Source organism: Streptomyces sp. NEAU-sy36 (genome assembly GCF_013423905.1).
GTDB lineage: Bacteria > Actinomycetota > Actinomycetes > Streptomycetales > Streptomycetaceae > Streptomyces > Streptomyces misionensis.
Map to the genome: position 1 here is coordinate 7,472,312 of NZ_CP058977.1, position 113,633 is coordinate 7,585,944.

At 72.8% G+C, this 113,633-nt stretch carries 97 protein-coding genes (2 of these 97 running past the window's edge); 41 read left to right on the forward strand and 56 right to left on the reverse strand.

All coding sequences use genetic code 11. The features are described 5' to 3' along the window. Positions 1-1,464, reverse strand: the 5' portion of a protein-coding gene (locus HZZ00_RS32670) for a glycoside hydrolase family 20 protein (RefSeq protein ID WP_180333804.1). Its footprint begins 111 nt before the window's first position; 1,464 of the gene's 1,575 nt are visible here — the first part of the coding sequence; its start codon is at positions 1,462-1,464; the stop codon falls past the left edge of the window. 206 nt (positions 1,465-1,670) lie between these two features. Here HZZ00_RS32670 and HZZ00_RS32675 point away from each other — a divergent pair, with 206 nt between their 5' ends. The 8 genes from HZZ00_RS32675 (at position 1,671) to HZZ00_RS32710 (ending at position 7,723) form a co-directional block, all read left to right on the forward strand. After that, on the forward strand, positions 1,671-2,243 hold the full coding sequence (locus tag HZZ00_RS32675) for a 2-oxo-4-hydroxy-4-carboxy-5-ureidoimidazoline decarboxylase (RefSeq protein ID WP_180329748.1): 573 nt from the start codon (positions 1,671-1,673) through the stop codon (positions 2,241-2,243). 207 nt (positions 2,244-2,450) lie between these two features. After that, the gene (sdhC, locus tag HZZ00_RS32680) at positions 2,451-2,795 is read left to right on the forward strand and encodes a succinate dehydrogenase, cytochrome b556 subunit (protein WP_037656036.1); all 345 of its coding nucleotides are present in this window, start codon (positions 2,451-2,453) and stop codon (positions 2,793-2,795) included. Positions 2,796-2,800: 5 nt separating this feature from the next. Continuing rightward, the gene (locus HZZ00_RS32685) at positions 2,801-3,283 is read left to right on the forward strand and encodes a succinate dehydrogenase hydrophobic membrane anchor subunit (protein ID WP_180329749.1); all 483 of its coding nucleotides are present in this window, start codon (positions 2,801-2,803) and stop codon (positions 3,281-3,283) included. Positions 3,284-3,302: 19 nt separating this feature from the next. After that, a complete protein-coding gene (gene sdhA, locus HZZ00_RS32690) occupies positions 3,303-5,057 on the forward strand; it encodes a succinate dehydrogenase flavoprotein subunit (protein WP_070026210.1) in 1,755 nt (584 codons plus the stop codon). Continuing rightward, a complete protein-coding gene (locus HZZ00_RS32695) occupies positions 5,057-5,836 on the forward strand; it encodes a succinate dehydrogenase iron-sulfur subunit (protein WP_180329750.1) in 780 nt (259 codons plus the stop codon). The genes sdhA and HZZ00_RS32695 overlap by 1 nt, the downstream gene beginning before the upstream one ends. Before the next feature lie 107 nt (positions 5,837-5,943). After that, a complete protein-coding gene (locus HZZ00_RS32700) occupies positions 5,944-6,483 on the forward strand; it encodes a hypothetical protein (protein WP_180329751.1) in 540 nt (179 codons plus the stop codon). Between the two features lie 54 nt (positions 6,484-6,537). Beyond that, the gene (locus tag HZZ00_RS32705) at positions 6,538-6,948 is read left to right on the forward strand and encodes a VOC family protein (RefSeq protein WP_180329752.1); all 411 of its coding nucleotides are present in this window, start codon (positions 6,538-6,540) and stop codon (positions 6,946-6,948) included. A gap of 37 nt (positions 6,949-6,985) precedes the next feature. Next, the gene (locus tag HZZ00_RS32710) at positions 6,986-7,723 is read left to right on the forward strand and encodes a TetR/AcrR family transcriptional regulator (RefSeq protein ID WP_180329753.1); all 738 of its coding nucleotides are present in this window, start codon (positions 6,986-6,988) and stop codon (positions 7,721-7,723) included. 81 nt (positions 7,724-7,804) lie between these two features. On the opposite strand, the gene HZZ00_RS32715 is transcribed toward HZZ00_RS32710, so the two are convergent. Together HZZ00_RS32715 and HZZ00_RS32720 are read right to left on the reverse strand one after the other, a co-directional pair. Further along, the gene (locus HZZ00_RS32715; RefSeq protein ID WP_180329754.1) at positions 7,805-9,349 is read right to left on the reverse strand and encodes an ABC transporter substrate-binding protein; all 1,545 of its coding nucleotides are present in this window, start codon (positions 9,347-9,349) and stop codon (positions 7,805-7,807) included. Positions 9,350-9,572: 223 nt separating this feature from the next. Continuing rightward, the gene (locus tag HZZ00_RS32720; protein WP_070026217.1) at positions 9,573-9,812 is read right to left on the reverse strand and encodes an SCO4848 family membrane protein; all 240 of its coding nucleotides are present in this window, start codon (positions 9,810-9,812) and stop codon (positions 9,573-9,575) included. Positions 9,813-9,891: 79 nt separating this feature from the next. On the opposite strand from HZZ00_RS32720, the gene HZZ00_RS32725 reads away from it, so the two are divergent. After that, positions 9,892-11,109 carry a D-alanyl-D-alanine carboxypeptidase family protein gene (locus HZZ00_RS32725; RefSeq protein WP_257585499.1) on the forward strand — a complete coding sequence of 406 codons (1,218 nt, stop codon included), beginning with the start codon at positions 9,892-9,894 and terminating at the stop codon, positions 11,107-11,109. Here the strand turns inward: HZZ00_RS32725 and HZZ00_RS32730 are convergent. Beyond that, the gene (locus tag HZZ00_RS32730; protein WP_180329756.1) at positions 11,057-11,968 is read right to left on the reverse strand and encodes a YihY/virulence factor BrkB family protein; all 912 of its coding nucleotides are present in this window, start codon (positions 11,966-11,968) and stop codon (positions 11,057-11,059) included. The genes HZZ00_RS32725 and HZZ00_RS32730 overlap by 53 nt on opposite strands. A gap of 159 nt (positions 11,969-12,127) precedes the next feature. Between HZZ00_RS32730 and HZZ00_RS32735 the strand changes: the two genes are divergently transcribed. After that, positions 12,128-12,883, forward strand: a complete 756-nt coding sequence (locus tag HZZ00_RS32735) for a decaprenylphospho-beta-D-erythro-pentofuranosid-2-ulose 2-reductase (protein WP_180333805.1) — start codon at positions 12,128-12,130, stop codon at positions 12,881-12,883. A gap of 7 nt (positions 12,884-12,890) precedes the next feature. Here the strand turns inward: HZZ00_RS32735 and HZZ00_RS32740 are convergent, their stop codons facing one another. The 3 genes from HZZ00_RS32740 to HZZ00_RS32750 form a co-directional block, all read right to left on the reverse strand. Continuing rightward, positions 12,891-13,475 carry a 2'-5' RNA ligase family protein gene (locus HZZ00_RS32740; RefSeq protein WP_180329757.1) on the reverse strand — a complete coding sequence of 195 codons (585 nt, stop codon included), beginning with the start codon at positions 13,473-13,475 and terminating at the stop codon, positions 12,891-12,893. A 209-nt stretch (positions 13,476-13,684) separates the two neighbouring features. Continuing rightward, a complete protein-coding gene (trpS, locus tag HZZ00_RS32745; protein WP_374028496.1) occupies positions 13,685-14,710 on the reverse strand; it encodes a tryptophan--tRNA ligase in 1,026 nt (341 codons plus the stop codon). Positions 14,711-14,780: 70 nt separating this feature from the next. Then, positions 14,781-16,226: a glycine hydroxymethyltransferase gene (locus HZZ00_RS32750; protein ID WP_180329759.1), complete on the reverse strand. Its 1,446-nt coding sequence runs from the start codon at positions 16,224-16,226 to the stop codon at positions 14,781-14,783. Positions 16,227-16,487: 261 nt separating this feature from the next. Between HZZ00_RS32750 and HZZ00_RS32755 the strand changes: the two genes are divergently transcribed. After that, positions 16,488-17,939: an endonuclease/exonuclease/phosphatase family protein gene (locus tag HZZ00_RS32755; protein ID WP_180329760.1), complete on the forward strand. Its 1,452-nt coding sequence runs from the start codon at positions 16,488-16,490 to the stop codon at positions 17,937-17,939. Positions 17,940-17,986: 47 nt separating this feature from the next. On the opposite strand, the gene HZZ00_RS32760 is transcribed toward HZZ00_RS32755, so the two are convergent. Further along, positions 17,987-19,168: a glutathionylspermidine synthase family protein gene (locus tag HZZ00_RS32760; protein WP_180329761.1), complete on the reverse strand. Its 1,182-nt coding sequence runs from the start codon at positions 19,166-19,168 to the stop codon at positions 17,987-17,989. Positions 19,169-19,180: 12 nt separating this feature from the next. Beyond that, on the reverse strand, positions 19,181-19,552 hold the full coding sequence (locus HZZ00_RS32765; RefSeq protein ID WP_070026224.1) for a hypothetical protein: 372 nt from the start codon (positions 19,550-19,552) through the stop codon (positions 19,181-19,183). 117 nt (positions 19,553-19,669) lie between these two features. On the opposite strand from HZZ00_RS32765, the gene HZZ00_RS32770 reads away from it, so the two are divergent. Both HZZ00_RS32770 and HZZ00_RS32775 read left to right on the forward strand, forming a co-directional pair. Then, the gene (locus HZZ00_RS32770; RefSeq protein WP_180333806.1) at positions 19,670-20,500 is read left to right on the forward strand and encodes a DMT family transporter; all 831 of its coding nucleotides are present in this window, start codon (positions 19,670-19,672) and stop codon (positions 20,498-20,500) included. A 170-nt stretch (positions 20,501-20,670) separates the two neighbouring features. Next, a complete protein-coding gene (locus HZZ00_RS32775) occupies positions 20,671-21,528 on the forward strand; it encodes a helix-turn-helix domain-containing protein (protein ID WP_180329762.1) in 858 nt (285 codons plus the stop codon). Positions 21,529-21,539: 11 nt separating this feature from the next. Here HZZ00_RS32775 and HZZ00_RS32780 read toward each other — a convergent pair whose 3' ends face one another. Beyond that, entirely contained in the window at positions 21,540-22,928 is a 1,389-nt protein-coding gene (locus HZZ00_RS32780) for a PLP-dependent aminotransferase family protein (RefSeq protein WP_180329763.1), read from the reverse strand. Between the two features lie 46 nt (positions 22,929-22,974). Between HZZ00_RS32780 and HZZ00_RS32785 the strand changes: the two genes are divergently transcribed. Further along, entirely contained in the window at positions 22,975-23,472 is a 498-nt protein-coding gene (locus tag HZZ00_RS32785) for a carboxymuconolactone decarboxylase family protein (RefSeq protein ID WP_180329764.1), read from the forward strand. Then, positions 23,469-24,200: an isocitrate lyase/phosphoenolpyruvate mutase family protein gene (locus tag HZZ00_RS32790; protein WP_180329765.1), complete on the forward strand. Its 732-nt coding sequence runs from the start codon at positions 23,469-23,471 to the stop codon at positions 24,198-24,200. Before HZZ00_RS32785 ends, HZZ00_RS32790 begins: the two co-directional genes overlap by 4 nt. A gap of 7 nt (positions 24,201-24,207) precedes the next feature. Here the strand turns inward: HZZ00_RS32790 and HZZ00_RS32795 are convergent, their stop codons facing one another. The 9 genes from HZZ00_RS32795 to HZZ00_RS32835 all read right to left on the reverse strand — a co-directional run bounded on the left by HZZ00_RS32795 (position 24,208) and on the right by HZZ00_RS32835 (position 35,856). Continuing rightward, on the reverse strand, positions 24,208-25,167 hold the full coding sequence (locus HZZ00_RS32795; protein ID WP_180329766.1) for an ABC transporter substrate-binding protein: 960 nt from the start codon (positions 25,165-25,167) through the stop codon (positions 24,208-24,210). A gap of 1 nt (position 25,168) precedes the next feature. Next, positions 25,169-27,097, reverse strand: coding sequence for a proline/glycine betaine ABC transporter permease (locus HZZ00_RS32800; protein ID WP_180329767.1), 1,929 nt, complete (start codon positions 27,095-27,097; stop codon positions 25,169-25,171). Next, a complete protein-coding gene (locus tag HZZ00_RS32805) occupies positions 27,097-28,254 on the reverse strand; it encodes a glycine betaine/L-proline ABC transporter ATP-binding protein (protein ID WP_180329768.1) in 1,158 nt (385 codons plus the stop codon). Before HZZ00_RS32805 ends, HZZ00_RS32800 begins: the two co-directional genes overlap by 1 nt. Further along, on the reverse strand, positions 28,251-29,789 hold the full coding sequence (locus HZZ00_RS32810; RefSeq protein ID WP_180329769.1) for a GMC family oxidoreductase: 1,539 nt from the start codon (positions 29,787-29,789) through the stop codon (positions 28,251-28,253). The genes HZZ00_RS32805 and HZZ00_RS32810 overlap by 4 nt, the downstream gene beginning before the upstream one ends. Positions 29,790-29,833: 44 nt before the next feature. Continuing rightward, positions 29,834-31,354: an aldehyde dehydrogenase family protein gene (locus tag HZZ00_RS32815; protein ID WP_180329770.1), complete on the reverse strand. Its 1,521-nt coding sequence runs from the start codon at positions 31,352-31,354 to the stop codon at positions 29,834-29,836. A 314-nt stretch (positions 31,355-31,668) separates the two neighbouring features. Next, the gene (locus HZZ00_RS32820) at positions 31,669-32,658 is read right to left on the reverse strand and encodes a malate dehydrogenase (RefSeq protein ID WP_070026234.1); all 990 of its coding nucleotides are present in this window, start codon (positions 32,656-32,658) and stop codon (positions 31,669-31,671) included. 319 nt (positions 32,659-32,977) lie between these two features. Then, positions 32,978-34,237, reverse strand: coding sequence for a DUF2690 domain-containing protein (locus tag HZZ00_RS32825; protein WP_180329771.1), 1,260 nt, complete (start codon positions 34,235-34,237; stop codon positions 32,978-32,980). A 223-nt stretch (positions 34,238-34,460) separates the two neighbouring features. Continuing rightward, a complete protein-coding gene (locus HZZ00_RS32830) occupies positions 34,461-34,955 on the reverse strand; it encodes a DUF3017 domain-containing protein (protein WP_374028572.1) in 495 nt (164 codons plus the stop codon). Positions 34,956-35,001: 46 nt separating this feature from the next. After that, the gene (locus HZZ00_RS32835) at positions 35,002-35,856 is read right to left on the reverse strand and encodes a bifunctional methylenetetrahydrofolate dehydrogenase/methenyltetrahydrofolate cyclohydrolase (protein WP_180329773.1); all 855 of its coding nucleotides are present in this window, start codon (positions 35,854-35,856) and stop codon (positions 35,002-35,004) included. Between the two features lie 253 nt (positions 35,857-36,109). Between HZZ00_RS32835 and HZZ00_RS32840 the strand changes: the two genes are divergently transcribed. Beyond that, positions 36,110-36,637, forward strand: coding sequence for a hypothetical protein (locus HZZ00_RS32840; RefSeq protein WP_180329774.1), 528 nt, complete (start codon positions 36,110-36,112; stop codon positions 36,635-36,637). A 263-nt stretch (positions 36,638-36,900) separates the two neighbouring features. Here the strand turns inward: HZZ00_RS32840 and purH are convergent, their stop codons facing one another. Both purH and purN read right to left on the reverse strand, forming a co-directional pair. Next, positions 36,901-38,463, reverse strand: a complete 1,563-nt coding sequence (gene purH, locus HZZ00_RS32845; RefSeq protein WP_180329775.1) for a bifunctional phosphoribosylaminoimidazolecarboxamide formyltransferase/IMP cyclohydrolase — start codon at positions 38,461-38,463, stop codon at positions 36,901-36,903. Then, positions 38,460-39,089 carry a phosphoribosylglycinamide formyltransferase gene (purN, locus tag HZZ00_RS32850; RefSeq protein ID WP_070026239.1) on the reverse strand — a complete coding sequence of 210 codons (630 nt, stop codon included), beginning with the start codon at positions 39,087-39,089 and terminating at the stop codon, positions 38,460-38,462. The genes purH and purN overlap by 4 nt, the downstream gene beginning before the upstream one ends. 281 nt (positions 39,090-39,370) lie before the next feature. Between purN and HZZ00_RS32855 the strand changes: the two genes are divergently transcribed. Further along, entirely contained in the window at positions 39,371-40,240 is an 870-nt protein-coding gene (locus tag HZZ00_RS32855) for a hypothetical protein (protein ID WP_180329776.1), read from the forward strand. A gap of 46 nt (positions 40,241-40,286) precedes the next feature. Here HZZ00_RS32855 and HZZ00_RS32860 read toward each other — a convergent pair whose 3' ends face one another. Continuing rightward, entirely contained in the window at positions 40,287-42,014 is a 1,728-nt protein-coding gene (locus HZZ00_RS32860) for a DUF6350 family protein (protein WP_257586030.1), read from the reverse strand. 113 nt (positions 42,015-42,127) lie between these two features. Here HZZ00_RS32860 and HZZ00_RS32865 point away from each other — a divergent pair, with 113 nt between their 5' ends. After that, the gene (locus HZZ00_RS32865) at positions 42,128-43,204 is read left to right on the forward strand and encodes a sigma factor-like helix-turn-helix DNA-binding protein (protein ID WP_180329777.1); all 1,077 of its coding nucleotides are present in this window, start codon (positions 42,128-42,130) and stop codon (positions 43,202-43,204) included. Between the two features lie 84 nt (positions 43,205-43,288). Here HZZ00_RS32865 and sucD read toward each other — a convergent pair whose 3' ends face one another. From sucD to HZZ00_RS32890, 5 genes are all read right to left on the reverse strand, one after another. Next, a complete protein-coding gene (sucD, locus tag HZZ00_RS32870) occupies positions 43,289-44,173 on the reverse strand; it encodes a succinate--CoA ligase subunit alpha (protein ID WP_070026242.1) in 885 nt (294 codons plus the stop codon). Positions 44,174-44,200: 27 nt separating this feature from the next. Then, positions 44,201-45,379: an ADP-forming succinate--CoA ligase subunit beta gene (gene sucC, locus HZZ00_RS32875; protein WP_070026243.1), complete on the reverse strand. Its 1,179-nt coding sequence runs from the start codon at positions 45,377-45,379 to the stop codon at positions 44,201-44,203. Positions 45,380-45,894: 515 nt separating this feature from the next. Beyond that, positions 45,895-47,091 carry a VWA domain-containing protein gene (locus HZZ00_RS32880; protein WP_374028497.1) on the reverse strand — a complete coding sequence of 399 codons (1,197 nt, stop codon included), beginning with the start codon at positions 47,089-47,091 and terminating at the stop codon, positions 45,895-45,897. Then, on the reverse strand, positions 47,088-49,664 hold the full coding sequence (locus HZZ00_RS32885) for a DUF5682 family protein (protein WP_374028573.1): 2,577 nt from the start codon (positions 49,662-49,664) through the stop codon (positions 47,088-47,090). Before HZZ00_RS32885 ends, HZZ00_RS32880 begins: the two co-directional genes overlap by 4 nt. Continuing rightward, entirely contained in the window at positions 49,622-50,752 is a 1,131-nt protein-coding gene (locus HZZ00_RS32890; protein ID WP_180329778.1) for an AAA family ATPase, read from the reverse strand. Before HZZ00_RS32890 ends, HZZ00_RS32885 begins: the two co-directional genes overlap by 43 nt. Before the next feature lie 141 nt (positions 50,753-50,893). On the opposite strand from HZZ00_RS32890, the gene HZZ00_RS32895 reads away from it, so the two are divergent. Then, positions 50,894-52,234, forward strand: coding sequence for an SWIM zinc finger family protein (locus HZZ00_RS32895; protein WP_180329779.1), 1,341 nt, complete (start codon positions 50,894-50,896; stop codon positions 52,232-52,234). 43 nt (positions 52,235-52,277) lie between these two features. Next, complete coding sequence (locus HZZ00_RS32900) at positions 52,278-54,044, forward strand: DUF5691 domain-containing protein (protein ID WP_257585501.1); 1,767 nt, start codon at positions 52,278-52,280, stop codon at positions 54,042-54,044. A gap of 26 nt (positions 54,045-54,070) precedes the next feature. Here HZZ00_RS32900 and HZZ00_RS32905 read toward each other — a convergent pair whose 3' ends face one another. Then, positions 54,071-54,493 carry a cobalamin B12-binding domain-containing protein gene (locus tag HZZ00_RS32905; protein ID WP_070026248.1) on the reverse strand — a complete coding sequence of 141 codons (423 nt, stop codon included), beginning with the start codon at positions 54,491-54,493 and terminating at the stop codon, positions 54,071-54,073. Between the two features lie 223 nt (positions 54,494-54,716). On the opposite strand from HZZ00_RS32905, the gene HZZ00_RS32910 reads away from it, so the two are divergent. Further along, on the forward strand, positions 54,717-55,571 hold the full coding sequence (locus tag HZZ00_RS32910) for a triacylglycerol lipase (protein ID WP_180329780.1): 855 nt from the start codon (positions 54,717-54,719) through the stop codon (positions 55,569-55,571). Between the two features lie 208 nt (positions 55,572-55,779). Then, a complete protein-coding gene (locus tag HZZ00_RS32915; RefSeq protein ID WP_180329781.1) occupies positions 55,780-57,210 on the forward strand; it encodes a M23 family metallopeptidase in 1,431 nt (476 codons plus the stop codon). A gap of 40 nt (positions 57,211-57,250) precedes the next feature. On the opposite strand, the gene pcrA is transcribed toward HZZ00_RS32915, so the two are convergent. Continuing rightward, entirely contained in the window at positions 57,251-59,740 is a 2,490-nt protein-coding gene (gene pcrA, locus HZZ00_RS32920) for a DNA helicase PcrA (protein ID WP_180329782.1), read from the reverse strand. A 202-nt stretch (positions 59,741-59,942) separates the two neighbouring features. Here pcrA and HZZ00_RS32925 point away from each other — a divergent pair, with 202 nt between their 5' ends. Continuing rightward, positions 59,943-60,926, forward strand: coding sequence for a tellurite resistance/C4-dicarboxylate transporter family protein (locus HZZ00_RS32925; protein WP_180329783.1), 984 nt, complete (start codon positions 59,943-59,945; stop codon positions 60,924-60,926). A gap of 3 nt (positions 60,927-60,929) precedes the next feature. On the opposite strand, the gene HZZ00_RS32930 is transcribed toward HZZ00_RS32925, so the two are convergent. Continuing rightward, the gene (locus HZZ00_RS32930) at positions 60,930-61,283 is read right to left on the reverse strand and encodes a hypothetical protein (RefSeq protein WP_070026252.1); all 354 of its coding nucleotides are present in this window, start codon (positions 61,281-61,283) and stop codon (positions 60,930-60,932) included. Between the two features lie 314 nt (positions 61,284-61,597). Here HZZ00_RS32930 and HZZ00_RS32935 point away from each other — a divergent pair, with 314 nt between their 5' ends. Next, on the forward strand, positions 61,598-62,665 hold the full coding sequence (locus tag HZZ00_RS32935) for an NlpC/P60 family protein (RefSeq protein WP_180333808.1): 1,068 nt from the start codon (positions 61,598-61,600) through the stop codon (positions 62,663-62,665). Between the two features lie 39 nt (positions 62,666-62,704). Here the strand turns inward: HZZ00_RS32935 and HZZ00_RS32940 are convergent, their stop codons facing one another. Together HZZ00_RS32940 and HZZ00_RS32945 are read right to left on the reverse strand one after the other, a co-directional pair. Beyond that, positions 62,705-63,451 (reverse strand): response regulator transcription factor, encoded by a 747-nt coding sequence (locus HZZ00_RS32940; protein ID WP_180329784.1) that lies wholly within the window; start codon positions 63,449-63,451, stop codon positions 62,705-62,707. After that, positions 63,448-64,737: an ATP-binding protein gene (locus tag HZZ00_RS32945; RefSeq protein WP_180329785.1), complete on the reverse strand. Its 1,290-nt coding sequence runs from the start codon at positions 64,735-64,737 to the stop codon at positions 63,448-63,450. The genes HZZ00_RS32940 and HZZ00_RS32945 overlap by 4 nt, the downstream gene beginning before the upstream one ends. Before the next feature lie 221 nt (positions 64,738-64,958). Here HZZ00_RS32945 and HZZ00_RS32950 point away from each other — a divergent pair, with 221 nt between their 5' ends. Together HZZ00_RS32950 and HZZ00_RS32955 are read left to right on the forward strand one after the other, a co-directional pair. Next, entirely contained in the window at positions 64,959-66,581 is a 1,623-nt protein-coding gene (locus tag HZZ00_RS32950; protein WP_180329786.1) for a PspC domain-containing protein, read from the forward strand. Further along, the gene (locus tag HZZ00_RS32955; RefSeq protein WP_070026255.1) at positions 66,568-66,777 is read left to right on the forward strand and encodes a hypothetical protein; all 210 of its coding nucleotides are present in this window, start codon (positions 66,568-66,570) and stop codon (positions 66,775-66,777) included. Before HZZ00_RS32950 ends, HZZ00_RS32955 begins: the two co-directional genes overlap by 14 nt. Before the next feature lie 182 nt (positions 66,778-66,959). Here the strand turns inward: HZZ00_RS32955 and HZZ00_RS32960 are convergent, their stop codons facing one another. The 3 genes from HZZ00_RS32960 to HZZ00_RS32970 all read right to left on the reverse strand — a co-directional run bounded on the left by HZZ00_RS32960 (position 66,960) and on the right by HZZ00_RS32970 (position 70,010). Further along, positions 66,960-67,472, reverse strand: coding sequence for a DoxX family protein (locus HZZ00_RS32960; protein ID WP_180333809.1), 513 nt, complete (start codon positions 67,470-67,472; stop codon positions 66,960-66,962). Between the two features lie 167 nt (positions 67,473-67,639). Next, positions 67,640-68,917, reverse strand: a complete 1,278-nt coding sequence (locus HZZ00_RS32965) for a hypothetical protein (RefSeq protein ID WP_180329787.1) — start codon at positions 68,915-68,917, stop codon at positions 67,640-67,642. Between the two features lie 298 nt (positions 68,918-69,215). Continuing rightward, the gene (locus HZZ00_RS32970; RefSeq protein ID WP_180329788.1) at positions 69,216-70,010 is read right to left on the reverse strand and encodes a class II aldolase/adducin family protein; all 795 of its coding nucleotides are present in this window, start codon (positions 70,008-70,010) and stop codon (positions 69,216-69,218) included. Between the two features lie 140 nt (positions 70,011-70,150). Here HZZ00_RS32970 and HZZ00_RS32975 point away from each other — a divergent pair, with 140 nt between their 5' ends. Continuing rightward, positions 70,151-70,618: a pyridoxamine 5'-phosphate oxidase family protein gene (locus HZZ00_RS32975; protein ID WP_180329789.1), complete on the forward strand. Its 468-nt coding sequence runs from the start codon at positions 70,151-70,153 to the stop codon at positions 70,616-70,618. Between the two features lie 13 nt (positions 70,619-70,631). Here the strand turns inward: HZZ00_RS32975 and guaA are convergent, their stop codons facing one another. Next, positions 70,632-72,206: a glutamine-hydrolyzing GMP synthase gene (gene guaA, locus HZZ00_RS32980; RefSeq protein ID WP_070026259.1), complete on the reverse strand. Its 1,575-nt coding sequence runs from the start codon at positions 72,204-72,206 to the stop codon at positions 70,632-70,634. A 307-nt stretch (positions 72,207-72,513) separates the two neighbouring features. On the opposite strand from guaA, the gene HZZ00_RS32985 reads away from it, so the two are divergent. Beyond that, complete coding sequence (locus HZZ00_RS32985; RefSeq protein ID WP_180329790.1) at positions 72,514-72,798, forward strand: chorismate mutase; 285 nt, start codon at positions 72,514-72,516, stop codon at positions 72,796-72,798. A gap of 555 nt (positions 72,799-73,353) precedes the next feature. Here HZZ00_RS32985 and HZZ00_RS32990 read toward each other — a convergent pair. The 4 genes from HZZ00_RS32990 to HZZ00_RS33005 form a co-directional block, all read right to left on the reverse strand. Beyond that, the gene (locus HZZ00_RS32990; protein WP_180329791.1) at positions 73,354-75,150 is read right to left on the reverse strand and encodes a GMC family oxidoreductase N-terminal domain-containing protein; all 1,797 of its coding nucleotides are present in this window, start codon (positions 75,148-75,150) and stop codon (positions 73,354-73,356) included. A 44-nt stretch (positions 75,151-75,194) separates the two neighbouring features. Next, positions 75,195-76,808, reverse strand: a complete 1,614-nt coding sequence (locus HZZ00_RS32995; protein ID WP_180329792.1) for a succinic semialdehyde dehydrogenase — start codon at positions 76,806-76,808, stop codon at positions 75,195-75,197. A 136-nt stretch (positions 76,809-76,944) separates the two neighbouring features. Further along, positions 76,945-78,027, reverse strand: coding sequence for a serine/threonine-protein kinase (locus HZZ00_RS33000; RefSeq protein WP_180329793.1), 1,083 nt, complete (start codon positions 78,025-78,027; stop codon positions 76,945-76,947). 46 nt (positions 78,028-78,073) lie between these two features. Further along, entirely contained in the window at positions 78,074-79,015 is a 942-nt protein-coding gene (locus HZZ00_RS33005; protein ID WP_180329794.1) for an MBL fold metallo-hydrolase, read from the reverse strand. Positions 79,016-79,095: 80 nt separating this feature from the next. On the opposite strand from HZZ00_RS33005, the gene HZZ00_RS33010 reads away from it, so the two are divergent. Next, positions 79,096-80,025, forward strand: coding sequence for an AraC family transcriptional regulator (locus tag HZZ00_RS33010; protein ID WP_180333810.1), 930 nt, complete (start codon positions 79,096-79,098; stop codon positions 80,023-80,025). Positions 80,026-80,189: 164 nt separating this feature from the next. Here HZZ00_RS33010 and HZZ00_RS33015 read toward each other — a convergent pair whose 3' ends face one another. The 5 genes from HZZ00_RS33015 to HZZ00_RS33035 all read right to left on the reverse strand — a co-directional run bounded on the left by HZZ00_RS33015 (position 80,190) and on the right by HZZ00_RS33035 (position 90,444). After that, a complete protein-coding gene (locus HZZ00_RS33015) occupies positions 80,190-81,875 on the reverse strand; it encodes a serine/threonine-protein kinase (RefSeq protein WP_180329795.1) in 1,686 nt (561 codons plus the stop codon). Between the two features lie 125 nt (positions 81,876-82,000). After that, positions 82,001-83,764 (reverse strand): serine/threonine-protein kinase, encoded by a 1,764-nt coding sequence (locus HZZ00_RS33020; protein ID WP_180329796.1) that lies wholly within the window; start codon positions 83,762-83,764, stop codon positions 82,001-82,003. Positions 83,765-83,927: 163 nt separating this feature from the next. After that, positions 83,928-86,336: a protein kinase gene (locus HZZ00_RS33025; RefSeq protein WP_180329797.1), complete on the reverse strand. Its 2,409-nt coding sequence runs from the start codon at positions 86,334-86,336 to the stop codon at positions 83,928-83,930. A gap of 147 nt (positions 86,337-86,483) precedes the next feature. After that, entirely contained in the window at positions 86,484-88,478 is a 1,995-nt protein-coding gene (locus HZZ00_RS33030; protein ID WP_180329798.1) for a serine/threonine-protein kinase, read from the reverse strand. A 256-nt stretch (positions 88,479-88,734) separates the two neighbouring features. After that, complete coding sequence (locus HZZ00_RS33035; protein ID WP_180329799.1) at positions 88,735-90,444, reverse strand: glycerol-3-phosphate dehydrogenase/oxidase; 1,710 nt, start codon at positions 90,442-90,444, stop codon at positions 88,735-88,737. Positions 90,445-90,725: 281 nt separating this feature from the next. On the opposite strand from HZZ00_RS33035, the gene HZZ00_RS33040 reads away from it, so the two are divergent. Together HZZ00_RS33040 and HZZ00_RS33045 are read left to right on the forward strand one after the other, a co-directional pair. Then, positions 90,726-91,934, forward strand: coding sequence for a nucleotide sugar dehydrogenase (locus HZZ00_RS33040; protein WP_180329800.1), 1,209 nt, complete (start codon positions 90,726-90,728; stop codon positions 91,932-91,934). 138 nt (positions 91,935-92,072) lie between these two features. Further along, positions 92,073-92,627, forward strand: coding sequence for a hypothetical protein (locus HZZ00_RS33045; RefSeq protein ID WP_180329801.1), 555 nt, complete (start codon positions 92,073-92,075; stop codon positions 92,625-92,627). Positions 92,628-92,702: 75 nt separating this feature from the next. Here the strand turns inward: HZZ00_RS33045 and HZZ00_RS33050 are convergent, their stop codons facing one another. From HZZ00_RS33050 to HZZ00_RS33065, 4 genes are all read right to left on the reverse strand, one after another. After that, the gene (locus HZZ00_RS33050) at positions 92,703-93,827 is read right to left on the reverse strand and encodes a GuaB3 family IMP dehydrogenase-related protein (RefSeq protein WP_070026275.1); all 1,125 of its coding nucleotides are present in this window, start codon (positions 93,825-93,827) and stop codon (positions 92,703-92,705) included. A gap of 106 nt (positions 93,828-93,933) precedes the next feature. Further along, on the reverse strand, positions 93,934-95,436 hold the full coding sequence (gene guaB / locus HZZ00_RS33055) for an IMP dehydrogenase (protein WP_180329802.1): 1,503 nt from the start codon (positions 95,434-95,436) through the stop codon (positions 93,934-93,936). 128 nt (positions 95,437-95,564) lie between these two features. Next, positions 95,565-96,152 (reverse strand): sigma-70 family RNA polymerase sigma factor, encoded by a 588-nt coding sequence (locus HZZ00_RS33060; protein ID WP_070026277.1) that lies wholly within the window; start codon positions 96,150-96,152, stop codon positions 95,565-95,567. A 707-nt stretch (positions 96,153-96,859) separates the two neighbouring features. Then, positions 96,860-97,471, reverse strand: a complete 612-nt coding sequence (locus tag HZZ00_RS33065; RefSeq protein ID WP_003948568.1) for a response regulator transcription factor — start codon at positions 97,469-97,471, stop codon at positions 96,860-96,862. 381 nt (positions 97,472-97,852) lie between these two features. Between HZZ00_RS33065 and HZZ00_RS33070 the strand changes: the two genes are divergently transcribed. Beyond that, positions 97,853-98,182, forward strand: a complete 330-nt coding sequence (locus HZZ00_RS33070) for a WhiB family transcriptional regulator (protein ID WP_070026278.1) — start codon at positions 97,853-97,855, stop codon at positions 98,180-98,182. A gap of 107 nt (positions 98,183-98,289) precedes the next feature. On the opposite strand, the gene HZZ00_RS33075 is transcribed toward HZZ00_RS33070, so the two are convergent. Beyond that, on the reverse strand, positions 98,290-99,192 hold the full coding sequence (locus tag HZZ00_RS33075; protein ID WP_180329803.1) for a LysR family transcriptional regulator: 903 nt from the start codon (positions 99,190-99,192) through the stop codon (positions 98,290-98,292). A gap of 79 nt (positions 99,193-99,271) precedes the next feature. Here HZZ00_RS33075 and HZZ00_RS33080 point away from each other — a divergent pair, with 79 nt between their 5' ends. From HZZ00_RS33080 to HZZ00_RS33095, 4 genes are all read left to right on the forward strand, one after another. Beyond that, positions 99,272-99,940, forward strand: a complete 669-nt coding sequence (locus HZZ00_RS33080) for an MOSC domain-containing protein (RefSeq protein ID WP_180329804.1) — start codon at positions 99,272-99,274, stop codon at positions 99,938-99,940. Between the two features lie 62 nt (positions 99,941-100,002). Next, entirely contained in the window at positions 100,003-100,776 is a 774-nt protein-coding gene (locus HZZ00_RS33085; RefSeq protein ID WP_180329805.1) for an SDR family oxidoreductase, read from the forward strand. Between the two features lie 76 nt (positions 100,777-100,852). Beyond that, the gene (locus tag HZZ00_RS33090) at positions 100,853-101,305 is read left to right on the forward strand and encodes an ester cyclase (RefSeq protein WP_374028498.1); all 453 of its coding nucleotides are present in this window, start codon (positions 100,853-100,855) and stop codon (positions 101,303-101,305) included. Between the two features lie 111 nt (positions 101,306-101,416). Next, on the forward strand, positions 101,417-101,977 hold the full coding sequence (locus HZZ00_RS33095; RefSeq protein WP_180329806.1) for a DUF3293 domain-containing protein: 561 nt from the start codon (positions 101,417-101,419) through the stop codon (positions 101,975-101,977). 32 nt (positions 101,978-102,009) lie between these two features. Here HZZ00_RS33095 and groL read toward each other — a convergent pair whose 3' ends face one another. From groL to HZZ00_RS33115, 4 genes are all read right to left on the reverse strand, one after another. Beyond that, complete coding sequence (gene groL / locus HZZ00_RS33100) at positions 102,010-103,638, reverse strand: chaperonin GroEL (RefSeq protein WP_070026283.1); 1,629 nt, start codon at positions 103,636-103,638, stop codon at positions 102,010-102,012. 123 nt (positions 103,639-103,761) lie between these two features. Beyond that, positions 103,762-104,070: a co-chaperone GroES gene (groES, locus tag HZZ00_RS33105; RefSeq protein WP_070026284.1), complete on the reverse strand. Its 309-nt coding sequence runs from the start codon at positions 104,068-104,070 to the stop codon at positions 103,762-103,764. A gap of 206 nt (positions 104,071-104,276) precedes the next feature. Beyond that, a complete protein-coding gene (locus tag HZZ00_RS33110) occupies positions 104,277-105,083 on the reverse strand; it encodes a polysaccharide deacetylase family protein (protein WP_374028499.1) in 807 nt (268 codons plus the stop codon). Between the two features lie 19 nt (positions 105,084-105,102). After that, positions 105,103-106,044, reverse strand: a complete 942-nt coding sequence (locus HZZ00_RS33115) for a polysaccharide deacetylase family protein (protein ID WP_180329807.1) — start codon at positions 106,042-106,044, stop codon at positions 105,103-105,105. A 91-nt stretch (positions 106,045-106,135) separates the two neighbouring features. Between HZZ00_RS33115 and HZZ00_RS33120 the strand changes: the two genes are divergently transcribed. Continuing rightward, positions 106,136-107,329: a methyltransferase domain-containing protein gene (locus HZZ00_RS33120; RefSeq protein ID WP_180333812.1), complete on the forward strand. Its 1,194-nt coding sequence runs from the start codon at positions 106,136-106,138 to the stop codon at positions 107,327-107,329. A gap of 47 nt (positions 107,330-107,376) precedes the next feature. On the opposite strand, the gene HZZ00_RS33125 is transcribed toward HZZ00_RS33120, so the two are convergent. Beyond that, complete coding sequence (locus HZZ00_RS33125) at positions 107,377-108,426, reverse strand: LCP family protein (RefSeq protein ID WP_180329808.1); 1,050 nt, start codon at positions 108,424-108,426, stop codon at positions 107,377-107,379. A gap of 111 nt (positions 108,427-108,537) precedes the next feature. After that, positions 108,538-109,572 (reverse strand): LacI family DNA-binding transcriptional regulator, encoded by a 1,035-nt coding sequence (locus HZZ00_RS33130; protein ID WP_180329809.1) that lies wholly within the window; start codon positions 109,570-109,572, stop codon positions 108,538-108,540. A 106-nt stretch (positions 109,573-109,678) separates the two neighbouring features. Between HZZ00_RS33130 and HZZ00_RS33135 the strand changes: the two genes are divergently transcribed. The 4 genes in view from HZZ00_RS33135 to HZZ00_RS33150 are tightly spaced (at most 35 nt apart) and all read left to right on the forward strand, a layout consistent with a single transcriptional unit that may run on beyond the window. Continuing rightward, positions 109,679-111,016, forward strand: a complete 1,338-nt coding sequence (locus HZZ00_RS33135) for an ABC transporter substrate-binding protein (RefSeq protein WP_180329810.1) — start codon at positions 109,679-109,681, stop codon at positions 111,014-111,016. Continuing rightward, complete coding sequence (locus tag HZZ00_RS33140; protein WP_180329811.1) at positions 111,013-111,927, forward strand: carbohydrate ABC transporter permease; 915 nt, start codon at positions 111,013-111,015, stop codon at positions 111,925-111,927. Before HZZ00_RS33135 ends, HZZ00_RS33140 begins: the two co-directional genes overlap by 4 nt. Positions 111,928-111,931: 4 nt before the next feature. Beyond that, a complete protein-coding gene (locus HZZ00_RS33145) occupies positions 111,932-112,831 on the forward strand; it encodes a carbohydrate ABC transporter permease (RefSeq protein ID WP_180329812.1) in 900 nt (299 codons plus the stop codon). 35 nt (positions 112,832-112,866) lie between these two features. After that, positions 112,867-113,633 carry the start of a glycoside hydrolase family 3 N-terminal domain-containing protein gene (locus tag HZZ00_RS33150; protein ID WP_180329813.1) on the forward strand. Its footprint extends 1,537 nt past the window's final position, so 767 of the gene's 2,304 nt are visible here — the first part of the coding sequence; the start codon lies at positions 112,867-112,869; its stop codon lies beyond the right edge, outside the window.

Below are 113,633 nucleotides of genomic sequence, written 5' to 3' on the forward strand. Positions count from 1 at the left end.
GACCTGCTCCGGCGTCTGCGCGTTGGGGAAGTCGCCCCAGACCGCGAAGGTGCCGCCGAGGATCTGACCGTCGTACCGCGCCGGGACGGCGGTGGTGCCGCGCACCACCCGCGGGGTCCACTGCTCGTAGATCCGCTGGCCCGTCGGGTACACGAAGGTCTGCGGCTGGCCGAGGACGTAGTAGAGGAACTCGTCGTTGTAGTTGATCAGCTTGCGGCCGGCGCTCAGGTACTCCTCCGGCTGCCGGGCGCCGATCTCCTTGCCGGTCCAGTAGGCGACCTGGAGATCGCCCGCGGGCCGTACGGCGGTGGCGCTGCGGTAGAAGCCGTCGTTCCAGGCGCGCAGCGTCTTGCCGTGGGCGCGGACGGTGGCGGCGCGGTCGTTGAGCCAGGCGGTGGCGAGGTCGGCGACGCTGCCGTTCGCGCCGAACTTCGCCCGCGCGGCCGCGGCCAGCTGCGGATAGGCGGTCTGGGGGTTGCTCGCCATGAGCGCGGTGTACTCGTCGCCGCCCATGTGCCACTGGTCGCCGGTGAACAGGCCCGCGTACTCGTTCAGCAGGTCGTCGATCAGCTTGGCCGAGCCGGGCTTGGAGATGTCGATCGCGCCCTTGGTGACCACTCCGTTGCGGTTGCGCAGCTGGAGGTCGGGGTGGGCGGCGAGGACGGCGCCGAGGTGCCCCGGCGAGTCGAGCTCGGGCACGACGGTGATGTGCCGGCTGTTCGCCAGGTCCACGATCCGCCTGACCTGCGCCTTGGTGAGGTGGTCCGCGGAGACGATCTCCGGGTGGCTGCTGGACTCGATCCGGAAGGCCTGGTCGTCGGAGAAGTGCAGCCCCAGTTCGTTGAACTTCAGGTCCCCCAGCTCCCGTATCCGGTCCTCTATCCAGGACTCGGAGTACGGTTTGCGCGCGATGTCCAGCATGAACCCGCGCACCGGCTTGGCCGGCTCGTCGCGCACGACGCCCTCCGGCGCCGTGCCACCGCCGTGGACCTCCTGCTTGAGGGTCCGGGTGCCGTAGAAGACGCCCGCCTGGCCGGGGCCGCTGATGTCGACCCGCCCGCCGTGGACGTTCATCGTGTACGACTCCTGGTTGCCGCCGCCGGCCAGGGCCAGGCGCACGTCCCCCGCCCTGGTGTCGTCCTTCCGGCCCGCGTAGGTCATGCCGAGCTCACCGGCTATCAGCCGGCCCTCGTCGGCCAGCGACGCGTCACCGACCACCACGCGGCCGCTCTTGCTCGGCTGCCACCCCGGCCCGCGGGCCGGGGTGTGGGAGCGCACCGCTGGAATGGTCTGCGGTGCCTTCGACATCGGGTACGAGCGGGTGGGCGAGGGACTCGCCGGGGAGCCGGTGTCCGCGACGGTCGCCCGCCCGGAGCCCTGTCCCGCGCCGCCACCGGACGAGGCCCACACCCCGACACCCGTGCCGAGCGCGACGGTCCCGACCACCGCGGCGGCCACCGCCATCCGCTTCCGCTTCACCTGTTGCGCCGTCGCCCGGCGCCTGTGCTGGGTCACTCAGCCAACGTACGGCCCTTCGCCACTCGAACGGTCACCTGAACGTTCGCAAACTCTCCCGTCCGGGTGAATTTCAGGCATCGCGAGGACACAGAGTGACCACTCTCGATAACCTGACGACACATCTTTCACAGCATTCCCCTGCCGCACCCCCTGTGACGCGAGGACTCACGCTGCCCGGACACCGCCCTCCGCATCTGCCCCGCCCCCTCGACGCGTTCAACGCGGCCCCCGCCGGCGAGGCCCGTGCCCTCCTGCTGCGCTGCCTGCACAGCCCTCGCTGGTCGCACCGCGTCGCGGCCCACCGCCCCTACCCCGATCTGGACGCCCTCCTGGCCGCGGCGGACGAGGCGGCGTACGACCTGTCCCCGGCGGACATCACACGGGCCCTGGCGCACGAGTCCTTGCCCACCCTCCCGGCGGACACCTATTCGGCCGCCCACATGGCACTGGACGCACAGCACGCCGCCTACGAGGCCAGATTCGGACATGTGTTCGTCATCTACCTCGGCGACACCCCTCCGGCCGAGACCGCCGACCGCATCCTGGAGGCCATCCGGTCACGATCGGCGAACGATCCGGACGAGGAGCGCGCGATAGCCGCGGACGAGCTCCGCCGCCTGGCAAGGGGCCGGCTGGGCACGTTCCTCAGGGGCCCGGGGCCGCACTCACCAGCGGCGCCGCCACTGGGCGCGACCAGCCCGAACGCGCCCGCGCCGGGCAGATGAGCGGCCCCCGGCTCCCCCATCCGGTGCCAGTTTGATCACACCGGTAGGCCCCCCGTAAGCGTCACCCCGCCGCATGGATACCATGTCGGGGGCCGGTGGACCGTACCCGGCCGGGCCCGACCGACAGTGAAGCCGGCGCGGCCCTAGTCCCCGCTCCCGGAGGGTTCTTCCGTGCCGGCTGGAACGCTGTACCGCGGCCGGGAAGGAATGTGGTCCTGGGTGGCTCACCGAGTCACCGGCGTCCTCATCTTCTTCTTCCTGTTCGTTCACGTGCTGGACACCGCTCTCGTGCGTGTCTCCCCCGAGGCCTACGACAAGGTCGTGGCCACGTACAAGACGCCGATCGTCGCGCTGCTGGAGTACGGCCTCGTCGCCGCCATCCTCTTCCACGCGCTCAACGGCCTGCGCGTCATCGCCGTCGACTTCTGGTCGAAGGGCCCGCGCTACCAGAAGCAGATGTTCTGGACCGTGATGGGTGTCTGGGTCGTCCTCATGCTCGGCGCGATCTACCCCGTGCTCGGCCACGCCGCTCGTGTTCTGTTCGGGAGCTGACGCCGATGTCTACCACTGAAACCACCGCCTCCGGGGTCGGCCCCGTCGAGGGTGCCGCCGTCTACAACGTGGACAACCCGGCCCCGCTGATCGAGGCCCCGCGCAAGCGGACCAAGAAGACCCCGAAGTCCACCCGCGGCAACTTCGAGCTGGCGGCGTGGCTGTTCATGCGCCTGTCCGGCATCGTGCTGGTCGTCCTCGTCATCGGCCACCTGGTCATCCAGCTGGTCCTGGACGGCGGCGTCTCCAAGGTCGGCTTCGCCTTCGTCGCCGGCCGCTGGGCGTCCCCGTGGTGGCAGGTCTGGGACCTGGCCATGCTGTGGCTCGCGATGCTGCACGGCGCCAACGGCCTGCGCACGGTCATCAACGACTACGCCGAGCGGCCTGCGTCCCGCATGTGGCTGAAGGCCCTGCTGTACACCGCCACGGTGTGGACCATCCTGCTGGGCACGCTGGTGATCTTCACCTTCGACCCGAACATCCGCTAGGCACGGGGCTGCGAGAATCATGAAGATCCACAAGTACGACACCGTCATCGTCGGCGCCGGCGGCGCGGGCATGCGTGCCGCCATCGAGGCGACGAAGCGCAGCCGCACCGCGGTGCTGACCAAGCTCTACCCCACCCGCTCCCACACGGGCGCCGCGCAGGGCGGCATGGCCGCCGCGCTGGCCAACGTGGAGGAGGACAACTGGGAGTGGCACACCTTCGACACGATCAAGGGCGGTGACTACCTGGTCGACCAGGACGCCGCCGAGATCCTGGCGAAGGAGGCCATCGACGCCGTCCTCGACCTGGAGAAGATGGGCCTGCCGTTCAACCGGACCCCGAACGGCACCATCGACCAGCGGCGCTTCGGCGGCCACTCCCGCAACCACGGCGAGGCCCCGGTCCGCCGTGCCTGCTACGCGGCCGACCGCACCGGCCACATGATCCTCCAGACGCTGTACCAGAACTGCGTCAAGGAGGGCGTGGAGTTCTTCAACGAGTTCTACGTCCTGGACCAGCTGATCAGCGAGGTCGACGGCGTCAAGAAGTCGGCCGGTGTCGTCGCCTACGAGCTGGCGACCGGCGAGATCCACATCTTCCAGGCGAAGTCGGTCATCTACGCCTCCGGCGGCACCGGCAAGTTCTTCAAGGTGACCTCCAACGCGCACACCCTGACCGGTGACGGCCAGGCCGCGTGCTACCGCCGGGGCCTGCCGCTGGAGGACATGGAGTTCTTCCAGTTCCACCCGACCGGCATCTGGCGCATGGGCATCCTGCTCACCGAGGGCGCCCGCGGTGAGGGCGGCATCCTGCGCAACAAGGACGGCGAGCGCTTCATGGAGAAGTACGCTCCCGTCATGAAGGACCTGGCGTCCCGTGACGTCGTGTCCCGCTCCATCTACACGGAGATCCGCGAGGGCCGCGGCTGCGGCCCCGAGGGCGACCACGTGTACCTGGACCTCACCCACCTGCCGCCGGAGCAGCTGGACGCGAAGCTCCCGGACATCACCGAGTTCGCGCGCACCTACCTCGGCATCGAGCCCTACACGGACCCGATCCCGATCCAGCCCACCGCGCACTACGCGATGGGCGGCATCCCGACCAACGTCGAGGGTGAGGTCCTGGCGGACAACACCACCGTCGTGCCGGGTCTGTACGCCGCCGGCGAGGTCGCCTGCGTGTCGGTGCACGGCGCCAACCGCCTGGGCACCAACTCGCTGCTGGACATCAACGTCTTCGGCCGCCGCGCGGGCATCGCCGCCGCGGAGTACGCCCACAAGGCGGACTTCGTCGAGCTGCCGGAGAACCCGGAGTCGTTCGTCGTCGAGACGATCGAGCGGCTGCGCAACTCCACCGGCAACGAGCGGGTGGCCACGCTGCGCCGCGAGCTGCAGGAGACCATGGACGCCAACGTCATGGTGTTCCGCACCGAGCAGACGATCAAGACGGCGGTCGAGAAGATCGCCGAGCTGCGCGAGCGCTACAAGAACGTGTCCATCCAGGACAAGGGCAAGCGGTTCAACACGGATCTGCTGGAGGCCATCGAGCTGGGCAACCTGCTCGACCTGGCCGAGGTCATGGCCACGTCGGCCCTGGCCCGCAAGGAGTCCCGCGGCGGTCACTACCGCGAGGACTACCCGAACCGCGACGACGTCAACTTCATGCGCCACACCATGGCGTACCGCGAGGTCGGCGACGACGGCACCGAGTCCATCCGTCTCGACTACAAGCCGGTCGTCCAGACCCGCTACCAGCCGATGGAGCGTAAGTACTGATGGCTACCCCTGTTCTGGACAAGGCGGACGCGGCCGGCCGGCCCGAGCCCGGATTCGCCGACTCCCCCTACATCACGGCCACCTTCCGGGTCCGCCGGTTCAACCCGGAGGTCTCGGCGGAGGCCACCTGGGAAGACTTCCAGCTGGAGATCGACCCCAAGGAGCGTGTCCTCGACGGTCTCCACAAGATCAAGTGGGACATCGACGGCACCCTCACCTTCCGCCGCTCGTGCGCCCACGGCATCTGCGGCTCGGACGCGATGCGGATCAACGGCAAGAACCGCCTTGCCTGCAAGACGCTGATCAAGGACATCAACCCCGAGAAGCCGATCACGATCGAGCCCATAAAGGGCCTGACGGTCCTCAAGGACCTGGTCGTGGACATGGAGCCGTTCTTCCAGGCGTACCGGGACGTGATGCCGTTCCTGATCACCAAGGAGACGAACGAGCCCACGCGTGAGCGCCTCCAGTCCCCGGAGGACCGGGCCCGCTTCGACGACACCACCAAGTGCATCCTGTGCGCCGCGTGCACGTCGTCCTGCCCGGTGTTCTGGAACGACGGCCAGTACTTCGGCCCGGCCGCGATCGTCAACGCCCACCGCTTCATCTTCGACTCGCGTGACGAGGCCGGGGAGCAGCGGCTGGAGGTGCTGAACGACCGCGACGGCGTGTGGCGCTGCCGTACGACCTTCAACTGCACGGACGCCTGCCCCCGTGGCATCGAGGTCACCAAGGCGATCCAGGAGGTCAAGCGTGCGCTGATCACGCGCCGCTACTGACCCGGCCGCCTGGCACAATGCGAGGGGCCGTTCACCGCGATGGCGGAGAACGGCCCCTCGCCGCAACCGAGTTCAGCCGCCCACCACACATCAAACGGGGGACCAGCGTGACCGAGCAGAATCCGTACCAGGGCGATTCCGGCCAGTGGGGCCCGGGGAAGCCGCCCACCCCGCCCGGCACCCCGGCGGCCGGTTACGGCTACCCGGCGGACACCCCGCCGCCCGGCTACGGCTACCCCGGCGGCGCGCCCGCGCAGGGGTACGGCTACCCCCAGCAGCCCGGCGCCCCGGCGCCCGGGGGCGGTGCGCCGCTGCTCGCCCTCGGCGACATCACGGTGGTCGGCGACCAGATCCTCACCCCCGCCGGTGCGATGCCGCTGCGCGGGGCGGTATGGAACGCGACGGACATGTCGCACACCGAGGAGAAGATACCGACGCACGCCATCGTGCTCGCGATCGTGTTCTTCGTCTTCTGCCTGCTCGGCCTGCTCTTCCTGCTGATGAAGGAGCGGAAGACCACCGGCTACATCCAGATCACCGTGACCAGCGCGGGCCGGCACCACCAGACGATGGTCCCGGCGCTCGGTCCGGAGACGTTCCCGGCGATCATGGGCCAGGTCAACTACGCCCGTTCGCTGAGCATGTGAGCCGCCGGCCCGGAAATCACGGAATCCGACCGGGCGGCGCTCTAATGTGACGACATGTCAGACGATGAGTCGTACGAGCTGCTCGGGTTCGACAACGTGCTGCTCCCCGTCGGCGACCTCGCGGAGGCCGTCGGGTTCTACGAGCGGGCCGGCTTCGGCGTGGGCTTCCGGTTCGACGAGGCCGGGATCGCGCTGCTGACCGCGGGCGCGGAGACGCCCGGGGTGCTGCTGCGGGTGGAGGAGGCGCTGGGCCACCGCAGCCCGCCCTGGCCCTCGCCGCGGCTGTGGCTGGAGGTGCCGGACGCGCGGGCGGCGGCGCGGCGGCTGTCCGACGCGGGCATCCGGCCGCTGGACGAGGTGTTCCAGACGGCCACCGGGTGGACGGTGGAGATCGCCGACCCGTGGGGCAACGTCCTCGGCCTCACGGATTACACCAAGCGCCCCGAGCTGGGCCGCAGAGGCTGAACCGGGGCGTGCTCGACCACTCGTTAGGCTCTGTGGCGTGCCCGTGAAGAACGACGGTCCCGAGGCGGCCGGTACCCCCAGCAAGTCCGAGCAGACCCGTGCGCTGATCCTGGAGACGGCCCTGCGGCTGTTCCGGGAGCGGGGGTACGACAAGACCACCATGCGGGCCATCGCCCAGGAGGCCGGGGTCTCCGTCGGGAACGCGTACTACTACTTCGAGGGCAAGGAACACCTGATCCAGGGGTTCTACGACCGGATCGCGGCGGAGCACCAGCAGGCGGTGCGGGGGATCCTGGCCCGGGAGACGGACCTGGAGGAGCGGCTCGCGGGCGTGCTCACCGCGTGGCTGGACATCGCGCGGCCGTACCACGAATTCGCCGTGCAGTTCTTCAAGAACGCCGCCGATCCGGACAGCCCGCTGAGCCCCTTCTCCCAGGAGAGCGAGCACGCCCGGGAGCAGGCGATCCGGGTGCACCGGGAGGTACTGGCCGGCTCCAAGGCCAAGGTGCCCGAGGAACTGCGGGACGTACTGCCCGAGTTGCTGTGGCTGTCCCAGATGGGCCTGGTCCTCTACTGGATCTTCGACCGCACCGAGGACCGCGAACGCAGCTACCGCCTGGCCCGGCGCGGCGCCCGCCTGACCGCCCGCGGCGTCACCCTGGCCCGCTTCCGCGTCCTGCGCCCCCTGGTCCTGGAGGTGCACGAACTGTTCACGGACTTCCTGCCGGGCATGACGAGGGCCCTGCCGGACCCGAGGCGCGAACGGGACGAGTGATCACTTCCGGGTGCAGGAGCGAGGAAGAGACGTCCGGCCCCCGAGCGGATCATCAGGGCCGGGCAGAAGCAGGACGGCTGATCAGATCCAGTCCAGCCGCCACAGGCGGTACACGCCCGTGCCGTCGGTGAGGTACTGGCCGCCGCCCACGTCCTCCGTGCTGACCGTGTACTCCTTGCGCTGCCACAGGGGGATCAGGGGGACGTCGGTGGCGATGTCCGACTGGATGCGCTGGAAGTCGGCGGCGGCGCGGCCGCGGTCGGCGAAGCGCTGGCTGTCGCGGATGTACTGGTCGACGTCCTTGTTGCTGTAGCCGGTGCTCATGGTGGAGCCGGTGCCCACGAGAGGCTGGCCGAAGGTGTCCGCGTCCGGGTAGTCGGCGACCCAGCCGACCGACCACGCGTCCAGCTTCCCGGCGGCCATCCGCTCCTGGAAGTCCGTCCACTCGTAGCCCTTGACGTCCACCTTGAACAGGCCGCCCGCCTCCAGCTGCTTCTTCAGCGCCGCGGCCTCCTCCGCGCCGGGCCCCTGCCCCTTGCCGTAGGCGAAGGTGAAGCGCAGCGGCAGGCTCACCCCGGCCTGGGTGAGCAGCGCCCGCGCCTTCGTGGTGCTCTGGGTCGGGTACGCGTCGAAGAAGGACGTGGTGTGGCCGGTGATACCGGTGGGGATCAGCGAGTACAGCGGGTCGACGGTGCCCTGGTAGACCGTGGCGGCCAGCTGCTCCCGATTGACCAGCCACGCGATCGCCTGCCGCACCCGTACGTCGTGCAGCGGGGAGGCCGCGCGGGTGTTGAGGTACAGGTTGCGGGTCTCGGAGGTGTCGGACTCGTTGACGCGCTCGTTCGGGTCGCTCGGCGTCATCCGGGAGAGCACTTCCGGCGGCAGCGTCCGGGACGCCACGTCGACCTTCTTGTCCTTCCAGGCCTGGTCCAGCTTGGCCGAGTCGCTGTAGTAGCGCAGGTCGATCGGCCGCCCGGTGCCGCTCAGGTACCCCTTGTAGTGCGGGTTCGGCGTGAGCTTGGCCAGCTTGCCCTTGGTGTAGGAGGCCAGCCGGTACGGACCGGTGCCGTCCACCGCGGCGTCCTTGCGCAGCGCGTCGGCGGGGTAGCGGTCCTTGTCCACGATCGCGCCGGCGCCGGTGGCGACCTTCAGCGGGAAGGTGGCGTCCGGGGCCTTCAGGTGGAAGGTGACCGTGCGCGCGTCGTCCGCGGTGACCGAGGCGAGCAGGTCGAACAGGGACGACGGGCCGACGTCGGAGTCGATCTTCTTGACCCGGTCGAAGGAGAACTTGACGTCCGCGGCGGTCATCGCGCGGCCGCTCGGGAAGGTGATCCCGTCGCGCAGGGTGCAGCGGTAGGTCTTCAGGTCGCCGGGCGCGAAGCCGCAGCTCTTGGCCGCGTCCGGAACCGGCTCCACACCGTCCGGCTCGAAGGTCAGCAGGCTCTGGAAGACATTGCTGAACAGGGCCCAGGATCCCGCGTCGTAGGCGCCGGCCGGGTCGAGCCCGGTGACCGCGTCCGTCGTGCCGACCGTGATGGTCCTGCCCTTGTTCTCCTGCGACGGCAGCAGCTGCCAGCCGCCGATTCCCACGACCGCCAGCACGAGCAATGTCACGAGAATCCGCATGCGAACCGATCGCACGGTGGTGCCCTCCCAGACCTGTGCGGCCCTACCCCTGGCTCAGCACAAAATGCGCCACTCCCCTAAAGTGACGCGGCTCACCTAATCACACGTGTTTCAGCGGGGGAAGAGCTTTCTGACCGGTTGTGGAAGAACTCACCAAAGCATTGTCTCCGCCATGCCTTCACAGGGTCTTCACAGGCGGGGGAGCGATTCCGGTCACATTCCGCTAGGACGTGCGGCGCAGGGCGCGCACACCGCGCAACCCGATGACCCCGATGACCGTCCCCAATACGAACGAGACGATCGCCAGCAGCAGGTGCACCCAGAAGTAGGCGGTCGGGTGGCCGTCGTCGAAGGCGAGCCCGCTGCCGTCCTTGACCAGGTTCTTTACGAAAGTGATCCAGATGAACCAGCTCCACACCCCGAAGGCGAGCAGGAACCAGGAGACCGGGCGGCTGAGTTTCATACCTCCAGTATCCGGGGTGCGGTTTCGTGACAGGGGCTGGGTCGGGAGTTCCCCGGCGGGTGCGAGTACGTTCTCGGTCGTGCCCGCACCCAAGAAGACCGTACGGCGATCACTGCTGGCCGGCGCCGCGACCCTGCTCGCCCTCGCCGCCACCGCGCCCGCCGCGCTCGCCGCCCCCGGCGCCCCGAAGAGCCCCGCGCCACCGGCCCACATGTCGACCCTGGGCGGTGCCCGGCTCGGTCTGCCGGGCACCCAGGTGAATCTGGCGCCCGGTGTCCCCGTGCTCCCCGAGGGGCTGACCGCCCGCTCCTGGATCGTCTCCGACGCCCAGTCCGGCGAGGTGCTGGCCGCGCACAACGCGCACTGGCCGCTGCCCCCGGCGTCCACCCTGAAGATGCTGTTCGCGGACACCCTGCTGCCCCGCTTCCCGAAGACGATGGAGCACCGGGTGGCGGCCCGGGACCTCGACGGCATGGGCGAGGGCTCCAGCGTGGTCGGGATAAAGGCGGGGCACACCTACAGCGTCCACGACCTGTGGCTCGGGGTGTTCCTGCGCTCGGGCAACGACGCCGTGCACGTGCTGTCCGCGATGAACGGGACCGTCGCCGACACGGTGCGGGACATGCAGCAGCACGCCGACGAGCTCCAGGCCCGGGACACCCGGGTGATCTCCCCCGACGGCTACGACGAGCCGGGCCAGGTCTCCTCCGCGTACGACCTGTCGCTGATCGCCCGCTCCGGGCTCCAGAAGAAGGACTTCCGGGACTACTGCTCCACCGTGAGCGCCGACTTCGGGGGCTCGGAGATCCGCAACACCAACCGGCTGCTGAGCGGCGACACCGACGTCCCGGTCTACCAGGGCATCGCGGGCGTCAAGAACGGCAACACCACCCACGCGGGCGCCACCTTCACCGGGGTAGCCGAGCGGGGCGGGCGGGTGCTGCTCGTCACCGTGATGAACCCGCAGAAGCCGGAGCACAACGAGGTCTACAAGGAGACGGCGAAGCTGTTCGACTGGGGCTTCCAGGCGGCCGGCAAGGTGACCCCGGTGGGTGAACTGGTGCCGCCGAGGACCGCCGCGCAGCCCTCCGGGGCGCCGAGCGGTTCCGCCACGGCACCGGCGCCGGCCGGCCGGGCGGGCTCCCGGCCGGTGGCGGCCGCCGCCACCGGCTCCCGGGGCATGGGCACCGCGCTCGGTGTCGCGGGCGGTCTGCTGGTGCTGCTGGCGGGCGGGGTCTACCTGGTCAACCGCCGGTGGCCGCTGCCGGATCTGATGCGCCGTCGGCCTCGCTCCTGACCTCGGCGGCCTCGCTCGGGGTGGCCGTCCAGGCGGCGCAGTACAGGACGAGTTTCGCGGTGAAGTTGATCCACAGCAGCAGCGCCACGGGGACGCCGAACGCGCCGTACATGCTCTTCGCAGCGACCCCCTGGATATAGCCGCTGAGCAGCAGCTTCAGCAGTTCGAAGCCGACCGCGCCGAGCAGCGCGGCGACCACCAGACGGCGGCGCGGCGGCTCCACCCCGGGCAGCAGGGTCAGGACGTAGAGCAGCACCAGGAGGTCGGCGAGCACGGCGACGGCGAAGGCGGCGACCTGGAGCAGCACGGTGCCCCAGCCGTGCCGGGCGAGGCCGAGCTGCTCGGAGACCTTGCCGACGGCGGCCGAGGCGAGGGTGGAGGCGGCGAGGGTGACCAGCAGGGCGCCGCCGAAGCCGACCAGGACGCCGGCGTCCTTGGCCTTGGCGACCAGCGGGTTCTGCTCCTGGTCGGGCAGCTCCCAGACGGCGCGCAGGCAGTCGCGCACCTGGCCGACCCAGCCGACGCCGGTGAACAGCAGCGCGGCACCGGCGATCACACCGACGGTGCCTGCGTTCTGGACCAGCGAGGTGATGTCCAGCTGGCTGGAGATGACGCCCGGGAACTGCTCGGCGATCTTGTGTTCGACGGTCTGCTGCTGGGCGGTGCTGAGGGTGGCGGCGGCGACGGCGGCGGCCACGGTGAGCAGCGGGAACAGGGCCACGAAGCTGACGAAGGTCATCGCCGCGGCCAACCGGGACCACTTCACCCGGTCCAGCCGCTCGAAGGCCCGCCACGCGTGGGTCGCCGTCAGCCAGGTCACCAGCGGCCCGATGACGGGCAGTCTCTTGAGCCAGTCCATGATCCTGTCCCTGCCCTCTGCGCGACGTCCCATGTGCGGGTACCCCGCGACCACGCGCCCGACGGAGCCCGGCGGTCACACCTTCGAGTGATCTCGGGCCCGGCAAGGTGACGACGGACGAACAACCCACTTATGGACGATACGGTCACGGACATGTCTGTGAAGGACGCCCTCGCCCTGCCCAAGTCCCTGCTGGTCCTCGGCGGCACCTCCGAGATCGGCCTCGCCGCCGCCCGCCGGCTGATCGCCCGCGGCGCCCGCACCGTGTGGCTGGCCGGCCGCCCCTCCCCCGCCCTGGACCGGGCCGCCGAGGACCTGCGCGCCCTCGGCACCGACGTCCGCACGATCGGCTTCGACGCCCTCGACCCCGCGGCCCACGAGGCCGCGCTCGGCAAGGTGTTCGCCGAGGGCCCCGTCGACCTGGTGCTGCTCGCCTTCGGCGTCCTCGGCGACCAGGCCCACGACGAGCGGGAACCGCTGCGCGCCGTGCGGGTCGCCCAGACCAACTACACCGGGGCCGTCTCCGCGGGCCTGATCGCCGCGAGCGCCCTCCAGTCCCAGGGCCACGGCACCCTCGTCGTCCTCTCCGCCACCGCCGGCGAGCGCGCCCGCCGCGCCGACTTCATCTACGGCTCCAGCAAGGCGGGCCTGGACACCTTCGCCCAGGGCCTCGGCGACGCCCTGTACGGCACGGGGGTGCGGGTGATGGTCGTACGCCCCGGGTTCGTGCGCACGCGGATGACGGCGGGCCGGCCGCGGGAGCCGTTCGCCACCACCCCGCAGGCGGTCGCCACCGCGATCGAGCTGGGGCTGCGCCGGGGCTCGGAGACGGTGTGGGTGCCGGGTGCGCTGCGGCTGGTGATGGCCGCGGTGCGGCACGCGCCGCGCGCGCTGCTGCGCAGGCTCCCGCTGTGAGGGGCGGTCAGCGGCTGGCGATGGTGCCGCGGCCGATGCCGGCCGGGCCGGCCTGGGGCGGCACCACACGGCCGCCGAAGGTGAACTCGCGCAGCTTGCGCCACACCCCGTCCGCGCCCTGCTCGTACAGCGCGAACCCGGTGCACGGCCACTCGGCCTCGAAATCGGCCAGCTCCGCGAAGGCGCGGTCCATCGCCGCCTCCTCGATGCCGTGCGCCACGGTCACATGGGGGTGGTAGGGGAACTGGAGTTCGCGGGCGCACGGCCCGGAGCCCTCGCGGACCCGCTGCTGGAGCAGGGCGCACTCCTCGGCGCCCTGGACCACCCGGACGTAGACCACCGGGGACAGCGGCCGGAAGGTGCCCGTACCGTGCAGCCGCATCGGGAACGGGCGGCCGCCCGCGGCGACCTGGAGCAGGTGCGCCTCGACGGCGGGCAGCGCGTCCTCGGGGACCTCGGTCGGCGGCAGCAGGGTGACGTGCGTGGGAATGCCGTAGGCCGCGGCGTCGCCGAAGCCCGCGCGCCGCTCCTGGAGCAGGCTGCCGTGAGGCTCCGGGACCGCGATCGACACGCCGATCGTTACGGTCCCCACGTCGTCTCCTGTCGTCGCGTCCGTCGTACCGTCCGGCCGGGTCGCCCGGGCCCTCGGCTTCGACTGTACGGCTATGGATGTCCTGTGGGCAGGCGCAGCGGAAGTGATGTGCAGCGCTCTGCCCCCACGGGCGTGCGAACGGCCGTGCTCCTCAGCGCCGGTCCGTGCCTCGCGGCGCGGTCCGTGCTCCCCGGCGCGGCCGTGCGCGCTCAGTGCTTGGCCGGCAGGAAGCCGACGCGGTCGTACGCCTGCGCCAGCGTCTCCGCGGCGACGGCGCGCGCCTTCTCCGCACCCTTGGCCAGGATCGAGTCCAGCGTCTCGGCGTCGTCCAGGTACTGCTGGGTGCGCTCCTTGAACGGAGTCACGAACTCCACCATCACCTCGGCGAGGTCGGTCTTGAGGGCGCCGTACATCTTGCCCTCGTACTCCCGCTCCAGCTCCGCGACGGACTTGCCGGTGAGCGTGGAGTAGATGGTGAGCAGGTTGGACACGCCCGGCTTCGCCTCCGCGTCGTAGCGGATCACCGTGTCGGTGTCGGTGACGGCGCTCTTGACCTTCTTGGCGGTGGTCTTCGGGTCGTCCAGCAGGTTGATGAGGCCCTTCGGCGTGGACGCCGACTTGCTCATCTTGATCGACGGGTCCTGGAGGTCGTAGATCTTCGCCGTCTCCTTGAGGATGTACGGCGACGGGATCGTGAACGTCTGCCCGAAGCGGCCGTTGAACCGCTCGGCCAGGTCCCGGGTCAGCTCGATGTGCTGGCGCTGGTCCTCGCCGACCGGCACCTCGTTGGCCTGGTACAGCAGGATGTCCGCGACCTGGAGGATCGGGTAGGTGAACAGGCCCACGGAGGCCCGCTCGGCGCCCTGCTTGGCGGACTTGTCCTTGAACTGGGTCATCCGGCTCGCCTCGCCGAAGCCGGTGAGGCAGTTCATCACCCAGGCCAGCTCGGCGTGCTCCGGGACGTGGCTCTGCACGAACAGGGTGCAGCGGTCCGGGTCCAGGCCGGCGGCGAGCAGCTGGGCGGCGGCCAGGCGGGTGTTGGCCCGCAGTTCCCTCGGGTCCTGCGGGACCGTGATCGCGTGCAGGTCGACGACCATGTAGAAGGCGTCGTGACTCTCCTGGAGCGACACCCACTGGCGGACGGCGCCGAGGTAGTTGCCGAGGTGGAACGAGCCGGCGGTGGGCTGGATACCGGAGAGCACGCGAGGCTTTTCAGCAGAGGCCATGTCCCCCATTCTCTCATCGGCCGGGGGTGGCACGGGCCCCTGAGGTGGGGCGCGGTCGCCCGCGCCCCACGGGAGCGGGTCAGCCCAGGTCGACTTCCGGGTAGAGCGGGAAGCCCGACACCAGGTCCGTCGCCCGCTGGGCGATCTCCTGCGCGACCTTCTCGTCCAGCACGTGGGCGGCCTTGCTGGGGGCGCCCGACTTGGTGGTGCCCGGTTCGGCGGTGGTGAGGACCCGGTCGATCAGGCCCGCCACCTCGTCCATCTCCGCCGTGCCGAGGCCGCGGGTGGTCAGGGCGGGGGTGCCGATGCGGATGCCGGAGGTGTACCAGGCGCCGTTGGGGTCGGCCGGGATGGCGTTGCGGTTGGTGACGATGCCGGACTCCAGGAGCGCCGCTTCGGCCTGACGGCCGGTGAGGCCGTAGGAGCCGGCGACGTCGATCAGGTTGAGGTGGTTGTCCGTGCCGCCGGTGACCAGGGTGGCGCCACGGCGCATCAGGCCCTCGGCCAGCGCGCGGGAGTTGTCCACGATCCGCCGGGCGTAGTCCTGGAAGGAGGGCTGCCGGGCCTCGGCCAGGGCGACCGCCTTCGCGGCCATGACGTGCGGCAGCGGGCCGCCGAGGACCATCGGGCAGCCGCGGTCGACCTGGTTTTTGAGGGAGTCGTCGCACAGCACCATGCCGCCGCGCGGGCCGCGCAGCGACTTGTGGGTGGTGGTGGTGACGATCTGGGCGTGCGGGACCGGGTCGAAGTCGCCGGTGAGCACCTTGCCGGCGACCAGGCCGGCGAAGTGGGCCATGTCGACCATGAGGGTCGCGCCGACCTCGTCGGCGATCTCGCGCATGATCCGGAAGTTCACCAGGCGGGGGTAGGCCGAGTAGCCCGCGACGATGATCAGCGGCTTGAACTCGCGGGCCTGGGCGCGCAGGGCCTCGTAGTCGATGAGGCCGGTGGCCGGGTCGGTGCCGTAGGAGCGCTGGTCGAACATCTTGCCGGAGATGTTGGGGCGGAAGCCGTGGGTGAGGTGGCCGCCGGCGTCCAGGGACATGCCGAGCATCCGCTGGTTGCCGAAGGCCTGGCGCAGCTCGGCCCAGTCGGCGTCGGTGAGGTCGTTGACCTGGCGGGCGCCGGTCTTCTCCAGGAAGGGGACCTCGACGCGGTCGGCGAGCACGGCCCAGAAGGCGACGAGGTTGGCGTCGATGCCGGAGTGCGGCTGGACGTAGGCGTGCCGGGCGCCGAAGAGTTCCCGGGCGTGCTCGGCGGCCAGGGACTCGACGGTGTCGACGTTGCGGCAGCCGGCGTAGAAGCGGCGGCCGACGGTGCCCTCGGCGTACTTGTCGCTGAACCAGTTGCCCATCGCGAGGAGGGTGGCCGGCGAGGCGTAGTTCTCCGAGGCGATCAGCTTGAGCATCGCGCGCTGGTCGGTGACCTCCTGGCCGATGGCGTCGGCGACCCGCGGCTCCACGGCGCGGACCACGTCGAGCGCGGCGCGGAAGGCGGTGGACTCGGTGGACAGGGGCTCTGGCATGGGGACCTCCGGACGGTGTGCGTTCAGCGTTCACGTTCGGCCCAGGCGCACGGCACTGATTTCCCGCGAGGCCGCTCCCCGATGGTCGGTCCCATCCCAGCGCGCCAGTCACGGCCCGTGCCTCAGCGTACCGGGCGGGCGCGGGGCGGAAGATCCGGCGTCCACCATGCGGGCGAGGGCGGCCGGAAACCCGCTTGCCGGTCCGGCGTTCCACCCTCAAGATCATCAGGTTCGGAAATCAAACGCACTTCTGAAGCTTGGATGAACATGCGAAGACTCTGTCTGCTGCTGGTGGCGGTCCTGGCCGCGGTCACCGGTGTGGTGGCCCTGCCCGCGTCGGCCGCGTTCGCGGCGTCGGCGCCGCCGTCCTCCACCGGCCAGCGCTGGGCCCTCAAGGTGAACGGGCTGTACGTCGCCGCCGAGGTGAACGACTCCGGCGACCAGAACGGCAAGCTGCGGGCCCGCTCGACCTCCGTCGGCAGCTGGGAGACCTTCAGCCTGCACACCGACAACGTCCCGGGCGTGGGCTACGGCACGACCATCACGCTGCGCAACGAGGAGAACGGCCTCTACGTCACCTCCGAGATCAGCACCACCGGCAGCCAGGCGGGCATGCTGCGCGCCCGGGGCACCAACACCGGCTCCTGGGAGCGCTTCTACGTCGTCCCCCAGAGCGACGGCACGTACGCGCTGAAGTCCGCCGCCAACGGCCTGTACGTCACGGCCGAGTTCAACTACACCGGCGGCGACCAGGGTCTGCTGCGCGCCCGTTCCAGCACGGTCGGCAGCTGGGAGCGGTTCACCTTCGAGAAGGTCGGCGGCACCGGCGACACGACGGCGCCGCCCGCATCGGCCGTGAAGGCCTCGGGACGGCACGACATCGCCTCGTGGAACCTGTGCGCGAACAACAACACGAGCGCGGCGTGCAAGCTCCAGTACGCCGACGCGGACACGGTCGCCTCCGGCGTCGCCGGTGACCTGGCCGGTTCGCTCGGGCACCGGCCGGAGGCGATCTTCTTCCAGGAGATCTGCGAGAAGGCGGTCAAGCCGCTGGAGCTCCAGCTGGAGAGCCGGCTCGGCGGCGGCTGGGACGTGCGGTTCGCGCCGACGTACTACAAGGTCGTCGACGCGGACGGGTCGACCGACCCGGCGCTCATGGCCCAGAAGTCCTGCATGGACAGCACCAGCGGCACCGACCGCGGCTCCTTCGGCATCGCCCTCGCGGTCAAGGACACCAACACCTGGTACCGCGGGTACACCCTGCCCTCCCCCGCCGGCAAGGAACAGCGGCCCGCGCTGTGCGCCACCGTCCCCGAGGACGGGACGGTCTACTGCGACGCGCACCTCAGCAGCGGCCACTACCTCGACGCCAACGGCAAGGAGGCCGGCGACGACCCCGACGGCACCAAGCGCAAGGAGCAGGCCGCCGCGCTGCGGTCCATCGTGGACGGCCTCCAGGGCGCCGGGTACACGGCCTTCTACGGCGGTGACCTGAACACGACCACGGCGGACGTGTCCTACCTCGACACCCTGTACTCTGGCCACCAGGAGTGCGGTCAGGCGACCCCGGACGCGGCGCACACCGGTGCGCCCACCGACGGCAACAACAAGATCGACTACATCTTCGGCCCGGTCGGTCCGTCGTACGGCTGCGAGGTCGTGGACCCGGGCCTCTCGGACCACCGGGTGATCCACGCGACCGTCACCTTCTGAGCCCGCTTTGCCCGCCGGCCCCTCCGTTCGCCGGAGGGGCCGGTTCCTCAGAGGATGACGTGCGGCAGGAAGCGGGCGTACTCGTCGGTGACGGGGCCCGCCGACTCGCGGATGCCGAGGCCCGCCGGTTCGCCGTCGACGACCCAGGCGCCGAGGACGACGTGGTTGCCGTCGAAGACGGGCAGCGGGGCGAGCTGCTGGTAGCAGCAGGAATCGGGGCGCGGCGCGGGCGCGCCGCCCGGCGGGTGCAGGGTGATGCCCTCGCCCTCGCGGCCCAGCAGGGGTTTGGCGACGTAGCCGGTGGCGGCGAGGTCGCGGGGGCCGTCGAGGTGTGCGGGGAGCAGGTTGGGGTGGCCGGGGTACAGCTCCCAGAGGACGGCCAGCAGGGCCTTGTTGCTCAGGAGCATCTTCCAGGCCGGCTCGATCCACAGGGTGCTGCCGCTGCCGCCGCCGTTGTCGAGGGTCTCCAGCACGTGCCCGCCGAAGGCGTCGGTGGTGAGCCACTCCCACGGGTAGAGCTTGAAGATGCTGCGGATGAACCGGAGCCGGTTGTCCACGAAGCGGCCGGAGAGGGTGTCCCAGCCGATCTCCTCCATGGCGAGCCAGTCGGTCTCCAGGCCCGCCTGCTGCGCGGTCTCCTTCAGATAGGCGACCGTCATCAGGTCCTCGCCCAGCTCGTCGGCCGCGGAGTGCGCGAAGTGCAGCGGGCTGCCGGGCGGCAGCAGCGCGGCCTGCCGGCGCCAGGACTCCACCAGGCGTTCGTGCAGGGAGTTCCACTGGTCGGCGCCGGGGAAGCGGTCCTCCATCCAGAACCACTGCGGGGAGGCCGCCTCCACCAGGGAGGTGGGGGTGTCGGCGTTGTACTCCAGCAGCTTGGCGGGGCCCGTGCCGTCGTAGCGCAGGTCGAAACGGCCGTAGAAGGAGGGGAGTTCGGCACGCCGGTGCCAGGACTCCGTGACCGCCGCGGCCACCCGCGGGTCGGTGATGCCGAGGTCGGCGAGGCGGCCGTGCGCCACCATGTGGCCGGCCGCGGCCAGGCACATGGCGTGCAGTTCGGCGACCGTCTCCTCCAGTGCCTCGATCTCGGCGAGGGAGAAGACGTAGTAGGCGCTCTCGTCCCAGTAGGGGCGCAGGCTCCCGTCCGGGTGGCGGGTGAGCGGGTAGATCAGCCCCTGTTCCTCGACGATCCGCTGCCAGCCGGGGCGCGGGGTGGTGGTACGGCGTTCCATCCGATGCCCCGGTCAGCCGCCGGAGCTGTGGGAACCGCCGCCGAAGCCGCCGCGGTGCACTCCGTGGCCGCTGCCGTAGTGGTCCGAGGAGCTTCCGTGCCCGCCGGACGAGCCGGACCCGCGGCTGGGCTTGGTGAAGGAACCGCCGTCCACCCAGGAGCCCTTCTTCTTGCCGCCGTAGTACCAGGCGCCGTCCACACCCGCCTTGACGGACTTGCAGTTCTTGTCCGAGACGACCTTGTAGCCCCTGGCGTAGTCGTAGCTGCCGCGGTCCACGCAGCGCTTGTCCGGCTCGGAGGAGCAGGCGGTGAGCGCTGCGGCCAGCAGCCCCACCCCGCCGAGAACCACCGCACCGGAACGCAACCGACGCGTCGTTTCCGCCATCTTCTCCACCCCCGTGTTCCGCGAACGCTCCGGGCCAGCCTAGAGACGGGTGTGAAGTCCGGCCAGGGCGGGGTGAGCATGCCAGGTCTCCCCTAGAGTCCCTTTGTGCTCTTTGGAATGGTGTGTGCCCTCGGGGCGGCGGTCTGCTTCGGTGCCGCGACGGTGTTGCAGGCGGTCGCGGCGCGGCAGGCGGGTCCCGGCGGGGGTGGTGAGGCGGCGCTGCTGCTGCGGGCGTTGCGGCAGTGGCGTTACCTCGCGGGGCTGGCGCTGGACGGGCTGGGCTTCCTGTTCCAGATCGCGGCGCTGCGTACGCTGCCGATCTACGCGGTCGGCGCCGCCCTGGCGGCCAGTCTCGCGGTGACGGCGGTGGTCGCGGCCCGGCTGCTGGCGGTGCGGCTCAGCGGCACGGAGTGGGGCGCGGTGGGCGTGGTGTGCGCCGGGCTCGCGATGCTGGGGCTGGCGGCCGGCCCGGAGGGCGGCGGGGGCGGCTCGGACACGCTGCGGTGGGTGATGCTCGCGGTGGCGGTGGGGCTGCTGGCGCTCGCGTTCGCGGGCGGCCGGCTGTCCGGTTCCGCGCGGGGTCCGGTGCTGGGGCTCGGGGCCGGTTTCGGGTTCGGGGTGGTGGAGGTGTCGGTCCGGCTGATCGACAGCCTCGCGCCGGGCGCCGTGCTGACCAATCCGGCGGCCTACGCGCTGCTGATCGGCGGGGGCGCCGCCTTCATGCTGCTGACCTCGGCCCTGCAGCGCGGTTCGGTGACCGCGGCGACCGCCGGGATGGTGATCGGCGAGACGATCGGCCCGGCGGCGATCGGTGTCGTCTGGCTCGGCGACCGCACCCGGGAGGGCCTGGCCTGGCTCGCGGTGCTGGGCTTCGCGGTCGCGGTGGCGGGCGCGCTGGCCCTGGCCCGGTTCGGCGAGGCGCCCGCGGCACCGGCCGAGCAGGAGTGAGGGATCGGCTGCGCCCCCCGCAGCGCAACCGGTCCGCGCACCATCCTGAGCCGTCCTCCCGCTCGTGACCAGGAGCTTCTTTTTCCGGAACCGGTTTTTCAGGAACGTAGACTTCCGGTATTTGCCGGGGCGGGGCGGCGAGTCGCGCGCTCACCGGGAGGGAACGAGGGATGGACAGGGAAGCCCTGCGGTCGCTGCTGCGGCACAAGCGCTCGCTGATCGACCCCACCGAGCTGGGCTGGCCCCGCCGCACCGGGCGCGGCAGGCGCTCCGCCGGGCTTTCGCAGGCCCAGGTGGCGCACGCGCTGTACGTGTCCGAGCGCACCTACGCCCAGCTGGAGCGGGGTGACATGCCCTCCCCCGCGCCGGAGTTCCTCGACGCCGTCGCCGGGGTGCTGCGCATGGCGGAGCCGGAACGGACCGCGCTGTACGTCTACGCGCTGGGCCACGAGCCGCCCGTCCCGATGAACCCGGAGGCCGGCACCCGGGTGGACCCGGCCTGGCCCATGGCGGTCCGGGGCGTGTCGGGCCTGCCCTGCTACGTCAACGACGTGGCCTGGAACATCCTCGGCTGGAACGACGACTTCCTGCGCATGTTCCCCCGGCGCCGGGGCGCGGAGCCCGAGCTGCCCGAGCGGAACCTGATGCGCTGGATGCTGCTGTGCGAGGAGGCGCGCGAGCACCATCTGGTGGACTGGGAGGAGCGGTGGGCGGCGCCCGTCGCGGCCCAGTTGCGGGCGGCGGTGGCGGCCCATCCGGACAACGCCGATCTGCGGCGGCTGGACGCGGAGGTGAACGACGACCCCGTGGTGGGGCCCGTCTACCGCCGGCACGACATCACCTATGTGCAGCAGGACGGGGACACCCGGCCGGTGCGCCACGCGGGACTCGACTCCCCGGAGGCCGACCGGTGTTGCGCCGAGCACGCCCCGTCGGTGCGGGGCTTGGTGACCCTGTGCGCGGCGCAGCCGCTGGGTTCGCCGGGCGCCCGGTTCTTCTTCCTGGTGTTCCGGCCGGCCGCCGGCTGAGCCCCCCCGCCCTACGGCAGCACCCGGCACAGCGCCTCCAGCGCCGCCGCGAAGGCGCTGTCGGAGGGTGTGCCGTACCCCACGACCAGCGCGTCCAGGTGTTCGGCCGTGCTCTCGGGGTGCCGGTAGTAGGACAGGCCGTGCAGCGCGAGGCCCTGCCAGGCGGCGGCCTGGATCACGGCGGGCTCGGTGCCGGGCGGCAGCCGCAGCACCGCGTGCAGCCCGGCGGCGATCCCGGTGACCCGCACGCCGGGCGCCCGGTCGGCGACGGCGGCGGCGAGCGCGTCGCGGCGGCGCCGGTAGCGCAGCCGGGCGGAGCGGACCTGCCGGTCGTAGGCGCCCGAGGTGAGGAACTCGGCGAGGGTGAGCTGTTCCAGCACGCCCACCGTGTCGGAGTGCCCCTTGGCCGCGGTGACCTCCTCCGCCAGGTCCGGCGGCAGCACCATCCAGCCCAGCCGGATGCCGGGTGCGAGCGACTTGCTGGCGGTGCCGAGGTAGGCGACGCGGTCGGGGTCGAGGCCCTGGAGCGCGCCGACGGGCTGCCGGTCGTAGCGGAACTCGCCGTCGTAGTCGTCCTCCAGGACCAGCGCGCCGGTGCGCCGGGCCCAGTCCACGACGGCCGCCCGCCGGTCCGGGTGCAGGGGAAGTCCCATGGGGAACTGGTGGGCGGGGGTGAGGAGTACGGCGCCTTCGGCGCTCAACGGGCCGGGATCGGTGCCGAGTTCGTCGTACGCCAGCGCGGTGGTCGCCAGGCCCGCGTTCTCCAGCAGCCCCCGGTACAGGTCGAGGCCGTACGGCTCGACGGCCACCGTGCGCACCCCTCGGGCGCGCAGCACCGGTCCGAGCAGGCGCAGGGCGCCCGAGAAGCCGGCGGTGATCACCGTGTTCTCCGGGTCGGCGCGCACGCCCCGGGCGCGGGCGAGGTAGCCGGCGAGGGCGGTGCGCAGTTCGGGGCGGCCGCGGGGATCGCCGTAGCCGAGCGCGTCGTTGGGGGCGGCGGCCAGGGCGCGGCGGGCGGCCCTGGTCCATTCGGCGCGCGGGAACGCGGCGAGGTCGGGGGTGCCGGGGACCAGGTTGTGCAGGGGGCGGGCGGGGGCTCGGTGGTGGCGGGCGGGTCCGCTGGGCGGCACGACGGCGCGCTCGGCGACCCGGGTGCCGGAGCCCTGCCGGGCGGTCAGCCAGCCCTCGGCCACCAGGTCGGCGTAGGCCTCGGCGACGGTGTTGCGGGCGATGCCGAGGTCGGTGGCGAGGGCCCGGGAGGACGGCAGCCGGGTGCCGGGGGCGAGCCGGCCGGTGCGCACCGCGTCGCGCAGCGCGTCGGTCAGGCCCCGGCGCAGCCCGCCCGAGCCGGCCGGTTCCAGATGGAGGTCGACGCCCAAAGTGGCCCAGGATTCCGCCATGGAAATGGACCATACCCCTGGGCTGCCCGGCTCCTACCGTGGAGGCATGAACACGGACGAGAACACCGAGTACGCGACAGAGCACGCGCCGCGGCTGAACTGGACCGAGCACGCCCCGGACGTGTACAAGGCGATGGTCCGGCTGGACACCGCCGCCCGGCAGGGGGTGGACCCGAAGCTGCTGGAGCTGGTCAAGATCCGCGCCTCCCAGCTCAACCACTGCGCCTTCTGCCTGGACATGCACACCAAGGACGCGCTGGCGGCCGGGGAGAGCGTGGAGCGGATCGTCCAGCTCAGCGCGTGGGAGGAGTCGCGGCACTTCTACACGGAGAAGGAGCTGGCCGCGATCGAGCTGACCGAGGCGATCACCGTGCTCACCGACGGCTTCGTGCCGGACGAGGTGTACGAGCGGGCCGCCAAGCAGTTCGAGGAGGCGGAGCTGACCCGGCTGATCGCCGCGATCACGGTGATCAACGCCTGGAACCGGTTCGGTGTCACCGCCCGGATGACCCCGGGCCACTACCAGCCGGGACAGCACCGGTGAGCACGTCCCCGGACAAGGCGCAGGCGTTCCGCGCGCTGCACCTGGGGCGCCCGCAGGACGATCCGCTCGTCCTGCCCGGCCCCTGGGACGCGGCCAGCGCGCGGGCGTTCGCGCAGGCCGGGTTCCCGGCGCTGGCCACGCCGAGCGCGGGGGTCGCCGCGGCGCTCGGGTACGAGGACGGGCACACCCCGGCGGACGAGATGTTCGCGGCCGTCGCCCGGATCGCGCGGGCGGTGGACGTGCCGGTCTCGGCGGACGTCGAGGGCGGCTACGGGATCGCGCCGAAAGAGCTGGTGGAGCGGCTGCTGGAGGCGGGGGTCGTGGGCTGCAACATCGAGGACTCCGCCGAGGGGGTGCTCAAGGACCCGCTGGAACACGCCGACTACCTCGCCGAGTTCTGCGCGGCGGCGGCCGGGCGGCTCTTCCTCAACGCCCGGGTCGACACCTTCGTGCACGGCGACGGCGATCCCGGACAGGCCGTGGAGCGGGCCGCCCGGTACATCGCGGCGGGCGCCGGGTGCGTGTACCCGATCATGGCGCCGGTGGAGGCCCTGCCCGTGCTGCGGGCGGGGATCGAGGGCCCGCTGAACGTGCTGGCCCGGCTGGACGGGGACGGCCCCGGGCCCGCCGCGCTCGGCGGACTCGGGGCCACCCGGATCACGTTCGGGCCGCAGCTCCAGCGCCGGGCCACGGCAGCGGCCCGGGACCTGGCCGCCGGTCTGCGCTAGTCAGCGCTCAGGGCAGCCACTTCTTCCACACGGAGGGGTGGCTGTCCACCCACTTCTTCGCCGCCTCCTCCGGGGACAGCTTGTCCTGGGCGATCATCAGCGAGACCTCGTTCTGGTCGTCCGTGGTCCACCGGAACCTCTTCAGGAACTCGGCCGCCTTGCCGCCCGACCGGGCGAAGTCGGCGTTGAGGTACTTCTGGAGCGGGGTGCGCGGATAGGCGCAGGCGATCTTCGCCGCGTCCGCGTCGCAGCCCTTCTTGTACGGCGGCAGCCTCACCTCCGTCATCGGGACCTTCTTGAACAGCCACTGCGGCGAGTACCAGTACGTCAGGAAGGGCTTCTTCTCCTTGGCGAACTGCTTCATCTGGGTGATCTGCGCCGCCTCGGAACCGGCGAAGACCACCTGGTAGTCCAGCTTCAGGTTCTTCACCAGCGCCTTGTCGTTGGTGACGTAGGACGGGGAGCCGTCCATCAGCTGGCCCTTGCCGCCGCTCTCCGCGGTGCGGAAGAGCGAGGCGTACTTGTTCAGGTTGTGCCAGTCGGTGATGTCGGGGTGCTGCTTGACCAGGTACGTCGGCACGAACCAGCCGATGTGGCCGGTCACCCCGAGATCGCCGGCGCGCGTGATGGTCTTCTTGTCGTCGACGTAACGCTTCTCCTGGTCCGGGTGGCCCCAGTCCTCCAGGAGGGCGTCGACCCGGCCCTGGCTCAGCGCGTCCCACGCGGGCACCTCGTCCACCTGCACGGTGTCGACGCGGTAGCCCAGCTCGTGCTCCAGCAGGTACTGGGCGACGGCCACGTTGGACTCGGCGCCCACCCAGGACTGCACGGACAGCGTGACGCTCTTGCCGCCGCCGGCGTGGGCGAACGGGCTGGCCTGCTTGGTCATGTCGGCCGCGCCGCAGCCGGTGGTCAGCCCGAGCACGGCGAGCCCGACCGGGATCGTGGTGAGCAGTCGGCGTCGCATCTCAGGCTCCCTTCCCCGCGCGGCGGTCGGTGGGCTGGGTCACCCGGTCCAGCATCAGCCCCAGGCAGACGATGGCGGCACCGGCCACCAGACCGGTCGCCAGGTCGCCCTGGGCGAGGCCGAAGGCGACGTTGTAGCCGAGGGCGCCGCCGCCGACCAGACCGCCGATGATGACGACGGCCAGGACCAGGACGACGCCCTGGTTGACGGCGAGCAGCAGCGCGCGGCGGGCGAGCGGCAACTGCACCTGCCACAGCTGCTGCCGCCCGGTCGCGCCGAGCGAGCGCGCCGACTCCAGCGCGGCCGGGTCGACCTGGCGCAGCCCCTGCGCGGTGATCCGCACGACGGCGGGCAGCGCGTAGACGACGGCCGCGGCGACGGCGGGGGCGCGGCCGACGCCGAACAGGGCGACGACCGGGATCAGGTACACGAACTGCGGCATCGTCTGGAAGACGTCGAGCACCGGGCGCAGCGCGCGTTCGACGCGGTCGCTGCGGGCCGCGGCGATGCCGGTGGCGATGCCGAGGACCAGGGTGACGGCGACGGCGGCCAGCACCTGGGAGAGGGTGTCGAGGGACGGCTCCCACACGCCGAGCACACCGATCGCGGCCATGGCGAGCACGGCGGTCAGCGCGGTGCGCCAGGTGCCGATCAGCCAGGCCAGCGCGGCGACGATCAGCAGCACCGACCACCAGGGCAGCCATTGCAGGCCGTCGCGGATCGGGTCGAGCACCCAGGTGGTGAAGTGGCCGGCCCAGTCCGCGGTGCCGCCGACGACCGGGACCCCGGAGTAGAGGTGGGAGGTCATCCAGTCGACGGCGTGGTTGACCGGCTGGGCGATGTCCAGGCTCCAGCCGTTCGGCCAGTCGAGGGCGCCGAGCAGCCGGGCGGCGAGTGCGGCGACCACGGTGACGGCGAGGGCGTACGCCCAGCCGATGGTCCGGGGACCCTTCCCGCCCGCGGCACCGGCCGCGCCGGTCACCCGGTCCAGGACAACCGCGAGCAGCACGATCGGGATGCCCGCGGCCAGGGCCTGGCCCACGTCGACCGTGGACAGCGCCTGGTAGACGCGGTCGCCGAGGCCGCCGGCGCCGATGACGGAGGCGATCACGGCCATGGACAGCGCCATCATGATCGTCTGGTTGAGGCCCAGCAGGAGTTCCTTGCGGGCCAGCGGGATACGGGCGGTCAGCAGCCGCTGGCGGCGGGTCGCGCCGAGCGACTCCACGGCCTCCAGGACTTCGGGGTCGGCGCCGCGCAGGCCCAGCGCGGTGAGGCGGGCCATGGGCGGGGCGGCGTAGACGACGGTGGCGAGGACGGCCGCGGGGACGCCGATGCCGAAGACCAGGACGACGGGGAGGAGGTAGGCGAAGGCCGGGAGGACCTGCATCGTGTCCAGGACCGGGCGCAGGGCGCGGTCGAGGCGCTCGGAGAGGCCGCCGGCCAGGCCGAGCACCACGCCCACGAGCACGGAGGCGAGGACCGCGACGACCATCAGCGCGAGGGTCTGCATGGTCGGCTCCCACATGCCGAGCACGCCGCAGGCCAGGAAGGCGACGGCGGTGCCGGTGGCGAGGCGCGGACCGGCGACCCGCCAGGCGACGAGGGCGCCGAGCACGGTGACGCCCGGCCAGCCGATGGCCAGCAGGGTGACGTAGACGGCGCGGACGGAGAGGACGACCGCCTCGCTGACGTAGCCGAAGAAGTAGAGGAAGAGGGGGTGGGTGTCGCGGTTGTCGATGATCCAGTTGCTGGCGTCGGTCAGCGGCTTGGTCAGGCTGACCGTGAGGTGGTGCGGCCAGGCGCGGCCGTGCAGCACCGGCAGGAGCACGGCCGTGACGAGGGCGAGCAGCAGGAGCTTGCCGACGGCTCTGTTGCGCAGCACCGCGGGGGCCTTGGTGCGCAGGGCTGGGACGGTGAGGACAGCCATCACACGGCCTCCGGGGTGGCCGGCTTCCTGGCGTGCCCGTGCGCGCGGGGTGTGCCCGCGCGCGGTCGCGCGGGAGCGGCGGGGGCGGCCAGGGTGGCGGCCACGCCGGCCACCACGTCCAGGAGCTGTTCGTGGTCGACCACGCCCAGGCAGCGGCCCTGGTCCATGACGCGGGCGGGGGTGCCGGTGCGCGCGACGGCCTCGATGGCCTCGGAGACGGTGGTCTCCGGGGCGAGCGCCGGGCCCTCGGTGGTCTCCTCGGAGGTCGCCGGGCGCATGGCCGTGCGGCAGGTCACGACCTGCTCGCGCGGCACGTCCCGGACGAACTCGCGGACGTAGTCGTCGGCCGGGGAGCCGACGATCTCCTCGGGGGTGCCGAGCTGGACGATCCGGCCGTCGCGCATCAGGGCGATGCGGTCGCCGAGCTTGAGGGCCTCGCTGAGGTCGTGGGTGATGAAGACCATGGTGCGGCCCTCCTCGCGGTGCAGGCGGGTCACCTCGTCCTGCATGTCGCGCCGGATGAGCGGGTCGAGGGCGCTGAACGGCTCGTCGAACAGGAGGACTTCGGGGTCCACGGCGAGGGCGCGGGCGAGGCCCACGCGCTGGCGCTGGCCGCCGGACAGCTGGCCGGGGCGGCGGTGTTCCATGCCCGCGAGGCCGACCTTGGCGACGATCTCGGTGGCGCGCTCGCGGCGCTCGGACTTGCCGACGCCCTGGATCTCCAGGCCGTAGGCCACGTTGTCGAGGACCGTGCGGTGCGGGAGCAGGCCGAAGTGCTGGAAGACCATCGCCGCGCGGTGGCGGCGCAGTTCGCGCAGCCGGGCCTTGTCCATGGCGGTCACGTCCTCGCCGTCGATGGCGATGGTGCCCGAGGTCGGCTCGATCAGCCGGGTCAGGCAGCGCACGAGGGTGGACTTGCCGGAGCCGGACAGGCCCATGACCACGAAGACCTCGCCCTTGCGGACGTCGAACGACACGTCGCGGACGGCCGCCGTGCAGCCGGTGCGGGCGCGCAGGTCGGCCGGTTCGAGGGCGGCGAGTTCGGGGTCGGCCGGGACGCGCTCGGGCTTGGCGCCGAAGACCTTCCACAGGTGGGAGACCGAAAAGACCGGCGCGTCGGTGGTGGGCGGCTTGCGGGTGGGGACGGTGGTGCTCATCGGCGATCGCCTCCGATCAGGTCGACGGCCTTCTCCCCGACCATCAACACCCCGATCATCGGGTTGACGGCGAACAGGGTCGGGAAGACGGACGCGTCGGCAATGCGGATGCCGTCGAGGCCGCGGATCTTCAACTCGGGGTCGACGACGGCGAGTTCGTCGTCGACGGCACCCATCCGGCAGGTGCCGGCCGGGTGGTAGACGGTGTGGTGCGCCTTGCGCAGCAGCTCGCTGAGCTGCTCGTCTTCGGTGACGTCGGGGCCGGGGAAGACCTCCCGCTTCAGCCAGCCGGCGAACGGCTCGGTCCTGGCTATCTCACGGGCGATCTTCACGCCGTCGACCAGGGTCTGGGCGTCGTACCCGTCCTCGTCGGTGAAGTAGCGGAAGTCGAGGGCGGGCTTCTCAGCCGGGTCCGCGCTCGTGAGGTAGAGGCGGCCGCGGGCGCGGGACTTGGGGATGTTCGGGGTCATCGACACGCCGTGCTCGGGGCGTTCGTAGCCGAGGCGCTCCGGGTTGTCGGTGAAGGGGATCTGGTAGAAGTGGAACATCAGGTCGGGGGCGTCCAGCGACTCGTCCCGGCGCACGAACAGCGCGGCGTCGGAGTCCATCGCGGAGTTCTCCGGCAGCGGCCGGTTCGTCTCCCACACGATCACCGACTCGGGGTGGTCCTGGAGGTTCTCGCCGACGCCCGGCAGGTCGTGCGCGACGGGGATGCCCAGCGCTTCGAGGTCCTGCTTCGGGCCGATGCCGGACAGCAGCAGCAGCCGGGGGGTGTCGACGGCGCCGGCGCAGACCACGACCTCCTGGCGGGCGCTGATCAGCCGCTCCTCGCCGTCCTTGGAGCGCACGTGGACGCCGGTGGCGCGCTTGCCGTCCAGCTCCAGCTTGTACGCCCAGGTCTCCAGCAGCAGCGTGAGGTTGGGGCGGTCGCCGGCCTCCATGTGCGGGTGCAGGTAGGCGACGGAGGCGGAGGAGCGCTTGTTGTTCTCCGGGTGGTAGGCGAGGTCGAGGAAGCCGACCCCCTCGTGGAACGGCTTGTCGTTGAAGCCGATCACCTCGGGGACGCCGATCGCGGTCTTCGTCGCGTCGATCCAGTCCTTGGCGATGGGGTTCTGGTCCTTCTCGGCGACGCGCACGATGTTGTTGCGCAGCCGGGCGAAGTACGCCTCCATCGGCACCGCGCCCCAGCCCTTGGCGCCGGCCTCCTCCCACTCGTCCCAGTCGGAGGGCAGCGGCTTGAAGGAGATCAGGGTGTTGTGCGAGGAGCAGCCGCCGAGCACCTTGGCGCGGCTGTGCAGGATGTGCGAATTGCCGTTTGGCTGCTCGACGGTGGTGTACTCGTAGTCCAGGTCGCCGCCGAGCAGGCCCAGCCAGCGGCGCAGGGTCAGGACGTCCTCGCGGTCGATGTCGCTGGGGCCGCCCTCGATGACGGCGACGGTGACGTCGGGGTCCTCGGTGAGGCGGGAGGCGATGACGGAGCCCGCCGTGCCGCCGCCGATGACGACGTAGTCGTAGACGTGGGGGGTTTCGGGCATGGGGGTGCTACTCCAGGGGGTGTGAGAGGAAGGTCGGGTCGGGCTCAGCCGGCGAACCAGCGCACCGGTGCGGGTGCGAGGTTCTGGTAGACGTGCTTGGTCTCCCGGTACTCGGCGAGTCCGGCGGGGCCCAGCTCGCGGCCGGTGCCGCTCTTGCCGAAGCCGCCCCACTCCGCCTGCGGCAGGTAGGGGTGGAAGTCGTTGATCCAGACGGTGCCGTGGCGCAGCCGGGCCGCGACGCGCCGGGCCTTGCCCGGGTCGGTGGTCCAGACGGCGCCGGCGAGGCCGTACTCGGTGTCGTTGGCGAGGCGGACGGCCTCGTCCTCGGTGGTGAAGGTCTCGACGGTGAGCACGGGTCCGAAGACCTCCTCCCGGACGACCTTCATCTCCCGGTGGCAGGCGTCCAGGACGGTCGGCTCGTAGAAGTAGCCCGACGCGGGCCGCTCGGGGGCGGGTTCGGGCCGCTTGCCGCCGCAGCGCAGTACCGCGCCCTCGGCGAGCGCGGAGGCGACGTACGCCTCGGTCTTGGCGCGCTGCTGCTCGGAGACGAGGGGGCCGACCTCGACACCGGCCTCGGTGCCGCGGCCGATCCTGATCCGCTGGGCGCGGCGGGCGAGTTCGGCGACGAAGCGCTCGCGCACCGACTCCTCGACGATGAGCCGGCCGCCGGCCGAGCAGACCTGGCCGCTGTGGATGAAGGCCGCGTTGAGGGCCTGGTCCACGGCGGTGTCGAAGCCCTCCTCGGTGGCGCAGGCGTCGGCGAAGACCACGTTGGGGTTCTTGCCGCCGAGTTCGAGGGCGACCTTCTTCACGGTGGGGGCGGCGGCCTGGGCGACCTTGGTGCCGCTGACCAGTCCGCCGGTGAAGGAGACCAGGTCGACGCCGGGGTGCTCGGCGAGCCGGGCGCCGACGGAGTGGCCGGGGCCGGTGACGATGTTGGCGACGCCCGCGGGGAGCCCGGCCTCGGCCAGCAGCTCGATCAGCGCCACGGTGGTCATCGGGGTGATCTCGCTGGGCTTGATCACGAAGGTGTTGCCGGCCGCGAGCGCCGGGGCGATCTTCCAACTGGCCTGCAGCAGCGGGTAGTTCCAGGGGGTGATCAGGGCGCAGACGCCGACCGGCTCGTGCACGACCACGCTGTGGACGTCGGGCGACCCCGCGTCCACGACCCGGCCGGGGGCCTCGGCGGCCACCAGGTCGGCGAAGTAGCGGAAGGCGTCGGCGACACAGTCGATGTCGACGCGGCCCTCCTCCACCGTCTTGCCCGCGTCCTGGGCCTCCAGCCGGCCGAGGGCTTCGCGGTCGCGTACGAGGAGGTCGGCGACGCGGCGCAGCAGGGCGGCGCGTTCACCGACGGGGGTGCGGGGCCAGGGCCCCTCGTCGAACGCCTGCCGGGCCGCGGCCACGGCGCGCTCGGCGTCCTTCTCGTCACCCTCCGCGACCACCGCGAACGGCCGGGCGTCCGCCGGGTCGAGGATCTCCCGGGTCGCGCCGGAGATCGCCGCCAGCCATTCGCCGCCCGCGTGGATGGTCTCGTGGGCCTGTCGTGCCGTTCTGTCCGCCATGATCGGTGTTGCCTTCCGTTACCGTTTCGCATCCCTGCGTCACCCGGTGACCGGGGTCAAAGACCGTGGCCGCCTGCCCATGGCTTTTGGTTTGCATGCGGAATCGGTGACCGAAAGTGCGCGGCGTCACTAAAAAGGCGGTGGAAAACAGACAGAAACGGGTATCGGGGGCGCTGCGTTCGGTCCATGGCCCCGGTACAGCCGGTGGCGACGGCGGCGGCCCCCGGAAGGCGTCCTCGCCGGAACGCGCGTGGGCCCCGCTCCGGAGGAACCGGAGCGGGGCCCACGGGGGAAGAACCCGGGACGGACTGCCGTCAGATGAGGCCGAGGGCGCGGACCGCCTCGCGCTCCTCCGACAGCTCCTTCACCGACGCGTCGATGCGCGCACGGGAGAACTCGTTGATGTCCAGGCCCTGGACGATCTCGTACTTGCCGTCCTTGGTGGTGACCGGGAAGGAGGAGATCAGGCCCTCCGGGACGCCGTAGGAGCCGTCCGACGGGATGCCCATGGAGGTCCAGTCGCCCTCCGCGGTGCCGTTGACCCAGGTGTACACGTGGTCGATCGCGGCGTTGGCGGCGGAGGCGGCCGACGACGCGCCACGGGCCTCGATGATCGCGGCGCCGCGCTTGGCGACGGTCGGGATGAAGTCCTCGGCCAGCCACTTCTCGTCGTTCACGACCTCGGCGGCGTTCTTGCCGGCGACCGTCGCGTGGAAGATGTCCGGGTACTGGGTGGCGGAGTGGTTGCCCCAGATGGTGAGCCGCTTGATGTCGGCGACCGAGGTGCCCGTCTTCTTCGCCAGCTGCGTCAGCGCCCGGTTGTGGTCCAGACGGGTCATCGCGGTGAACCGCTCGGCCGGTACGTCCGGCGCCGCCGCCTGCGCGATCAGCGCGTTGGTGTTGGCCGGGTTGCCGACGACCAGGACCTTGATGTCGTCCGCGGCGTGGTCGTTGATGGCCTTGCCCTGCGGCTTGAAGATGCCGCCGTTGGCCTCCAGCAGGTCACCGCGCTCCATGCCCTTGGTGCGCGGGCGGGCGCCGACCAGCAGGGCGACGTTGGCGCCGTCGAAGGCGACGTTCGGGTCGTCGGTGATGTCGATGCCCTGGAGCAGCGGGAAGGCGCAGTCGTCCAGCTCCATGGCCGTGCCCTCGGCGGCCTTGAGGGCCGGGGTGATCTCCAGGAGGCGCAGGCGGACCGGAACGTCCGCACCCAGCAGCTGGCCGGAGGCGATGCGGAAGAGCAGGGCGTAACCGATCTGGCCGGCCGCGCCGGTGACGGTGACGTTCACGGGAGTGCGGGTCATGGCGTTCTCCGTATGACAGCTGGCGGTGGGGCGTCCCTGCCCCGGGCGGATGATCGATCTCTTGGTATCAAGAGAGATCCACCGGTCAGGCTATCGCGCATCCGGCATGCGAGACGTGCCGGGCCCTGTGGCTCACCCCACAGAGGGAGGTACGAAAAGGCGGCCGCCCGTCCGGAGAGGGGGGACGGAGACGGCCGCCGGGGGGTACCGGCGCACCGGTCTCCCGTGGGGGGGTATCCGAGCGCGTGCCCAGGATCGGGCCGGGCATGCGCACCGGAGGGAAATTCATCCGTTCGGCTCCCGCGGATGTGCCGGGCCGTCACTTCGTGCAGGCCGTGCGGCCGGAGGCGAGGGCGGCGCACGCCTTCGCCTCGGCCGGGTCGCGTACGGCGATCATCGGGGTGTACGCGATGGTCTCGCCGACGGCGGTGATCTCCCCGGTCTGCCGGGCCGTGCCCTTGACCCCGGTGACCTCGACCTTGTCGCCGGGCACGGCGTTCGTGATGCGGCCCCACGCCGTGCCGCAGACCTTGCTGTAGCGGACCTCCAGGGTGGTGGCGCCGAGCGACACGGTCTGGGCGGTGGCCACCTGGTCGCCGCTGCACCCCATGGTCTCGGCGTCCTTGCCCACGCAGTCGGAACCGGCGCACCGGACCCCGGGCGGCAGGCTCTCCTTGGCGCTGATGGTCGGCGCCGGACGCGCGGCGGCCTTGGCGTGCCCGGCGCCGTGCTTCCCGGTGAAGTGGAAGACCCCGAGGATCACGAGCAGCACGGTGACGAACCCGGCGAGGAACATCAGCGCCGGCTGCCGGTACCCGGCGGCGCGCGACGTCCCGGAGGGCGATCCGGCGTCCGGGCCCTGGGGGTTCGGCCGGCCGGGCGGCGTGTGCGGGCCGTGGGCCCCGGGAGGGGGCGGAGGGCCGACGGGGTTCAGGGGAGCCGTCGTGCCGACAGGGCCGGCCGGACTCGTGGGGCTTGCGGTGATCGGGCCGCGCGGAGCCTGCGCGGGGATCTTCGGCCACCCGCCGCTCTGCGTTCCGGGCCCCTCCGCGCGTCCGCCGTCCCATGTTCCGGTCACCTGCGGCCATCCGCCGGACCGCGCCGCGGTTCGTGACGAACCCCGGCGCCCGGCCGAGGAGTCGCGGGCGTCGGCCTCCGCGGCCGTCGGCTGGGCCGGGATTCCCGGGGAGGTGCCCCGCGGGCCGTCGAGGGCGGCGACTCCCTTGGACGCGCGGGTGGACGGCGCGCCGGAGTCACCGGACGCCGCGAAGACGCGCAGCGCCTGTGCCGTGTGGTCGAGCCCGGCTTCCGTCCGCCGCCAGGCGCGTTCGGCCAGCTCCCACATGGTGACGATCGGGGCCGGACTGGCCCCGGCGGCCTCGGCGAGCGCGACGGCCGCCCCCTTGGGCGCGAGGAGTTCACCGGCGAGGTAACTCTCCCAGGACGACCGGCCGTAGCCGGTGCGGTCGGCGAGGTCCGCGACGTGCAGACCGCCGAGGTCCACCAGCCAGCGCAGCTGGTTGACGAACTCCTTGATCTCCGGGTCGAGTTCTTTCGGCAGGGTGTTCCAACGAGGCATCGACTTCCCCCCTCATCCCCACTTTGTCACGTATCCCGAACTGTCCACACATCGGCACCGCGAGGGCACGGAGAGGCAGCGCGCGGTCACCGTAGCGGAACGGTCACTTCCGTGCCACAGCGCGAAGACAGCCGTTGATCAGGCCGTTCGGCGCGGGCGAGGGTGTCTCGGGCGGCGGTTCGTCCCGGCTCGGGGGAGGGGGCGAACCGCCGTTGCGGTGGCCTTACCTGGTCACCGTGGAGTGCAGCGTGTCCTTCAGGAACGGGATCTCCAGCCAGGGTTGCGGCTGGGCCATCAGCGCCAGCAGGACGATCACCAGGCCGAGGACGCCGTAGGTGCTGATGTCGGTGAACCGGGAGCGGACGGCGAGCATGCCGACCCCGGGCAGCATCCAGCGCAGCACCGCGCCGGCCAGCAGCCCCACGCCGATCAGCAGGATGCCGACGCGGAACGCGTCGAGCGCGGTCACCAGCAGGCCGAGCGCCACCGTGCCCAGCACCACCAGCAGCGGCCACTGCCGCGCGGGCGCCGGGGCGGCACCGGACGCGGCCCGGCCACCGCCCTCGGGCCGTGCGGTGTCCCTGGTGAACAGCGGGAAGCGGCGGGTGACCCGGCGCGGGCGCCCCTGTGCGTCGGGGGCGCTGATCGCGTCGCGGACCGTCTCCTCCGGCAGGCCGTCGCCGTCCGCGCTCGCGCGCTCCACGCTGTCGTCGTTCACGGTCGCCTCGCTCGCGGTCGCGGTCGCGTCACCGCGGCGGGTGTCGTCAGCCGGCACTGCGCTCCGCCGCCTCGACCACGTTGACCAGCAGCTGGGCCCGGGTCATCGGACCGACACCACCGGGGTTCGGGGAGATCCAGCCCGCCACCTCGGCCACGTCCGGGTGGACGTCGCCGACGATCTTGCCCTCGGCGTTGCGGGAGACGCCGACGTCGAGGACGGCCGCGCCCGGCTTGACGTCCTCGGCGCGGATCAGGTGCGGGGAGCCGGCCGCCGCGATGACGATGTCGGCCCGCTTGAGGTGGGCGGACAGATCGCGGGTGCCGGTGTGGCACTGGGTCACGGTGGCGTTCTCGCTGCGGCGGGTGAGCAGCAGCGGCATCGGACGCCCGATGGTGACGCCCCGGCCGACGACCACGACCTCCGCGCCCTTGATCTCCACGCCGTGGCGGCGCAGCAGGGTGAGGATGCCGTTGGGGGTGCAGGGCAGCGGGGCGGGCTCGTTGAGCACCAGGCGGCCCAGGTTCATCGGGTGCAGGCCGTCCGCGTCCTTGGCCGGGTCCATCAGCTCCAGGATGCGGTTCTCGTCGATGCCCTTGGGCAGCGGCAGCTGGACGATGTAGCCGGTGCAGGACGGGTCCTCGTTCAGCTCGCGGACGACCGCCTCGATCTCCTCCTGGGTGGCCGTGGCCGGCAGCTCCCGCTGGATGGAGGCGATGCCCACCTGGGCGCAGTCGCGGTGCTTGCCCGCGACGTACTTGCGGCTGCCGGGGTCCTCCCCGACCAGGATGGTGCCGAGTCCGGGCGTGACTCCCTTCTCCCTCAGCGCCGCCACGCGGGCGGTCAGATCGGACTTGATCGCGGCTGCGGTGGCCTTGCCATCGAGAATCTGGGCGGTCATACCCCCATCCTCCCGGATGACCGCCCCGGGGTTCCAATCCGGGTCCGGGTCCACGCCGTTGTGATCACGGATGTTGCACTTGCACAACACCCGCAGATTACGGCTGGACAAGTCACTATCCGGTCAAGAACGATGAACACCACAGTGCAGCGGGCAGCTCATCGGGGGGACGGACCGCATCTGTAGAAACTCTCCTCCGTGCAGTGCCGCGCCTCGTCCCCGCACTCGGAAAAGCAACGGAGGAACACCGACCATGAGCTACGGCGACCCGAACAACCCCTACGGCGCTCCGCAGGGCCAGCCCCAGCAGCCCGGCTACGGCTACCCCGCCGCGCCGCCGGTCCAGCAGCCGTACGGCGCCGCCGCCCCGATGACCACCATGCCGGGCAAGGTCAACGCGGCCCGCGTGATGCTGTGGGTGATCGTCGCCCTCCAGGTCATCGGCGTGGCGCTGTTCGCCTTCTCCGCCGTGGCCATCAACAAGGCCAAGAGCGACAACTCCCTGCCGGGGCTGTCCGATTACCCGGTGGGCGTGATGTGGGCCTTCGTGGTGCTCGCGCTCGCCTGGCTGGTGTGGGCGGCCGTCCTGGCCGTGAAGTTCTCCACCGGCGGCAACGGTCTGCGGGTCACCACGCTGGTCTTCGGCATCGTGACCGCGGTCCTGGGCATCTACCCGTTCGTCGTGATCGTCGGCATCTTCCACATCGTGCTCGGCATCCTGATCGCCTGCTTCGTCGGCGGCGCCGACGGCAAGGCCTGGTTCAACCGCGCCCGCTACTGAGCCACCCCGGCGCGGCGGAACGCCTCGCGCCACTCGGCATTCCGGGGCCGTGTCCCATCCTTCCGGGGGGGGCACGGCCCCGGTGCGTCGCCCCCTTCGACCGCGAGCGGCACCGGGAACCGTGCCCGGACGCCTCGCTCGTTCACATGGGGGAACGGTGAACACGGCCGGCGCCGCGCTGTCCGTCGCGCCGCCGCCCTGATCCCCGGCTCCACGGACGGTCCCCGGCCCCCTCGCAGGAGGAGACCGGGGACCGTCGCGGCTCAGTGGAAGAAGTGGCGCGTGCCCGTGAAGTACATGGTCACGCCCGCCTTCTTGGCGGCCTCCACGACCTGCTCGTCGCGGATGGAACCGCCGGGCTGGACGATCGCGCGGACGCCGGCCTCGATCAGGATCTCCGGGCCGTCGGGGAAGGGGAAGAAGGCGTCGGAGGCGGCGAAGGAGCCGCGGGCGCGCTCCTCACCGGCCCGCTCGACCGCCAGCTTGCAGGAGTCGACGCGGTTGACCTGGCCCATGCCGACGCCGACCGAGGCGCCGTCCTTGGCGAGCAGGATCGCGTTGGACTTCACGGCGCGGCACGCCTTCCAGGCGAACGCCAGCTCCTTCAGCTCGTCGGCGGACAGCGCCTCGCCGCTGGCCAGCGTCCAGTTGGCGGGGTCGTCGCCGTCGGCCTGGAGCCGGTCGGTGACCTGGACCAGCAGGCCGCCGTCGATCTGCTTGGCCTCGACCTCGCCCGCGGGCGCGCCGGGGGCCTTCAGCACCCGGATGTTCTTCTTCTTGGTGAGGGCCTCCAGGGCCCCCTCCTCGTAGTCCGGCGCCACGATGACCTCGGTGAAGATGTCCGCGACCTGCTCGGCCATCTCCCGGCTCACCGGACGGTTGACCGCGATCACGCCGCCGTACGCGGAGACCGGGTCGCAGGCGTGCGCCTTGCGGTGCGCCTCGGCGACGTCCGCGCCGATCGCGATGCCGCAGGGGTTGGCGTGCTTGATGATCGCGACACAGGGCTCGGCGTGGTCGTACGCGGCACGGCGGGCGGCGTCCGTGTCCGTGTAGTTGTTGTACGACATCTCCTTGCCGTGCAGCTGCTCCGCCTCGGCCAGGCCACCCGTGCCGTCCACGTACAGCGCGGCGCCCTGGTGCGGGTTCTCGCCGTAGCGCAGGGTGTTCTTGCGCTCGTGGACGGCGCCGGTGAAGTCCGGGAAGCCCGAGTCGTCCGCGGGGGCGTAGTCGGCGGCGAACCAGGAGGCGACGGCCACGTCGTAGGCGGCGGTGTGGCGGAAGGCCTCGGCGGCCAGCCGCTTGCGGGCGGCCAGGTCGAAGCCGCCGTCCTTGGCGGCCTCCAGCACGTCGGCGTACCGCTCGGGGCTGGTGACCACGGCGACCGAGGGGTGGTTCTTGGCCGCGGCGCGGACCATCGAGGGGCCGCCGATGTCGATCTGCTCCACGCACTCGTCGGCCGAGGCCCCGGAGGCGACGGTCTCGCGGAACGGGTAGAGGTTCACGACGACCAGGTCGAACGGCGCCACGCCCAGCTCGTCGAGCTGCGCGCGGTGGCTGTCCAGCCGCAGGTCGGCGAGGATGCCCGCGTGCACCTTGGGGTGCAGGGTCTTCACCCGGCCGTCCAGGCACTCGGGGAAGCCGGTCAGCTCCTCGACCTTGGTGACGGGGACGCCGGCGGCGGCGATGCGGGAGGCGGTGGACCCGGTCGACACCAGCTCGACACCGGCCTCGTGCAGCCCGCGTGCCAGCTCTTCCAGGCCGGTCTTGTCGTAGACGCTGACGAGCGCCCGGCGAAGGGGCCGCTTGTTGCTCTCGGCGGTCACTGGATAACTACCTTTCGTCCCTCAATGCGATAGCCGTTGCGGGCGAGCCGCCCCACGACCTCGACGAGCAGCCTTCGCTCGACTTCCTTGATGCGCTCGTGCAGCGCGCTCTCGTCGTCCTCGTCCCGGATCTCCACCACGCCCTGCGCGATGATCGGCCCGGTGTCGACGCCGTCGTCGACGAAGTGGACGGTGCAGCCGGTGACCCTGGCGCCGTACGCGAGCGCGTCACGGACGCCGTGGGCGCCGGGAAAACTGGGCAGCAGGGCCGGGTGGGTGTTGACGAACCGCCCGCCGAAGCGCGCGAGGAACTCCTTGCCCACGATCTTCATGAACCCGGCCGAGATCACGAGGTCGGGCTCGTACGCCGCCACGGCCGCGGCCAGGGCGGCGTCCCACTCCTCGCGGCTCGCGTGGTCCTTGACCCGGCACACGAAGGTCGGCAGCCCGGCCCGCTCGGCGCGGGCGAGCCCCTCGATGCCGTCGCGGTCCGCCCCTACGGCGACGATCCGCGCGCCGTACGCCTGCGCGCCGGTGCGCTCGATCTCGTCCAGGAGCGCCTGCAGATTGGTGCCGGATCCGGAGACCAGCACGACGAGGCGCTTGGCCACGGGGTTGGCGGCCACGGTGGGGCCCTTTCTCAAGAAACGATCTGTGCCGTCGGCGGTTTGTGCAGTCGTACGAATGCTTCGCGCCCCGGGATACGGGGAAGTCTACGAACCGGCCGACCGCCAGCAACGATACCGGCACCGCGGACGGCCCCCACGGGACGGGTGCGTGGCCGGGAGGTAGCGTTCGCAGGGAATCGCGAGGGGCAGCCTCGGGAACGCGGTCGACATGCGGCGCGTTGACGAGGTGGAAGCTCACGACGACCAGCCGTGTTGATCTAGGGGAAGACGCTCTTTTGATGCCCGTCCGCAGCCTGCGACTCCTCACGTTCCCGCCAGACTCGGCCCCGGGGGGAGCGCGCGCCGGCGTGCTGCTGCGCGAGCGGCCGTCGACCCCGCCGGACGCCCCGCGGGGCGGGGCGGGGAACACCGGGGGCGACTCCGGCGAGGGCCGGGACCAGGGCCCGCGGGGTGGCGGCGGACGGCAGGACGACAACCCGTTCGCGCCGCCGCCGGAGGGTGCCCCGGACCGGCCGTGGCAGCCCCGGCATCCCGGCGGACAGGGCGGGCCCGGCGCGGGTCAGGGCGGGCCCGGCGGGCAGCGGGGCGGCTCCCCGTGGGGCAGCCAGTGGAGCGACCGCCAGCCGGGGCGTGCGCCCGGCGGCTTCGGCGAGCGTCCCGGCTCCGGCCCGCAGGGTCCCGGTGGACCGGGCGGGCAGGGCGGTCCGGGCGGCGGCCCCGGCGCGGGCATGCGCTGGGACCCCACGGACCCGGTCCAGCGCCGGGCGCGCTACGCGCTGCTGTCCGGCATGTGGGCCGTCTTCTTCGTGCTGTTCGGCTGGCCGTACGTGGCGCTGCTGCTGGGCGCGCTGGCCCTGTACTGGGGTGTCAGCTCGCTGCGCGCCAAGCCGCGCACCCCGGCCCCGGACCAGCCCAGGCCCGCGCCCGCGCCCGCGCCCGCAGGACGACCGCAGACGACGGCGGCCGTCGGCGGCCTGGTCACGGCGGCCCTCGCCCTGGTCCTGGTCGCCTCCACGTTCACGGTCCAGTTCGTCTACCGCGACTACTTCACCTGTGTCGACGACGCCCTCACCCACGAGGCCAAGCAGTCCTGCCAGACCCTGCTGCCGCAGCAGCTGCGCGGCATGCTGAGCGCGGGGAACGAGTAGCCCGAGCGCCCAGGGCCCGCCCCCGCCCCGCCGGGCGACCGTCCCGTCAAGGGGCCTTGTCCGGCCGGGGAGTTGCGGCGTCTTCGCCGGTTCCGGCCTCTCGGGGATTCCCGGTCTCTCGGAGCGTTGCGGCCCCTTCGGGGGTTCCGGCGGTTTCGCCGGTTCCGGCCTGGCGGTTCTCGTCCTTTCGGGGAGCCTCGTCCTTTCGGGAAGCGTCGTCCGCCGGGTTCTCGGCAGGATCGGGCGTGGCCGCCTGGCGCAGGGCGCGGTCCAGGTCGTCGCGCAGTCCCGGGACGAAGGGTTCGGCGGGCAGGATGTCGTACCCCTCCTCCGCGGCGAGGGTCGGGTCCCGGACCGGCTTCGGCGGGGTGACCGGGGTGTCCTCGCGCCGGGCCCTCGGGCCGGTTCCGGCCCCGGTCCGGCTCTTCGGCCTCGCCTCCGGGGCGCCGGCCGGGGGTCTCGGCGGCGTCGCCCCGGCCGGGGCGGTTCCCGCCCGCCCCCGCCACAGCCGCCACGCCCGGACGACCAGGGCCGTCGGCAGCCCGAACAGCGCGGTCCACGCGCCGGCCGCGGGTCCGGTCAGCCACCACGGCGGGCCGAACCGGGACAGCGCGGCGACGCCCATCGGGCCGCCCGCCAGCGCGGCGAGCAGGGTCAGCAGCAGGGCGCAGACCGCCGCCGTCAGCAGCGCCACCCCGGCGGTGCGTCCCGTCCGCCAGCGGCGCGGCCCGCGTACCGCCGCCCGGGCCACGAACCACCCCGCCACCATCGCGGCCACCGCCGGCAGCAGCCCGGCCGCCCAGTTCAGCCGCGTCCCGGGGCCGGCGTCCGGGACCGCCGCGAGCAGCGGGAACGGCGGCAGCAGCGGGGCCGGGTCGGAGGCCAGCGGGTGCACCGGGTGCCCGGCGCCGAGGACGAACCCGGGGCCGAGGGCGTAGGACGCGGCCCACACGGAGGCGTTGGGGACCAGCGCCATGCCGAGCAGCAGCACCGCGAACCGTCCCGTCCAACCGTCCGTCAGCTCCAGGAAGGAGGCCCGCGCCGCGGCTCCGTGCCACACCATCGAGGCGGCCACGAGCAGCGCCCCGCCCCCGGTCAGCACGGCCGTCGCCGCCGCGGCGGCCCGTGCGGCCGTGCCCAGCCGCGCCCGCGCGTCCGTGCCGGACACCGCGCGCCGCACGGGCCCCGGCAGCACCTTGCGGGCCCGCAGCAACGGCTGGGGCGGGTATCCGTGCGCCGACCAGACCCCGGCTCCGGCCCCGGCCACCGCGACCAGCGGCAACCACACCGTCACCCCGCCCCAGGAGGGGCGCAGTTCGCCGCCGGAGCAGTAGACGGTGGCGGCGGCGCCGACGCCGAGGTAGCCGATGACCACGCCCAGCCATGCCGTGCGCGCCGGCACGGGCGGTGGTCCGTCGGGGTCGGCGGAGGCGTCCGTGGCGTACCGCCCGGCCCGGTACAGCAGCCACACCGGCAGTGCGAGGAGGAGCAACGGGGTTACACCAACGGGAAGTTGGGCGCCCGAGACGGTGCCGGTGCGGACCAGTTCGACGCCGTGCGCGAGCAGCCAGAGCGCGGCGGCGATGTGCAGCGCGCCGCCCGGACCGCTGTCGGGGTAGGGCGAGCTGATCCACAGGCCCAGCACGAGCACGGTGAGCGCGCCGAGGCCGAGCCCGGCCGCGACCACGCCGTTCAGCAGGCTGGCGGACAGGCCGGGCGGACGGTCGCGCAGCCGGGTGGACAGCGGGGTGAGCGACGGTCGGCGATCGGTCATCTGGGTCACGTCGCCATGCTCCCAACGACACGCGCTTTCCCGGCGTAACAGGTGAACCACCGAAGTGTCGCTCAATATATGTTTATGTCACTTATCGTACGAAAGGGTGCACGGTGACCACGCAGATCTCCGCCAGCCCGCTGCCACCGCCCAAGGAACGCCGACGCCTGCGCCGGTCCCGCACCATGACGCACGCTCAGCTCGCCGCACGCCTCGGCGTGGGCCGTGCCACGGTGCGCGCGTGGGAGTCCGGCCGCCGGGACCCGACCGGCGCCGAGGGGCGGGCGTACACCGAACTCCTCGCCTCGTTCGCCCGGCCGACGGACCCCCGGGACGACCCCGGAAGGACGAGTCCCGGCGCACCGGACGGGGACCCGGATCCCGGCCCCGAACCGCTGACGCCCGCTCAGGCCTTCGACGCGCTCTACGCCTTCTGCGCCCCGGCCCTCGTACGCCAGACCTATCTGCTCTGCGGGCGCCGCGAGCTGGCCCGCGAGGCGGTGGAGCACGCCTTCCAGCAGGCGTGGCAGCGCTGGCCCGAGGTGGCGCGGGACCGGGATCCGGCCGGCTGGGTGCGGGCGGTGGCGTACGACTGCGCGCTCTCGCCCTGGCACCGGTTCCGGCCGCGCCACCGGCACCCCGAGCCGCCGCCCGCCGATCCGGCCGACCGGGAGCTGCTGCACGCGCTGCTGAGACTGCCGCCGTCCTACCGGCGCACACTGGTGCTGTACGACGGTGTGGGCCTCGACCTGCCGGAGACGGCGGCGGAGACGGAGGCCAGCACCCCGGCGGCGGCGAACCGGCTGACCCATGCGCGGGAGGCCGTGGCCGCGCACGTCCCCGAACTGGCCGACACCGCTCTGCTGCACCGCCGGCTCACCGAACTCGCCTCCCGGGAGCGGCTGCGCGCCTCCCGTCCCCCGACGGTGCGCACGGTCGGCGAACGCCGCAACGTCTTCTGGACCCGCGCCGCCATCGCCTTCACCGTGACGATCATCGGCGCGACGACGCTCACGCTGCGGACCGCCCCGACCCACTACGAGCCCCCCATCGCCCCCGCCCGGGCCGTCCAGGGCGTTCCCCGGCCGGCCCCGATGGGCCCGTTGTCCCGCGCCGAGCAGCTGCTGCGCGACAAGCTCCGCCAGGACTCGGCCGCGGGACCGGACCGGGTCGAGCCGACACCCCGGTGAGCCCCGCTCTGCGCGGCCCCGCCGAAAACGCCCGCAGGCCCGCCCCGGGGAACGGGGCGGGCCTGCGGATGTCGGTCGAGCCGCTCAGGCGGAGAGGATCTCCCGGGCCAGCTTGGCGGTCTCGGTCGGGGTCTTGCCGACCTTGACGCCCGCGGCCTCCAGGGCCTCCTTCTTGGCCTGTGCGGTGCCGGAGGAGCCGGAGACGATGGCGCCGGCGTGACCCATGGTCTTGCCTTCCGGCGCGGTGAAGCCCGCGACGTAGCCGACGACCGGCTTGGTCACGTTCTCCTTGATGAACGCGGCGGCACGCTCCTCGGCGTCACCACCGATCTCACCGATCATCACGATCAGCTCGGTCTCGGGGTCCTCCTGGAAGGCCGCGAGCGCGTCGATGTGGGTGGTGCCGATGATCGGGTCGCCACCGATGCCGACGGCGGTCGAGAAGCCGATGTCCCGCAGCTCGTACATCATCTGGTACGTCAGCGTGCCGGACTTCGACACCAGACCGATGCGGCCCGGCTTGGTGATGTCGCCCGGGATGATGCCGACGTTCGACTGACCCGGGGTGATGATGCCGGGGCAGTTCGGGCCGATGATCCGGGTCTTGTTGCCCTTCTTGCCGGCGTACGCCCAGAAGGACGCCGTGTCGTGCACGGCGATGCCCTCGGTGATCACGACGGCCAGCGGGATCTCGGCGTCGATGGCCTCGACGACCGCGTCCTTCGTGAACTTCTCCGGCACGAAGATGACGGAGACGTTGGCGCCGGTCTTCTCGATGGCCTCCTTGACGGTGCCGAAGACGGGTACCTCGGTGCCGTCGAAGTCCACGGTCTGACCCGCCTTGCGCGGGTTCACGCCGCCCACGACGTTCGTGCCGTCACCGAGCATGAGCTTGGTGTGCTTCATGCCGGTGGCGCCGGTCATGCCCTGGACGATGACCTTGCTGTCCTTGTTGAGCCAGATAGCCATGGTGTGTCGGTGTCCTCGTCCTCGTGCTTACTTGGCGGCGGCCAGCTCGGCGGCCTTCGCGGCCGCGCCGTCCATGGTGTCGACGCGCTGCACCAGCGGGTGGTTGGCGTCCGTGAGGATCTTCCGGCCCAGCTCGGCGTTGTTGCCGTCGAGGCGGACGACGAGCGGCTTCTCGACCTTCTCGCCGCGGTCCTCCAGGAGCTTCAGGGCCTGCACGATGCCGTTGGCGACCTCGTCGCAGGCGGTGATGCCACCGAAGACGTTCACGAAGACGGACTTGACGTCCGGGTCGCCCAGGATGATCTCCAGGCCGTTCGCCATCACCTGGGCGGAGGCGCCGCCGCCGATGTCCAGGAAGTTGGCGGGCTTGACGCCACCGTGGTTCTCACCGGCGTACGCGACGACGTCCAGGGTGCTCATGACGAGACCGGCGCCGTTGCCGATGATGCCGACCTCGCCGTCGAGCTTGACGTAGTTGAGGTTCTTCGCCTTGGCGGCGGCCTCCAGCGGGTTGGCCGCGGCCTTGTCGTGCAGCTCCTCGAACTCCGGGTGACGGAACTCGGCGTTGTCGTCCAGGGAGACCTTGCCGTCGAGGGCGATGACGTCGCCGGAGGCGACCTTGGCCAGCGGGTTGACCTCGACCAGGAGGGCGTCCTCCTTGATGAAGGTGTCCCACAGCTTCACCAGCACGTCGGCCACCTTGTCGGCGACCTCGGCCGGGAACTTGGCGGCCTCGACGATCTCGCGGGCCTTCTCCGGGGTCACACCGTCGATCGCGTCGATCGGCGTCTTGGCGACGGCCTCCGGACGGGTGGCCGCCACCTCCTCGATCTCCATGCCGCCCTCGACGGACGCGATGGAGAGGAAGGTGCGGTTGGCACGGTCGAGGAGGAAGGAGACGTAGTACTCCTCGACGATCTCCGGGGCGGTCTCGGCGATCATCACCTTGTGGACCGTGTGGCCCTTGATGTCCATGCCGAGGATGTCCGTCGCCCGGGCGACGGCCTCGTCCGCGGAGGCGGCCAGCTTGACGCCACCGGCCTTGCCGCGACCACCGACCTTCACCTGCGCCTTGACGACGGACTTGCCGCCCAGACGCTCGGTGATCTCGCGCGCCGCCTCAGGCGTGTCGATGACTTCACCGGCCAGCACCGGTACATCGTGCTTGGCGAAGAGGTCCCTCGCCTGGTACTCGAACAGGTCCACGCGCTTCCGTCCCTATCAGTGATCTCGCGGTTCGTTGGATGCGTGGGCGTGCCGCGAAGGGCAACGTGACGTCCGCTTGTCACTAGGGGGGCGCACACGGTGTCCGAGCGCGCGGCATGTCCGTCTCGCAGGTTATCGCCGCTTGCGGGGGCTCCCTAAATCGAGGGTCACACCTGAGCGGTGATACCTGTCACATGATGCCGGGTTCCCTGGCACGCCGTGCCGCGTCCCTCCGGCCCTACCGGCGGGTACGAGACCTCACCGGGCTGGGGTTGACCCGGTGAGGTCTCCGGACGGCTCCGGCAGGACCGGGGCCGGGACGGTTGATCCCCACCCCAATGGGGACCACCCGCCCCACCCGCGGGACTCCGCCCGGTCGGACCGACGGCATTCGGCCGACCGGGTGCGACCGCCCCGCGGAGCGAGGTGGCCGGGCGTGAGCGGATGCGCCTGCTACCCGATGCCCCCTCGGACGCCCCGCACGCCGTCCGGGTTCCCGGTCCTCCCCGGCTCCCTCAGGCGGTGTCCGGTATCGGCAGCGGGCGCTTCTCCAGCGCCGCCGCCATCACCTCCGGGAACAGGTCGGGTGTGCAGGCGAAGGCCGGCGCGCCGAGCGCGGCCAGCGCCGCCGCGTGGTCCCGGTCGTAGGCGGGCGCCCCCTCGTCGGACAGCGCCAGCAGCGTCACGAACTGCACCCCGGACGCCTTCATGGCCGCCACGCGCTTGAGCATCTCGTCGCGGATGCCGCCCTCGTAGAGGTCGCTGATCAGCACCACCACGGTCTCGGCGGGCCGGCTGATCCGCGACTGGCAGTAGGCGAGCGCCCGGTTGATGTCCGTGCCGCCGCCCAGCTGGGTGCCGAAGAGCACGTCCACCGGGTCGTCGAGCTGGTCGGTGAGGTCGGCCACCGCCGTGTCGAAGACGACCAGCCGGGTGCCGATCGACCGCATGGAGGCGAGGACCGCGCCGAAGACGGACGCGTAGACGACGGACGCCGCCATCGAGCCCGACTGGTCGATGCAGAGGATCACCTCCTTCTTCACCGAGCGCGCGGCGCGGCCGTAGCCGACCAGCCGTTCCGGCACGACGGTGCGGTACTCGGGCAGGTAGTGCTTGAGGTTGGCCGCGACGGTGCGGTTCCAGTCGATGTCGTGGTGGCGCGGCCGGCTGACGCGCGCGCTGCGGTCCAGGGCACCCGTCAGGGTCGCCCGGGTGCGGGTGGCGAGCCGCTTCTCCAGGTCGTCCACCACCTTGCGCACCACCGCCCGCGCCGTCTCCTTCGTCGTCTCCGGCATCGCCTTGTTGAGCGAGAGCAGCGTGCCGACCAGGTGCACGTCGGCCTCCACGGCCTCCAGCATCTCCGGCTCCAGCAACAGCGCGGCGAGCCCCAGCCGGTCGATGGCGTCGCGCTGCATGACCTGGACGACGGAGGAGGGGAAGTAGATGCGGATGTCCCCGAGCCAGCGCGCCACGGACGGCGCCGAGGCGCCGAGCCCCGCCGTGCGCTCCCGCCCCGACTGCGCCTTGTCGCCCTTGCCGTAGAGGGCGGCCAGGGTGGCGTCCATCGCCGCGTCCCGGCCGGACAGCGCGCATCCGGTGCCGGCGGCCTGCTCACCGCCGAGCACCAGCCGCCAGCGCCGCAGCCGCTCCCGCGCCGGGTCGTCCGGGTCCGTCGCCGCCGTCGCCGCCATCTCCGCCGTTGCGTTCGTCATCCGGCCACCCCCGCGAGTCCGTTGTCGTACGTGGTCGTCCCGGACCGGTCGTCCGGGCCCGGAGCCGATACCGCGGCCGGGTCCGGCGCCGGGTTCGCGGCCGGGTCCGGGTCGGGGCCGAGCAGCAGGCGCAGCACCGGCAGCACGGCGTCGGCGCGCCGGGTGTCCAACTCGGCGGCGAAGCCGGGTGCGGTGAGCCCCCGGACCGCCGCTCCCGCCCGCTCCCCCGGTCCGCGCCGCACCAGCTCGCCGAGGGTTCTGCGCACCCCCGGCTCGTACGCCGCGAAGGTGCGCCGCAGCAGTGGCAGCACGTCGGTGAAGGCCTCCGCCGACACCCCGGTCAGCCAGCCGTCGAGCAGGCCGAGCAATCGCTCGTCGTGCACCAGCAGCAGGCCGCCCCCGCCGCCCGCGAAGCCCTCGATCCAGGCGGCCGCGTCGGCGGGTGGCGTCCCCGGCGACAGCGCGAGCCCCATCAGCCGCGCCGCCTCACCGGCCGCCAGCACCCCCTCGTCCAGCAGCAGCCGCACGGCCCGCCCCCGGATGACCCCTGGCACGGTGTCCCGCAGCGCGAGGACGCGCAGCACGGCCCGCCAGCGCGTCCGCAGCCCGCCGAGGGCGCGGGGGTCCGCGGCGCGGCCGTCGGCGGAGGTCGCCGGCGTGCCGTCCTGCGCGGGGGTGGCCACGGTGTGCGCCGGCCCCGGTTGGGCCCCCTCGGCGCCGGGCGTGCCGGTCAGGCTCTCCCCGAGCAGCCCCACCGCCGTGTGCACCGCGTCCACGTGTCCGCGCATCCCCTCGGCCGCGTCGGCGTCCAGCGCGGCGCAGGCGGGAGGGAGGCCGACGAAGACCCGTTCGGCGAGGCCGGCCGCGACGCCGGCCAGCGCGCGGGTGTCGGTCCCGCGTACGTCGCCGTAGCGCAGGGAGCGGACCAGCGCGGGCAGGGCCTGGGCGAGGTGGCCGACGTCCGTGTCCAGGGCCGCCCGGTCGGCGAGCGCCCGCATGACCACCGGCAGGGCGTCCGACAGCCCGGCGAGCAGGCACCGCTCGGCGAGCGCGGTGATCTCGGCGAGGGTCCCCGCGGCGGCCGCGTCCGCCTCGGCCCGGGCCCGCGCCGCCCCGGCCACGGTGGTCCCCCACACCCCCGCCTCCGCGACCCGCACCGACAGCTCCGGCTCCCAGCGCAGCCGCCAGGTCTCCCGGAAGGTGCCCGTGCTCCCCCGCGCGGGGCCCGGTTCCCCCCAGCCGATGCCGAGCAGCCGCAGCCGGTGCAGCAGCCTGCTGCGCGCCGCGTCGGTGTCCTTGCGCAGGTCCAGCTCCAGATCGCGCTCCAGCGCCTCCGGCTTGAGCCGCAACGCGCGCTGCTGCCGGGCCAGGTCGCGTTGCAGCGGCACGGCGGGGGCGGTCTCCGGCACCTCGCCCAGGACGTCCCCGACCACCAGCCGGTCGTGCACCAGCGCCAGCGGCACGTCCGAGCCGTCGCACATCACCGCGCGCACCGCCTCGGTGGTCTCCCCCAGCCCCGGCAGCGGACGGCCGCGCAGCACCGCGAGGGTCTCCGCGAGCCGTACGGCCTCGATGACGTGCGCGGAGGACACGATCCGGTCCTCCGCGCGCAGCAGGCGCGCCACCCTGGTCAGCCACCGCTCCACCGGCCGGTCGGGGGCGTGGAAGAGATGGCCGTACCAGCCCGGCGATTCGATGCCCGCGCCGTAGCCGCTGGACCGGGCCAGTCTGCGGTGCGTCCAGGGCACCCAGGTCAGGTCGGCCTTGACCTTGGGCAGCCCCTTCAAGAGCGCCCGGTCGGCGGTGACGGTGGTCTTCGCGCCGAGCGCCGGCACGTGCCAGGCCCCGCACACCACGGCCACCGCGTCCCCGAACTCCCGGCGCGCCGCCCGTAGTTGCAGTCGCATCTGCGCCTCGCGCACCAGGTCCCGGGGGCGCCCGCCCGCGCCGTACCGCTCGCGCAGCGCGCCCATGGCCTCCGCGAGCACCGCGAACGGGGCGAACGGGTCCCGGCCGCCCGGCCCCCGGTGCTCCACGACGTCCTCCCACCAGCGCTCGGGATCGTCGTACCCGGCGGCCTCGGCGAGCACGGCGAGCGGGTCGACGCGCACCGGGTCGTCACCGCCGGTCCCGCCGCCGTCCTCGTCGCCACGGTCGGCCCCCTCCTCCTGGACGGCCCCCTCGTCCGGGTCGGTCTCCTCGCCCCACGCGAGGGTGTGGGCGGCCGGCAGGTCGATGAAGCGGGCCGGGACGCCGTGCTCCAGGGCCCAGCGGACGGCCACCCACTCCGGGCTGAACTCGGCGAACGGCCAGAACACCGAACGGCCGGGCTCGTCCACGGCATGGGCGAGCAGGGCGACCGGCGGGCGCAGTCCGGGGTCGGCGGCCAGCGGGATCAGCGCGTCGGCCTCGGGCGGCCCCTCGATCAGGACGGTCGCGGGCCGGGCGGCGTCCAGGGCGGCGCGCACCGCGCGGGCGGAGCCGGGCCCGTGGTGCCGCACCCCGAGCAGCAGCGGGCCGCCCCGGCCGGTCACGCGCTCACCTCCCGGCACGCCCGGTAGAAGTCCGTCCAGCCCTCGCGCTCGCGCACGACCGTCTCCAGGTACTCCTGCCAGACGACCCGGTCGGCCGCCGGATCGCGGACGACGGCGCCGAGGATGCCCGCCGCGACGTCGGCCGGGCGCAGCACGCCGTCGCCGAAGTGGGCGGCGAGCGCGAGGCCGTTGGTGACGACGGAGATCGCCTCGGCCGTGGACAGCGTGCCGCTGGGCGACTTCAGCTTCGTCCGGCCGTCGTCGGTCATGCCGTCGCGCAGTTCGCGGAAGACGGTGACGACGCGCCGGATCTCCGCCATCCCGTCGGGCGCGGCCGGCAGGTCGAGCGAGCGACCGAGCTGCTCGACGCGGCGCGTGACGATGTCGACCTCGGCCTCGGCGCTCTCCGGCAGCGGCAGCACCACGGTGTTGAAGCGGCGGCGCAGCGCGCTGGAGAGGTCGTTGACACCGCGGTCGCGGTCGTTGGCGGTGGCGATGAGGTTGAAGCCGCGGACCGCCTGGACCTCCTCGCCCAGCTCCGGTATCGGCAGGGTCTTCTCGGAGAGGATCGTGATCAGCGTGTCCTGCACGTCCGCCGGGATGCGGGTCAGCTCCTCGACCCGGGCGGTCATGCCCTCGGCCATGGCGCGCATGACGGGGCTCGGCACGAGGGCGTCGCGGCTCGGGCCGTGGGCGAGCAGCCGCGCGTAGTTCCAGCCGTAGCGGATCGCCTCCTCGGGGGTGCCCGCGGTGCCCTGGACCAGCAGCGTCGAGTCACCGCTGACGGCGGCGGCCAGATGCTCCGAGACCCAGGTCTTGGCGGTGCCGGGCACGCCGAGCAGGAGCAGGGCGCGGTCGGTGGCGAGGGTGGTGACGGCGACCTCGACGATCCGGCGCGGGCCCACGTACTTCGGCGTGATCACGGTGCCGTCCGGCAGCGTGCCGCCGAGCAGGTACGTGGCCACCGCCCACGGCGACAGTCTCCAGCGGGCCGGGCGCGGCCGGTCGTCCTGCGCGGCGAGCGCGGCGAGTTCACCGGCGAAGGCTTGCTCCGCGTGCGGTCGCAGGGCGGTCGCACCCTCGCTCGGCCGCGGTGCGGCGGTCTTCGGTTGCGCAGACGCAGGCATGGCTGACATGGCTGAGGCCCCCTCCAGCTCGGCCGGTTCGGATCTGCCACCAACCGTGCACCACACCACTGACAATCGCTCTGACCAGCATGAACGCGCTCGCCCGACCGATTGTCAGTGGCGGGTCCTACCGTCGTTCGCATGACTGAGCAGGGGGTGCGCTGGACCGCGGACCAGGTGCTGGCACTGGCGCCTGACGCCGCGTCACGCAAGGCGGGTGGCAAGCTCGGCACGGCGGGTCCGTGGTCCGGGGCGGGGAGCGGGACGGAGGCGGTGTGGGGGCTGTGCAAGGGCAGCGGCAGCAAGCCGTACCAGACGGTGGTCGACCTCACCGGACCGGCGTACCGGTGCAGTTGTCCGAGCCGTAAGTTCCCGTGCAAGCACGCGCTCGGGCTGCTCCTGCTGTGGGCGGGCGACGACAGCTCGGTGCCGGCCCGCGCCGCGCCGCCGGACTGGGCCGGGCAGTGGCTCGCGGACCGGCGCGGTCGTGCGGAGAAGAAGCGGACGGAGGCCGGCGAGGGCGCCCCGGCCGCCGATCCGGAGGCGGCGCGGCGCCGGGCCGAGCGCCGGGCCGAACGGGTCACGGCGGGCGCGACCGAACTGGAGCGCCGCCTGGCCGACCTGCTGCGCGGCGGCCTTGCCCCTGCCGAACAGGCCGGGTACGGAATGTGGGAGGAGACGGCGGCCCGCATGGTCGACGCCCAGGCGCCCGGACTGGCCGCCCGGGTGCGGGAGCTGGGTGCGATACCCGGCTCCGGCGCGGGCTGGCCGGCGCGGCTGCTCGAGGAGTGCGCGCTGCTGCACCTGCTCGACCAGGGCTGGCTGCGCCGGGACCGGCTGCCGGAGCCCCTGGCGGCCACCGTCCGTTCCCGGATCGGCCTGCCCGCCGCGGCGGACGGTCCGGCCGAGCGCGACCACTGGCTGGTCCTCGCCCAGTACGACTCGGCGGACGCGAAACTGACGACCCGCCGGATCTGGCTGTACGGCGCCGAGTCGGGCCGCACCCGCCTGGTGCTGTCCTACGGCGCGGGCGGACGGGCGCCGGAGCTGTCCCTGCCCGTCGGCCTCGTCCTGGACGCCGAGCTGTCCGGGTACCCCGGCGCCGGTCAGTCCCGGGCCGCGCTGGGCGAGCGGTTCGCCGCGCCCGCGCCGGCCGGGTTCCGTCCGCCGGGCGTGACCACCGCCGAGGCGGTGGCGCGGTACGGCACGGCCCTGCGCCAGGACCCCTGGCTGGAGTCGGTCCCGGTGACGCTGGAGCGGGTCGTCCCGGTTCCGGACGGCGACTGGTGGCAACTGGCCGACGCCGACCGGGACTCGGCCCTCCCGCTGACCCGGACCAGCCGCTCCCGACCCGGTCCGTGGCGGCTGCTCGCCCTGTCCGGCGGCGCCCCCGTCACGGTCTTCGGCGAATGCGGCCACCGCGGCTTCACCCCGCTCACGGCCTGGCCGGAGGGCGCACGGGAGGCGGTGGCCCTGTGCTGACCGCCCCGGCACATCCGCACGCACGCGAAGGGAAGGCACCCCGATGAACGGCACCACCACCGACGGCAGCGGCGCGTCCCCCGCCGGCGCCTGGGAGGACCTGGTCACCGCTGCCCTCCTCGGCACCGACCGGCGTCCTCCCGCGCGGCTCGCACCCGGCCGCCCGGCCCCCGTCGCACTGCTGGACGCAGCCGCCGAGATCACCGTGCGGCGCCGGGCCGGACTGCGTCCCGCGCGGGCGGGCCGGCGCCCGGAGCGGGCGCCCGGCGATCCCCGCCCCGCGCTGCCCGCGGCGGCGGCCCGCAGGCTGGCCATGCTGCTGGCCGACCGGGCCGGCGGCGCGTCCGGCGGCGGTCGCCGGGGCAGTTCCCCGGACCTGACGGAGCTGCTCCCGCAGTGGCTCGCGGCGGCCAACGCGCACGGGTACGCGGCCCCCGCGCAGGCGCTCCCCGCGCTGCTGGACGCGGCCCGGGGCCGTACCGACCTGCGCCCGGCCGCGCTGGCGTTCGCAGGGCCCCGGGCGCTGTGGCTGGCCCGGTTCAACCCCGACTGGCGGTTCGCCCTGCGCTCGGCCCCCGGCGGCACGGCACTGCCGGAGCCCGGGGACGAGGAGGCGATACACAAGCTGTGGCAGGAGGGGCTGTTCGCCGAACGGGTGGCTCTGCTGGGCGCGCTGCGCTCCCGCACCCCCGCGCTCGCCCGCGAACTGCTGGCCGGGACCTGGCCGACGGAGCGGGCCGAGGACCGCCTGATGTTCCTGGACTCGCTGCGCGCCGGCCTGTCCGCCGCGGACGAGCCCTTCCTGGAGAAGGCGCTGGGCGACCGCAGCCGCAACGTCCGGGCCACGGCGGCGGAACTGCTGTCGGCGCTGCCGGACTCGGCGCTGGCCGCGCGCATGGCCGTACGGGCCTCGGCGTGCGTGGCCCTGGACCGTACCGGCGGCGCGCCGGTGATCACGGTGGAGGCGCCGCACGAGTGCGACTCCGGCATGGAGCGCGACGGCGTGGTGGCCACCCCGCCCGCGGGCCGGGGAGAACGGTCCTGGTGGCTGGGGCAGTTGGTGGAGGCCGCGCCGCTGCGCACCTGGCCGGACCGGCTCGGCGGGCGGACGGCGTCGCAGATCGTGGCACTGCCCGTGGCGGACGACTGGCAGGGCGAGCTGCACGCGGCCTGGTGCCGGGCCGCGGTGCGGCAGCGGGACGCCGTGTGGGCGCGGGCGCTGCTCGGCTCGCCGTCGTCCCCGGAGGCGGGCGGTCCGGGCGCGGTGTCCCTGGCCGAGCGCGCCAAACTGCTGGCCACGCTGGATCCCGTCGAACGGGCCGAGTGGGTCGCCGGGTTCATCGCGACGCACGGACTGTCGGAGGCGTTCCAGCTGCTGGGCGTGTGCGGGGTGCCCTGGGCTGCACCGCTGGGCCGGGCCGTGGTGGACGCCCTCAACATCGCGCGTGACGCGGGGAGTTATCCGTGGAGCTTCAGCGGGGTGATGGGGCTCGCGGAGCGCTGTCTGGACCCGGCGGAGGCCGCCCGGCTGCAGGCGCTGCTCGCGGTGCCCGACGAGCGGGAGGACGCGGCGCCGGGCGCCGGGGGTTACTGGGCCGAGGCGTTCCAGCGGCTCGTCACCACGCTGCGGCTGCGGGCGGCGATGGCCGACGAGCTGGCACCGAAGGACACCGCCGGTGCGCCGGAGCACCGGCCGGTGCCGGCCGCCGTCTCCGACGCGGGGGAAGTCCCGTCACCGTCCGACGGCTCCGGGGCCGGGGAACACGACGTAACCGGCGGGGAGGACCGGTCCCCGCGCCCGGCGCCATGACGGCCGTGCCGCCGCGCGCCCCCGGTTCAGCCCCCCGAGGCCGCCGGCTGGGCGACGTGCTCCCGCACCCACTCCACGATCGAGGCGGTCGTCGCCCCCGGGGTGAAGATCTCCGCGACGCCCTTCTCCTTCAGCGGTGCGATGTCCTCCTCCGGGATGATGCCGCCGCCGAAGACGAGGATGTCCTCGGCGTCACGCTCCTTGAGCAGGTCGATGACCGCGGCGAACAGGGTGTTGTGCGCGCCGGACAAGATGGACAGTCCGATGGCGTCGGCGTCCTCCTGGAGGGCCGTGTCGACGATCTGCTCCGGCGTCTGGTGGAGGCCGGTGTAGATGACCTCCATCCCGGCGTCGCGCAGGGCCCGCGCGATGACCTTCGCCCCGCGGTCGTGGCCGTCGAGGCCCGGCTTGGCGACCACCACGCGGATCGGACCGGTTGCCACACCCATCACTGCCTCCATCACCCGAGCACGAAGGCGAGCGCCTCCGCCGTATCGACAAGTACCGCACCCCCGGTGCCGCCCGCCACCCGTCGTCGAAGTGAACGAGCGTTACCTCCAGCATCCCGCAACCGGCGGTTTTACGGCGCGCGGCGACGGGGAACTCACAGAGTGGGACATGTAGGCACACGGGGTACGGAGCCGTCTCCCGTGTGCCGACGGGAGGTCGACCATGAAGGTCACCGGAGTAGTGCCGCTCTTCTTCCCGTACTGCCGCAGGCTGTGGCCCGGCAGGCTGGCCGGGGTGTCCATGACGCTGCTGAAGGCGACCGCGCTGGACGCCGCCGTCCTCGCCGGACATCTGCTGCTCTACCCGACCGGTCTGCTGCAAGAGCGCCCCGCCCCCATACCGCCGGTGGACGGCAAAACCGCGCGGCTGCCCGTCCGGCCCGGCCCCCCGGTGGTGCTGCTGCACGGTTTCATCGACAACCGCTCGGTGTTCGTGCTGCTGCGCCGCAGCCTGGCCCAGCACGGCGGACAGCGGGTGGAGTCGCTCAACTACTCCCCGCTGACCTGCGACATCCGCGCCGCTGCCGAACTGCTCGGCCGGCATGTGGAGGAGATATGCGAACGCCTGGGCAGCGCCCGGGTGGACATCGTGGGGCACAGCCTCGGCGGCCTCATCGCGCGGTACTACGTGCAGTGTCTGGGCGGTGACCTGCGGGTGCGCACGCTGGTCACCCTCGGCACCCCGCACGCGGGCACCCGGGTGGCGCCCCTCCTGGCCGACGCCCACCCGATCGTGCGCCAGATGCGGCCGGGTTCGGCGGTCATCGAGGAACTGGGACGGCCCGCACCCGGCTGCCGCACCCGGTTCGTCAGCTTCTGGAGCGACCTGGACCCGCTGATGAACCCGCTGGAGACGGCCTGCCTGGAACACCCCGACCTCGACGCGCGGAACATACGGGTGACCGGCATCGGCCACCTCGCCCTGCCGGTGCACCCCACCGTGGCGGCCGGGATACGCGAGGCGCTGGACTCACCCCGCCCCGGGGGCCGGTTCACGAACGGCCTGACCGTGGCCTGAGGCCCGCGCGGCACCGCCACACAGCCCTCTGACATCGAACGTACATCGAACAGAAAGCCAACTTCAGGCCTGGCGTCCCCCGAAACGGCGCCGATTGCCCGTTTCCGGCCGCCGCGAAACCGGCGGAAGATTGTCGCGCCCACGGACCGCCGGGTACAGTCGCCGCACTGCTCTGGCAGCCCCTGTTGTCGAGGCGAAAGAGAAGTTGGTGAACGACCGTCACCCGTCGGGGACCATGCCTGCCCCGGCCCCGGCTTCCGACGCCTCCGCTGCACCCCCCGCGCCGTACGGCACCCCGGAAGCCACCTACGGCGACTTCACCACGTACGGCGGCTATGACGCCACCGGTTTCACCAGCGGTTCCGTACCCGCCCCCGATTTCCACGGCGATCCGCTCTTCGTCGGCCCGCCGGGCGGCCACCAGACCACGGGTGAATATGCCACTGGCCAATGGCAGTCCGGCATGGACACGGGCCAGAGCCACGCGTACGGCGCCTACCCGGCCCAGCACCAGAACGGCTACGACACCGGCGGTCACGACACCACCGCCTGGTCGTTCCCCGCGCAGGCCACCGGCCACGACACAAGCGGCCAGTGGGACGCGAACGCCTGGCTGCACCCCGGCCAGGGCGGTGCCGACGCCACGCAGCAGTGGGAGTGGGACGCCCAGTCCTTCGACACGGGCGCCTACGACGCCACGCAGTGGAACTGCGCCGACCCGGTCGCGCCGGTGTTCGCCGAACCGGACGCCGTCCCGTTCGACCAGCAGGAGACCGCGACCTTCGAGGGGCTCGGCGACCCGGCCGTCGACGGGGAATTCGCCACCGGACCGGACCCGTTGGAGCAGCGCGAGGAGACCGCCCCGGCTCCGGTGGGGCGCGCCGGCTCACGGGCCGGGGCGCGTTCCCGACGTCGTACGCCCGCCAAGCGCTCCGCGCTGCTGACCGTCGCCGTGCCCTCGGTCTGTGTGATGGGGGTCGCCGGGATCGCCGCGGCCTCCGTCAACGCCCTGCACGACGACGGCGGCACGGAGACCACCGCCAGCGCCTCGGACGCGCACGCGGTCCAGCCGTCGGTGGCCAACAGCAAGCTGGACAGCCAGCTCAGGACCCTGTCGGCCGGTGCCGACGACTTCGCCGACCGGGCGAGCCGCACCCAGGAGCGGATCGACCTCAAGGCGCAGCAGGACCTGGAGAAGAAGAAGGCCGCCGCGGAGGCCGCGCTGAAGGAGCGGCTGCGCCCCAAGTTCGCGCTGCCGGTCGCCCAGCGGGGGCTGAGCGCCTACTTCGGGCAGGCGGGCGTCAACTGGATGTCCGTGCACACCGGCATCGACTTCCCGGTCTCGTACGGCACCACGGTGATGGCGGCGACCGACGGCACCGTCTCCACCAAGTGGAACAGCGCCTACGGCAACATGATGATCCTGACCGCGAAGGACGGCACGGAGACCTGGTACTGCCACCTGTCCAGCTACCGCGTCTCCCCCGGTACCACCGTGAAGGCCGGCGAGCCGATCGCCTACTCCGGCAACTCCGGCAACTCCACCGGCCCGCACCTGCACTTCGAGGTGCGGCCCGCGGGCGGCGCGGCGATCGACCCGCTGCCCTGGCTGCGGAGCCACGGTCTCGATCCCACCTGAGCAGTGAGGCCCTCGCCGTCCGGCGAGGGCCTTCCCGGTGCTACAGCTTCTCCACCGGCGCGTACCGCAGCAGCAGCCGCTTCGGCTTGGTGTCGCCGAAGTCGATCGTGGCCTCCGCGTTGGCGCCCGTGCCCTTGACCCCGACGACGGTGCCGAGACCGAACTGGTCGTGCGTCACCCGGTCCCCGACGGACAGCGCGACCACCGGCTTCTCCGCGGTCCGCCGCGTGGCGAAACCGGAGGCGCCCGACGCCGAGGAGCGCGAACGCGACGACGACAGCGAGGCCGCGACCCCGGACACCGGCCCGGAGGACATCGGTGCCGTCGCGCCCGTGCGCTTCCAGTCCACGTGGGTCGCCGGGATCTCCTCCAGGAAGCGGGAGGGCGGGTTGTACGACGGCTGCCCCCAGGCACTGCGCATCGCGGACCGCGTCAGGTACAGCCGCTCCCGCGCCCGGGTGATGCCCACATAGGCCAGCCGCCGTTCCTCCTCCAGCTCCTTGACCTGTCCGAGGGCGCGCATGTGCGGGAAGACGCCGTCCTCCATGCCGGTCAGGAACACGACCGGGAACTCAAGGCCCTTGGCGGTGTGCAGGGTCATCAGGGTGATGACGCCGTCGCCGTCCTCCTCGTCGGGGATCTGGTCGGAGTCGGCGACCAGGGCGACCTGCTCCAGGAAGTCGGCGAGCGTGCCGCCCGACGCCGCTTCGCCCTCGCCGCGCTCCTGCTCGAACTCCAGGGCGACGGCGGCGAGTTCCTGGAGGTTCTCGATACGGGTCTCGTCCTGCGGGTCGGTCGAGTTCTGCAACTCGGCCAGATAACCGGTGCGTTCGAGTATGGCCTCCAGGACGGTGGCCGGTCCGGCGCCGGACTCCACGATGGTGCGCAGGTCCTCCATCAGCGTGTTGAAGCGCTTGACCGCGTTGGTGGAGCGGGCGGCCATGCCGTACGCCTCGTCCACCCGCTTGAGCGCCTGCGGGAAGCTGATCTTCTCGCGCTGGGCGAGGGCGTCGATCATCGCCTCCGCGCGTTCGCCGATGCCCCGCTTGGGCACGTTGAGGATGCGGCGCAGCGGCACCGAGTCCTCGGGGTTGGCGAGGACGCGCAGGTAGGCGAGGACGTCCCGGACCTCCTTGCGCTCGTAGAAGCGGACACCGCCGACGACCTTGTAGGGCAGGCCGACGCGGATGAAGACCTCTTCGAAGACACGGGACTGCGCGTTGGTGCGGTAGAAGACGGCCACGTCCCCGGCGCGCGCCTCGCCCGCGTCCGTGAGCCGGTCTATCTCGTCGGCGACGAACTGCGCCTCGTCGTGCTCGGTGTCGGCGACATAGCCGGTGATCCGCGCGCCCTGGCCCGCGTTGGTCCACAGGTTCTTCGGGCGGCGGGACTCGTTGCGCTCGATGACCGCGTTGGCGGCGGACAGGATGGTCTGGGTGGAGCGGTAGTTCTGCTCCAGCAGGATCGTCGTCGCGTCCGGGTAGTCCTCCTCGAACTGGAGGATGTTGCGGATCGTCGCGCCGCGGAAGGCGTAGATCGACTGGTCCGCGTCACCCACCACGCAGAGCTCGGCGGGCGGCGTCTCGTGCTCGCCGGGCGGTACGTCCTCGTCGTGGGCGCCGGTGCCGACCAGCTCGCGGACCAGGGCGTACTGGGCGTGGTTGGTGTCCTGGTACTCGTCCACCAGGACGTGCCGGAAGCGGCGGCGGTAGTGCTCGGCGACGTCCGGGAAGGCGCGCAGCAGGTTGACCGTCGTCATGATCAGGTCGTCGAAGTCGAGCGCGTTGGCCTCGCGCAGCCGCGACTGGTACAGCGCGTAGGCCTGCGCCAGGGTCTTCTCGAAGCCGTCGGCGGCCTGGGCGGCGAAGTCCTCCTCGTCGATCAGCTCGTTCTTCAGGTTGCTGATCTTGGCGCTGAAGGACTTGGGCGGGAAGCGCTTGGGGTCGAGGTCCAGGTCGCGGCAGACCAGGGCCATCAGGCGCTTGCTGTCGGCGGCGTCGTAGATCGAGAACGACGACGTGAAGCCGAGTTTCTTGCTCTCCCGGCGCAGGATGCGCACGCACGCGCTGTGGAAGGTCATCACCCACATGGCGTTCGCGCGCGGCCCGACGAGCTGCTCGACGCGCTCCTTCATCTCGCCCGCGGCCTTGTTGGTGAAGGTGATCGCGAGGATCTGGCCGGGGTGCACACCGCGCTCGGCGAGCAGGTGGGCGATGCGGTGGGTGAGCACGCGGGTCTTGCCGGAGCCGGCGCCGGCGACGATGAGCAGCGGGGAGCCGGCGTGCACGACCGCGGCGCGCTGGTTGTCGTTCAACCCCACCAGCAGGGCCGCCGGGTCGAGCGGGGGGCGCGGGGCGCCGTCGCGGTAATGGGTGTCCCGGTCCGGCGGCATGTCGAACTTCCCGCCGAACAGATCGTCCGGAAGGGGTTCCGGAGCGTGCTCGTCCTCGGGCGGCGGCGGGGGTTCCTCGTCGTGCCCGCGCGGGGGCTGGAGGTCCGCCAGGAAGCTGTCGTCAAAGAGGCTGCTCATCGCTCTCCGAGTCTAGGGCGCCCCACCGACAACCGGTCCCGGTCTCCGGAACCCGGGGGTGAAGCGGTCGATCGGGCGGACGGCCCGCGCTTCGCGGTGAGGCGTGGGTCACCGTCGGGACGGGAACGGATGGGCGTTCGCGCGTCCCGCGTCCCCGCGCGCGTGCTTCGCCCGGCCCGGGTCCCTGGCTAGCATCGTACGCATGCCCGGCATCCCAGGTCTGCGCGCGTGGTGGGCAGGCCGGTCGCCGGCCGCCGGAGCCGCCGTGATGGCGACCGGCATCCTGTCGACGGACCTGCGCCTGACCGGCGACGAGGCCCTCTCCCTGACAGCGCTGGCGCTGGCGGGCGTCATCTGGATCGCGCTGGCCGTCGGTTTCGTCCGGCGGCTGGTCCTGGACCCGCGCCGCTGGGCCGCCGAGGCGCGGAGCCCGGGCGCGCTCACCGCCGTGGCCGCGACCGCCGTTCTCGCCTCCCGGCTTTCCATGCTGGGCCGTCGGCTGCTGGCCGAGGCGCTGCTGGCCCTGGCGGCGGTGCTCTGGGCGGTGCTGCTCCCGGTCGTCGTACGGCACTGGAAGCCGCGCATGCCGGGCTCGGTGTTCCTGTGCTGTGTGGCCACCGAGGGACTGGCCGTGTCGGCGGCGGGTCTGGCGGCGTCCGGGCACACGGCGTGGCTCGCGCACACCGCCCTGGTGCTGTTCTGGCTGGGGCTGGCGCTCTACGTCCTCGCCCTGTTCCGGTTCGACCCGCGGCAGCTGCTGGAGGGGGCCGGGGACCACTGGGTCTCGGGCGGTGCGCTCGCCATCTCGGCACTGGCCGGGGCGGGCCTGCTCGCCGCCGGGGACACGGCGGGCCTGTACCTGTGGAACGACGACGACCGCGACGCCCTGCGTCTGACGACGGTCGTCCTGCTCGTGCTGTGCCTGGCGGTGTACGCGGTGCTGCTGGTCGCCGAGGCGGTCCGGCCCCGGCTCTCCTACGACGAGCGCCGCTGGGCGACGGTCTTCCCGCTGGGGATGACGGCGGCGGCGACCCTGTCCGTCGCGACCGCCGTGGGCGTCCCCTGGCTCAGGGGCCCGGGGCGCGTGCTGGAGTGGGTGGCGGTGGCGGTGTGGCTGCTGGTGGCCGCCGGTGCGGTCGCCGACGCGGTACGCACGGCCCGCGCCGAGGCGGCCGAGGGGCGCTGACCGTCAGGTCCAGAGCACGGCGATGAAGATGTTGGTCGCGGTCAGCGCGCCGACCAGCCCGAACTGCGCCTTGTCGACCCGCTCCTCGTCCCGCTTGACGTAGACCAGGCCGAGGATCACGATCAGCAGCGCCAGCTTCACACCGATCTTGACAGTGTTGATCTGTGCGCCCTGGGCCTGGTTGAGGCCGACCAGGGCCACGCCGGTGACCAGCATGGTCAGCGCGCCGTGCAGCATCCCGGGCACGAACCGGGCCGTGCCCTGGCCCATCGCCTTCATCTGGGTGAGGAAACCGCCGAGCAGCGCGGCGATGCCGATGATGTGCAGGCCGACGAAGAGATGGATGAGTACGTCCATGGGGCCGGAGCCTAACCAGCGCCTCGCGGCGTCCCGCCACCGCCCCCACCCGAAGGCTCGACCCGCACGAACAGGTGCCATAGCACCCTGCCGCCCATCCATCCCTCACTTTGCGCACTTCGATCAGCACGCTCCGTGAAGGACGCGCCCGAGGCGCTCCCGTGCGGTCACATGTGGTCATGAACCGCTTCCCGAAAGCCAGTTCCGCACAGTGTGTCACCACCTTGTCACCGTCCGCTCTAACGTCCTCCTCTCAGGCACCCCGGCCTCCACCGCCGGGGGCACGAGTCGCAGGGAAGGACGTGACGGCAGAGGTGGCAGCGCACCGCAGGCCACGGCAGCACCCGCTCGGCGGACACACGGCCCGGGCGGCCGCCGTCCTCGCGCTTGCGGGGGCGGCCACCACGACGGGCTTCGACGGCACCGGACAGGCCGCGCCCCGGCCGACCCCGGCCCAGGTGAAGGCCAGGGTGGACACGCTGTACCGGGAGGCCGAGACCGCCACGCAGAAGTACGACGGCGCGAAGGACGCGGTGGACGCGGGCGAGCGCCGGCTCGACTCGCTGCGGGACGAGGCCGCCCGCGAGGAGCAGCACCTGAACACCGCCCGGGACGCGCTCGGTTCGTTCGCCGCCGCGCAGTACCGCTCCGGTGACATCGCCCCCACCTGGCAGCTGGCCCTGTCCAGCGCCCCCGACCGGTATCTGGACGCCGCCGCGCTCGCCGAACGCGCCGGAGACCGGCAGGCCGCCACCGTGTCCCGGGTACGGCAACAGCTGCGGCAGATCGATCGGTTGCGCGGCGCCGCACGCGTGGAGCTGAAGTCACTGCGGTCGCACCAGGCCGAACTGCGACGGCAGAAGAAGACCGTCACCGGGAAACTGGCCGAGGCCCGGCGGCTGTTGGCCGAACTCACCCCGAGCGAACGCGGACGGATCACCGGCGACGGCACCGGCGCCCCGGACCGCGCGTCCCGGTCGGCCGACGACGCCCGGCAGGCGCTGGAGCGGGCCGGTTCCGTCGCCGCTCCCGACTCCCGCGCGGCGGCGGCCGTCGCCTACGCCTTCGCCAAGCTCGGCAGCCCCTATGTGTGGGGCGCGACCGGCCCGCACGCCTTCGACTGCTCGGGCCTGGTCCAGGCCGCCTACCGCTCCGCCGGGGTGTCGCTCCCCCGCACCACGTACGCCCAGATCGGCGCGGGCCGGCGCGTCTCCCGCTCCGAACTGCGCCCCGGCGACCTGGTGTTCTTCTACTCCGGTGTCAGCCATGTCGGGCTCTACATCGGCGACGGCCAAATGATCCACGCCCCGAACCCCTCGGCCCCGGTACGCGTGGCCCCGATCGACCAGATGCCGTTCGCGGGGGCGACCCGGGTGGTGTGAGCGCGGGCCGCCCCGCCGCGGAGGCCGGCCGTCCCGCGGTCAGACCAGACGGCGTGCGGTGGCCCAGCGGGTCAGCTCGTGACGGTTGGACAGCTGGAGCTTGCGCAGCACCGCCGAGACATGGGACTCGACCGTCTTCACCGAGATGAACAGCTGCTTGGCGATCTCCTTGTACGCGTACCCGCGGGCGATCAGGCGCAGCACCTCCCGCTCGCGCTGGGTGAGACGGTCCAGGTCCTCGTCCACGGGCGGGGCGTCGGTGGAGGCGAAGGCGTCCAGGACGAACCCGGCCAGCCGCGGCGAGAAGACCGCGTCCCCCTCCTGGACCCGGAAGATCGAGTCCACCAGGTCGGTGCCGGTGATGGTCTTGGTGACGTAGCCGCGGGCGCCGCCGCGGATCACCCCGATCACGTCCTCCGCCGCGTCCGACACGGACAGCGCCAGAAAGCGCACCGGTCGTTCGGCGTCCGCGGTCAGCGCGGCACACCGGCGCAGCACCTCGACACCACCACCGCCGGGCAGATGGACGTCGAGGAGGACCACCTCGGGCCGGGTCGCGGTGATGACCGTGACCGCCTGGTCGACGTCCGCGGCCTCGCCCACCACCTCGACGCCGGTCTCGGTGGTCCGGCCGATCTCCGCCTGGACGCCGGTGCGGAACATCCGGTGGTCGTCCACCAGCACCACCCGGACGTGCCGCCCGTCCGCACCGCCGTCGGCGAGCCCGCCGGCCCCGGCCGCCTCCGCCGCCCCCGCCGTGCCGTTCGCCTCGGTCGCGTCGCTCATGCCGTCTTCTCCGCCCTCTCCATCTCCAGCTCGACCTCCGTGCCGCCGCCGGGCACCGCCCGCAGCCGGGCCGTGCCGCCGTTGCGCTCCATGCGGCCGATGATCGATTCTCTGACGCCCATCCGGTCGGCGGGTATCGAGTCGAGGTCGAAGCCCGGACCGCGGTCGCGCACGGACACGAACACCGATCTGCTCTCGACCTCGGCGTAGACCTGCACGGCGCCGCCCTCGCCACCGTACTTGGCGGCGTTCACCATCGCTTCGCGCGCGGCCTGCATCTGTGCCCCGGTCCTTTCGTCCAGCGGGCAGTCGCCGACGACCACGACCTCGATCGGCACCCCGTGCTTGTCCTCGACCTCGGCGGCGCTGCGGCGCACCGCCTCGGCGACCGTGTCGGGCTCGTCCGCCTCGTCCTTGCCGGTGCCCTCCGGCTTGTACAGCCAGGTGCGCAGGTCCCGCTCCTGGGCGCGGGCGAGGCGGCGGACCTCGCCCGGGTTGTCGGCGTTGCGCTGGATCAGGGTCAGGGTGTGCAGCACGGAGTCGTGCACATGCGCGGCGACCTCGGCGCGCTCCTGGGCGCGGATGCGCATCAACCGCTCCTCGGACAGATCCTGCGTCACCCGGATCAGATAGGGACCGACGAGCAGGGTGATGCCGACGAGGACGGCGAGCGCGGCCTGGAGCACGGCGCCGAGGTGGGCGGCCGACCCCTGGAGGACGAAGATCGCCGAGACGCCGGCCGTGACGAGCAGGACACCGGCGGCCGCGCGCACCAGCGTCAGGGTGCGGCGGCGCCGGCCGACCTCCACCCAGCGGGCCCGGCGGGCGTTGTCCGCCTGGCGCCAGACGAGGGCGACACCGGCCGCGACGAGCACGGCGGGCACCAGATAGGCCTTGGCCGTACTGGTCAGGTCGACGCTGCTGACGAAGACCATGGACACGGTGACCATGAGGAGCAGCGCGACGATCTGACCGCGGTCCGGCTTGCGGGCGACGAGTCTGCGGCGACCGCCGGGCGTGGTCTCGGTGCCGACCGGGGCCGGCCGGTGCCCGCCGACGCCGCCGACACCGAGCGGCACGAAGAACCAGAACGCCGCGTACAGCAGCGCGCCCAGGCCGTTGGCCATGAACAGGCCGACGAACACGAGCCGGACCCAGACGACGGGCAGCCCGAGATGCCCGGCGAGGCCCCGCGCCACTCCGCCGAGCCAGCGTCCGTCGCCGCTGCGGTAGAGCTTGCGCGGCGGCCGCGGGTCGTCGAGGGGCGTGCTCGCGGCTTCCGGCATGGCATCGATGGTCACACGGGTGGCCGGGCCGGGGCATCAGGGTCGGCCCCCGAGACGCCCCTGATCTTCCCCGGTGCCGGGCCGGGGGCCTGGCACCGCGCCGTTTCCGGGCCGGTCCGCGCCGCTCGAACGCTTCCCCGGCCCGTCTCAGGGCCGATTTCAGGGTTCGCCCAGGGTCGACCCGGCTGCCGTGGCGACGGTGCGGCCGTCACCATGGACGCATGACGGATCACGAGCATGCCGCGACGGGTCCGGGACCCGGCCCCGGCCCGCGCCCGGTGCCGGGCACCGGGCCGACGGATGCCGCGCCCGCCGCGACGCAGAACACGGGCGTGGCCGGGAGCGGCACCGCCCCCCGCGTGGAAGACAAGGACAGCGAGGACGGCACGGGCGAACGGGGGAACCCGGAGAAAGGGAAGCACACGACGACCGCGGAGGACACGGAGAACGCGAACGACGCGGAGTCCGCGGAGTACCCCGGTGTCTCCGGGGTCTTCGAGGAGCCGGGGAGCGCAGGGGACGGGGGACGACACGAGCCGTCGGCTCCTCCGGCCGGCCCCGCCGGCGGCCCGGCACCCTTCCGGCGCGAGCGACGGCACAAGCTGATCGCGGGTGTGTGCGCGGGACTCGCCCGGCAGACCGACATGGACCCGGTGATATTCCGGATCACCCTCGCCGTCCTGTCCGCGACCGGTGGCTTCGGCCTCATCTTCTACGGCTTCGTCTGGCTGCTGGTGCCGTACGAGGACGAGGAGGAGAACGAGGTACGCAAGCTGCTGACCGGCCGGGTCGACGGCCAGGCACTGGCCGCCGTGCTGTTCGCCCTGGTCGGCTGCGGAGTCTTCCTGACCATGCTCGGAAACACCGGGACGCTGGCCTTCGCGGCGGTGCTCTCGCTGCTGCTCGCGGGCGCCGGGTACTGGTCGAGGCACCGCGGTGCTCCCGACCCCGACCCGCTGGCCGCGCAGGCCGCCGCCGACGCCCCGCCGGAGGCGCAGGCACCGCCGGTGGTCACCGCCTACCCCTCCTGGTGGCGGGACCCGATCGTCAAGGACGGCAGCCATGTCGGCGGCACCGGCTATCTGTGGGGCCCCGGCGACACCCGCGTGCGGGACGATGACCTCCTGTCCGCCGTCGATGTCGGCATCGCCACGCCCTGGACCCACCCCGGCGCCGTGCGGCCGCCGCGCCCCGCGCCCCCGAAGCCGCGCGGACCGCGCTGGATCGGCGGCCCGGTGTTCCTGCTGGCGCTGCTGGCGGGCGGCCTGGGCGCCGGGCTGACCTGGGACACCCACACACTGGGCGACAGCCTGCAGACCGGGCTCGCCTGTGCGCTGGCCGTCTTCGGCCTGGGTATCGCGGTCAGCGCCGTGCTGGGCCGCACGGGCGCCGGGACGGTGTTCCTGGCGGTCATCACGGCGGTGCTGCTCGCGGGGGCGGCGGCGATGCCCGGGGACATCACCACGCACTGGCGGGTGACCTCCTGGATACCCACCTCGGCGGCACGGGTCCGGCCGGGATACGAACTGGGCACCGGCCGGGGCACCTTGGACCTGACCCGGATACACCTGGCCAAGGGGCAGACCGTCGCCACGGACGTGCACATCGGCGCGGGCCGGCTGAAGGTGATCGTGCCGGCCGACGCGACGGTGCGGATGGACATCGAGGTGGGAGTGGGCGACATCAAGTTGCCCGGGGAGAGCGGAAGGGACGTGGACGTGCAGCCGGAGCGGCACAGGAAGGTGACCCTGTCACCCGTCAAGGGCGGCGCGGACGGCGGCACCCTGGACCTCTCGCTCCAGGTCGGGGCGGGAGAGGTGGAGGTGGACCGTGCTGCGTCATGAGTTCCGGCCCGGGAAACTGGTCGCCGGTCTGTTCCTCGTGGCCGCCGGTGTGGTGTTCGCCGGGGACGCGAACGGACTGTGGCGGGCACCCTGGTTCGCGATCGTCCCGCTGGTGGTGGGGGGTCTGTGCCTGGGCGGGGCCACGACCGTCGTCGTCCGGGCGATACGCGGACGCGGCGGGGCCGAGGCGGACTAGACGGCGGCGGGCGTCGGCTCCCGGGGCCCTGCGCGCCGGGCCGCGGGCGCACTTTGGAAGCGGCATCGGAAGGGGGGCGATCGCTGGGAGCGGCCGAAAGGGCGATCGCCGAGTGGTGGCGGCCACCGAGTGACAGGGCCAGGGGCCGGCCGGTGAACCGAGAAGGCCCCAAGGGGGTCGGCCTAGATGTAGCCGAGGGACCGCCGTCGGTGGCGGGCGCGCCAGGCGGCGTCCAGGGAGAGATAGGGGGCACCGGCAAGGACGAGCGGCAGCCAGGCCATCAGATAGGCGAGGTCGTTGCCGTAGTAGTAGGGGGTCGTCGCCCAGCTCATGGTCAGCCACAGGCTCAGCGAGATCAGTGCGCCGCCCAGCGCGGCCAACCGGCCGAACAGGCCGAGCAGGGTGGCGATGCCGATGGCCAGTTCGCCGAGGGCGATGGCGTAGCCGAAGCCGACCGGGCTCTTGAGGGCCAGGTCGATCAGAGCCGGGACGGCCGTGGTCTCGCGTGCCCCGCGCATGATGTCGCCGATCGAGCCGGCACCGGCGGCCTTCATGAAGGCGCTGTCGGTGATCTTGTCCAGACCGGCGTAGAGGAAGGTGACCCCGAGGAAGACGCGCAGGGGCAGCAGGGCGTAGTGAGCGGCGGTGTCCCGCCAGCCGTTCCGGCTGTTCAGCCGGGTGGTGCGCGTGTCCATCCGAATACCGGTCATGCTGCCGAGCCGCCTCTCGTCCGCCGTCCCTGCCTGTCTCCGCATGCTCTCCCGACCATACGTATGACTGAGAGGAGCGATTCAATCACCCCCTGGGTATTTTTCGGGATTTCAGGCTTTCGTATGAGAGGAGGATCGCGAGCGGAGGACGCTCACTCGGTGATCTGGACCGTGTAGCGGTTGGTCGGCACTCCGGCCGCGGTCACCACCTGGACCTCCAGCGAGCCGGGCTCGACGTCGGCCGGTACGGGGACGGTCAGAACGGTGTCCGTGGGGTTGCGGAAGCCTCCGGTTACCGGGACGAGCGGTACGTGGACGTCGACGGCGCCGATGCGGACGACCATGCGGGAGAGGCGTTCGGCGGTCTGCGCTCCGGGCGGGACGAAGCCGGTGCCGCGGATCTCGATGTCGTCGCCGGTGCGGATCGGACCGTCCAGGTCGCCGGGTTCACGGGCCCGGACCACGGAGAGGATGGCCGGCCGGCCGCCCTCCGCGTACTTGCCGGCGAGATAGGTGGCGGCCGAGATCAGTACGACGACCGCGAGGCCCCAGGGCAGGTCGGGCAGTTGGTCGGGGCGCCGGGCGAGGCGGACGGCGGCGAAGGCCAGGGCCACGGCGCTGATGGCGACGTACTGGATGTCGGTGAAGGCGCCCCGGCCGGAGTCGTCGGTGAGCAGATCGGCGGCGCGCGGGCGATGGGCGGGCACCTTCTGCAGCCGCTGGGCGAGGATGCGCAGGCTCACCACCCGGCGGACCAGGACGGCGATGCCGCAGACCACGGCGAGGACGGTCGCCACACCGGCGCCACGGGCGAGATCGAGGCCCGAGATCAGCGCGTCGCGCTCGGTGTGGTCGGAGGCGGCGGCCAGACGGGCCGCCAGCAGCAGGACGGCGTAGCCGAGGAACAGCACCCAGCAGGCGGCGACGGAACGGGAGGTGGACATGCGATGGTCCTCGCCGATCACCGGGGCGAGCGCGCCGCCGCGCGCCCGGTGGAACCAGCAGGCGGCACTCAGCGCCCCGGCCACCAGGAGGGCGGCGAGCAGGGCGGCGGTACGGGCGCTGGTCCAGCCGGCCCCGATCGCGGTCAGTGCCTCGCCGAGCAGCAGGGCGACGAACGCGCCCCACACCACGCACAGCGTCCGCAGCCACAGCCGGGCGAGCCACATCTCGCCCTCGGCGCGGCCGCGTTCGGCGACGGCCTCCGCCCGCTGGGTCAGCTCCTCGGAGACCCACTGCCGCGAGGCCGAGGCCGAGTGGGCGACGGCCGCGGGCAGGCCCTGCCCGGCCGCGAACTCGTCGCGCCGCCGCAGGAAAGCGGCGACGGCACGCCGGTGTCCTTCGCGGGCGCCGTGCGGACAGTCGCCGCAGCCGCAGCCGCCCTCGTGGACGCCCTCGGCATCCGCCCCTCTGGCCTCCTGCACCGCCACGTCCGACGCCCGCCTTCCCCACGACTTCGCGGCACGACCGCCGGCCCCTCGGTGAGCCGTCCCGCCGTCGTGCAACTCCCGTACGTCGACAGCGAATTGTGCCCTACCGGGACCGGCCGGGGGCCGCCGGGCGGTTCATACGGGTGAACCACGGTCCATGGTGTTGACACGACCGGTGCCGACGCGGCCGGGACCGCACGGGCGGCACCGACACGACCATTGCCACCGCGCCCGGCGGCCGGCCGCCACCCCATGGCCTCCTCGCCCCCTGGCCCCCCTGGCCCCGCGACCCCCTGGTTCAGCCGAGCAAGTCCGGTTCGGTGCGGGTGATCTGCTGCCAGAGGGGCTGGTAGTTGATCCAAGCGACCAGGTCGCCGCCGAGTTGTTCGCGGGTGGCGGCGGCGAGTTTGTGGTCGATGAGCACCGGCCGGCCTGCGGCCCGGGCCAGCAGCTGCACCTGGCAGCAGCGGTCCATGGACAGGAACCACCAGGCCGCCGCGTCCACCGAGCCGCCGACGGTGAGCAGCCCGTGGTTGCGCAGCACGAGCGCCTTGCGGGAGCCGAGCGCGGACGCGATCCGGCGGCCCTCCTCGGCGTCGACGGTGACCCCGGTGTAGGCGTCGTAGAGGGCGGCGTCCTCGTAGAAGGCGCAGCTCTCCTGGGTGATGGGATCGATGAGTTCGCCGAGCGCGGCGAGGGCGCGGCCGTGCACGGAGTGGCAGTGGGCGACGGCGACGACGTCCGGGCGGGCGGCGTGGACCTGGGCGTGCACGGTGAAGGCGGCCTGGTTGACGTGGTAGCGGCCCTCGACGACCTGCCCGTCCTGATTGGCGAGGACGAGGTCGCTGACGGTGACGTGCCCGAACGGCATCCCGAAGGGGTTGACCCAGAAGCAGTCGGTGAACTCGGGGTCGCGGGCGGTTATGTGGCCGGAGACGCCGTCCTCGAACCCCTGGCGCGCGAAGATCCGCAGGGCTCCGGCGAGCCGTTCCTTGCGGTACCGGCGCTCGTCCTCGACCGAGTCGTGCATCGGCGGCATGGCGAACTGCAGCTGGTCGGTGGGCAGCGGCAGCGGCGGGGTGGGCCCGGGCATAGGTCCTCCAGCGCTGGTAGTGCGGTACGGGCGGAAGCTACCGCCGGTGGACGCAAAAGGGCAGGGCTGTTCCGTAAAGATGACGCGCAGATGAGAAGGGCGACAGAAGATGTCGGGATTGGGCGGCACACTCGGCCGGTATGAACTGGGCAGACTTCACCGCGGCCGAACCGGCCCTCGCACGCACCGCGCAGGAGCGCTTCGGTGCCTTCCGGCACCACGTCCTCGCCACCGTCCGCCCCGACGGCTCCCCGCGCCTTTCCGGTCTGGAGGTGCGGTTCCACGACGGCGGGCTCTGGCTCGGCATGATGCCGGACTCGCGAAAGGCCCGCGACCTGCTGCGCGATCCGCGCTTCGCGCTGCACGCCAATCCGGGCGAGGGCACCGGGATGGCCGGCGGGGACGTGCGGATCAGCGGGCGGGCGTACGAGGTCGGGGCGGGGCCGGTCAAGGACGGATATGTGAAAGAGGTGGAACCGCCGGAGCCGTTCCACCTCTTCCGCACCGAGTTGACGGAGGTCGTGAGGACCTTCGTCGAGGACGACCGGTATCTGGTCGTCCAGGTCTGGAAGCCCGGAGAGCCGGTGCGGACTCTCCGGCGGACCTAGGAACTGCCGGGGATCACTCCCACTCGATGGTGCCCGGCGGCTTGGAGGTGACGTCGAGGACGACGCGGTTGACGTCCCGGACCTCGTTGGTGATGCGGGTCGAGATGCGGGAGAGGACGTCGTAGGGCAGCCGGGACCAGTCGGCTGTCATGGCGTCCTCGGAGGAGACCGGGCGCAGCACGATCGGGTGACCGTAGGTGCGGCCGTCGCCCTGGACGCCCACGCTGCGCACATCGGCGAGCAGGACCACCGGGCACTGCCAGATGTCGCGGTCGAGGCCGGCCGCGGTCAGCTCCTCGCGGGCGATGGCGTCGGCCTCGCGGAGCAGGTCCAGACGCTCCTTCGTCACCTCGCCGACGATGCGGATGCCGAGGCCCGGGCCCGGGAACGGCTGGCGCTGGACGATCTCCTCGGGCAGGCCGAGCTCCTGGCCGACCATCCGGACCTCGTCCTTGAACAGCTTGCGCAGCGGCTCGACCAGCTTGAACTCGAGGTCCTCGGGCAGGCCGCCGACGTTGTGGTGCGACTTGATGTTGGCGGTGCCGGTGCCGCCGCCGGACTCGACCACGTCCGGGTACAGGGTGCCCTGGACCAGGAACTCCACGGCCGGGCCCTCGTCGGCGATGATCTCGGCCTGCGCCTGCTCGAAGACGCGGATGAACTCGCGGCCGATGATCTTGCGCTTCTCCTCGGGGTCGCTGACCCCGGCGAGGGCGTTCAGGAAGCGCTCCTCGGCGTCGACGACCTTCAGCTGGACGCCGGTGGCCGCGACGAAGTCCTTCTCGACCTGCTCGGTCTCGCCCTTGCGCATCAGACCGTGGTCGACGTACACGCAGGTCAGCTGGGAGCCGATGGCCTTCTGCACCAGGGCGGCGGCCACCGCGGAGTCCACGCCGCCGGACAGGCCGCAGATCGCGCGCTTGTCGCCGACCAGCTCGCGGATCGCCTCGACCTGCTCCTCGATCACGTTGCCCGTGGTCCAGGTCGGCTTGAGGCCCGCGCCGCGGTACAGGAAGTGCTCGAGCACCTGCTGGCCGTGCGTGGAGTGCATCACCTCGGGGTGGTGCTGGACGCCGTAGAGCTTCTTCTCGTCGTTCTCGAACGCGGCGACCGGGACCAGGTCGGTGGACGCGGTGACCGTGAAGCCCTCGGGGGCGGCGGAGCAGGCGTCGCCGTGCGACATCCAGACCTGCTGCTCGGCCGGGGTGCCCTCGAAGAGGGTGGAGGACGTCTTGGAGACGTGCAGGTCGGTGCGGCCGTACTCACGGGCGCCGGTGTTGTCGACGGTGCCGCCGAGGGCGCGCGCCATCAGCTGGAAGCCGTAGCACATGCCGAAGACGGGGACGCCGGCCTCGAAGATCGCGCGGTCGAGGCTGGGCGCGCCCTCCTCGTAGACCGACGAGGGGCCGCCGGAGAGGATGATCGCCGCGGGCTTCTTGGCGAGCATCTCCTGGACCGGCATGGTGCTCGGCACGATCTCGCTGTAGACCCGCGCCTCGCGGACGCGACGGGCGATGAGCTGGGCGTACTGCGCACCGAAGTCGACGACCAGGACGGTGTCGGGGGCAGTGGGAGTCGCTGATGACACGGGGTGCCTTCTGGTGGTCCGGGCGGGGGTCTGTACTACGAGTCTAACGGTGTGGCCGGAAAGCCTTCCGCCGAGCGCCCGGCCGCGGCAGGAGCCATCGCACCGGCCGTGGCATACTGGCCGCATGCTTCAGCACGCGACCTTCGTCTTTACCTATGGCACCCGGCCCGCCGGTTGCCATGGTCGTGCTGCTTAGCGAAACGCGAGCGACTTCCCAGGCGCCCCGGGCCGACAAGGCCCGGGGCGCCTGTCGCTTTTCCGGGTCGTGTCGTTCCGGGGCTCCCCCTCACGATCAGGAGCCCCCGACATGAGCACCACCACACCGGAAGAGACGGCCGGGACCGAGACCCCCGAGGCGACCATCGCCGCCGCGCGGGAGCGCATCGACGCGTTGGACGACCGGATCATCGGTCTCGTCCAGGAGCGGATGGCGGTCTCCGACGTGGTCCAGCGGACCCGCATCGCCAGCGGCGGCCGGCGGGTCAGCCTCAACCGCGAGATGGAGATCCTCGCCCGCTACCGGGACGCGCTGGGCAGGCCCGGCACCGCGCTCGCCATGACCTTGCTGGAGCTGTGCCGGGGGCGCATCTGACCCATGCGCCAGCCGAGCCCGCCCCGCCGCCCCCGACCCGTACATCCGACACGTCCGACAATCGGATCCGAGTTCGACGGCCGTCTCACCCGTACGGCGCGTGACCGGTCGGTGTGCCGCTTCGTTAGCGGGGTGTCCGTGCCAGCCAGGGGCGGGCCCGACAGAACCACGCGTGGCTCGCTGGAGCGATGAGGCGTACGGGTCGTGCCGTGCGCCGTGGGACCTCGCTCCAGGGAAGTGACCGGACGGCAGGGGACAGCAGCCCGGTCACCAAGAGAGGTCGGCTCCGGGGACGCCCGGGGCCGGCCGGCGGTACGCACGTCCCGCGTGCCGCGCGGCACCACAGCACCCCTTCGCCGGACCCCGCCCCCGACGCACGGGACCTCACGGGACCCTCCGGACTCCACCGGACGCGAAGAGGGACCTGCATCCCCCTCCGAAGGCAGGTCCCTCATTACCGTCTTCTTGATCCGGCAGCTGGTTTGATCTGCGACGGCGCCGGAGGGTTGCGCCGCCACCACGGAAACCGCTGTGATCCGGGTCACATCTCCGCGGCTACTCCGGCTTCGGCGGCACCGTCGGCACCCCGAGGAACGCCAGCTTCAGCGCGCCGAAGGCCCCCGCCGGCACCGCCGGCGACCGCGGCTCCACCGGCGCCAGCCGCTCGTACGCCGCCCCCGGCGCCGGCCGCGGGTCCTCCTCGCCCTTGTTCGGCCAGAAGGACATGGCCCGCTCGGCCTGCGCGGTGATCGTCAGCGAGGGGTTGACGCCCAGGTTCGCCGAGACGGCGGCGCCGTCCACGACCGAGATGCCGGGATGCCCGTACAGCCGGTGGTAGGGGTCGATCACGCCGGTCTCGGCCGAGTCGCCGATGGGGCAGCCGCCCAGGAAGTGCGCGGTGAGCGGGGTCCCCATCAGCTCGCCCACGTTGCTGCCCGGGAAGCCGTTGATCTCGGCCGCGAGCGCGGTGGCGGCCTCGGTGGCCGCGCGGATCTGCTTGGGGTTGGGCGAGCCGTGCCCCTGCCGGGCGGTGAGCAGGCCCTTGCCGACACCGTCGGGCTTCAGGTACGTCGTCAGCGAGTTGTCCAGGGACTGCATCACCAGGCCGATGATGGTCCGCTCCGACCAGCGCCGGTTGGACAGGGAGCGCAGGACGAGCACCGGGTGCCGGGCCGCGTTCGCCAGCCAGCCCAGCGCCCGGGAGGAGCCCTCGGCGTACGGCACCTGGAGGATGGACAGACCGCCCATGGCGTTGGAGCCCTTGCCGTAGCGGACGGGCTCGATGTGGGTGTTCTCGTCCGGGTGGATCGACGAGGTGATCGCGACACCCCGGGTGAAGTCGGCCCGCGCCGCGCCGTGCACCTTGCGGTAACGGCGGTCGAGGGTCTGCGCGCCCACCAGCGCCTCGGAGTTGGTGCGGGTCAGATCGCCCAGCCGCTTGGACAGATACGGCAGTTGGCCGCCGGTCCGCATGCGGTGCAGCAGCGTCTGGGTGCCGTAGGTGCCGGCCGCGAGGACGACCCGGCGCGCCGTGAAGACCCGCCCCTCGCCCTTTTTCTTCCGGTCGGTCGGCAGGGTGGCCACCGCGTAGCCGCCGCGCGAGTCGTCGGTGACGGACACCACGGTGGTCATCGGGTGGACCACCGCGCCCGCCTTCTGGGCGAGGTGGAGGTAGTTCTCGTTCAGGGTGTTCTTGGCGCCGTGCCGGCAGCCGGTCATGCACTCGCCGCACTCGGTGCAGGCGTTGCGCTCCGGGCCCGCCCCGCCGAAGTACGGGTCGGGCACCCGCTGTCCGGGCGCGGCCTTCGCGGTGCCGTCCGCGTCCTTGCCGTCCCCGAAGAAGACGCCCACGGGCGCGAGGTGGAAGGTGTCGCCGACGCCCATCCGCTGGGCCGCCGCCTTCAGATGGACGTCGGAGGGGGTCATGGTGGGGTTGAGCCGCACCCCGAGCATGCGCCGGGCCTGGTCGTAGTACGGCCGCAGCTCGTCCTGCCAGTCGGTGATGTCCTTCCACTGGGGGTCGTCGAAGAACGCCTTCGGCGGCACGTAGAGGGTGTTGGCGTAGTTGAGCGAACCACCGCCGACACCCGCGCCGGCCAGCACCATCACATTGCCCAGCAGATGGATGCGCTGGATGCCGTACATGCCGAGTTTCGGGGCCCACAGGTAGTTCTTGAGGTCCCAGGAGTTCTTCGGCAGCGACTCCCGGGTGAAGCGGCGGCCGGCCTCCAGGACGCCCACCTTGTAGCCCTTCTCGGTCAGGCGCAGGGCCGACACGGACCCGCCGAACCCCGACCCGACCACGATGACGTCGTAGTCGTACCCGTCGTTCTTCTCCTGCGACTGCGCCACATGCACTCCTCGTCGGGAACGGATCTCAGCGGGGTCCGGGTCTTCTAGCGGAAACGGAACGCCTTGAGCAGCCGCAGGCTCGTGGTCATGAAGCGGGCGTACCCCTCGTCCGTCATGCCCAGCGAGGGCGCCATCGGCAGCAGCCGCTGCTGGGCGACCGTCTGGGCCTCGGTGTACTTGAGGATGCCCTCGGAGCCGTGGCGGCGGCCGAGCCCGGAGTCCTTCATGCCGCCCATCGGGGACTGGACGCTGCCGTAGGCGGGCGCGTAGCCCTCGTTGACGTTGACCGTGCCCGTGCGCAGGCGGGCCGCGATGTCCCGGCCGCGGCGGGCGTCGGTCGTCCAGACGGAGGAGTTGAGGCCGTAGGGCGTGGCGTTGGCGCGCTCGACGGCCTCGTCGTCGGACGAGAAGCGGTAGACGGAGACGACCGGGCCGAAGGTCTCCTCCTCGCAGACCGCCATGGAGCCCTCGACGCCGTCGAGGATGGTGGGCTCGAAGAAGAAGGGGCCGATGTCGGGCCGGGCGACACCGCCCGCGACCACCGTGGCGCCCTTCTCGACGGCCTCCCGCACGTGCCGTTCGACGTTCTTCAGCTGGCGCTCGCCGACCAGGGAGCCCATCTCGGCGCCGTAGGCGAGGGAGTTGCCGAGCCGCATGGCCTTGGTGCGGGCGGCGAAGCGCTCCAGGAAGGCGTCGGCGATCGATTCGTGGACGTACAACCGCTCGATGGAGATGCAGAGCTGGCCGGCCGAGGAGAAGCAGGCGCGGACGGCGCCGGCGGCGGCCTTCTCGATGTCGGCGTCGTCCAGCACCAGCATGGCGTTCTTGCCCCCGAGTTCGAGGGAGACGCCGACCAGCCGGGCGGCGGCACCCTGGGCGACCTCGCGGCCGGTGCGGGTGGAGCCGGTGAAGGAGACGTAGTCGGCGTGCTTGACCAACTCGGGCCCCACGACGGGGCCTTCGCCGATGACGACCTGGAAGACGCCCTCGGGCAGCCCGGCCTCGATCAGCAGGTCCCGGGCCCACAGGGCGGTCAGGCAGGTCTCCGTGTCCGGCTTCATCACCACGGCGTTGCCCGCGACGAAGGCGGGCAACGCGTCGCCGACGGACAGCTCCAGGGGGTAGTTCCAGGGGGCGATCTGGCCGACGACCCCGCGCGGGTGGCGCAGCTCGGTGACCTTCGTCAAGGCCGGCACGGCGCCCGTGTGCCGCTTGGCGCGCAGGTAGGAGGGGGCCTTGCGGCCGTAGTGGCGGGCCGCGACGGCGACGGCCAGCACCTCCTCGTGGGCGTGCAGCCGGGCCTTGCCCGTCTCCAGCTGGACCAGGTCGAGGACCTCGGCCTGGCGCTCCAGGAGCAGGTCGTGGAAGCGCAGCAGGACGGCGGCCCGCTGCCGTACCGGGGTCCGCTCCCAGACGGCCTGGGCGACCCGGGCCGCCTCGAAGGCCTCCAGCACGTCCTCGGGCGTGGACTCCGGCAGGTCGGCCAGCTTCTCACCGGTGAACGGCGTGTGGTTGGCGGTCCGGCCGGAACCGGTGACGCCCTTGGTCAGCCGGGCCACCAGCGCAGGGGTGACCACGTCGGCGGCGGTGCGGGCGCCCTCGGGGGCGGGGGCGAGAGGGTTGGTACCGGCGATGTCCGGGGCCTGCGTGTCCGTCATGAGGCGCAGGGTATGCCCCGGCACAGGCTTTGTGTACCCGTCGGTAACGGGGATTCACCGACCGCTCACACGTTGCCAGCGATCACTGGCAGCGATTGCCCTGATCAGGGCGTTGCCCGCTCGAACACCCGGCCGATCAGTCGTCGCCGGGTTTTTTCGCGAGGAAGAGACCGAGGGCGGCGAGGGGGGTGCGGCGGCGGGGTGCCGCGAGGTCGGGGACGAGACGGCGCAGGGGGCCGGGCCGGGGCTCGGCCGCGGGTTGTGTCCGCGCCTCGGCCCCGGGCGGCCCCTCCGGCGGCGCGCTCACGGCGTCCGGAGCGTCGCCGGCCTCCGGGGCGTCCGCGGCACCCGGTACGCCCGTGGCCTCCGGCCCGCCCGGGGCCTCCCGCCCGCCCGTGACGCGTATGACGCCCCGCCCGCCCGTGGCCTCCGCCGCGTCCGCGCCGTGTGCGTCCATGGCGTCCGGCTCGTCCCCCGTCCCCAGGTACTCCCGCAACGCCCACGCCACCTGTTCCGCGCCGGGCCGGGCTTCCGGCTGCTCGGCGAGCAGCCGGTCCAGGAGGGGGCCGAGCGGGCCGGGGTCCGCGTCGCCGACGGCGGTGCGCAGCAGGGCGCCCAGACTCCACAGGTCGGAGGCCGGTCCCGCACCCGGGCCCGCCGCGCGCTCGGGCGCGGTGAAACCGGCGGGCGCGTCCCCCGCGGGCCCGTCGCCTATGCCGAAGTCGGTGAGGACGACCCGGCCGGTGCCGGACTCCAGCAGCACGTTGGCCGGCTTGAGGTCGCGGTGCACGATGCCGACGGCGTGCGCGGCGCGCAGGGCGCCGAGGACGGCGAGCCCGATGCGGGCGGCCTCGGCGGGCGGCAGCGGTCCGCGGCGCAGGGCGGCGGCCAGGGACTCGCCCTCCACCAGCTCCATCACGATCCAGGGCACACCGGCCTCGGTGACGACGTCGTGGACGGTGACGGCGCAGGGATGCCGCACCCGGGTCGCGGCGCGGGCCTCCCGGTAGAGGCGGTGGGCGAGCCGGCCGCTCTCCTCGTCCCCGGCCGGGTCGCCGGGCAGCAGGGGTTCCTTGACGGCGACGCGGCCGTGCCCCTCCGCGTCCTCGTCCCAGGCCCGCCACACGGTCCCGGTGGGGCCGGTGCCGAGCCGGTCGGTCAGCCGGTAGCGCCCGCCGATCAGCCGTGCGCCGGGCGGGTGTGCGCCGTCTTCAGCCATGCCCCATCAGTACCCCGCGCGGCACGCCGTTGTCGAAGCGGAACGGTCAGGCCGCCCACCGCCGCAGCGCGAACCCGCCGTTCTCCGCCCGGACTTCGACGGCACCGGTGCCGGGGAAGTGCGCGGGGATCACCAACGCCCGTTCCTCGGCCGCCCTTTGCAGCACCCGCCGCCTGCTCGCGGCCGCCCGGACCGGGTCCAGGCAGAAGCAGCTGGCGCACTCGGGCCGCAGGATCTGCACCGGGCTGTGCAGCATGTCGCCCACGAACACGGCGTGTTCACCGCGGGAGGCGACCCGGAGCACGGACGAGCCCGGGGTGTGCCCGGGGGCGGCCTCCAGAGCGAGCTGCCCGTCGATGCGGTACTCGCCCTCCCACACGACGGCCTGTCCGGCCCGGTGCACGGGCGCGATGCTGTCCTCGTAGAGCAGCCGGTCGTCCACCCGGGCCCCGCCCGCGTAACCGCCCTCGGGGCCGAAGTGGCGGTCGTCGGCGGCCGGGATCAGATAGCGGGCGTTCGGGAAGGTGGGCACCCACGTGCCGGCCACGTCGTGGGTGTTCCAGCCGACGTGGTCGCCGTGGATGTGGGTGTTCACGACGAGGTCGACCTCGGCCGGGTCCACCCCGGCGCGCCGCAGCCGCCCGGGGAGGTCGCCCGGCTGCCGGTGGAAGAGCGGGTTGCCGGGCCGTTCCCGGTCGCGTCCCACCCCGGTGTCGACCAGCACCGTCCGGCCGCCGCTGCGCACCACCCAGGTCTGGATCGCCAGCACCGCCATGTCCGTGCCGGGCTCCCAGTACCGGGGCGCCAGCCCGGCCGCGTGCTCCCGCCACACCCGCGGTCCGCAGTCGGGCACCAGCCGCCGGGCGGGCAGGAGGGGCCCCTGCCGCTCGACGATCCGCACCACCTCGACCTCGCCGATCAGGTACTTCCGCGTCTCTTCCCGCACCTGGTGCGCCTCTGCCGCGTCCTGCGCGTCGTTGTTCGCCATGCCTCCGACGCTAGGAACCCGGGCTGAGCGTTCCAATGCGCTTCTTGCTCATCCGGATACGCGGACGTCTCATGGAGGACATGGACGTGGTGAGCGACGCGATCTCGGCGGTGCGGGTGGGCAGCCCCTCCTCGGACCGGCTCTCGGTGGACGGCGACTGGCACGTGCGGCTGCCGCCGTACGAGGGGGCCGGTTTCCATGTCGTCCTGCGCGGGACCTGCCGGCTGCTGCGGGACGGGGACGACGCTCCGGTGGTCCTGGGCCCGGGGGACGTGGTGCTGCTCCCGCACGGTTCGGGGCACGCCCTGACAAGCGCGGGGGACGGCCGCGAGGTCGAGCTGCTGTGCGGCAAGTACCGGCTCGACCGCAGCCGTACGCATCCCCTGATGGCGGAGCTGCCGCAGGTGGTGCACCTGCCGCACCGGGTCGGCGAGCATCCCGAACTGCGCGCCGCCATCGACCTGTTGGCGCGGGAACTGGACGAGCAGCGGCCGGGCGGCGGACTGGCCCTGCCGAGTCTGCTGGACCTGCTGCTGGTCTACCTGGTCCGCGCCTGGATGAGCCGGGCGCACACCGGCGCGTGGCCGGCGGTGCTGTCCGACCCGGTGACCACGGCCGCGCTGCGGGCGCTGCACGCCGATCCGGCGGCGCCCTGGACGGCCGAGGGGCTGGCCGCCGCGGCGGGTGTCTCCCGCGCCACCCTGGCCCGCCGCTTCACCGCCCTGGTCGGCCGCCCGCCGATGGCCTACCTCACCTGGTGGCGGCTGACGCTGGCGGCGGCCCGGCTGCGCGCGTCCGACGTGCCGCTCGCGACGGTGGCCCGCGAGACGGGTTACGGCAGCCCGTACGCCCTCTCGCACGCCTTCAGCCGGGAGTTCGGCGTCACCCCGGGCCGGTACCGGGCGCTCGCGGCTCCTCCGCTTCCGGACGCACGCTCGGGGCCCGCGCCGGACGCCCGGTTCCGCGACGCGCGCCCGGCGCCGGCGGTGACGCAGCCCTCGCCCGGGTGACCGACGGCCGGTTCACGAACTCCCCTGGTCCGGATGGCCGGGACGGGCGGGGGCCGCGTCACCGCCTCACGGCTCGTCCCCTCGACGGCGCCGGCGCGTTCCCGTTCGGGAAGGCGGCCGGGCGCCCCCTCGGCGCGGCCTCGTGCGCCGTGACGGGCGCCGGTTCAGGAACCGCCGGGCGTGAAGGTGTCCAGCGCGACGTCGAAGTACTCCCGTGCCTCGCGCACCTTCCCCACCGGTGCCGACACCCACACGTCGTACAGCCGGCCGGACTCCTCCCAGCACAGGTCGTAGGTGTGCCGCGGACCCTCCGCCGCGCTGTAGCCGTTCCAGGTGAACTCCCAGAGGGCGGCGGGGTGCCCGTCGTGCGTGGTGCGGGTGACCCGGCCGTCGTGGTACCCGGGGTTGGACACGGTCCCGTCGGCCGCCTGTGTCCTCATCACCGCCTGCGGGCCGCCGGGCCGGGCGGCGGAGACCTTGACGCCGAGGCGGTACGTCCCCTCCGGCGAGAGGTAGAACACCCGCTCGCCCTGCGGGCTGCGGGTGAAGTCCCGCGGCACGGCCAGCGAGAAGCCGGCCGGGTCCCGGGCCGTGCGGTAACCGGAGGGCGCGCCGCGCACCCCGGTGGAGGCGGTGCCGGTGGGGCCCGGGGCGGAGGGGGTCGCGCTCTGTCCGGCCGAGGGCGACGGGGCACGGCTCGTGCCGGTGCCGGTCGACGGGGTCGTCGCGGTACCGCCCGGGTTGCCGCCGCCCCCGCTCTCGTGCCGGTTGAGCAGCAGTGTCGCGGCCGAGACGCCCGCGCCCGCCAGTGCGGCGACGAGCAGCGCCACCACCAGCAGCCCGCGTGTCGACGACCGCGTGGGCGCCGGCTCGGTGGCGGGCCCGGGCGCGCCGGGCGGCGGGCCGGACACGCCGGGGCGGTCCGTGGGCTCCGGCGCGGGCACGGTCCTCGGTGTCCGGCCGATCCCGAGCCGGTGCCCGCGCGGCGCGCCCACCGCCTCCGGGGCCTGCGGGGTGCGCCCGGTCTCCAGATACACGCGCAGCATCCGCTCGGCCGCCTGCGCGCCGAGCCGGAGGTCCGGGTCGCGCTCCAACAGGCCCCGTACGACGGGCAGCAGCGGCTCGGCCTGGGCGGGCGGGCGGATCTCCGCGGTGACCACGGCGTGCAGGATGCCGCCGAGCGAGTCGCGCCGGAACGGCGACTCGCCGCTGAGCGCCGTGCACAGCAGCGCGCCCAGCGACCACAGGTCGGACTCCGGGCCGGTGCGCACCCCGGACATCCGCTCCGGGGCGGTGTACTCGGGCGAACCGACGAAGGAGCCGGTCTCGGTGAGCGTGGTGGCGCCCGAGACCTGGGCGATGCCGAAGTCGGTCAGGACGACCCGGTCGGTGGCGGTCTCGATCAGCACGTTCGCGGGCTTGATGTCCCGGTGCAGCACCCCGGCCTCGTGCGCGGTGTGCAGGGCGCCGAGCAGGGCGATCCCGATGCGGGCGGCCTCCACCGGGGTCACCGGGCCGTGCCGGGCGATCCGGTCGGCGAGCGAGCAGCCGTCGATCAACTCCATAACCAGGTAAGGGCGTTCGTCCTGCTCGACCACGTCGTGCACGACGATGATGTGCGGGTGCCGCAGCTGGGCGACCGCGCGGGCCTCCCGGAGGGTGCGGTCGCGGCGGCGCCGGACGTCGTCCTCGGGGAGCGAGTCGTCCGCGAGGAGTTCCTTGACCGCGACCAGCCGGCCCAGCAGCTGATCGCTCGCCCGCCACACGACGCCCATGCCACCGCGCCCGATACGCGCCTCCAGGCGGTAACGGCCGGCGATCACCCGGAAGTCGGCGCCCTCGGTCCCCATGGCGCCCATCATGCCGCACCGGACCCACCCGCTCCGTGGCCCCGATCGGCCAAGACCCCCCGCTCAGCGACTCGTTTTCAGCCGTTCCAGTCGCAAAGCGCACCCGTTCGGCCCAGGGTCTCCCGTCAGCTCGCCGGGTTCGGCTGCTGCCAGCTCTGGAGGACCCACTTGAACTGCTTGGCGGTCCTGGGCCAGTCGGCGGCGGGGCCGGACATGTAGATGGCGTACTCGGCGCCCTCCCGGCCGAAGTACGTCTCCTCGACGGCGTGCCGCGGACCCGGCACATAGGGCGGGTCCTTCTGCAACGCGGTCCAGGTGTACTCCCACAGCGAGGCCTTGCGGTCGCGGTAGACGTTCCGCTTCATGGTCACGCGCCGGTAGTCGACCAGCCGTTCCAGCTGCTGCTCCAGGTCCGCCTGGTGCTCGTAGGGGTCGGCGAAGTCCGGTGAGGAGTCGATGGATATGCGGACGAAGTGCCTGCCGCCGTCCGGGGTGTAGTCGATCTGCTTCAGCGGGCCGTTGATGCCGTAGACCTTCCGCTTCCACCCCTTGGGCAGGGAGATGCTGAAGCCCAGCGGGTCGTGGTGGGTCTCCCAGCTGTCCGGGACGGTGCCGCCCGGGCCCGGCCGGTCGCCGGGGCTCGCCGAGGACGTCGGCGCCGGGGCGGGATCGCCGGACGTCGCGCTGTCGTTCCGCGCGTCGTTCCACTGCTGGAAGCCCACCGCCGCACCGCCGCCGAGCACGGCCGCCACGGCGACGACGAGCGCCAGCGTCCGCAGCCGGCGCCGGGGACGCGCCGGCCGCCCGCCGCTGTGCGCCGGCACCGGGCCCACCGTCGTGGGGCCCACGGGCGTCACCCCGCCGGCCGCGTGACCGTGGCCGTGGCCATGGGGATTCGTGCCGGAGCCGTACACCGCGGTGCTCCCGGCCGGCGCCCCCGGCCCGGGCCCGTGCGGACCGGATTCCCGCGCACCACCGGTCCCGTGGGCACCCGTACCCGGCCCGTACGCGCCCGAGTCCGGCCCGTGCAGGCCCGAGCCCTGGGTCGGCACGAACGCCTGGGCGCTGTGCGGCCGCCGGCCCTCCGCGGCCTCGGCGAGCATCTGCTCGGCCTCCTCCGCGCCCGGCCGCTGGGCCGGATCCTTGTGCAGCAGCGCGGCGATGACCGGACCGAGCGCCCCGGCGTGCCGCGGTTCCTCGGCGTTCTCCTCGACGACCGCCTGCATGGTGCTCAGCGGGGAGGTGCGGCGGAACGGCGAGCGCCCCTCGACCGCCGTGTAGAGCGTGGCGCCGAGCGCCCACAGGTCGGAGGCGGGGCCGGGGTCGTGGCCGCGCACCCGCTCGGGCGCGAGGTAGTCGACCGAGCCGACGACCTCTCCGGTGCGGGTGATGGTGGAGTCGCCCTCGATCTGGGCGATGCCGAAGTCGGTGAGCAGCACCCGGCCGTCCCGGCCGAGGAGAACGTTGCCAGGCTTGACGTCCCGGTGCAGTACGCCGGCGGAGTGCGCCGCGCGCAGCGCCCGCAGCACCCACATCCCGATGCGGGCCGCCTCCCGGGGCTCCACCCGCCCCCGCTCCTTGACCTCGTCGGCCAGCGAGTTGCCCTCGACCAGCTCCATCACGATCCAGGGGCGGCCGTCGTGTTCGAGGACGTCGTGCACGGTGACGACGGCTGAGTGGTTGATGCGCGCGGCCGCCCGCGCCTCGGCCCGGGTGCGGGCCAGCAGCACGGCCTGCTCGCTGTCGGGGACGTAGAGCGCCGCGGTCAACTCCTTGACTGCGACCGTCCGGTGCAGCACCTCGTCGTGCGCGCGCCACACCCGGCCCATGCCGCCGCTGCCGATGGAGTCGACGAGCCGGTAGCGGCCCGCTACGAGCAGGCCCTGCATCTGATTCACGTTGCCCCGCAATGCTCTTGTCAGGGTCAGACTAAGGACCGGCCCGTTCGGGGGGAACAAGCGGGGTCCGTTGGAAACCGCACTGTGACGATGGTCATTTCCGCGCCAGAAGGGGAACCGGCGCGCCGGGACAGGGGAGTTGTGTACGCCTCGCTCAGCCGGTGTAGCGGTACGTCGCGGTAGCTTCCTCGTACAGCCGTGTCACCTCGTCCCGGTCGGCGTCCGGGCCGCGGACCTGGAGGACGTGGTAACGGCCGTTCAGGAGGATCGCCATGTTGCGCACGAACAGGTCCCGGCCCTGTCCGTCGGTCCAGGTGAACTGCCCCTCGGCCATGGTCCGTCCGCCCACCTCTATGGTGCGCAGCCCGGTGGCGGTGGCCCAGCTGGAGTCGCGGTACGGCTGGAGTTCGCGTTCCTTGTCCCGCTGATAGGCCATCGGATCGCTGCCGTACGACGCGGCGCCGTCCCGTCCGGGTACGACCATCAGCTCGAAGTCGCCCCGGCTGTAGACGACTTCGCCGCTGCCGTTCTTCGGCGCGCGGGTCCAGCCCTTGGCCACGGCGATCTCGAAGCCCTCGGGGTCCTTGCGCAGGGTGAAGCCGTCGGGGACGGAGGAGGCGCCGCCGTTCTGGGTCTCGGTGGCGGACGGGCTGCCCTGGGTGCGCGAGGGCGCGGGTGACGGCTGCCCGGTGGTGCGGTCCGCGCCGCCCGGTGCCCCGCTGTGCGCGTGCTGCTTCGGCATGAACAGCATCGCGTACGCGACCGCTCCGGCCAGCAGCAGGAGGATCAGCAGAAGCAGGACCCGGCCGAGCCGGCGCGGCGAACCCGCCTCCTCGCGGTCCCGCTTGTGCCGCCCGTGCGGATGGTTCTCGGGCAGCCGGGCGCGACGGCGGCGCACCAGCTCGCCGCGGCGCCGCACGATCGGCAGCCGGCGCGGGTCGGCGGGCGGGACCGGCACGACCCGGGTACCGGCCTCCGGCTCGGGCGCGGAGCGCACCAGCGAGCGCAGCCAGCCGTTCAGCTCCTCGAAGTCCGGCCGTTCGGTGGGGTCCTGACGCAGCAGCGACTCCACGACCGGCCGCAGCGGTCCGCACTCCTCGGCGTACGCGGGCGGCTCGGCGCACACCAGCTGCACCAGTTCGGCGGTGGACTCCTCGGGGTACGGCGCGTGTCCCTGCACCGCCCGGAAGAGCAGCGCGCCGAGCGCCCACAGATCGGTGGCGGGTCCGACCGGCGCCGCCAGCTGCCAGTTCTCGTGCACGGGCCCGGCCTGCTCCGGCGCCCACCGCTCGGTCACCGGTCCGACCACCGCCATCCGCGCCTGCCGCGCCCGCTCGGCGGCGAGCGCGCCGGCGGGCCGGCGACCGGCGGCGGGACCGGCGTGGTCCCAGCCGGCGCCGGTGTGCGGGGGGACGGCGGGCACGGGGGCGGGGGCCTGCCGGCGGGCGGGTTCCAGGTCGCGCCGGGTGACGTCCGGTGTGCCGCCGTGCACCCCGTAGGGGTCGGCGGTGAGGCCGGGCGGGGCGGCGGGGTACGAGGACTCCGCCGTGCCGTCGTCCCCGGCCGGGCCGGTGCCGTCCTCGGCGGGCCGCCGGGCACCCGGCAGCGCGGCGCGTCCGTCCTGCCGGGCCTCCTGCACCCGGGCCGCGGCGCGGGCGCCCGCCCGGTACGCGGCGATGGCGCCGGCCCGCGCGGCGCGGATGTCCGCGCCGCTCTCCAGGGCTTGCCGCCCCACCGGACCGGACATTCCCGGCCCGCCGGGTCCGGCGGGCGCGGTGCCGGGAACCCCGGTGCCGCCGGACGCCCGCGCCTGGATGGCGGCCCGGCGCGCGGCCTCGGCGTCCACGGCACCGGGCGCGGCCGCGCCGCCGCCGGGGAGTCCGCCGTCCCGAGCCGGGTTCCGGTCCCCGGGCCGCTCCGGGGAGACCTCCGTGCCGTCCTCGCGGCCCGGGACCGGGTCGTAGCCGCACAGCGCCTCCTCCGCCGCGCCGGAGGCGAGGCCGGTCAGCAGGACGCGGCCGTCGTCGCAGACGAGGACGGTGCGGGCGGTGACGTTGCGGTGCACCCAGCCGTGGGCGTGCAGCACCCGGAGCGCCATGAGCACGTCGGAGGCGACCTCGGCCGCCCGGTACGGCGTGAGCGGCCGCTCGGCGAGCAGCGCGGCCAGCGGGCGGGCGGCCACCCACTCGCTGACGATCCACAGCGAGCCGCCCTCGGCGAACACGTCGAACACCTGGTCGAGGCGCGGGTGGTCGGGGACGGCGGCCGCCGCCTGTGCGGCCTCGACGGCGCGCCGCACCGCGGGATCGGCGGGCTGCCGGGTCGCGGCGCCCGCGCCCGGTGCGGGACGCGCCTCGCGCCCGCGCGCCGTGAACCCCTCGGGCAGCCCCTCCGCGTCGAGTACCTCCGCCTCGACGACCTCGGGCAGCGGAACCTGACGGACCAGCACTTCCTGCCCGCTGTACGTGTCGAAGGCGCGGGTCTCGGTGAGTTCGTACGCGTCGGACGGCGGCAGCGGCAGGCGGTAGCGGTCGGCCAGCACCCGGCCCGCGTAGTCGTCCATTCCGCCTCCCCCTCCCCCGGCTTCGTACGGTCCGCAACCATTCACGATACGTGCCGGAGGCAACCCACACGGTGCGGATGACGGATTATCAGGCCTCGAACAAGCCTCGATGGGGCTTCGAACGGGCCACGATCCGCCGTGCCCGGCCTAGGACTTGGGGCGGAAGGACCCGGTCAGGGTCTTCCACGTGTCCTTGCGCAGGTCGCCGTCCCACTCGCCGGCCTTCGCCGTGTACATCAGCGCGTACCCGAGATGGCCGTTCACCACGAAGCCGCGGTCGATCGTGCGGTACTCGGTGCCGCCGTCGACGTAGGTGAACTCCCAGTCGGCCGTGTTCCAGCCGCGGTAATCCACCTTCTCTATCCGGACCTTGTGGTACTGCGAGCGCACCATGTAGCGCTCCTGGTTCTTCCAGTCCGCCACCGGGTCGTCCTTGGGCGTACCGGTCCAGGCGACGAGCAGCTTCTGCCCGTCCGGCCCGGTGTAGCGGTCGCCCGCGGCCCCGTGGGACTGGTACGACCAGCCCTTGGGCAGCCCGATCGCATACCCCTGGCCGCCCTTGCGGGTGGAGACCGCGGGCGCGCTCCCGCTCGCGTCGGCGGCCGTGCTCGCCGCGGTGCCGGGCGCGGCCGCGGTACCGGCGGGCGCGGAACTGCCACCGTCGGTACGGGTGCCGCCGTCCGGCTCCTTGCCCTGGCTGTGCCCGGCGGAGGCGCTCGCGCCGGCCGAAGTCCTGGCGGCGCCCTTGTCGTCCTTGTCGTCGCCGCTGAACGCGAGGGCCAGGACGGTGCCGAGCACCGCGAGGGCGACCACCACGGCGACGATCACCAGCGTGCGCCTGGGCACCACGTCGGTCAGCGGTGCCCTCGGCGCCTGCCGCGGCGGCAGGTCCAGGTCCGGGGGCGGCACCACGGGCCAGCCCGAACCTGCTTTCGCGGGCCCGGAGTCGGCCGAGCCGTGCGCTCCGGGGCCGGGCACGGCGGCACCCGGGCGGCTGCCGCCGGCGGCCGGGGCCGTGGGTGCGGTACGGCCGGCGGCCGCGCCCCCGGGAGCCGTACGGCCACCGGCCGCCGGTCCGCCCCCGGCCTTCGCCCCCGGCGCGTCGCCGCTCTTCGGCCGGGCCGTGGCCGCCGCGGCGCCGGCCGCGCCCGCCGCCTTGCGGACCGAGCGCAGCGCGCCGCGCAGCTTCTCCGCGGCCTCCTCGCCCCGCTTGCCCTCGCCGTCGGGCTGCACCGGCAGCGGCACCACGCGGGTGGCGTCCAGAGGCTCCGGTTCGGGCGCGTGGATCACCTTGTTCAGCAGCGCCCGGGCCCCGGCGTCGTCGAGCCGCTTGGCCGGGTCCTTGCTGAGCAGGCCGTAGATGACGTCCCGCAGCGGGCCCGCGTTCTTGGGCTCCTCCAGCGGCTCGGTCATCACCGCGGTGAGCGTGGCGATCGCCGAACCCTTGTCGTACGGCGGCACCCCTTCGACCGCCGCGTACAGCAGACCGCCGAGCGACCACAGGTCGGCGGCCGGTCCGGGCTTGTGGCCGCGGGCGCGCTCCGGGGAGATGTAGGAGGGGGCGCCGACGAGCATGCCGGTGGAGGTGATGGACGGGTCGCCCTCGACCTGCGCGATGCCGAAGTCGGTGAGGACGACCCGGCCGTCCTCGGCGATGAGCACGTTGGACGGCTTCACGTCCCGGTGCAGGATGCCCTCGCGGTGGGCGGAGCGCAGCACGTCCAGGACGGCGAGGCCCACCTCGGCGGCGCGCCGGGGCTTCAGCACGCCGTCCTCGCGGATGACCTCGGCGAGGGACTTGCCCTCCACCAGTTCCATGACGATCCAGGGCCGGTCGTCCTCGTCGACCACGTCGAAGACCGTCACCGCGCTGTTGTTGCGGATCCGGGCGATCGCCTTGGCCTCGCGCAGGGTGCGCGTGATCAGGCGCCGCTTCTCCTCCTCGTCGATGTTCGACGGGAACCGCAGTTCCTTGACGGCGACCGTCCGGCCCAGGGTCTCGTCCTCGGCGCGCCAGACCGTGCCCATGCCGCCGCGGCCCAGCACGTCTCCCAGCCGGTACCGCCCGGCGAGGAGACGCCGTCCGCTCTTGCCCTGACGAGTCTCCTGACGAGATGTCCCCGCCCGCTCCGCCTCCGACATGCGTCCCCTCATACAACCCGCCCTGACAGAGCCTCCATTGTCTCTCACCCGGCAAGTGGTCGATGCCCTGGGGCCCTCCCCGGCCCCGCTCCCCGGGCCCGCCGAAGCGCCCCTCGCGCCCGGCGGCATGACGGCCCGTGAGAAAGCGGCGACCCGGGGTGCCGACCCTTCGGGCACACCCGGCCAAACCGCTGCCCCGGCCCCCGCCGAGGGGCGGCCGGACCACCGCCCCGGGCCCGCTGCCAGGCGTCCGCGGTCAGGTGAGCGGCACGATGTCCGGCGCCCCGAGCCGCGCCGCGTCCGCCGTGAGGTCGTCGGGCTGCAGCTGGGACTCCCGCTCGGCCTCCACGCGCTTCTCGTAGTGCTCGACCTCGCGGGCGATCCGGTCCTCGTCCCACCCGAGGACCGGCGCCATCAGCTCGGCCGCCTCGCGGGCGCTGCGGGTGCCCCGGTCGAACGTCTCGATGGAGATGCGGGTACGCCGGGTGAGCACGTCGTCCAGGTGCCGGGCGCCCTCGTGCGAGGCGGCGTACACCACCTCGGCGCGCAGATAGTCGTCGGCGGCGCGCAGCGGCGCGCCGAGCGCGGGGTCCGCGGATATGAGGTCGAAGATCTCCTCGGCCATCGAGCCGTACCGGTTCAGCAGATGTTCCACCCGGACCACGTGCAGTCCGGTGCGGGCGGCGATGCGGGCCCGCGCGTTCCACAGCGCCTGGTAGCCCTCCGCGCCCAGCAGCGGGGTCTCCTCGGTCACGCAGTCGGCGACCCGCTGGTCCAGGCCGTGCACCGCCTCGTCGACGGCGTCCTTGGCCATCACCCGGTAGGTGGTGTACTTGCCGCCCGCCACGACCACCAGGCCCGGCGCCGGGTGGGCCACCGTGTGTTCGCGGGACAGCTTGCTGGTGGCGTCGGACTCGCCGGCCAGCAGCGGGCGCAGCCCCGCGTACACCCCTTGCACGTCGTCGCGGCCGAGCGGCACGGCCAGCACCGAGTTGACGTGTTCCAGCAGGTAGTCGATGTCGGCACTGGAGGCGGCCGGGTGGGCCTTGTCGAGGTCCCAGTCGGTGTCGGTGGTGCCGACGATCCAGTGCCGGCCCCAGGGGATGACGAAGAGCACGGACTTCTCGGTGCGCAGGATCAGGCCGGTGGTGGAGTGGATGCGGTCCTTGGGCACGACCAGGTGGATGCCCTTGGAGGCGCGCACGTGGAACTGGCCGCGCTCGCCCACCATGCCCTGGGTGTCGTCGGTCCACACACCGGTGGCGTTGACGATCTGCCGGGCGCGGACCTCGTACTCCCCGCCGCCCTCCACGTCCCGCACCCGGGCGCCGACGACCCGCTCGCCCTCGCGCAGGAAGCCGGTGACGCGCGCCTGGTTGGCCACCTGCGCGCCGTACGACGCCGCCGTGCGCACCAGGGTGGCCACGAAGCGGGCGTCGTCCACCTGGGCGTCGTAGTACTGGAGGGCGCCGACAAGGGCGTCCTTGCGCAGGCAGGGCGCCACCCGCAGGGCGTGACGGCGGCTCAGGTGGCGGTGCACGGGCAGTCCCCGGCCGTGCCCGCGGGCCATGGACATCGCGTCGTAGAGCGCGACGCCGGAGCCCGCGTACAGCCGCTCCCAGCCGCGGTGCTGCAACGGGTAGAGGAACGGCACCGGTTTGACCAGGTGCGGGGCGAGCCGCTCCAGGAGCAGGCCGCGCTCCTTCAGCGCCTCGCGGACCAGGGCGAAGTCGAGCATCTCCAGATAGCGCAAACCGCCGTGTATGAGCTTGCTGGACCGGCTGGAGGTGCCGGAGGCCCAGTCCCGCGCCTCGACCAGGCCGGTGGACAGGCCGCGGGTGACGGCGTCCAGCGCGGTGCCCGCACCGACCACGCCACCGCCGATCACCAGTACGTCCAGCTCGCGCTCGGCCATGGCCGCCAGTGCCTCGGCGCGCTGCGCCGGTCCCAGAGTCCCTGTCCTCACCGCTGCCTCCCGCTGTCGCTGCCTCGCTCGCGTCGGCCGCACCCGGTGGGCGAAGCCCGGATCACCCCCACCTCCTGCCCAAATTCTGACCGGCTTGCCCGACTTCAGCCACCACGCGCCCGCGACCTGTGGACAACTGGCGCGCAACCCCGGGAAGACACACGAACAGAATCCCACATAACGGTCATATTTACTCCTAGTGTGACAGTGCGCTCGCTCATCTCGTCCACAGCGGTTGCGCATCCGTTCCGCTTCGGTTAATGGGAAGGACGGCCCACGCCATGCCCGCAGACCTCGCCGTCATCGGACTCGGCCCCTACGGTTTGCCGCTGGCCCAGGCCGCGGTGGCCGCCGGCATCTCCACCCTCGGCTATGCCACCGGCCCCGAGGCGGGGCCGCTGAGCCCCGCCGAGCTGCGCCGGATGCACGCGTCCGGGTTCCGGCGCGCCACCGACCCGGCCCAGCTCGGCCGGGTGCGCACCGCGGTGATCTGCGCGCCGACCCCGCCCGGCGCCGACGGCGGCCCGGACCTCGGCCAGGTCGAGGCGGCCGCCCGCGCCCTGGCCGAACGGCTGCGCCCGCACACCACGGTCATCCTGGAGTCCCCCGTGCCCCCGGGCACCACCGAGGAGTTCCTGCGCCCGCTGCTCGAAGAGGGCTCCGGGCTGCGCGCGGGCCGCGACTTCCACCTCGCCTACTCCCCCAGCCGGGTCGACCCCGGCAACCGCGCGCACACCCCCGCCGGCACCCCCAAGGTCATCGGGGGCCTCACCCCGGCCTGCACCGAGTCGGCCGCCGCCTTCTACGGCCGGCTCACCGACAAGGTGGTCCGCGCGCGCGGGCTGCGCGAGGCGGAGGCGGTGCAGCTGCTGGAGACCAACTTCCGGCACGTCAACATCGCGCTGGTCAACGAGATGGCCGTGCTCTGCCACGAACTCGGCGTCGACCTGTGGGACGTCATCCGCTGCGCGGAGACCAAGCCGTTCGGCTTCCAGGCGTTCCGGCCGGGGCCCGGCGTCGGCGGACACGCCGTCCCGCAGGACCTGACCGGCCGGGCGAGCCGCGCCCTGCGCATGGTGGAACTGGCCCAGCAGGTCAACAACCGGATGCCCGGCTACGTCGTCCAGCGCGCCGCCACCCTGCTCAACGAGCACGGCAAGTCCGCCCGGGGCGCGCGGGTGCTGCTGCTCGGCGTGACCTACAAGGCGGACCTCGCCGACCAGCAGGGCGCGCCCGCGCGCGAGATCGCCGTGCGCCTGATGGAGCTGGGCGCGTCCGTGAGCTACCACGACCCCTACGTGCCCGCCTGGAGCGTCCTGGACCGCCCGGTCCCGCGCGTGGACTCGCTCTACGAGGCCGCCGCCGGCGCCGACCTGACGATCCTGCTCCAGCAGCACCGCACCTACGACCTCCAGGGCCTGTCCGTGAAGGCCCAGCTCCTGCTGGACACCAGGGGAGCCACCCCCACGGGAGCCGCGTACCGGCTCTGAGGCCGGGTCACGATAGGAAAACGACCTCGGCGTTGTCGGCCCCGCCTGTTAATCTCCCCCGGACTTGCCGCACCCGAGTGCGAGCCGGTCGACACCTCACTTCATCCAGTTGTGCCACAGCACGGGGGGATTCCTGTCATGAGCCAGTCAGCACCACCGCCGCAGCCGCAGCCCGGCCCGGTCGACGCCAACCCGTACGCGCAGCAGGCCCCGGCCGGCGCCCCGTACCCGCCGCAGCCGGGAGTCCCGGGCGCCGCGCCGATGGCGCCGCCCGCCGCGCCCGCGCCGGTCCGCGACAACCTGGTCGTCGGCCTGGTCGCCGCGGTCGTCGCCGCCGTGGTCGCCGCCGCGCTCTACGGCGCCGTCATCGGCGCCACCAAGCACGAGATCGGCTACGCGGCCGTGGGCGTCGGCTTCGTCATCGGCCTCGCGGCGGGCAAGGCGGGCGGCCGCAACCCCGTCCTGCCGGTCGCCTCCGTGGTGCTGGCGCTCGTCGCGGTCTACTTCGGCCAGCTGGTGGGCGAGGCCATGATCGGGGCCAAGGAGACCGGCCTCGGCTTCTCCCAGGTCTTCTTCGACCACTTCGACGTGGTCCAGAGGGCCTGGAAGGAGGACGCCGACCTGCTCACCTTCGTCTTCTTCGCCATCGCCGGCTTCGCCTCGTTCTCGGCCGCCAAGAAGTCCGCGCTGTAGGACGCACGGCAGGGGCCCGGCCACCGTGTCGGTGACCGGGCCCCTGCCGTCGTACGAAGCCGTCGCGGCGCCGGTTCAGCGCTTGTGCTGGCTGTCCGCGACCGTCACCTCGACCCGCTGGAACTCCTTCAGCTCGCTGTAGCCGGTGGTGGCCATCGCGCGGCGCAGGGCGCCGAAGAGGTTCATCGAGCCGTCCGGGGTGTGGGACGGGCCGGTGAGCACCTCCTCGATGGTGCCGACGGTGCCGAGGTCGACCTTCTTGCCGCGGGGCAGCTCCTCGTTGACCGCCTCCATGCCCCAGTGGTGGCCCTTGCCGGGCGCGTCCGTGGCGCGGGCCAGCGGGGAGCCCATCATCACCGCGTCGGCGCCGCAGGCGATCGCCTTGGGCAGGTCGCCGGACCAGCCGACACCGCCGTCCGCGATGACGTGCACGTACCGGCCGCCGGACTCGTCCATGTAGTCGCGGCGGGCCGCGGCCACGTCCGCGACGGCCGTGGCCATCGGGACCTGGATGCCCAGCACGTTGCGCGTGGTGTGCGCGGCGCCGCCGCCGAAGCCGACCAGCACACCGGCCGCGCCGGTGCGCATCAGGTGCAGCGCGGCGGTGTAGGTGGCGCAGCCGCCGACGATCACCGGGACGTCCAGCTCGTAGATGAACTGCTTCAGGTTCAGCGGCTCGTGCGAGGACGAGACGTGCTCCGCGGAGACCGTGGTGCCGCGGATGACGAAGATGTCCACGCCCGCGTCCACGACCGCCTTGGAGAACTGGGCGGTCCGCTGCGGGGAGAGCGCGGCCGCCGTGACCACGCCGGAGTCGCGCACCTCCTTGATGCGGGCGCCGATCAGCTCCTCCTTGATGGGCGCCGCGTAGATCTCCTGCAGGCGGCGGGTGGCGCGCTCGGCCGGCAGCTCGGCGATCTCGTCCAGCAGCGGCTGCGGGTCCTCGTACCGGGTCCACAGGCCCTCGAGGTTGAGGACGCCGAGGCCGCCCAGCTCGCCGATGCGGATCGCGGTGGCCGGGGAGACCACGGAGTCCATGGGGGCGGCCAGGAAGGGCAGCTCGAAGCGGTAGGCGTCGATCTGCCAGGCGATCGAGACCTCCTTCGGGTCCCGCGTACGGCGGCTGGGGACGACGGCGATGTCGTCGAAGGCGTACGCCCGGCGGCCGCGCTTGCCGCGCCCGATCTCGATCTCAGTCACGTCTGTGGCCTTTCCCTGATGCGTTTCAGCGCCTTCCAGTATCGCCGACGGGTACGACAAAGGCGGCCCCGGATGCCCCGGGGCCGCCTTCGGTACGGCCTGGTGGTTACTTGGCGCTGTAGTTCGGCGCCTCGACCGTCATCTGGATGTCGTGCGGGTGGCTCTCCTTGAGGCCCGCCGAGGTGATCCGCACGAAGCGGCCCTTGGACTCCATCTCGGCGATGGTGGCGGCGCCCACGTAGCCCATGGTCTGGCGCAGGCCGCCGACGAGCTGGTGGAGCACGTTGGAGAGCGGGCCGCGGTAGGGCACCTGGCCCTCGACGCCCTCGGGCACCAGCTTGTCGTCGGACGCCACCTCGGCCTGGAAGTAGCGGTCCTTCGAGTAGGACCTGCCCTGGCCGCGGGACTGCATGGCGCCCAGCGAGCCCATGCCGCGGTACGACTTGAACTGCTTGCCGTTGATGAACAGCAGCTCGCCCGGCGACTCCTCGCAGCCCGCGAGCAGGCTGCCCAGCATCACCGTGTCGGCACCGGCGGCGAGGGCCTTGCCGATGTCGCCCGAGTACTGCAGGCCGCCGTCGCCGATCAGCGGGATGCCCGCCGGACGCGCGGCGAGGGACGCCTCGTAGATGGCGGTGACCTGCGGGACGCCGATGCCGGCGACCACGCGCGTGGTGCAGATCGAACCCGGGCCGACACCCACCTTGATGCCGTCGACACCGGCGTCGATGAGCGCCTGGGCGCCGTCGCGGGTGGCGACGTTGCCGCCGATCACGTCCACGTTCACGCTGGACTTGATCTTCGACATCCAGCTGAGGGCGTTGCTGTTGTGGCCGTGCGAGGTGTCGACGACCAGGAAGTCCGCGCCGGCCTCGGCGAGCGCCTGGGCGCGCTCCAGCGCCTCGGGGCTGGCGCCCACGGCGGCGCCGACGAGCAGGCGGCCCTCGGCGTCCTTGGCGGCGTTCGGGTACTGCTCGGCCTTGACGAAGTCCTTGACGGTGATCAGGCCCTTGAGGACGCCCTCGTCGTCGACCAGCGGCAGCTTCTCGATCTTGTGCTTGCGCAGCAGCTGCATGGCCTCGGGGCCGGAGATACCGACCTTGCCCGTGACCAGCGGCATCGGGGTCATGACCTCGTGCACCTGGCGCGTGCGGTCGCTCTCGAAGGCCATGTCGCGGTTGGTGACGATGCCCAGCAGACGGCCGGCCGGGTCGGTGACCGGGACACCGCTGATGCGGAACTTGGCGCACAGGGCGTCGGCCTCGGCGAGCGTGGCCTCGGGGTGCACCGTGATCGGGTCGGTGACCATGCCGGACTCGGACCGCTTCACCAGGTCGACCTGGTTCACCTGGTCCTCGACGGACAGGTTGCGGTGCAGCACGCCGACGCCGCCGAGGCGGGCCATGGCGATCGCCATGCGCGACTCGGTCACCTTGTCCATCGCCGCCGACAGCAGCGGGATGTTGACGCGGACGTTGCGCGAGATGTGGGACGAGGTGTCGACCGCGTTGGGGAGCACCTCGGAGGCGCCCGGCAGCAGCAGCACGTCGTCGTAGGTCAGCCCGAGTGTCGCGAATTTACCGGGCACTCCGTCGACGTTGGCAGTCATGACACCTTCCCCAAATGGCCTTGATCGGTGCGGATGTCCATGCTAACGGGAAGCGCGGCCAGCAAATTCCACGGCGGAAGATCACCTTCGGCTTCGTATGTTCATACGGTGTTCCCGGGAAGTTCCCGCTACTGCTCGGCCAGCGCTCTCAGCCGGCTGAGGGCCCGGTGCTGGGCGACCCGGACCGCTCCGGGTGACATTCCCAACATCTGCCCCGTCTCCTCCGCCGTGAGGCCCACCGCGATGCGCAGCAGCAGCAGTTCGCGCTGGTTCTCGGGCAGGTTGGCGAGCAGTTTCTTGGCCCACTCGGCATCGCTGCTGAGCAGGGCGCGCTCCTCCGGGCCGAGCGAGTCGTCCGGCCGCTCCGGCATCTCGTCGGAGGGCACCGCCGTGGAACCCGGGTGCCGCATGGCGGCGCGCTGGAGGTCGGCGACCTTGTGGGAGGCGATGGCGAAGACGAACGCCTCGAAGGGGCGCCCGGTGTCGCGGTAGCGGGGCAGTGCGAGCAGCACCGCCACGCAGACCTCCTGGGCGAGGTCCTCCACGAAGTGGCGCGCGTCGCCGGGCAGCCGGGACAGCCGGGTGCGGCAGTAGCGCAGCGCCAGCGGGTGAACGTGCGCGAGCAGATCGTGGGTGGCCTGCTCGTCCCCGTCGACGGCACGAAGCACGAGCGCACCGATCGACCCCTGGGCCGTGCCCGCCTCGTCGTCGCGCATCGGTCCATGGTGCCTTGTGGCCGTCCGGTCCGTCGCATCGTGCTGATGGTTGTGCACCGAAGCGTTATGAGCAGGTGCGCCGGCACTCATTCCCTGCGCCCTCCCCTTCCGCTCGACCGACTCGTCCCCGAGAGACTCCACACCTCAAGGATGCGGCATCCGCGCCGAAACGAGCAGCGCCCGTCCGGTGGGCCGGCCCGCACACCGCCGCCCGGCACCTGTCGAACACCCCTTTGGACGGGAGCGTAGGCGGTGCCCGCCGGGCGGCTCCGGAGCGGTGACCTCGGCCGACGCCGAGGCCCGTCGGGGAGGCCGACGGGTGCGGGAAACCGGTACCGGCGCGGGCGGCCGAAAGGGTCGCGGCACCGGCACGACGCGGGACGGCCGCCAGAGTCCCGGCACCACCGCCGGCGCCGACGCGGGGCAGCCGGCAGGGCTCGCCGCCGCGCACGGGCGGCACGGAAGCCGACGGGCCCGGCACCGGCATCGCGGCACCGTCACCGGCTCCCGCGCGCGGGAAGCCTCCGGCCGGTACGTCACGACGCGGCCGGTTCCGCCATCGCGCGGTGTGTCCGCCGAACGCCCGGACGGCTCGGGCCACGGTTCCGCTCCCGGCCGGTCACCCGGGCACGGGAGAGCACGCGGGCGCGCCCCGGGAGAGCTGCCCGGCCCCGCGCGACCTGCCGCGCGGGGCTTGCCGGGTCGTCCTACCTGACCAGGCCCCAGCGGAAGCCGAGGGCCACCGCGTGGGCGCGGTCCGAGGCGCCGAGCTTCTTGAACAGGCGCCGGGCGTGGGTCTTCACGGTGTCCTCGGAGAGGAACAGCTCGCGGCCGATCTCGGCGTTGGAGCGTCCGTGGCTCATGCCTTCCAGGACCTGGATCTCCCGCGCGGTGAGCGTGGGCGCGGCGCCCATCTCGGCCGAGCGGAGCCGGCGCGGGGCCAGCCGCCAGGTGGGGTCGGCCAGGGCCTGCGTCACCGTGGCCCGCAGTTCGGCGCGCGAGGCGTCCTTGTGCAGGTAGCCCCGGGCGCCGGCGGCGACCGCGAGGGCCACACCGTCGAGGTCCTCGGCCACGGTGAGCATGATGATCCGGGCGCCCGGGTCGGCGGACAGCAGCCGGCGCACGGTCTCGACGCCGCCCAGGCCGGGCATGCGGACGTCCATGAGAATGAGGTCGGAGCGGTCGGCGCCCCAGCGGCGGAGGACTTCCTCGCCGTTGGCCGCCGTCGTCACACGCTCGACGCCGGGCACGGTCGCCACCGCGCGGCGGAGCGCTTCTCGGGCAAGCGGGGAGTCGTCGCAGACGAGGACGGATGTCATGACCGCCCTCCGCAGCTGATGCGCGTCACCTTGAGCCTCCAGGCTGGTACGGAATCGTCACCTGTGCGGTCGACCGTCTCGGACGCCTGCCCGAGCCCTTGTTTTTTCAACCGCCTCCGCACTCTCAACGACGGTCACTCGAAAGAGTTACGGGGCTGCATACCGTCATCGGCACTCTACGTGAGGGCACCGACACGGTGCAGACATGCCCAACGGACCCTCAACTTTTCATCACAACCTATGACCCATTCAGCTGCTTTTCTTCCCGTTTCGTAGTGTTCGGGGCTAGATTCGCAATGAGTCATATTTACATCTCCTTAGACCGGAGATGTACGGTCGTTGCCACCGTATCCGCCCAGAACGGCTACAAGGGGTCACGTAATGGCAGATTTCTCCCGCCTTCCCGGACCGAACGCGGACCTGTGGGACTGGCAGCTGCTGGCTGCTTGCCGCGGGGTGGACAGCTCGCTCTTCTTCCACCCGGAGGGCGAGCGCGGGGCGGCTCGGAGCGCTCGCGAGAACTCGGCCAAGGAGGTCTGCATGAGGTGCCCGGTCCGTGCGGAGTGCGCGGCGCACGCGCTTGCCGTGCGCGAGCCGTACGGCGTCTGGGGCGGCCTGACCGAGGATGAGCGCGAAGAGTTGATGGGACGGGCGCGCAACCGCCTGGTGGCTGCCTCGACCACCAGCGGCGACACCGCCCAGGATCAGTGAAGGAACGTTTCTGCATCGCACCCGCGGCCCGTCGGGTGCGCTGATGTCTCCACTCCACTCCGGGCACGCCGAACGCGTGCCCGCGACTCTGTGACCCCTCTTCCGCGCTACCCCGCGCGGCCGGCGGCGCGGCCCAGCTGTTCCAGCGTCGCCGCCACCGCCGGCACCTGCGCCAGGTCGGGCAGGGTGAGCGCGACGATCTCCCGGCGCACCGCCGGCTCCAGCCGTACCGTGCGCACCCCCCTCGGCCGTACCGACTCCACCGCCAGCTGCGGCAGTACGGCCACGCCCAGTCCCGCGCCCACCAGACCGGCCACCGCCGGGTAGTCGTCCGTGGCGAAGTCGATGCGCGGCGCGAACCCGGCTCCTTCGCAGACCTCCACCAGCTGGCCCCGGCAGCGCGGGCAGCCCGCGATCCAGGGCTCCTCGGCCAGCTCCCCGATGGCGACGCTCCGGGCGCCCGCGAGCCGGTGCCGCTCGGGCACCAGGGCCACCAGGCGGTCGGTCAGCAGGGGGCGCACGACCAGGTCGTCCCAGTCCTCGGTGACCGCCGCCCCCTCGTAGCGGAAGGCCAGTGCGAGGTCGCAGTCGCCCTCGCGCAGCAGTTCGACGGAGCGCGGGGGCTCGGCCTCCTCCAGGGAGACCCGGGTGCCGGGGTGGGCGGCGCGCAGGGCGGCCAGGGCGGTGGGGACGAGGGTGGAGCTGCCGCTCGGGAAGGAGACCAGGCGGACCCGGCCGGCCCGCAGGCCCGCGATGGCGGCGACCTCCTCCTCGGCGGCGGTGAGTCCCGCGAGGATGCCGGAGGCGTGCCGGACCAGTGCCTCGCCGGCCTGGGTCAGCCGCATCTCGCGGCCGGTGCGGACCAGCAACGGGGTGCCGACCGAGGCCTCCAGGGCCTTCATCTGCTGGCTGACGGCGGGCTGGGTGCAGCCCAGCTCGCGCCCGGCGGCGGAGAAGGAGCCGGTGGTGGCGACGGCGCGCAGGACGCGGAGATGACGGGCCTCGATCACCCCTCAAGCATAAGGCAGGCTTGGGGGAGTCGCCGGATAATCGCTCGACGCTTTGAGGAAGATCTCGTACGGTTCGGCCATGGAGCTTCTCTCGGTGAACGTCGGGCGGCCGCGCCCGGTGCCGTACACGGACCAGGCGGAGGGCGTCACCGGCATCGACAAGCGGCCGGTGACCGGGCCGGTGCGGGTGTCCGCGCCGGGCCCCAAGGGCACCGGCGGGAGCGGGCTGGCCGGGGACGCGGTGTGCGACCTGCGCCACCACGGCGGTGACGACCAGGCGGTGTACGCGTTCGCGCGCGAGGACCTGGACCACTGGGAGCGCGAGCTGGGCCGCCCGCTGGCCAACGGCTGCTTCGGGGAGAACATCACGACCGGCGGCCTGGAGGTCTCCGGGGCGCTGATCGGCGAGCGCTGGCGGATCGGTGCGACGGTGGTCCTGGAGGTCACCTCGGGCCGCATCCCGTGCCGCACCTTCCAGGGCCATCTGGGCGAACGCGGCTGGGTCAAGAGGTTCACCCGGAAGGGCGCGACCGGTGCCTACCTCCGGGTGATCGAGCCGGGCGAGATACGCGCGGGCGACCCGGTCGAGATCGTCCACCGGCCCGGGCACGGGGTGACCGCGGCGATGGAGTTCCGCGCCACCACCACGGAGCGGGAACTGCTGCCCCGGCTGCTCGCGGCGGCCGACGCCCTGCACCCGGAGGCGCTGGCCGCGGCCCGGAAGTACGTGGCGGCGCGGACCCCCTGAGCGCCCGTCACCGCATGGTGGACGCCGCTGCTCCGCAAGCCCGCAGTCACTACGCTTGGGTCATGACAACGGCTCTGATTACGGGATCGACCGCGGGGATCGGTGCCGCGTTCGCGCGGCGGCTGGCGGCTGACGGGCATGACCTCGTCCTGGTGGCGCGCGACACCAGGAGGCTGCGCGAACAGGCGACCGAGCTGCACGACCGGCACGGCATCGAGGCGGAGGTGCTGGCCGCCGACCTGTCCGAGGACAAGGGCATCGAGACGGTCGCCGACCGGCTCGGCGACCGCAGGAACCCGGTCGACCTGCTGATCAACAACGCCGGTTTCGGCAACAAGGGCCGCTATCTCGAGGTCTCCATGGCGGACGAGCTGACGATGCTCAAGGTGCACTGCGAGGCGGTGCTGCGGCTGACCTCGGCGGCGGCCGAGCCGATGCGCGAGCGGGGCCGGGGCGGCATCGTCAACGTCGCCTCGGTGGCCGCCTTCGTGCCCCGCGGCACCTACGGCGCCTCCAAGGCGTGGGTCGTGCAGTTCACCCAGGGCGCGGCGCGGGACCTGGCCGGCACCGGCGTACGGCTGATGGCCCTGTGCCCGGGTTTCGTGCGCACCGAGTTCCACCAGCGGGCCGGGATGGGCACGGACAACATCCCGGGCTGGATGTGGCTGGACGCCGACAAGCTGGTCGCCGCGGCCCTCACCGACCTGGCCCGGGGCAGGTCGCTGTCCATCCCGGACCCCCGCTACAAGGCGCTGATGGGCCTGGTGAAGGTCACCCCGCGCGGGCTGCTGGGCGGCGTCACCTCCCGCACCGGCCGCAAGTACGGGCCGCGGTAGGCGGCCCGCGCGCGAACGGGTGCCGTCGGCGGTCCGGTGGGAAAATGGAGGGACCAGCGAGGCCGGAGGCGGCGCCATGACGGACCTGGACGCGGTACGGCGGGACAGAGGGACGGCCGAGGACACCGTACGGCGGTTCTTCACCACGCTCACGGCCCCCGGTGAGCCACCCCCGCTCAACGACCTGCTGGACGAGGACGCGCACAGCCACGACCCGATGAACCCGCAGGACACCATCGGCCTGGACAACATCCGCGCCGAGCACCGCATGTGGCACGCCGCCTTCGACGCCGCGTTCACCGTCGAGGACCTCCTCGCCCAGGGCGACCGCGCCTGCGCCCGCTGGACCTGGCGCGCCACCCACACCGGCGAGTTCCTCGGCATCGCCCCCACCGGCCGCCGTGTCGCCATGACCGGGACGACCTTCTTCCGCCTCGGCGCCGACGGCAAGATCACCGAACTCTGGTGGCAGCACGACCAGCTGGGGCTGATGGAACAGCTGGGCGCGCTGGACGAGTTGGAGCAGTGACACCGCGGTCCGGCACCTCTTGCACCGGGGCCGCGATCATGGCATCTTGCGGACGACCACCGATCTCCCTGCGCGTCCGGTAAGGGGGTCTTCGTTCTTCAGGAGGCCCTTGTGCACGTCACCGGCGCGACCGTCCCGCCCCGGAACTGGGACCACTACCGGACCGCGGTCGTCGACATCCGCCTTCCCGGGCGAACGGTCCGTGTCGAGCCGCGCGCCTTCGGCACGGCCGAGGGGTGCTTCCCGGAAGCGGCAGGCGGCGCGGCCGTCCATGTGATCACCGCCTGGAACCCGGGGGCCCGTACCGTGTCCGCCGACGCCAACGCGCGCGCCCACCGCCTGCTGCTCGACGAGGTCCGTCGCCTCGGTCTCCTCCGGTGGCCCGCGGCGGGCGGCGACCCGGGCGGTACGCACCAAGAGGAGAGCGTCGCCGTCGTCGGGCTGGGCGACGCCGCGGCGCGCGCACTGGGCCGCCGCTTCGGGCAGGACGCGGTCTTCGCCTGGACCCCCGGCGCCTGGCGTGTCCTCGCGTGCGGCACCGGTGCCGTGTCGGTGAGCGGCTGGGCGGCCTCCGCACGGGGCCGCGCCCGCTCGCGGCCGGCCGGCCGAGGCCCGCTCCGACCGGCCCCCGGGCAGCACTTCGCCCCGCCGCAGGGCGACGGGGCGAAGTGACCTAACGACTACCGGAGTTCACCGGTCTCGTGTCAGTGGGCGTGGCCGTGGCTGTGACCCGCGGCGGCGGCCGGCTCTTCCTCTTCCTTCTTCTCGACGACCAGGGTCTCGGTCGTGAGCAGCAGGGAGGCGATGGAGGCGGCGTTCTCCAGGGCGGAGCGGGTGACCTTGACCGGGTCGATGACGCCGGCCTTGATCAGGTCGCCGTACTCGCCGGTGGCGGCGTTGTAGCCCTGGCCCTTGTCGAGGTCCTTGACCTTGGAGACGATGACGTAGCCCTCCTGGCCGGCGTTCTCGCCGATCCAGCGCAGCGGCTCGACGACCGCGTTGCGGACCACGGCGACACCGGTGGCCTCGTCGCCGGTCTTGTCGAGGTTGCCCTCCAGGACCTTGGACGCGTGGACGAGCGCGGAGCCACCACCGGAGACGATGCCCTCCTCGACCGCGGCGCGGGTCGCGGAGATGGCGTCCTCCAGACGGTGCTTCTTCTCCTTCAGCTCCACCTCGGTGGCGGCGCCGACCTTGATCACGCACACGCCGCCGGCCAGCTTCGCGAGGCGCTCCTGGAGCTTCTCGCGGTCCCAGTCGGAGTCGGTGTTCTCGATCTCGGCCTTGATCTGCGCGACGCGGCCGTTGAGGTCCTCGGCCTTGCCGGCACCCTCGACGATCGTGGTGTCGTCCTTGGTGACGGTGACGCGGCGGGCGGAGCCGAGCACGTCGATGCCGACCTGGTCGAGCTTGAGGCCGACCTCCTCGGAGATGACGGTGGCGCCGGTGAGGACGGCCATGTCCTGGAGCATCGCCTTGCGGCGGTCGCCGAAGCCGGGGGCCTTCACCGCGACGGCGTTGAAGGTGCCGCGGATCTTGTTGACGACCAGGGTCGACAGGGCCTCGCCCTCGATGTCCTCGGCGATGATCAGCAGCGGCTTGGAGGAGCCGGCCTGGATGACCTTCTCCAGCAGCGGCAGCAGGTCCGCGATGGCGGAGATCTTGCCCTGGTTGATCAGGATGTACGGGTCGTCGAGGACGGCCTCCATACGCTCCTGGTCGGTCACGAAGTACGGGGACAGGTAGCCCTTGTCGAAGGCCATGCCCTCGGTGAAGTCCAGCTCCAGACCGAAGGTGTTGGACTCCTCGACGGTGATGACACCGTCCTTGCCGACCTTGTCCATGGCCTCGGCGATCAGCTCGCCGACCTGCTGGTCCTGGGCGGACAGCGCGGCCACGGCGGCGATGTCGGACTTCTCGTCGATCGGACGGGCGGTGGCGAGCAGGTCGTCGGAGACGGCCTTCACCGCGGCGTCGATGCCCTTCTTCAGGGCGGCCGGGGAGGCACCGGCGGCGACGTTCTTCAGGCCCTCGCGCACCAGCGCCTGGGCGAGCACGGTGGCGGTGGTGGTGCCGTCACCCGCGATGTCGTTGGTCTTGGTCGCCACCTCCTTCACGAGCTGCGCGCCGAGGTTCTCGTACGGGTCCTCGATCTCCACCTCGCGGGCGATGGTGACGCCGTCGTTGGTGATGGTGGGGGCGCCGAACTTCTTGTCGATGACGACGTTGCGACCCTTGGGGCCGATCGTCACCTTCACCGTGTCGGCCAGCTTGTTGACGCCGCGCTCAAGGGCGCGACGGGCGTCCTCGTCGAACTTCAGGATCTTCGCCATGACAGCGGGAGCCCTCTCGGAAATCTGTGGGTTAAAAGACGAACTGCGCCCCGGGCGCCCGGCTTCGTTATCGGTCGCGGGGGGCCAGGGGCGCAGCTCAAAGCAAAGGTTTGCTCGGGGTGATTACTTCTCGATGATCGCGAGAACGTCGCGAGCCGAGAGGACGAGGTACTCCTCGCCGCTGTACTTCACCTCGGTGCCGCCGTACTTGCTGTAGAGGACGACGTCGCCGACCTTGACGTCGAGCGGAAGGCGCTCGCCGTTCTCGAACCGGCCCGGGCCCACGGCGAGGACGGCGCCCTCCTGGGGCTTCTCCTTCGCGGTGTCCGGGATGACCAGGCCAGAGGCCGTGGTCTGCTCGGCGTCCAGCGGCTGGACCACGATGCGGTCCTCGAGCGGCTTGATGGCAACCTTGGAGCTGGCGGTCGTCACGATCCGACCTCCCCCTTCGGAGATCTCACGGGGTTAACTGTCTGAGGTGGCGACCAGGTCGATCCGTCGTCGCGGGTGCCGGACCTGCCCGTCGCGTTGTTGGCACTCTCCAGGGGGGAGTGCCAGAGCCGAGACTATGACTGCGATTAGCACTCGGTCAAGCGGAGTGCCAATGACGTCGTGGCGCGTCGGCCGTTCCCGGTCCTCTACAGGTAGTCCTCCAGGCGGCCCACCGTCAGGTTCCGCCGCTGGAGGCCGCGCAGGAGAGGGGACGCGGGGGCCCCGGGGGTGACGCGGACGATGTCACCGGGGCGGAGGTGGTGGGGACCCCGGGGATAGGTCAGCCCGGCGGGGGTCAGGGCGGCGCGCCAGAGGGTGAGGGCGGTGATGCCGCAGCCGGCCGCCGCGCGCCGGGTGGTGCGGTCGTAGGCGCCGCCGGGCGGGCGGAAGAGGCGGGCGCGCAGCCGGTCCCGGCGGGCGCAGATCGCGGCGCGCTGGGCGGTGTACGGCCTGCCGGCCAGCGGTGGGCGGCCGGGGGCGCGGTTCTCCACGGCGGCGCCGGCGGCGCGGAGCCTGGCGAGGTCGTCCGGCCGGGTGCCGTCGGGGACGAAGAGGCTCACCGGCAGCCGGAGTTGGCGGACCATGGCGGTGAAGCCGGGGTCCTGCCCGGCGTCGTCGTAGGTGAGGAAGACGACCCGGTCGCGGGTGGGGACGTGGTCCACGACCGGGGGCAGCGGGGTGGGGCCCGTACGTGCCGCGAGGGGGCGGGCGGCGGGCACCGGGGGACGGGCGAGCGGAGCGGTCAGGCCCCAGCGGCGGTAGGGCTGGAGGGACGCGGGGGCGTGCGGGTGCACACCCTCGGCCGCCTTCCTGCCCAGCCGTTCGATGGGGTCGACGGACTGGGCGCAGCCCACGAGCAGGAGCAGCGAGCACAGCGCCACGGCACCGGCCGCGGCGCGGCCCGGGCCGCGCCGCTCGCGGACCGCCCGCCGGCCCTCCCCCGGTCGGCTCACCTGGGGTCCCCCGGCCGGCTCACAGGTAGTCCTCCAGGCGGGCCACGGCATAGCCCTCGCGGGTGACCTTGTTGAGGAAGCGGCGCATGTCGTCGACCATCGTGCCGTCCCAGTCGCCGCGGCCCCGGAAGTGGGTGAGCACGATGTCGCCGCGGCGCAGCTGCTGGTCGTCCTCGCGGAACTCCCAGTGGTCGACGTAGACCTCCTCGTTCCAGATCGGCGCATACTTGATGCCGCAGGACTTGGCGGCGACCAGGGTGTCCTGGTTGTAGTTGCCGTAGGGCGGGCGGAAGAGCGTGGGGCGCTTGCCGTACTGCTTCTGCATGATGTCCTGCATGTCGCAGATCTCGTGCCGCTGCTCGTCGTAGGACAGCCCCGGCAGGTAGGGGTGGTGCAGGGTGTGGTTGTTGACGGAGTTCCCGTAGGACTGGGCCTTGCGGAAGTAGCCGTAGTCGTCCTTGACCAGGTAGTCGCTGAGGAACGCGGTGTAGGGGATCTTCAGGTCCCGCATCATCTCCAGGAACCGGGGGTCCTTCTCCGAGCCGTCGTCGATGGTGAGGAAGACGACCTTGTCGGCGGTGGGGACGGTCGTGAAGACGGGGGGCAGGTCCCAGTCCTCCTGGTGGTCCACCTCGAAGCCCGCGCGCGCGGTGATGCGGGGCTTCTTCGCGGGTGGCGGCGGGGGCGAGAGCGGGACCTCGTCCAGGCCCCATCTCTTGGCCGCGGCGACCAGCCGGGCGTGTTCCGCGGCCCGCGCGGCACGGGCGTCCGGGGCGTGGGCGGCGGCACCGCCCTGGCCCGCGGCCGGGCGCGGGGCGGGGGAACCGGCGTCGGAGCAGCCGGTGACGAGGGCGGTGGAGGCGAGGACCGCGGCGCCGCAGCCGAGGGCGAGGCCCCGCCCGCGCGACCGGCTCCGAGCGTCCCGTACCCGATTTTTGTCATTTTGTACTACTAGTCGCATGGTGCTGGATCTTCGCAGGCCCCGCCCCCGCACCCCGGCCGACAACGCCGCCCGGAGGCGCACCATCCACCGACTGGCCCACAATGACCCGGTGAACGACCTCGCTCCCCTCCTCACCCCCGAAGGCCGGGCCCTCCTCGAAGAGGTCCGCGACACCGCCCCGGCCGACGAACTGGCCGTCGCCACCCGGTTGCGCCGCGACCACCCGGCCGCACTGGTGTCGGCCGCGCTCGGCCAGGCCCGGCTGCGGCAGCGGGCGGCGGCCAAGTTCGCGAAGGCGGACGCGGAGCGGATGTTCTTCACCCCGAACGGGGTCGAGCAGTCGACGCGGGCCGGTGTGGCGGCGTACCGGGCGCGGCGGCTGACCGATCTCGGGGTGACCTCGGTGGCGGACCTGTGCTGCGGGATCGGCGGGGACGCCATCGCGCTGGCGCGGGCCGGCATCCGGGTGCTCGCCGTGGACCGGGACCCGTTGACGGCGGCCGTGGCGCGGGCGAACGCCGAGGCCCTCGGGCTCGCCGACCTGATCGAGGTGCGCGAGGCCGACGTCACCGAGGTGGACACCGCCGGGTACGACGCCGTGTTCGTCGATCCCGCGCGACGGGGCACCTCGGCGCGGGGCGGCGGGAGGATCTTCGATCCCGAGGCGTACTCGCCGCCCCTGTCGTGGGCGGTGTCCGCCGCGCTCCGGGCACCGCACGCCGCGCTGAAGATCGCCCCGGGCGTGCCGCACGAGGCGGTGCCCCCGGAGGCCGAGGCCGAGTGGATCTCCGACGGCGGCGATGTGAAGGAGGCGGTGCTCTGGTTCGGCACCGGGTCGCCGGGCGCGGTGCGCGCCACCCTGCTGCCCGGCCCGCGCACACTGCTCGGACGGGGGCTGCCGGATCCCGGAGTCCGGCCGGTCGGACCGTACTTGTACGAGCCGGACGGCGCCGTGATCCGCGCGCACCTGGTCGCCGAGGTGGCCGAGGAGGTCGGCGGGGGGCTCCTGGACGAGACCATCGCCTACATCACCGCCGACGCGCTGCACCCCACTCCGTACGCCACCGCCTACGAGATCACCGACCGGCTCCCCTTCAACGTGAAGAAGCTGAAGGCGCTGCTGCGCGAGCGCGAGGTCGGCACGCTGACCGTGAAGAAGCGGGGGTCGGCGGTCGAGCCGGAAGAGCTGCGCCGCAAGGTCAAGCCGCAGGGGCCCAACGCGGCGACCGTGTTCCTGACCCGGGTGGCGGGCGCGCCCACGATGCTGATCGGCGGTCCCGCCCGGCCGCCGGCGGCCCCCTGACGGGCCGTTCGGCGGCCCGTGTCCCCGGCAGGCCCCCGGTCACGGGATCAGCGGCGCAGGGACTCCCACAGGTCCTGCGCGTCCGGCTCCTTCGCGATCACCCGGTTGGGGTCCGAGGGTGCCTGGACGACCGGCATCATCACCGTCTTCACGTGGTCGGCGCTCAGCCCCTTCAGGCTCTTGCCCAGGCTGGTCAGTTCGGCGAGCGAGTCCAGGCCGGTGTCGGTGGTGATGCTCGCGGTGACCGCGTCGGCGACCCGGTAGAGCCTGGCCGGGTCGGTGAGCAGGTCCGTGCCGGAGATCTGTTCCAACAGGGCCTTCACCAAAAGCTGTTGGAGACCTATGCGGCCCAGGTCGCTGCCGTCGCCGATGCCGTGCCGGGTGCGCGCGAGGGCCAGCGCCTGCTTGCCGTCGAGGTGGTGGGGGCCCGCCTTCAGATGGAGGTGGCTCTTGTCGTCGTCGATGTCCTGGCTCGTGGTGACGTCGACCCCGCCGAGCGCGTCCACCAGTCTCGCGAAACCGGCGAAGTCGATCTCGACGAAGTGGTCCATGCGCACACCGGTGACCGACTCGACCGTCTTCACCGCGCACACCGGACCGCCCACCGAGAAGGCGCTGTTGAACATGGAGCCGTACGCCACCGCCGTCGCGCCGCCGGAGGGCAGCGGGCAGGACGGGCGGGTGACGAGGGTGTCGCGCGGGATGCTGACCACGGTGGCGGCCGTGCGGCCCGCGTCGATGTGCACCACCATCGCGGTGTCCGAGCGGGCGCCCTCGCTGTCGCCGCCGCCCAGTTCCTTGTCGGCCTCGCCGCTGCGCGAGTCCGAGCCGAGGACCAGGATGTTCAGGGCGCCGGACGGGAGCGGCGCGGCGGCCGAGGACGCGCTCGCGGCCGGAGCGGGGGCCGGACGGTCGTCGCCGAGCGCGCTGTTGATGTCGACGCTTCTGATGTTGTGGTTGAGATGCCAGTACGCATAGCCCGCGGTGGCCGTGGCCAGCACCAGGGCGGTCGCCAGGGTCAGACCGGCGATCCGCAGCGTTCTCGATCGCCGGCGCACGCGTATGTCCGCGTCGCCGTGCTCCTCGTGTCGCGTCACGACAGGAACATAGGTCCGAATTATTAGCGGACCGTTAGCTGAAGCATCACGATTTGGTTTTCTTCCGGAATATTCATGGAGGCGCCCCGGTACCGGTGCCGAAAATTTCGGTCACTCCGTCGGCCGCACCGGTGCCGTGCTCGACCGCACCACCAGGCTCGTGGCCAACTCCAGCCGGGTGGCTGCCCGTTCCTCCTGCGCGCTGCCCAGTTCGAGCACCAGCCTGGCCGCCGCCTCGGCCATCTCGGTCAGCGGCTGCCGCACGGTCGTCAGCGGCGGACCCACCCAGCGGGCCACCGGCAGGTCGTCGAAGCCGACCACGCTGAGGTCCTCGGGGATGCGCAGCCCCAGCTCGCGGGCTGCCTCGTAGAGACCCAGCGCCTGGAGGTCGTTGCCGGCGAAGATCGCGGTGGGCCGGTCGGGGCGGCGCAGCAGCTCCAGGCCCAGGCGGTAGCCGGCCTCGTGGTGGAAGTCCCCGTCCAGGACGAGCGAGGGGTCGACGGGCAGCCCGGCCGTCTCCATGGCGGCGCGGTAGCCGTCGATCCGGGCGCGGCTGCACATCATCCGGGTGGGCCCGCTGATGGCGCCGATCCGGGTGTGGCCCAGCTCGACCAGATGGCGGGTGGCGGCCAGGCCGCCCTGCCAGTTGGTGGCGCCGATGGACGGCACGTCCGGACCCGGGTCGCCGGCCGGGTCCACCACCACGAACGGGATGGACCTGCTGGTCAGCAACGCCTGCTGGCCCGCGTCCAGTTCGGACAGGACCAGCACCACCCCGTGCGGGCGGCGGGCGGCGACCTGGTCGGCCCAGGAGCGGCCGGGGGTGAGCCGCCCCGCGGACTCGGACAGCACCACGCTGAGCCCGGCCGACTGCGCCACGTTCTCCACGCCCCGGATGACCTCCATCGCCCAGGCGCTCTCCAGCTCGTGGAAGACCAGGTCGATCAGCGGCGAACGGGAGGCCTCGGCGCGCCGGCGCCGGTAGCCGTGGGTGCGCAGCAGCTCCTCGACGCGGGTACGGGTCGAGGGTGCGACATCGGCTCGGCCGTTGAGGACCTTCGAAACAGTCGGAGCGGAGACACCGGCCTCTCGGGCGATCTCGGCGAGCGTCGCGGTCTGCGCTTCTGCGGGCTTCCCAGGCTTCATGTCCGCGATCGTATCCCTGCGCGACCCCTTGACGAACCCCCTGTTCCGCCATACGTTCCCGGAACATTCGGAACCTCACTCGAAATATTGCGAGAGGCCAGGGTCAATGGAGTCCACCACGTCCAACGGCGGGCACATGTTCAGCAGGCGCTGGGTGCTCGGCGCCGGCGCCACCACACTCGTCACCGCCGGAACTGCCGGACTCACGGCCTGCGGCTCCTCCGGGGGTTCCGGGGGCGGGGGCGCGCTCACCGCCTTCGTGTACGGCGACGGCGACGCCAAGGTCCAGGTCCAGGCGATCGACCGGTTCAACGCGTCGGCCGCCGCGAAGAAGGCCAAGGGCAAGATCAAGCTGGAGAAGGTGCCCGGCTCGGAGTACCCGACGAAGCTGCGCACCGCGATGGGCTCCCCCAACGCGCCGGACATCTTCTTCAACTGGGGCGGTGGCTCCATCAAGGCCTACCGGGACGCCAAGCAGCTGGTGGACCTCACCGACGTCATCGAGTCGGACCCGGTCCTGAAGAACGGCTTCCTGCCCTCGGTGCTCACGGCGGGCGGCCTGGGCGGACGCAAGTACGGCATACCGATGCGCGGCATGCAGCCCGTGATCCTCTTCTACAACAAGACCCTCTTCGCCGAGCAGAAGCTCCAGCCGCCCACCACCTGGGACCAGTTGCTCGACATCAACAAGAAGCTCAAGCGGGCCGGGATCACCCCCTTCGCGCTGGGCGGCGCGGACATCTGGCCCGAGCTGATGTGGCTGGAGTACCTGGTCGACCGGATCGGCGGCCCCCAGGTCTTCGACCGGATCAAGAACGGCGACGCCTCCGGCTGGGGCGACCCGGCCGTCCTCAAGGCCGCCCAGACGGTCAAGGAACTCGTCGACGACGGCGCCTTCGGCAAGGGCTTCAGCTCGGTCGCCTACACCAACGGCGGCGCCCCGGCCGTGTTCGCCAAGGGCAAGGCCGCGATGCACCTGATGGGCTCCTGGGAGTACAACACCCAGCTCGGCAAGTTCCCGGACTTCGCCCGCAAGGAGCTGGGCTGGACCGCGTTCCCGACGGTCGAGGGCGGCGCGGGCGACATCCGCAACGTCGTCGGCAACCCCACCAACTACTGGTCGGTCAACGCCCGTACGTCCAACAAGGACGCCGCGTTCGCCTTCCTGCGCGACTGCGCCTCGCAGACGTACGCCAAGGAGCTGGTCGCCATCGGCGCCATCCCGACCACGGCCAACGCCGAGAAGCTGCTCGACGCCTCGCCGAACCCCGTGTTCGCCAAGTTCCAGTACCAGATGGTGCAGCAGGCGCCGGCGTTCACGCTGAGCTGGGACCAGGCCGTCGACCCGAACGTGTCGACGCCGATGCTCACCGAGGTCAACAAGCTGTTCGTCGGCAAGTCCTCGCCGAGCCAGTTCGTGTCGGCGCTCCAGGGGCTGAAGTGAGCGACACCGTCACGAAGGGCGGCTCGCGCACCGGCGCGGGCCGCCCGCGGCGCGGGGCCGGGGCGAACGCGGGCCGCCCGCACGCCGCCCTGGCCCTGCCCGCCGTACTGTTCTTCGCCTTCTTCGCCGTCGTCCCCATGGTGCTGGCGTTCTGCCTCTCCTTCACCAAGTGGAACGGTCTGGGCAACCCCCAGCCGGTGGGCTTCGCCAACTGGCAGAAGCTGTTCGACGACGGCCGGCTCACCCAGTCCCTCACCGTCACCGTGCTGCTCACGGTGGTCAGCTGGGCCTTCCAGACGGTGATCTCGCTGCTGCTCGGCGTCTGGGCGGCGGGCAGGCAGCGCAACCGCGCGATCCTGTCGGCGGTCTTCTTCGTGCCGTTCCTGCTGTCCTCGACGGCGATCTCGCTGCTGTTCTACGCCCTGCTCGACCCCAACTTCGGCATCATGCCCGGCGACACCCTCGGCTCGACCAACGGCGCCTTCCTCGCCATCGTGTTCGTCGGCGGCTGGCAGTTCATCCCCTTCCACACCCTGATCTACCAGGGCGGGGCCCGGCAGATCCCCGAGGTCCTCTACCAGGCGGCGGCCATCGACGGCGCGGGCCGCTGGCGCCAGTTCTTCTCCATCACGCTCCCCCAGCTGCGCAACACCGCGACCACCTCCGGGGTGCTGATGGTGGTCGGCTCGCTGACCTACTTCGAGACCGTCCTGATCCTCACCCAGGGCGGCCCCGGCACCGACACGGCGATCGTGCCGTACCTGATGTACGAAGCCGGCTTCAAGAGCTACGACTTCGGCTACGCCAGCGCCATCGCCTCCTTCCTGGTGGTGGCCGCGACCGTGCTGTCGCTGCTGCTGGTCCGGCTGTCCGGCTTCGGCGCGATGCGCAGCACCCGGGAAGGAATGTGACGAGGTGTCTCACGACACACTGCCCCACCCCGTGAAGACCGGCGCCGCGCCCGCGGCCCGGCCGGACGGGCGCCGCCGCCGGCACTGGACCCAGCGGCCCAATCCGCTGGCCGGCCTCGGCTCCTTCGTCTGGCTGGTCGTCGTCATCGTCCCGATCTACGCGATGATCTCGGCCTCGCTCACCCCGCAGGACCAGGCGCTGGGCCACAACGCCCTGAAGCCGCCCGGCAGCCCGACCTGGTCCAACTACAACACGGTGCTGCACAACTCCTTCTTCCACCTGCTGTGGAACACCGTGCTGGCGGCCGCCGCCGTCGTGGTGATCGTGCTGGTGCTGTGCGTACCGCTCTCCTACGTCGCGGTGCGTACCCGCGGCTTCTGGTCGGGGGCCGCCTTCCGGCTGTTCCTGCTCGGCGTGGCCATCCCGGCGCAGGCGGTCGTCGTACCGCTGTACCTGATGATCACCAAGCTGAACCTCTACGACAGCCTGCTCGCGATCATCCTGCCGACGGCCGCGTTCGCGATGCCGGTGGCCATCCTGGTCCTCACCGGCACCATGCGGGACATCTCCGAGGAGGTGTACGAGGCGATGGCGTTGGACGGCGCCTCGCCCACCCGGATGCTGTTCCAGCTGGTCATCCCGATGTCCAAGGGCGGCATCAGCACCGTCGTGATCTACGCGGCGCTCCAGGCGTGGAACGGCTTCCTCTTCCCGCTGATCTTCACCCAGTCCGAGGGACCGCGCGTGCTGACCCTCGGCCTGTTCAACTACATGAGCCAGTTCGGCGTGAACATCCCCGCCCTGCTCGCCTCGGTCGTCCTCTCCGGCATCCCGATCTTCGCCGTCTACCTGGTGGCCCGCCGCGCGCTGGTGGGCGGCCTGATGGGCGTCGGCGGCAAGTGATCGCCGACCGGTCCCCCTTCCCCGACAGGAGTTCCATGAGCACCGCCCCCTGGCGCGACCCCGCGCTGCCCGCCGCCGCCCGTGTCGACGACCTGATCTCCCGGATGACCCTGGAGGAGAAGACCGCCCAGCTGTACGGCGTCTGGGTGGGCGCGGACACCGACGGCGACGGGGTCGCGCCGCTCCAGCGCGAGATGACCGCGGACTACGACTGGGACGAGCTGATCACCCTCGGCCTCGGCCAGCTGACCCGCTCCTTCGGCACGGCCCCGGTGGACCCGGAGCTCGGCGCCCAGGCACTGGCCCGCGCCCAGCGCCGGATCGCCGAGGCGAGCCGCTTCGGCATCCCGGCGGTGGCCCACGAGGAGTGTCTGGCGGGCTTCACCGCGTGGCGGGCGACGGCGTACCCCGTGCCGCTGGCCTGGGGCGCGACGTTCGACCCCGCCCTGGTGGCGGAGCTGGGCGGGCGCATCGGCCACGACCTGCGCTCGGTCGGCGTCCACCAGGGCCTGGCGCCCGTCCTGGACGTGGTCCGGGATCTGCGCTGGGGCCGGGTGGAGGAGACCATCGGCGAGGACCCGTACCTGGTCGGCACGATCGGCGCGGCGTACGTGCGGGGCCTGGAATCGGCCGGGATCGTGGCCACGCTCAAGCACTTCGCCGGGTACGCGGCCTCGGCGGGCGCCCGCAATCTGGCGCCGGTGCGGGCGGGCGCCCGGGAGCTGGCCGACGTGACACTGCCGCCGTTCGAGATGGCGCTGCGCGAAGGCGGGGCCCGCTCGGTGATGGCCGCGTACACCGA

Excerpts from the sequence above, each read along its gene's own strand:
- HZZ00_RS32770 (WP_180333806.1), top strand. The coding sequence starts at position 19,670 with ATGGTGTGTGCCCTCGGGGCGGCGGTCTGCTTCGGTGCCGCGACGGTG.
- sdhA (WP_070026210.1), top strand. The coding sequence starts at position 3,303 with ATGAAGATCCACAAGTACGACACCGTCATCGTCGGCGCCGGCGGCGCG.
- HZZ00_RS32945 (WP_180329785.1), bottom strand. The coding sequence starts at position 64,737 with ATGCCGGAAGCCGCGAGCACGCCCCTCGACGACCCGCGGCCGCCGCGC.
- HZZ00_RS32960 (WP_180333809.1), bottom strand. The coding sequence starts at position 67,472 with ATGGACACGCGCACCACCCGGCTGAACAGCCGGAACGGCTGGCGGGAC.
- HZZ00_RS32805 (WP_180329768.1), bottom strand. The coding sequence starts at position 28,254 with ATGAGCACCACCGTCCCCACCCGCAAGCCGCCCACCACCGACGCGCCG.
- HZZ00_RS32815 (WP_180329770.1), bottom strand. The coding sequence starts at position 31,354 with ATGGCGGACAGAACGGCACGACAGGCCCACGAGACCATCCACGCGGGC.
- HZZ00_RS33015 (WP_180329795.1), bottom strand. The coding sequence starts at position 81,875 with ATGGGGACCGAGGGCGCCGACTTCCGGGTGATCGCCGGCCGTTACCGC.
- HZZ00_RS32765 (WP_070026224.1), bottom strand. The coding sequence starts at position 19,552 with ATGGCGGAAACGACGCGTCGGTTGCGTTCCGGTGCGGTGGTTCTCGGC.
- HZZ00_RS32995 (WP_180329792.1), bottom strand. The coding sequence starts at position 76,808 with ATGACGGACACGCAGGCCCCGGACATCGCCGGTACCAACCCTCTCGCC.
- pcrA (WP_180329782.1), bottom strand. The coding sequence starts at position 59,740 with ATGAGCAGCCTCTTTGACGACAGCTTCCTGGCGGACCTCCAGCCCCCG.
- HZZ00_RS32895 (WP_180329779.1), top strand. The coding sequence starts at position 50,894 with ATGACTGAGCAGGGGGTGCGCTGGACCGCGGACCAGGTGCTGGCACTG.
- HZZ00_RS33030 (WP_180329798.1), bottom strand. The coding sequence starts at position 88,478 with ATGTCGGAGGCGGAGCGGGCGGGGACATCTCGTCAGGAGACTCGTCAG.
- HZZ00_RS32730 (WP_180329756.1), bottom strand. The coding sequence starts at position 11,968 with ATGGACTGGCTCAAGAGACTGCCCGTCATCGGGCCGCTGGTGACCTGG.
- HZZ00_RS33135 (WP_180329810.1), top strand. The coding sequence starts at position 109,679 with ATGGAGTCCACCACGTCCAACGGCGGGCACATGTTCAGCAGGCGCTGG.
- HZZ00_RS32905 (WP_070026248.1), bottom strand. The coding sequence starts at position 54,493 with ATGGGTGTGGCAACCGGTCCGATCCGCGTGGTGGTCGCCAAGCCGGGC.
- HZZ00_RS32835 (WP_180329773.1), bottom strand. The coding sequence starts at position 35,856 with ATGACCGCCCAGATTCTCGATGGCAAGGCCACCGCAGCCGCGATCAAG.
- HZZ00_RS33070 (WP_070026278.1), top strand. The coding sequence starts at position 97,853 with ATGGCAGATTTCTCCCGCCTTCCCGGACCGAACGCGGACCTGTGGGAC.
- HZZ00_RS32750 (WP_180329759.1), bottom strand. The coding sequence starts at position 16,226 with ATGCCAGAGCCCCTGTCCACCGAGTCCACCGCCTTCCGCGCCGCGCTC.
- trpS (WP_374028496.1), bottom strand. The coding sequence starts at position 14,710 with ATGGGGGACATGGCCTCTGCTGAAAAGCCTCGCGTGCTCTCCGGTATC.
- HZZ00_RS32900 (WP_257585501.1), top strand. The coding sequence starts at position 52,278 with ATGAACGGCACCACCACCGACGGCAGCGGCGCGTCCCCCGCCGGCGCC.
- HZZ00_RS33090 (WP_374028498.1), top strand. The coding sequence starts at position 100,853 with ATGACGGACCTGGACGCGGTACGGCGGGACAGAGGGACGGCCGAGGAC.
- HZZ00_RS32855 (WP_180329776.1), top strand. The coding sequence starts at position 39,371 with ATGCCCGTCCGCAGCCTGCGACTCCTCACGTTCCCGCCAGACTCGGCC.
- groL (WP_070026283.1), bottom strand. The coding sequence starts at position 103,638 with ATGGCGAAGATCCTGAAGTTCGACGAGGACGCCCGTCGCGCCCTTGAG.
- HZZ00_RS32820 (WP_070026234.1), bottom strand. The coding sequence starts at position 32,658 with ATGACCCGCACTCCCGTGAACGTCACCGTCACCGGCGCGGCCGGCCAG.
- HZZ00_RS32890 (WP_180329778.1), bottom strand. The coding sequence starts at position 50,752 with ATGCCTGCGTCTGCGCAACCGAAGACCGCCGCACCGCGGCCGAGCGAG.
- sucD (WP_070026242.1), bottom strand. The coding sequence starts at position 44,173 with ATGGCTATCTGGCTCAACAAGGACAGCAAGGTCATCGTCCAGGGCATG.
- HZZ00_RS32785 (WP_180329764.1), top strand. The coding sequence starts at position 22,975 with ATGAACACGGACGAGAACACCGAGTACGCGACAGAGCACGCGCCGCGG.
- HZZ00_RS32930 (WP_070026252.1), bottom strand. The coding sequence starts at position 61,283 with ATGGACGTACTCATCCATCTCTTCGTCGGCCTGCACATCATCGGCATC.
- HZZ00_RS32950 (WP_180329786.1), top strand. The coding sequence starts at position 64,959 with ATGACGGATCACGAGCATGCCGCGACGGGTCCGGGACCCGGCCCCGGC.
- HZZ00_RS32755 (WP_180329760.1), top strand. The coding sequence starts at position 16,488 with ATGAACATGCGAAGACTCTGTCTGCTGCTGGTGGCGGTCCTGGCCGCG.
- HZZ00_RS32810 (WP_180329769.1), bottom strand. The coding sequence starts at position 29,789 with ATGCCCGAAACCCCCCACGTCTACGACTACGTCGTCATCGGCGGCGGC.
- HZZ00_RS32795 (WP_180329766.1), bottom strand. The coding sequence starts at position 25,167 with ATGCGACGCCGACTGCTCACCACGATCCCGGTCGGGCTCGCCGTGCTC.
- HZZ00_RS32970 (WP_180329788.1), bottom strand. The coding sequence starts at position 70,010 with ATGCCCGGGCCCACCCCGCCGCTGCCGCTGCCCACCGACCAGCTGCAG.
- HZZ00_RS33060 (WP_070026277.1), bottom strand. The coding sequence starts at position 96,152 with ATGCGCGACGACGAGGCGGGCACGGCCCAGGGGTCGATCGGTGCGCTC.
- HZZ00_RS32775 (WP_180329762.1), top strand. The coding sequence starts at position 20,671 with ATGGACAGGGAAGCCCTGCGGTCGCTGCTGCGGCACAAGCGCTCGCTG.
- HZZ00_RS32695 (WP_180329750.1), top strand. The coding sequence starts at position 5,057 with ATGGCTACCCCTGTTCTGGACAAGGCGGACGCGGCCGGCCGGCCCGAG.
- HZZ00_RS32975 (WP_180329789.1), top strand. The coding sequence starts at position 70,151 with ATGAACTGGGCAGACTTCACCGCGGCCGAACCGGCCCTCGCACGCACC.
- HZZ00_RS32840 (WP_180329774.1), top strand. The coding sequence starts at position 36,110 with ATGAGCTACGGCGACCCGAACAACCCCTACGGCGCTCCGCAGGGCCAG.
- HZZ00_RS32760 (WP_180329761.1), bottom strand. The coding sequence starts at position 19,168 with ATGGAACGCCGTACCACCACCCCGCGCCCCGGCTGGCAGCGGATCGTC.
- HZZ00_RS32825 (WP_180329771.1), bottom strand. The coding sequence starts at position 34,237 with ATGCCTCGTTGGAACACCCTGCCGAAAGAACTCGACCCGGAGATCAAG.
- HZZ00_RS33025 (WP_180329797.1), bottom strand. The coding sequence starts at position 86,336 with ATGGACGACTACGCGGGCCGGGTGCTGGCCGACCGCTACCGCCTGCCG.
- sdhC (WP_037656036.1), top strand. The coding sequence starts at position 2,451 with ATGTGGTCCTGGGTGGCTCACCGAGTCACCGGCGTCCTCATCTTCTTC.
- guaB (WP_180329802.1), bottom strand. The coding sequence starts at position 95,436 with ATGACTGCCAACGTCGACGGAGTGCCCGGTAAATTCGCGACACTCGGG.
- HZZ00_RS32940 (WP_180329784.1), bottom strand. The coding sequence starts at position 63,451 with ATGAGCGACGCGACCGAGGCGAACGGCACGGCGGGGGCGGCGGAGGCG.
- HZZ00_RS33065 (WP_003948568.1), bottom strand. The coding sequence starts at position 97,471 with ATGACATCCGTCCTCGTCTGCGACGACTCCCCGCTTGCCCGAGAAGCG.
- HZZ00_RS32715 (WP_180329754.1), bottom strand. The coding sequence starts at position 9,349 with ATGCGGATTCTCGTGACATTGCTCGTGCTGGCGGTCGTGGGAATCGGC.
- HZZ00_RS32985 (WP_180329790.1), top strand. The coding sequence starts at position 72,514 with ATGAGCACCACCACACCGGAAGAGACGGCCGGGACCGAGACCCCCGAG.
- HZZ00_RS32800 (WP_180329767.1), bottom strand. The coding sequence starts at position 27,097 with ATGGCTGTCCTCACCGTCCCAGCCCTGCGCACCAAGGCCCCCGCGGTG.
- HZZ00_RS33085 (WP_180329805.1), top strand. The coding sequence starts at position 100,003 with ATGACAACGGCTCTGATTACGGGATCGACCGCGGGGATCGGTGCCGCG.
- HZZ00_RS33000 (WP_180329793.1), bottom strand. The coding sequence starts at position 78,027 with ATGGCTGAAGACGGCGCACACCCGCCCGGCGCACGGCTGATCGGCGGG.
- HZZ00_RS32860 (WP_257586030.1), bottom strand. The coding sequence starts at position 42,014 with ATGACCGATCGCCGACCGTCGCTCACCCCGCTGTCCACCCGGCTGCGC.
- HZZ00_RS32780 (WP_180329763.1), bottom strand. The coding sequence starts at position 22,928 with ATGGCGGAATCCTGGGCCACTTTGGGCGTCGACCTCCATCTGGAACCG.
- HZZ00_RS32910 (WP_180329780.1), top strand. The coding sequence starts at position 54,717 with ATGAAGGTCACCGGAGTAGTGCCGCTCTTCTTCCCGTACTGCCGCAGG.
- HZZ00_RS32685 (WP_180329749.1), top strand. The coding sequence starts at position 2,801 with ATGTCTACCACTGAAACCACCGCCTCCGGGGTCGGCCCCGTCGAGGGT.
- HZZ00_RS33045 (WP_180329801.1), top strand. The coding sequence starts at position 92,073 with ATGAGCCAGTCAGCACCACCGCCGCAGCCGCAGCCCGGCCCGGTCGAC.
- HZZ00_RS32705 (WP_180329752.1), top strand. The coding sequence starts at position 6,538 with ATGTCAGACGATGAGTCGTACGAGCTGCTCGGGTTCGACAACGTGCTG.
- HZZ00_RS33115 (WP_180329807.1), bottom strand. The coding sequence starts at position 106,044 with ATGCGACTAGTAGTACAAAATGACAAAAATCGGGTACGGGACGCTCGG.
- HZZ00_RS33005 (WP_180329794.1), bottom strand. The coding sequence starts at position 79,015 with ATGGCGAACAACGACGCGCAGGACGCGGCAGAGGCGCACCAGGTGCGG.
- HZZ00_RS32720 (WP_070026217.1), bottom strand. The coding sequence starts at position 9,812 with ATGAAACTCAGCCGCCCGGTCTCCTGGTTCCTGCTCGCCTTCGGGGTG.
- HZZ00_RS33020 (WP_180329796.1), bottom strand. The coding sequence starts at position 83,764 with ATGCAGGGCCTGCTCGTAGCGGGCCGCTACCGGCTCGTCGACTCCATC.
- HZZ00_RS32880 (WP_374028497.1), bottom strand. The coding sequence starts at position 47,091 with ATGACGAACGCAACGGCGGAGATGGCGGCGACGGCGGCGACGGACCCG.
- HZZ00_RS33040 (WP_180329800.1), top strand. The coding sequence starts at position 90,726 with ATGCCCGCAGACCTCGCCGTCATCGGACTCGGCCCCTACGGTTTGCCG.
- HZZ00_RS32925 (WP_180329783.1), top strand. The coding sequence starts at position 59,943 with ATGCCCGGCATCCCAGGTCTGCGCGCGTGGTGGGCAGGCCGGTCGCCG.
- HZZ00_RS33130 (WP_180329809.1), bottom strand. The coding sequence starts at position 109,572 with ATGAAGCCTGGGAAGCCCGCAGAAGCGCAGACCGCGACGCTCGCCGAG.
- HZZ00_RS33080 (WP_180329804.1), top strand. The coding sequence starts at position 99,272 with ATGGAGCTTCTCTCGGTGAACGTCGGGCGGCCGCGCCCGGTGCCGTAC.
- HZZ00_RS33010 (WP_180333810.1), top strand. The coding sequence starts at position 79,096 with ATGGACGTGGTGAGCGACGCGATCTCGGCGGTGCGGGTGGGCAGCCCC.